Source organism: Microcoleus sp. B3-D7, assembly GCF_036705305.1.
GTDB lineage: Bacteria > Cyanobacteriota > Cyanobacteriia > Cyanobacteriales > Microcoleaceae > Microcoleus.
This window is the reverse complement of the sequence record NZ_JAUBUE010000021.1, coordinates 1-103,949: the sequence shown is the minus strand read 5'-3', so window position 1 is coordinate 103,949 and position 103,949 is coordinate 1. Positions and strand designations below refer to the sequence as shown.

Sequence of the window (103,949 nt, the reverse complement as noted above, 5' to 3'; positions counted from 1 at the left end):
CTCTATCTTGATTTTTTTGACGAGGTTAATAGTGCTTTAAGCTTTCAAACTATTCTTTTTTCTAGGTTCAGTTTTTTGCCTTTAGTTGGCGGTTGTTTGAACCGCTTCTCTTCTGGCGCTTTATTAATGTATCAACTCTCCCCAGGGTTGTCAAGCGTTTTGCGAAAATATTTTTAACTTTTTTTTGAGCCTATACACACCAAGGGTTTCGGCTGTCCTTCACGGCTCCGGTATCCCCTGGCTGACTCCTCTTTAGGGCTTGGGTCTACTTTTTGACCCCGGAAATACACTTTGGGCCGGGACTCTTCAGCGAATCGGTAGAATATTTGCACATATAGATGTTCTATATAGAGATGGTCTATATATATGTGTTCGATCGCCCGCTTATGAAAAAACCTGCCGCTCGCCCTACTGCCTTGTTCGTTACCTGCGCTTTACTGCTGATCGCTTGCACTCAGACGAACACTCCCCAGACATCAACTACCGTATCTACAGGTACTTCGCCATCTCCAGCAACTTCGTCAGAGGGTTCGGCTGCAGGGAACTCTACCGCTATTCCCGTTGGGGTTGGGGTGGCCCAAACTAGCAATGTGGCTTTGCTCGGTCAGGAACAGGTGGCTGGGGCGAAAATTGCTCAGAAGTATTTCAACGATAAGGGCGGTGTGGATGGGACGCCGATTAGACTGGTGTTCCAAGATACCGGTGGAGATGAACAAGGGACAATCAATGCCTTCAATACTCTGATCAATCAGGATAAGGTGGTAGGTATTGTGGGGCCAACTCTCTCGCAGCAAGCTTTTAGTGCCGATCCGATCGCCGATCGCGCAAAAGTACCCGTTATCGCACCCTCCAACACTGCTAAAGGCATTCCCCAGATTGGCGATTATGTGGCCAGAGTCTCCGCGCCTGTGGCCGTGGTAGCACCTAATGCAGTTAAAGCTGCACTGAAGCAAAATCCCAATATTAAGAAAGTAGCCGTGTTTTTTGCTCAGAATGATGCTTTTAGCAAATCTGAGACTGAAACTTTTCAGACAACTGTTAAAGATATGGGGCTGGAATTGGCAACAGTCCAAAAATTCTTGACTACTGATACAGATTTCCAATCTCAAGCTACTAACGCAATAAATGTCAACCCCGATTTGATAATTATTTCCGGGTTGGCTGCCGATGGAGGCAATTTAATTAAGCAATTGCGGGAGTTGGGTTACAAAAGCGCGATAATTGGCGGCAATGGTCTGAATACTTCTAATTTATTTCCTGTTTGTAAAGCACTCTGTGATGGAGTTTTGATTGCCCAAGCCTACAGCCCGGAATATGAAAATGAAGTTAATAAGGCTTTTCGCGAGGCTTATCGCGCTCAATTTAAGAAAGAACCGCCTCAGTTTAGCGCTCAGGCTTTTACTGGCGTACAAGTTTTTGTTGAGTCATTAAAGGCACTTAATGCTCAGTCTAAGGTTAGCGAAAAGCCTTTAGCAGAGTTGCGTACAAATTTGAATCAGCAGTTGTTGCGTGGAAAGTATGACACGCCTTTGGGGGAAATTTCTTTTACCCCTGAAGGTGAGATTAATCAGAAAGAGTTTTATGTGGCACGGATTAAGATGGAGGCAGATGGCAATAATGGTAAGTTTGAGTTTTTGAAATGAGGGGAGAGGGAAGTTTGTCCACTGCTTTTGTAACAGATGTAACGGATGTAACAAGTGTCAGGAAGACCAAAGAAGTAAGAGGGAAGAGGGAAAATCGCGGACATATTGGTTGTTGAATGATTTTGGTGTAATGCTCACTTCTTAACCGATAATGGACTTAACTCTGTTTTTGCAACAATTTTTGAATGGTTTGTCGATCGGCAGCGTGTATGCTATTTTTGCCCTGGGATACACGCTGGTCTTTTCTATTTTGGGAATTATTAATTTTGCTCACGGTGCCGTATTTACTTTGGGTGCTTATTTCACTTATGCACTGATGGGAGGAGCTTTCGGTTTTAATGGATTGTGGGCTAACGCTCGAATTCCGGTGCAGTTGCCTTTTGCTGTGGCGTTAATTTTGGGAAGTGTCATGGCTGGTTTGGTAGGAGTAATAGTTGAAAGAGTTGCTTTTTTACCTTTGCGCCGCCGACACTCGGATCCTCTGCTGACCGTGGTTTCTAGTTTGGGTGTAGCTGTTGCGATCGCCAATATAATCCAATATCTGGTCGGTGCGGAAATTTACACTTTTCCTGCTAACACTTACGGCTATTTACCTGCTGCCATTAACTTCGGGACTGGGGATAAACCAATTCCGATTCGTACTGTTCAAATAGTAATTTTTGCGGTATCTGTAGCGATTGTAGCTGTTTTAACTTACTTAATAAATTTTACTAAATTTGGCAAAGCAATGCAGGCTGTGGCTGAAGATGCGACTACTTCTAGTTTATTGGGTATTGATACTGATAGATACATTGTGTTGACGTTTTTTGTGAGCAGTTTTCTGGCGGGTTTGGCGGGGAGTTTGGTGGGTTCGAGTGTGAGTATTGCAGGGCCGTATTTTGGTATTGCTTTTGGTTTGAAAGGTTTGGCGGTGATTGTGCTTGGTGGGTTGGGAAGTATTCCTGGGGCAGTTTTGGGAGGTTTTATAATTGGTTTGGTGGAGGCTTTTGTACCTGGAGATTTTTCGGCTTATAAGGATGCTGTTGCTTTTGCCATATTGTTTATTATGCTATTGGTTAGACCGCAGGGTTTGTTTGGACGGCGTTTGATTCAAAAGGTGTAGTATTATTTGCAAGATATCTAATAAGGCAGGGCGGTTTTGAGAAGGAACCACGGGTTTCCAGCAAAGACTATAGCTAAACTAGCCCGTATAAACTGTTGTGGAGTTTTATATACGTACCTAGAAAATTTATTCATCCCTCAGAGGCAATTTGATGAATTCGGAAGTTCCATTAATACTAAGCGATCGCCTTCTTTTGCGATTAGCCAATCAAGACGATATTTGCGAAATTATTAAATTTTATAAAGAAAATCAAAGGTTTTTTACTCCCTGGCATAGACATTGGGGGGAGGATTTTTTAACGAAAACTTATTGGGAAAAACAAGTAGAGAAAGATTTCCAAGGCTTTAAGTCTGACAAATCTTTAAAAGTATGGATTTTTGAGAAGGCTAATCCGGAGTATATTGTCGGGAACGTTAATTTTGATAATTTTGTACGAGGTGCCGGTCATTTCTGCTTTTTGGGATATAATCTGGCAGAAGCGCAACAAGGTAAAGGTTATATGAGTGAATCTGTGCGAGTTGCAATTCAATATGTGTTTGAAGAGTTAAATTTACATCGCATTATCGCAAATTATATGCCTCACAATCAGCGTAGCGGTAATCTACTGAAAAGATTGGGATTTCTGGTAGAAGGTTACGCTAGAGACTATTTGTTGATAAATGGTCGGTGGGAAGACCATATTCAGACTAGCTTAATAAATCCAAATTGGAAACCAAGCTAACCAGATTTTCCTTAATAACTTCTAATCTAAAATATCTAAAAATCAAATGGCTACCTTTTTGACTACTTATGGGTTTCTGATTGTCTCGATGTTGCTGGGTGCAATGTTGGGAATGTCGCTGTATTTGCCTTTAATGACTGGACAGTTGTCTCTGGCTAGCGCTGGTTTTTATGCTTTGGGTGGGTATATTGCGGCGATTTTATCTACGACGGTTTTTCAACAGACAGGGGGTTTGTTTCCTCTGCCATTGCTGTTATTGGAGATGATAATTGCAGGGGTTGTTTCGGGGTTGCTGGGGATTTTGGTGGGAATTCCGGCGCTGCGGTTGAGTGGGATTTATTTGGCGATCGCAACTATTGCTTTTGTGGAAATTTTGCGGGTTTTATCGCTGAATCTAGATATCACTGGCGGGGCTGTGGGGATTTTTGGGATTCCGCAACCGTTTGCGACGCCGATCGAGTATTTGTGGATTGTACTACCTTTACTGTTGGTAAGTATGGCGATTGTCTATCGGCTGGAACGGATTCGGGTGGGGCGGGCTTTTGCTGCAATCCGCGCTGATGAGTTGGCGGCTGATGCGATCGGCATTAACCCAACTTTTTATAAGGTTTTGGCTTTCACGTTAGGTGCTGTTTTAGCTGGAATCGTGGGTGCAGTTAGCGCTCATTTTCTGAATACTTGGAACGCCCGTCAAGGTACTTTTGATGCTAGTATTATTTACTTGACTTCTGTGTTGATTGGTGGTAAGAGAACTTTTCTAGGAGCAGTTTTGGGTGGGATGGTGTTTACTGCTTTGCCGGAGGTTTTGAGGGGGATAGCAACTATTCAGGGATTGCCAATTTGGTTGGCGCAATTTCTGCGGGATGGACGTTTAATTATTTTTGGGTTGCTGATTGTTTTGGGGACGATATTTTTTCCGCAAGGTTTGGTGACGCCCGAGTTGTTGAAGAAATTTAAAAAGACCGATCGTACTTCTGTTTAAAAAAGGATGGCCAGCCATCGCCGACCTCAGCAATCATCACTACCGTATCGTTGAGGCTGACTTCAGAGTCGATCGGCTTTCCCGATTCATTGGGGAACCGCCTCAGTTCGATCGCTGCCAATACTCCGATGAGAAATGCGATGTTTCTGCTACACCACCGATAACGAAATACGGCGAAACGCAGTTGTAGCCAACTGGTTTAGATGATTAATTCATGGTTTATGCGGTCTTTGTGGATATTCGATCGCTCTTCTCAATGCAATCATTAACTTGAACCCATTGAGAAGAGCTTTGTATTGTTTCCAGGAAGCAAATAGAAAATGCCTAAGCTTGATTTACTGCGCTGGGTTCCATGAACATAGTTTCCCAAATGTGGCCATCTAAATCCTGAAAGCCATGACTATACATAAATCCGTAGTCTTGCGGTTCACTGTAGGTCGTTCCGCCAGCAGCAACTGCGTTGCGAATCATTTTATCCACTTCTTCTCGGCTCTCGGAAGACAAGCACACCAGCACTTCTGTACTCTTGGTGGCATCGCAAATTGGGTTGGGTGTAAATTCCTTGAACTTGGCTTCTGTCAAAAGCATGACGAAGATGTCTTCGCTCACAACCATACAAGTGGCAGTTTCGTCAGTAAATTGAGCGTTAAAACTGAATCCAAGTTTAGTAAAAAATTCGACAGACCGATCTAGATTTTTGACGGGTAAATTCACGAAAATTTTAGTAGCCATGTTTTCTCCTTTTTAACTTCGAGCGCAAGGTGAAACATTAACGATTTTTCGGTAATGTTTGAATTGAAGGGTAAGGCCTGGGAACAAACTTGAAAGCGTTAGGTAGCTGGCTGGATATTAATCATCCACGGCGTGCCAAATCGATCGACAAGCATTCCAAAACGGGTAGACCAGAAGGTCTCTTGGAATGGCATCTTTACCGTTCCGTTTTCTGCCAAGTTTTGAAAGATCCGCTCCGCTTCGACCCGATCGTCAAATTGAAGATTCACAGAGAATCCCTGTGGTTTTTTAAAGCCATCGCGTAGAGTGTCAGAACCCATCAATACCATTCCACCAACAGTTAAGTTGGCGTGCATGATTCGATCGCGCTGTTCCGAGGGAATTTCCTCAGACATCGGCGCATCCCCATAGGTCATCATCTCGTCGATTTGGCCACCTAAACACTGTTCGTAGAATTTAAATGCAGCTTTGCATTCACCGTCATTCGATTTGAGATTTGAGATTTTGGATTTTGGATTGACCCCACGGATAAATTCGGGGGCTTGAGGATTTTAGATTTGAGATTGTGGATTGATTCCACGGATAAATCCGGGGGCTTGTACCACCTTTGAAATTCGCTTGTCAAAAAAGAGATAAGTATTCGATTGCATCATGTACTCCTTTGGTTAATAGTCGATCGAGCAATCTATTCACGGGAAATGATGTGGCTGCCGAACGAAAAGTTAGGCAGTATTTATGCCCTTAAGAACCCTTGAGTTGTTCTGCCCCCGCCCGAATGCGTTCTTCCTGTTCCCTGAGTTCGGGCGTCAAGCATTCGCCGAAGTCCTCTGCTGCAAAGATCGGGCGAATTTCGATCTCGGATTCTCCTGGCATCGGGTTGGGGCAGCGTTTGACCCAGGCGATGGCTTCCTCCATCGACTGCACTTGCCAGATCCAGTATCCGGCAATCAGCTCTTTTGTCTCTGTGAACGGCCCGTCAGTCACGCTGCGATTTGTACCTGAAAACCTTACCCGCGCTCCTTTTGAGCTGGGATGCAGCCCTTCGGCAGCGAGCAGAATTCCCGCCTTGACCAATGCTTCGTTGTATTGCCCCATTTCCCTCAGAAGCTGTTCGCTGGGCATGACGCCTGCCTCTGAGTCTTCGGTAGCTTTGACTAGAACCATGACTTTCATCGTGAAATCTCCTTTTGTTTGTGGTTGTTGAGCTGGGCTAAGGTGCGATCGTGAAAACGGCTTGAGACGTTTCTGGATCGAAGGGGACAGAGCAATGCTCGTGCACAATCTGCCATCTGCCCTGTTTCCGCTGGCACCCAGAGGTGATTCGCATCCACATCTGCCCCGCTGGGTGATCTGGTGCCATCCCTGTGAAGTGAAAAAGCCAGTGGGCGAGGGCCAAATCACCGCTGACGGTGAGGCTGAGGTCTCGCATCTCAATCCCGAAGGAGTCCGGGAAGCAAGGCAGGCAGGCCTCCCACGTCCGTCGAAATTCATCTGCCCCTTTGGTTTGGAACGGCGGTATTGCATCGAAAATAATCACATCTCGGGCGTAGTGCGCCATGATGCGATCGAGGTCTTTGGCGCAGATGGCACTGGCGGTATCTGCGATGATTTGTCGAATCAGGGCTTCGTCTTGTGTTTTGGTGGTTTCGGTTGTCACAGTCATTGTGGTCTCTCCTTCTTGATGTCGATTGGTTTTCCGGGCGCAGAGTGAAAACTCCTAACCCTTGCTCTACCATCTAGTCGAATAGAGGTGCGCGCGATCGACAGGTTGAAGATTTTTTCTGAAAAAGTTTGTCAGTGCGGATGTGGAAGTTTGCGTTGAGCGGTATTGACAAGCGAATTTCAAAGGTGGTACCCGCCACGTGATTTATCCGTGGAATCAATCCCTTTTCGAAAATCCTCAAGCCCCCGCATTTATCCGTGGGGTCAATCTAAAATCTAAAATCTCAAATCTAAAATCGATTGACGGCAACTACTGGTCTGATGGCAAGCCCGACAGTTCCACGATCGGGCGAATTTCAACCGTACCTTTACTGGCGCTTGGTATGCGTGCTGCGATCGCGATCGCTTCGTCAAGATCCTTGGCATCGATCAGAAAGTAGCCGCCGAGTTGTTCGCGCGTCTCCGCAAACGGCCCATCGGTGACAAGTTTTTTGCCGTCACGCACTCGAATACTGGTTGCTGTGGCGATCGAGTGTAGCGGCGAAGCACCCAAATATTGATTGTTCGCTTGCAGTTCTTGGGTTAGCTGCAAAGACTTTGCGTAGCATTGCTGCAGCTCGCTTTCAGTCCAGGCATTTTCGTCGCTGTAAATCAGCAATATGTATTTCATCGTTATCTCCAAAATTCGATCTGAGATAGTCGCCTTCATTTAGTAGTCGTTCGGCGAAGCTGCAAATCGACAGGGTAGGAAAAAATTTTTTCAGCCTAACTGGCGAAGGCGTTTTTCGAGAAAACGACGCTCTGGTTCCTGTTTCACGATCGCCAGCGCCTTTTGGTAGGATTCTCTGGCATTAGCCGTTCTGCCCAGCCGCCGACACAAATCGGCTCGCGCGGAGTGTGCCAGATGGTAGTCTGCCAAATCGCCGCGCGCTAATATTTCGTCGATCGATTGCAGTCCCGCTAAGGGGCCATCGCGCATTGCCACTGCCACCGCCCGATTTAAGGCAACAACGGGCGAGGGCTCTAATTGCACCAGCAGGTCGTATAAGCCCACAATCTGCGCCCAGTCCGTTGCAGCAGCAGTCTGGGCCTCTGAATGCACCGCTGAGATCGCAGCCTGAAGCGTGTAGGAACCAAACCGTCCTGATGATAGCGATTGCCGCACCAGCAACCTGCCTTCAGAAATTTGTGCTTGATTCCAGAGCGATCGATCTTGGTCTTCTAGAAGGATGAGGTCGCCGGTGGAGGAAGTGCGTGCGGTGCGCCGCGATTCTTGCAGCAGCATCAGCGCCAGGAGTCCGATCGCTTCGGAGTCTGGCAACAGTTCCATTACCAGCCGTCCCAAACGGATCGCTTCGCCAGCGAGATCGGCCCGCGTCAGCGATCTGCCAGATGAGGCCGCGTACCCTTCGTTAAACACCAGGTAGATCGTTTGAAGCACGGTGTCCAATCGATCGGGCAAATCGGTTTTCGACGGCACTTGATAAGGAATGCGTGCGGATCGGATCTTCGCCTTGGCCCGCACGATCCGCTGCGCCAATGTGGGGGGAGCAATCAGGAAGGCGCTGGCAATTTCCTCGGTACTGAGTCCGCAGACTTCCCGCAGCGTCAGCGCCACCTGAGCTTCTGGCGACAGGGCCGGATGACAGCAAGTGAAAATCAAGCGCAGGCGATCGTCCTCAAGGTCCTCATCATCCTCGATTGTGGTGTCACTCGGATCGAGTTGTTGAGCGAGTTCTGCCAAGTGCGTATCAAAGCGGGCGCGACGGCGGATGGTGTCGATCGCTTTAAAGCGACCCACTGAAACAAGCCACGATCGCGGGTTAGGGGGAATGCCGTCGCGGGGCCATTGCGCTACAGCCGCAGCGAAGGCTTCGTGCATCGCCTCTTGGGCGCGATCGAAGTCACCGAGCAAGCGGATCAGTGTGGCTAAAACGCGACGCGATTCGGACCGGTACACAGCTTCCACCTGCTGACGGATTTGATTGGCTGCTGTCTCATTCATAAAGCGTTCACAAAAAAAACATATATTATCGGCCGTGCCGCAGAGTACGATGCTCCCATTGCGCCCGTGCAATCCGCCAATCGACCTCGCTCCAACCGCGATCGGACATCCATGATGACCCTGGGCGGGTAGCAACCACCTCTGCTCCTATCCACTGGGCCAACCGAGCGATCCGGGTATTTGCACTCACAGTAGACCCGGAGATCGCCTTCAGATCGAGTTCCGTGAACCCAAAGTCGAGCAGCGCACGCCCCACCTCGATCGCGTAGGCATATCGCCCCCAATAGGCTGGTGCCAGTTCTAGACCAAATTCCATCTCGCCAGTTTCAGACAATTTTCCCCGCAGTCCACAGCAACCGACAAGCGCGTAAGGTTCCTGTCGTTGTACGATCGCCAGTTGGTAATTTAGTCGAGGGCGATCGCCAGCCCATGCCTGAAACATCTCAAATAAACGTGCGGCATGGTCGGGACTAGACCGATCGGGTTCGTAAAATGTCTGGTTGCGCGGATCGGCTTGATAGTCCAAGAATGGCGATCGATCGGAATCTACAAAGTCACGCAGCAGAAATCTTTTGGTTACAATCTTTATCATAACTTACAACTTTAATTGTGGGCCATTAAACAAACATCATATTCTGCCAAATCTTAATAGTTTTGTCACTGCTGCCGCTCGCTAAAAACTCTCCTTCCGGGCTAAAATTAACCGAATAAACCGAGTTAGTATGACCTGCTATATTACAAATTTCTTGACCGTCTTTCACTCGCCAAATCTTGATTGTTTGATTGCTGCTGCTAGCCAGAATCTCGCCAGCGGGACTAAAAGCGATAGAATCAACATACCAAGAATGTCCTGCGATCGTTAAAACTTCTTGCCAATCTTTGACCCACCAAATTTTAATAGTATTGTCATGGCTGCCGCTAGCCAAAAACTCTCCATTTGGACTAAAAGCTATGCAGCGAACTGAGTCTGTATGGTCTGTAAGTGTGCGAATTAGCTTCCCATCTTTAACTCGCCAAATTTTGACTGTTCTGTCCCAACTGCAGCTAGCAATAGTTTCTCCATCAGGACTAAAAGCAACAAAATAAACTAAATTGGTGTGACCCGCAAGCGTGTGAATTTCTTGCCCGTCTTTGACTCGCCAAATCTTGATTGTTTTGTCCCAACTGCAGCTAGCAATAATTTCGCCATCGCGACTGAAAGCTGCGCCGTAAACTGAGTTACTGTGACCGATCAGGGTGCGGATTTCTTGTCCATCTTTCATCCGCCAAAGTTTTACTGTTTTGTCGTGGCTGCTGCTGGCTAGCATCTGCCCGTCCGGGCTGAAAGCTACTGTATAAACCGAGTTAGCGTGTCCTGTGAGGGTGACAATTTCTTGCCCGTCTTCTACTCCCCACAGCTTGATTGTTTTGTCATCGCTGCCGCTGGCTACAACTTCTCCGTTGGGGCTGAAAGCAACAGAGTAAATTAAGTTTTTGTGACCTGTGAGGGTGTGAAGACATTGCCAGTTATAGGTTTGCTGTTGGGGCTGGGCAGCAGTTTTTCCGGGTTTAACTAACTTGGAATTTCTTTGAGGAATTACTAGATCTATCGCAACTTGGGGATTAATTTCCTTTAATACTTCAACAGCCGTTTGATAGCGGCGGTTGGTAGCATTTTCAATCATTTTGTCTAAAATTTTACCGAGTTGTTCGCTCACCGGGTTGTTGGCCAAATACTGCCGCCATATCCAGGCATCTTCACCAGGATCGAAGAGGTCAAATGGGGAAACTTGAGTTAGCAAATACAAACAAGTTACGCCTAAACTGTACAAATCGCTGGCAAAAAATGCTTTGCCTCTAGCTTGTTCGGGGGCGATATATTCGGGGCTGCCGATGCTGGTTCCTGTTTTGAGTAATGCTGTACCTGTGGCAATTTTTGCGGCGCCAAAGTCTACTAAAACTAATTGTTTGTCGGCGCGGCGGATGATGTTTCCGGGTTTGATGTCTCGGTGAATAACGTTGTGGGAATGGATGAAGTGAAGGACGGGTAATAAGCTATTGAGTAAGTCTTGAATTTGATTTTCTGTAAATGTGCCTTCTGTTTCTACAATTTGTGCTAAATTTTGACCGTCGATAAATTCTTGGACTACATATTGTCTGCTGTCTTGGATGGAATAGGCTAATAGTTCTGGAATTTGAGGGTGTTTGCCCAATTCGTCTAATCGCATTGCTTCTTGTTCAAAAAGTTCGGCTGCTTTTTTGCTGTTGCGATTGCTTGCTGATGGGATGAGTTGGGTTTCTGGGGGTAAAAATTGTTTGATGACGCAGCGAGGTTTTGAGGGTTTGTCTTCGTCAACGGCGAGGAATGTTCTACCAAAACCGCCTTGTCCGATCGCCTTTATAGCCCGGTAGCGATCGCGCAGCAGCAGTTTTGAACGGCAGTTTCGGCAAATTTTAGCTGCGGGAGGGTTTTGCGGCTTGGAACAGTTGGGGTTTAGGCAGTAACTCATTCGATTTTAGATTTTAGATTTTAGATTTGGGATTAAGGATTTTAGATTTTATGTTTTTGAATATTTGCACTAGGCAGCAAATATTATACCTCTAGCCCGACTCTATAAAATTTGTAGGACTTATTGTCAGAGGGGTTTTACGCCCTACTTATAGGGGTAAGGTGCGCACTGCGCACCCTACCTATAGAGGTTTTGCTAGTCCTGAATTAACTATTTTAGAAATTCCACATAACGGGGTTATCGTCTAAATGATCGGTGACGGTGCGCCCGATCGCGTCAATTTCTTTTAATTCCTCTTCACTCAATTTTACCTCAGCAGCTTTTGCATTTTCGGCTGCTTGTTTCCCGTCGCGCGCGCCGACAATGGCATTTGTTTGTGGCTGGGAAATCAACCAGGCTAAAGCTAAGTTGCCCAAGCTTGTCTGGTGGCGATCGGCAATTGGCCTGAGTTGATTTAATGCTGTTTGCACTCGGTCGTAATTTTCTTTGATGAACAGCTTATTTTTGGCGCGGTGGTCGCCTTCTTCAAACTTGTGTTCTGCCCCGAATTTACCTGTCAATATTCCTTGAGCTAGAGATGAATAGGCAATGATTGAGATATGATTGTCCACACAATAGGACATAGCATCTTTTTCTACCCAGCGCCAAAACAGAGAATATGGCGGTTGCAAGCTGTCAATGCGTCCGTATTGGGTCGCTTCTTCTATTTGGGCGCGGGAGAAGTTGGAAACGCCGATCGCCCGAATTTTTCCCTGTTCTTTTAACTTGTTCAGGGCATCCATTGTTTCTGCAATTGGCACTAACTCCGAATTCCAAGTGCCAGCGGGCCAGTGGATTTGGTAAAGGTCGATATAATCGGTGTTGAGGTTTTTTAGCGATCGATCGCAGGCTTCGATTAACAAATCGGGTTTCAGGTGGTTGGCGAAAACTTTGCTAGCATAAACTACTTGCGATCGCACATCTGAAAGTGCTTGACCGATAATTTGTTCCGAATGCCCTTCTCCGTAAACCTCAGCCGTATCAAAGGTGGTAATACCTGCCTCAAAAGCCGCGCGCATTGCTTTGACTGTTTCAGCATCCTCAATTCCCACCCACATCCGCTTCCCGGCTTGCCAAGTCCCCATAATTATCGGTGTAATCTGAATTTGTGATGTCCCCAATTGTCGCTTTTGCATACCCTAAGTCCTCATTTATATTTTTAGTATTCACCCTCAATCTCTCTAATGTTAACAGAAAAAAGTTGGGTAGTCATGCACAGTAATGCTATCGTTTTATTCTGAAATAATTATAGTGATGTACAAAGTTAAAAATTAAAAAGGAGCATTTCACTTTTGCAGCCAAGCTAGAAATTGGAGTTAGGAGTCAGGAGCCAGGAAAAAAAGTCAGAATAAAAAAGGAAGAAGCCAGAAGAAGTGTTTTTACAAATATGAGATACTCCTCTTATGGTAGTCTAAAACTACCTGGTAAAACAAGAATTTAATCCTCTAAAATCAGTTTAGCCTCCTGTGTTGCTTGAGAACTTTAGCGGGACTGATAAATGAAATGCCCTGAGAAGAAGAGGTACTAATCATGACAGCTTCAATGACAGGCTCATAAACTGTTTTTTCTGCAACCCACTCCACAATAAAGTTTGCACCTGAGCCTCCACTTGTATCATCTGCTGCAATGAAAAAGTCTGTGGAAGCAAGCGGCTTGAGTTCTACTGGACTCTTAATGTCCTGCCTAATCAATTTCCCATTAGTATCGTAGTAACGCACCGAAGTAATAATAATCGAATTTGTTAGATCCGTATTGCGGATACTGAGGGTGGCTGACAAATTCATGACTTGATCCTGGCTATTGTAGTGATAAATATGTGAGTAAATAGGGACATATACGGTTTGTCCCATCACAACTTTTGTTTTATCTAACGAGACTGCTCTCAGTGAAATTTCACGTTTTATATCAGGTTGTTGCCTTTGTGAGGTAGTTTGCTCTGAACAAGAGGTAATGACGATCGCGGCGATCGCCCAACCAACCCAGAAATCTTGTTTCAGCTTCATCGGCATTCATCCAAATACACCACATACATTGCAGTTACATCTAAAGCAGAGTGCACCTTCTCTCTCGTTTGAGGCGGCTTAGTGATAAGGTTTGAGCGGCAGTTCAACCTGGAACGTTGAGCCGAGACCCACTGCACTTGTCACCTGTATTTGTCCGCTGTGTGCCTTGACAATTTGTTGGACGATCGCCAACCCCAGCCCAAAGCCTCCGCTATCCTGCGATCGCTCGGTGTCTACTCGATAGAAGCGATCGAAAATATAGGGTAAGTCCGCTTCTGGAATACCGATTCCCGTATCGATTATCTGAATGACTGCCAAATTGGAATGAAGAACTAGCCGTATCTTTACAGTTCCGCCAACGGGAGTATATTTACAGGCGTTGTAAAGCAAGTTTTCGACTACTTGCCGCAGCAAATCAGGATCGGCCAATAATTCAATCCGTTGTTCCGGTGATTCGCAGGTGAGTTTGATATTTTGGGCTTCTGCAAGTGCGAGAAACTGGGTTGCTAAATTGCTGAGGAGCTCGTTGAGATTGATTAACCTGAGCGATTCCGGCGCAAGTCGCCCCTGATGACGAGCCAACAGCAGTAAATTATTCACGAGCGCTCCCATTGATTTTGCGCTATCTACAATGTTTTCTAAGGGAGGATGGTAACGTGAATCATCACCCGCGATGAGCAACCCAAGCTGGGCATTAGTGAGAATGGCAGACAGGGGCGATCGCAACTCGTGAGAGGCATCGGCTGTAAAGCGCTGAAGCTGCTGATAGGCTTGCCGAATCGGTTGCATGGCCAACCCGCTGAGAAACCAACCTGTGAGGGCAATTAAGCCCAGTGTCAGCGGGACAGCGAGAGTTAGCACGATCTGAAGCTCAGTGAGCCTGTTTTGAGTTTCTGTCAGGGGAGTTGCAACCTGAAGATAACCGAGTACCCCTGTTCTACCTTCAACGGGTAATGTCACCTGACGCAGCCAGATTCCTTTTCCCAAAAGTGGATCGGTCGCTCGAACTGTGAGATAACCAAAGGGCGTATTTAACTGCTCGGGAGGAGAATTCCCAAAAAAACGAATTAGCAGCCCTTGTGCGTTATACCAGCGCACGTAAATCAGATCTTCAGCAAGGGGATGCGAACCACTTCCTAACAAGGAAACATGACTCAGATCGACCTGGTTCTGGTTTTGGCGAACTTCATAATGCACGCTGGCAGCCATGATTCTGCTTTTGTCATATAGCAGTCGATCGAGCGCCTCTAGTTTATCTTTCACCTCAATCTGATAGATCGCCCCAGCAAACAGCACGAGAATGCTTCCCATTGAGAGGGTGAACCAACGAGCTAAATTGCGACGACTTTGATTGAACACGGCTTGCCTTTACGATCGTTACTTGAGAGGGGAAGCGAGGCGATAACCCATACCGTAAATGCTCTCAATCCAGTCTGCCGATCCTACAGCCTGCAAGCGTTGGCGGAGTTTGCGAACTAGAACCGTGATTGCATTGCTCTCTGGTTCAGTCCCCCATTCCCACACGCCTTGTTCAATTTGAGTGCGAGTCAAAACCTGTCGGGGATGACGCATAAAATACTCCAACAACTGAAACTCTCGACTGGAGAGGGCAACGGTTGCACCTTGTCGCTCAACAGTAAGAGTATCGAGGTGGAGGTGTAGATCCTCAAGGCTGAGCGTATCTCCTTGCCAAAGGGGCGATCGCCGTCTTAATGCCCGCACTCGTGCCATGAATTCAACCAAGTCGATCGGTTTCACCAGGTAATCATCTGCACCTGCGTCTAACCCGGTCACTTTTTCCGGCGTGGTGTCTCTTGCGGTGATCATCAAAATCGGCGCTGTTTTCCCTGCCGATCGATATTGACGACAAAGATTTACCCCACTGATATGTGGCAACATCCAGTCCAAAATCAACAAATCATATTCTTTTTCTGATAACAGCCACTGTGCCGTCTCTCCATCTTTTACCCCATCCACGCTATGTCCTGCTTGAGACAGCACTGTTTGAAGCGGCATCAGTTGCTTTGGGTCGTCCTCCACAAGTAAGATTCTCATATATTTCTTTAATTGGGCTGATAAACATCGAGCGGCTGATGAAATTTACCTATTTTAAGCATGAATCTAAAAATGCCAACACTTGCTTTTTTTCTATTTGCGGCTCTAGGAGAAATCTCTGGGTGTTACGCTTTCGGGGCATGGGTGAGACTTGAAAAGAGTATTTTGTGGATTTTTCCAGGTATTTTAGCTTTAATCAGTTTTGCGCTTTCTTTAACTCAAGTCAATGCCTCAAACGCTGGAAGAGTATATGCTGCTTATGGAGGTATTTACATTCTGGCATCTCTGGTTTGGTTGTGGCTCATTGAAGGAGTTAAGCCAGATAAGTGGGACTTGCTTGGTGTTACAATTTCCCTGATTGGAACTGCTGTAATTTTGTTCAGCCCACATCGCTGATTGCTGTTGGTATAGAACTCGAATAGTTTACGCATCTCTCTTGAGTAGGATTTCAGCACAGCGATCGCTCCACTAAAGTGCAAATATAGCAATCCTAAATCATTTGTGAATTTCTTACTCCCTCCCCTTTGTAAGGGGAGGGTTGGGGTGGGGTAAAAAATTTATGTGGCAGGTTACTAAACGTTGGCTAAAAGCATCAGGCGCAGAGTTTTGGTTGCCATTGCCGTTTGTGGCGATCGCGTTTTGGGTTGGCTCCAGTTTCCTAATGGCTCAAGAATTACAACAACCCCAGATCGCAAAGAATAAACTTCAGGCAGATACCCAGCTTAAAGCAACGGTGTCTGTCAATATATTGCTCATCAACGCGGTGATCAACCGAAAACAAGGAACAACCCAGGTTGCGGTAGAAACAGCAGAACCCATTTTGAAGCGATTGGAATTAGAATTGCCAATGACTGACGCAACCCAGATAGAGGCAGCGATCGCGCAAGAACTACAGTTATCGCGTCAAAATGTTCGCCAGTTAGTCCGTTACGAGATTGTTGAATAAGTTTATTGTTTCAATATTGCGATCGCATCCAGTCAAATAAGGTTGGCAAATCCATAAGTTTCCTCGCTGCGATCGCGCAATTTTTTAAGTTGCAAGAAGCGCCAAATACTCTTGCCACTTCACTGTTAAGAACTACTGAGTGACGATTTCGTTATTGATGGAAACATTCGCTGCAACTTGCCGAGCAATTTGTTCGGCCAATGCTTTTTGTTCGGCCGTTTGAACGCGCCCTGTTAACACAAGCGAATTATCCCGATCGTCTGCGTCCAAATCGAATTGCTTGAGGGTGCCATCGGAGTCCAAGGCCTCTTCTACGCGATCGGCAATATCGTCAATGTCTTGATTTTGAGGCGTCTGTGCGGTCGTGGTGGCAGGCGCAGCAGTGGTTGGAACAGTCGTATTTCCAGTGGCAGTTGTGAGAGCAGAAGTAGATGGAACAGTTGTCTGTGAAGTATTCGGGGAGGTGCAAGCACCTAAACCCAAAATTGCAACAGTGCTGACGCTGATTCCTTGCACAAATAGCTTTAATAATTGCATATTCTTTGTTTGTTTTGTTTGTTGTGAAACGCAATTTTGCCGATAAAACTCAGGATGAAGTCTTTGAGCATTTCAAGTTAACAAGTGAATGTAGGAGAGTTCATCTATCAAAAGTAATGCTTTTTACAACCCTATTAAAAGGCAACAATCAGAGCCAGTGAACTAAGGTTTGCAAGTCCATAAGCTATCTCAATCGGTTCTGTTCCTAAGTCTAGGGAGCAAATGTGATCCAAATGTGAGTAACAGAAATCACTCGGTCACTTTTCCCTCACATTCATGAATGACGCTAGAAACAAGACGAAACAACAGAGAAGCACTTGGCTTGACAACAAACGTTATGACTGCAACAAATGTAGAAAAATTAGTAGAACACTCTTGGCATCACCTCTCTGTCGAGAAAGTGGCTCGGCTTTTAGAGACTGACTTGGAAATAGGTCTATCTTCCGACGTGTCAGCCCAACGGCGCGAGATCCTCGGTCCCAATCAACTAACGGCTCAGAAGCAGAAAAGTGCCTGGTTGCGATTTTTTCAGCAACTAAATCAGCCGCTAATCTACATTTTGTTAGCCTCTGGGATAGTGACAGCATTTCTGAAAGAGTGGATTGATTCAGGGGTAATTTTTGGGGTGGCTCTGACGAATGCCACCATTGGTTTTGTTCAAGAGTCAAAGGCAGAGAATGCGATCGCCGCTTTAGCAAAATCTGTTGCAACTGAGGCAACCATTCTCCGCCACGGTCAAAAGCAAGTGGTTTCATCAAGCGAACTGGTTCCTGGCGATCTCGTCTTGCTGTCTTCTGGGGATAAAGTGTCTGCGGATCTACGGCTGATCGAAGTCCGTGACTTACAGATCGATGAGTCAGCGTTAACGGGAGAATCTGTCCCGATCCAGAAGCAATCCCAGGCGCTAGAGGCAGACGCTGCATTGGCTGATCGCACGAACATGGCCTATACCGGAAGCCTGGTAACGTTTGGACAGGGACGCGGGCTCGTCGTCAGCATTGGTGACATGACCGAGACCGGACACATCTCCCAACTCATGCAGCAAAGTACCACACTGGAAACCCCACTGAGTCGCAAAATTGACAAATTTAGCAAAACCTTGCTCTATGTCATTTTAGGTTTGGCTGCCTTCACCTTTGTCGCAGGCATTGCCCAGAGATTTTCTTGGGTTGAGGTGTTCAAGGCATCTGTGGCGCTTGCCGTCAGCGCAATTCCTGAAGGCTTACCCGCGATTTTAACGGTCACGCTGGCGATCGGGGTTTCCCAAATGGCAAAGCAGCACGCCATTATTCGCAAACTTCCGGCAATTGAGACGCTGGGGAGCACCACGGTGATTTGTTCCGACAAAACCGGAACCTTGACAGAGAACCAAATGACTGTTCAAGAGATCGATGCCGGTGGAAAGCGTTATCGGGTTAGCGGTGGAGGATATGCACCAGAGGGGAAAATTTCTGTAAATGGACGCTCCGTTGACCTGGCGAACGCACCTGCTTTATATGAATGCCTGCAAGCAGGATTGTTGTGCAACGATTCTTATCTAGACGTGCAAGACGGGAACTGGACGGCGATCGGTAGTCCAACGGAAGGGGCGCTGGTTGCGGTAGCCCAAAAAGCGGGGTTAATGGCTGAGAAACTGGAGGAAGCGCTTTGCCGGCTTGATACACTGCCGTTTGAATCTCAGTTTCAATACATGGCAACCTTACATGACGATCGCCCACAACGGTTGATTTATGTCAAGGGTTCAATTGAGGCAATTCTCAAGCGGTGTGGCCAGATGCTCGATGAACAGGGAGAGGCGAGATCCCTCAACCCCGCGCCGATCGAGCAAACCGTGGAGAGAATGGCGAAAAAAGGGTTGCGAGTTCTGGCACTTGCCAAGAAAGTTGTACCCGCTTCTCAATCTTCAATAGAGCATTCTGATATTGAGCAAGGGTTAACTTTTCTGGGTCTGCAAGGCATGATCGACCCGCCTCGCCCCGAAGCAATTCAAGCGATTCAAGCCTGTCGGTCTGCGGGAATTCAGGTCAAGATGATTACGGGCGACCATGCCAAAACAGCAGCAGCGATCGCCCACCAAATGGGACTAAATCAAACCCAAGAAGCTCCCGTTTTTACGGGTCAAGAACTCGCTCAAATGAATCAGCAGCAATTAGCCAATACTGTTGAACAATGCTGTGTATTTGCTCGTGTCGCACCAGAACAAAAGCTCCGCATTGTCGAAGCACTTCAGTCTAAGGGCGAGATTGTGGCAATGACTGGAGATGGAGTTAATGATGCTCCCGCCCTGAAGCAAGCTGATATTGGGGTAGCGATGGGCATCACGGGCACTGAAGTGACAAAAGAAGCCGCAGATATGATTCTGACGGATGACAACTTTGCTTCGATCGAGAAAGCAGTTGAGGAAGGACGCACGGTTTATAAGAATCTGCTGCGGGCGATCGCCTTCATTCTGCCCGTGAATGGTGGAGAGTCCATGACCATCTTGATAGCCGTACTTCTGGCAACCCCACTACCCATTTTGCCAGTACAAATTCTCTGGCTGAATATGGTCAGTTCAGTTGCGTTGAGCTTACCGTTAGCATTTGAGCCGCCCTCTCCCGATGTCATGCAACAGCCGCCTCGACCTGCCAATGAACCGCTTCTGTCTCGCAGGCTGACGGCTCGGATTCTGACAGTTTCGGTATTTAACTGGATTGCGATCTTTGGGATGTTTGAATGGATCGTCCAAACCACAGGCAATGAAGCTCTAGCCCGGACGATGGCAATTCAAACATTGGTGGCGGCCGAAGCTTTTTACCTGTTAAGTATCAGTCGCTTCGTTCCGGCGATCGTCGCCAAACTGCGCGGTAAAGATGAATCAGTTGGCTACGCGGTAGCGATCGGCATTGCGGCTATTTTCATTCTCCAATTCCTGTTTAGCCAATGGGGCATGATGAATCAGTTATTCGACACTGAAGCTTTGAGCACAATCCAAGGCTTAATTTGTATCGGATTCGGACTGCCAATGATTCCTTTGTCAGCTTTGCTAAAGCGTTTTGCACCTCTAAACTAAGTAGTTTTTGTGATGCAACCATTGCAAGCAGCTTTACACACTATTTATCAATTTTGTAGCGTTTAATATTGCATATTTCTCATGAATTACCAAAACCTCAAACGTGCTAGCGGCCTATTTACTAATCATCGAAACGCAAAGCAGGCGCTAGTGGAGCTAAAAAGCAGGGGCTTCCCGATGCACAAGATTTCAGTGATTGCTAAACCTTCTGACAATGATAATTTGGAGTCTCTGGGCGTGCAGCAAATTTTAATCACAAGAGCAGCAGGCGCACAAGTAGGCGCGATCTTAGGCAGCATACGACTAGGTTCACTAGCCTTAATTGTTGGACTCAGCAGCCTGCTAATTCCCGGTATTGGTCAGGCAGTAGCGGTGGAAAGCATTTTAGCAACTTTCTTTGGAAGTGGGATTGCTGCAACTGCTGGCGGTCTATATGGCGCACTTCAAGGATGGTTGGTGCCAGAAGAACAAGCAAGAATGTACAATAACAGATTTAACCAGGGAGATTATTTGATCGTCATGGAGGCAAGAGAAAATGAGATCGTGATTGCTGAACCTGTCCTTAAACGTTGGGAGATTCTGACGTGGCGTGTCTGTGATGCTACCTAAATTCAAGGTCAGAAAAGACGATTACCTTTGAGGAATTTATTCCCGCCAATCAGAACGTCCAAAACCCACTCAAAAATTTGACTGTCGATGATTTTGGGCGATCGCTCTCCTATTCCTGACATACGGATCGACAACTTCCATTACTCGCCTTAGCGGCAACCGCGATCGGGTCGGCAACACTTCAGAAGAGACTGTTAAAAAAAATTAAAACCCAGCACAATTAAGAGCAATTAGCATCCTGTAAGGGTTGGAAAATCATCCAGATCTACCAAAAAAATTGCACTCTAAAAACGATGCGATCGCCCAACAAACCCAGAAATCCTATTTCAGCTTCATCGGCATTCATCCAAATAGACCACATAAATTGCAGTTACGTCTACAGCAGAGTGAACCGTTTCCTGTAGACTAAAACGGTAGTTAATCTGTCAATTTATTTGAGGAAAACGAGTTTATGAGAGGAGTATCGGCGATCGAGTGGATTGTAGCGCAAGCACCTCCCTTGGGCAGCGATCCTGCTACAAATAGCCAAACTGCAGGAGCCATTCCTGAATTGGTAATCATCTTGATCATTCTGCTGCTGATTGCAACTTTTGTTGCACTCGTAACCCAACGGTTGCGAATTCCCTACGTGACGGGCTTAGTGTTAGCAGGCTTGCCCATTACAGAGCTATTGTCGCGTCGAATTGGTTTAGACCCATCTTTAGTATTAAATCTTTTTCTACCCATTCTTATTTTTGAAGCATCTATCAATACGGATATCAGCCGTCTCCGCAGTACCTTTAAGCCGATCGCCCTGCTGGCGGGTCCAGGCTCTATCTTTTCTTCAGGAATTATCGCTGTTCTGGTTAAATTTGGGCTGGGGCTAGACTGGATTCCTGCGTTGCTGATCGGAGTCATTCTGGCAAACACTGATACAGTCTCGATGATCGCGGTTTTTAAAGAGATCCGCGTGCCTTCTCGATTGTCCACAATTGTTGAGGGAGAAACTCTGTTCAATGATGCGGCTGCTCTAATTTCATTTAATTTGGTTTTGGTCATTTATGCGACAGGCTCTCTCACCGCTATACAAGGCGTGAAGGAACTGCTCGTGGTTGCCTTAGGTGGGGCACTGGTTGGGGGTGTTTTAGGTTACTTGAGCGTGCCGATATTTGTTCGCTTAAACGATCCGTTGAGTAGCCTTTTGCTAACCGTCGCTCTCGCATTGGGAACCTTCCAAATCGGACAATTTTTAGGCGTATCGGGCGCGGTGGCGGTGGTCATCGCCGGACTTGTTTTTGGCAACCTCGGGCTGCCTCGCAGTTCGTCTGCCTCGGATCGGATTACCTTGCTGAGTTTCTGGGAATACGCTGGTTTTGGCGTCAATACGTTTATTTTCCTGCTGATTGGAATTGAAATTAATCCGCTGACGCTGTGGAGAATTTTGCCATCGATTTTATTGGTCATTCTGGCCTATCAACTGGGACGGATTCTCTCGGTCTATTTGTTATTAGCGGGGCTGCGCTGGTTCGATCGTCCTATTCCGCTACGCTGGCAGCACATTTTGGTTTTAGGGAATATTAAAGGGTCTCTCTCAATGGCCTTAGCTGTTGCCATTCCCTTGACCCTACCAGGACGGGATAACATCATTGCCCTGGTATTCGGTGCAGTTTTATTCTCTTTGGTCGGACAGGGATTAAGTTTACCGTGGATAGTAAAACGACTAAAAATTAGCCGTGTTTCTGATGTAATGCAGGAAGCTGGGCAGTTACAGATTCAGTTGATCGCTTCCAAAGCGGCTCAAGATGAGCTAGATAGTTTGCTGAAATCTGGCGTGTTGCCGAAGGCAGTTTACGAAGAGTTATGGGCATCATATCAAGCACGAGTAGCACACTCTGAGCGAGTGCTGCGCGATCTCTACAATCAACATCGGGCCGGGCAAGTCCAGGGCGATCGCAGCGGGCTAGATACGATTCGACGGCGATTGCTTCTAGCAGAAAAAGGAGCAGTTAGCGATGCCCTCCGCAAGCGAATTGTCCCAGAGGATCTGGTTGAGCCTTACATCAAAGATTTGGATGAGAAACTTCTAAAGTTGGCAGATGACTAGCGCGAATGCCGAGGTAATCAATCATCTGGTGAACTAGCTCTGGACGGGTGACTACCAAGATGGTAGAGCCTGCTTCAAGAACAGTATTGCCGTTCGGAATCTCCAGATTGGCGCAGGCATGGCATTGATAACCAATAATCAGCGAACCTGTTGGAAAACCAGGGTCTTGAGCAATTTGAGCAACGGTGCGACCTGCCACATTGCAATCGCCGGGAACTGGCAGCTTTAGCACCTCAACTTGTCCTTGTTCAAAGTGCATCATCGATTCGATTTGAGGGTATTCAATCGCATTTGCCATTGTTGCGACTGCCAAATCAATCGTGCTGATGATGTGACTGGCTCCGGCAAGGCGATAGGCTTCCATGAATTCGCGATCGCGCATTCGCACTACAATATGGGAAATGCCATAGCTCCTGGATAGGGTGATCAGCGCTAAATTCAGTGCATCATCGCTGAGTGCTGCAACGACTGCGTTTGCTTGTTTAATTCCCGCTTCCAGAAGAACCGTTGTACTCACCGCACTGCCTTCAAATGCCATCACTCCGATTTTTTCACGAGCAAAGCGACACGCAAGCGGGTCGGCATCGATGATTGCAACCGTATGACCGAGTTTTAATAGCTGCTGGGCTAAACCCAGCCCCATCATTCCTGCTCCACCAATTAATATGTACATGACTATTTGTCACCCCAAGAATGAACTTTACAGATTTATCCCTATTAGTGAGATTGTTTTGAGTTTCTATCAGTTTAATCTGCTTGTGGGGTGGCTTTTACCGGGCTTACTTATTACTTGTTCCACACTTAGTTTAATCTGCTTGAGGGGTTGGCATGGGAGCCAGCCCCTCAAGTGATTTTCCTCAGTTATGTACGCAGCGGGAACCCTACATAATCTTAGGCACTTTAAAAAACTCCCCATCGCGATCGGGAGCTCCCTCCAAAATACTTTCTCCCTTAGCAAAAGGTTGCAAATCGTCCGATCGCATTACGTTACTAACATCGATCGCCCGCGTTGTCGGCTGCACCTTACTCGTATCTAGTTCACTCAACTGCTCGAAATAATCCAAAATACCGTTAAGTTGACCAGTAAACTGCTCTTCTTCTTCCGGCGTTAATTCCAATCTCGCTAAATTCGCTACTTTCCGAACTTCTTCTCTGTCAATCATAAAAATCGGGAATGGGGAATTGGGAATGGGGAATTGGGAATTGGGCATTGGGAATTGGGCATTGGGAATTGGCAATTGGAAATTGGTTATTTGTTACTAGAGAAACGACGAACTACTAACTATGCCCCATGCCCCATGCCCATCCTAGTTAAAAATACACATCAATTTGCGATCGACCTGTCGTCTTAAGCCAATTTTGCACTTCAATGTAATTGTTTGGGGCCAAGCGAATAGCCTCTTTCCAATAATCGGCAGCTTTATCAAACAGCCCTTCCGCCCCTTCAATATTGCCAGCTTCCTTTTCCTTTTCCCCTTGATAGTGGTAAATCACAGCAATATTATTCAGTGCTTGTGGCATTCTCGGATTGAGATCCAAAGCCTCGCTGTAATATTCCAAAGCTTTATCATGTTCGCCGTTGCTAGTATGGATCAGCCCCATATTGTACAAGACATAACTGCGATCGTAAGGATCTTCCTCCAGCTTCAGCGCTTCATGGTAATTATCCAACGCTTCAGCATATTCGCCATCTGCTTGAGCTGACATACCATCCCGGTAATAAGCAAAAGCTTCCTTCGCCTGCTTTTTGGCCGGCATAATCTTCAGGATGATATCAGCCATTACCGTGAAACTTTTGTCAATAAAGTTATCGTTGCGTTGAGTTCTTGGCATATGCGATTCTTTGGTTAGTGGCTAATCAGAAAAATTAGCCTGTAAAGTTTTCCTATTAATAATTGCGCCACTGTTGTAGTGGGCCGTTGTGTTGAGGGCGCTAAAAGGTTTAGTCGATCGCAACTGCGAACCTTCAAACACGCCCTTGGGTTTAACACTCTCGCAAGTTCTATCTATTTTATATAAGTCTTGCAAGACTTGCAAAAAAACCAGATTTCTTTAACCTCTCTCGTACTCTACACAAAACTTACAAAAACCCGCAACGGTGGAAAAAGTTCTGCTGGAGGGTGCAGGGACAATCCTCTTCGATGGCTTTCCTTCGGATCGCGAAAGCTAACACCAACGGGCGACGATCGCGCACCGTACCCTACTAACTGTACTCACCATCCCCGTCGTTGACTCTCAGAGCAAACAAGCAAATAGCCTGCCGAGGAGAAATTCAATCACAAAGTTTTATTAAGCTATCCGAGTTCAGCCCATACTTAAAAGTTATTCGGCAAAACACTAGCAATATTTTGCCCCAAAGTCAAGAGCAGCCTCAAAAAAAATCAGAAACCCGATCGCCAAAACCACCTCGAATTCCCACAATATATAATAAAAATAACCGGGTAATTTTCACAGAGAGAAACCTATGGCTCCGAATCCCACCATTATGCAAGCCGTCGAACAACTTGGCTACCGCGTTACGGTTGGAGACGTGGCGGCAAAAGCTGGATTAGATGTCAATTTTGCCCAGCGAGAACTGTTAACCCTCGCCTCCGAAGCAGGCGGCAACCTGCAAGTAGCAGAATCCGGCGACATTGCCTACCTATTTCCCAAGAACTTTCGAGATATTTTGCGAAACAAATTCTTGCGCTTGCAGTTGCAGGAATGGTGGCAAAAAATCTGGCGCATTTTATTTTATCTGATTCGGATATCTTTCGGCATAGTGCTGGTAGCTTCTATCCTCTTAATTTTTGTTGCTATCACGATTTTACTCTCCAGCGGCGATAGCAATAACAGCGGCAGCGGAGGAGACGGTGGTAGCGGGGGCGGCAGAGGCGGCGGCTTTTCCTTTTTTCCCTACTTCTGGAACGACTTAATCTGGATATTTTACTGGAACCATGACCAACCATACTACCAGCAGCGATCGCGCTTAACTGACCAAAAACCCCAGATGAGTTTTCTAGAAGCAGTTTTCTCCTTTCTATTTGGAGACGGGAATCCAAATCACAATCTAGAAGAGCGCAAGTGGAGTGATATTGCGACTGCAATTCGCAACAACCGAGGCGCCGTCGTCGCCGAACAAATTGCCCCATATCTCGACAATCTCGGACAAGGATACACCCGAGAATACGAAGAATATATGCTACCCGCTCTCGCTCGTTTTGACGGCCGCCCCGAAGTCAGTCCCGAAGGGCAAATAGTCTACCACTTCCCGCAATTACAAACCACAGCCACCGAGAGAAATTCTGAACCAGTAGCAGCTTATTTGCGAGAAATGCTGTGGCGTTTCAGCAACGCCAGCTCCGGCCAAATCATGCTCGCGGCAGGGTTAGGAGCGGTCAATCTTGTCGGTGCGTTAGTTTTGGGGAATCTATTAACTAATAATTTGATCGCCGGTGGGTTTATCGGTTTCGTCAGCGCTGTTTATCCCATGATCCTGATTTACGGCGTCGGATTTCTCGCAATTCCTTTAATTCGCTACTTCTGGATTCAGTGGAAAAATAGCCGGATAGAATCCCGCAATCAAGAGCGTCAGCAGCGAGCAATGTTATTAAACGAACCCGATGCCAACTTGCTCACAAAATTGGCCTACGCCCAGGAATTTGCATCAGAAAACGTTCTGACTGGACAAGACTTAGCTTATACAACAGAAACAGAATTAACCCAACAAGAACTAGAACAGTCAGCCAAAATAGATGCCGAATGGCAGCGCCGGATCGATCGCTCCGACAACTTGTAATACTAAGAAAAAAAAACAGTTGTTTGTTGTTAAATTAGCTTGCACTAAAATCTTGCACTCTTTTCAAGAAGAGGCAGGATGCCTGTTCCACAAAAAAATATCTTTGTTGGGGAACGGGTTTTTAGCTCGTTGCTAAGAATTGTGGAAAATATCAATTTTTATTGATGTCATAATTTTTTATACTCCGAGGTTTATTAAATAAGCTTAGGGCGTTTAAAAATTAAACAATTTTGGTCATACTTCGAGTCGTGATCCAGAGCCACAAGTTCCCATCCCTCCTCGCCCAAATGATTGACAAATAGATGAAGCGAACCTTGTTTCCAATCTCGCTGTTCTTCACCGTTTACATATAAACTAATCAGCTTGTTTCCAAAAGGATACATATTCGCATCCACAAATAAATACTCCCACTTTTGCATAGCAATCCTTAATGTAGTTAGTGATCAGTCAGTAGTCGTTAGTCATTAGTCATTCCCAATTTCTAATTTCTAATTCTTCGGCTACACGGTTCCTGCCCTGCCACTACGCGGTTCCTGAGCGTAGTCGAAGGGCCGTACAAGTTCCCAATTCCCAATTCCCAATTCCCAATTCCCTGTATTCAGGACACGGAAGTCACGAATACAGGAATAGCTGTTTTTCCCTTCTTCCTTCTTCCTTCTTCCTGAGATCCGTTACATCCGAAGAAAGCGAATTTGTTGCCGAACTTCTTCCTTGCCCATTCCCAGCAGTTACTGGACTGCAATTCTAGCCAAAGTAGCACCTCGGTAATAGTGCAACAAAATCTGCTGGTAGCCGTATCCCTGTCTGGCCAAATTGTATGCCCCCCACTGGCTCATTCCTACAGCATGACCGAAACCTTTGCCAGCAACTTGAAAACCCGTAGGAGCTTGGCCGCTGTTCCTTGGGTTCCCACCGCCCCCATACTGAGGAATCACGGTAAACCGCGTACTCCTCAAATTTAAAACCCGGCGTAAATCTGCGCCAGTCATGACCCTAGAACCGCCATCTCCAACTACTTTCATCCTCAAAACGCTGCCGTAAGCGGTAGTGCGTTCTGGCTTCATCGAGATCACATTGCCCACGCCAGAAATCCTATTGCTGATTTGAGCCCGGGAAAAACTTTCTTTCCATTGGTAAACCGGCGCCCCTTGGTCGAAGTCAGGAACAGCACGCAGGTAAGGCAGAGGTTCTGTCCAAACATCCTCGACATTTTCAGTATGTCCCCCAGAGGCAGAGTGGAAAGCGGCTAAAATAATCTGACCGTTGTAGGCCAGAACTTGACCGGCGGTTGCATCGACTGCCGAATAAGTGCCAGAAGATTCTGTTTGCAGTCCTTTGTAAACCTGCGAAGACTGAGTGCTGTCTACGTCGTAAAGCTCGGTTTCGCTTTTGAGGCGCTGGTGGATAGCGTAGGAACGGGCGGCGACTGCTTGGGCTTTCAAAGCCTCTTGAGGCCAATTGCCACTCATTTCGGCGCCGAGAACGCTGTAGAGATATTTTTCGATATCGACGTAGTTGATGGCAGTCAAGCCTCCTTTTTGGGGAACCAGAAGCGTGCGTCCCCGATACCAACGATCGCCAATCCAGACATAACCGTTCCCCGTCGGCTCGATCCAAACTTGGTTGGCCGCCCAGCGACCAATTGCCACTGTTCCCGATCGAAATTGAGCTGACTGAGAACTGTTTGCCGACAGTTCGCCCAAATTGCGCCCGCTACCGTCGCGGATTGCAGCCTTAGTAGAACTGCCGACTTTTACCTGACTTGCCCCGTCTTGTACCGCCACTCGCAAGATCAGCGCGGCCTGTGCTGGGGCTACCATTGCCAGCGAAAACAACAGCGAAATCCAAAAGTAGCGTTTTTTTAATGTCGAAAAAACGGAACCAAAAAATACTCCTGACGGCATTTGAAAATTTTCCTCCTGTGCTGTATGAGTTTAACAATTTTTAAGAGAAGGCAAGGGAAAAAGGAAGGGGAACGGAAGAAACAAAACGTTAGAATTGGGTGGATCGCTCTGTACGCTTGTCAAAAATGATTTTAGCGAAGAGATGTTCGCAGGAACAGCGATTTATCCCGGTTCCTGGCTGCGACTATTTCCTGTATGTCGGATTTGCCGCACTCTGGATATATGTAACATATTTTTAAAGACTTAATTGAGGTGATTTGACTCTTGCAGATTACATTTCTCGGAACTAGCTCCGGCGTCCCCACGCGATCGCGCAACGTTTCCAGCATCGCCCTCCGCTTGCCCCAGCGAGCGGAACTCTGGCTGTTTGACTGCGGCGAAGGAACTCAGCACCAGTTTCTCCGCAGCGATCTCAAAGTCAGCCAACTAAGCCGCATTTTCATCACTCACCTGCACGGCGACCATATTTTCGGCTTAATGGGTTTGCTGGCTAGCTGCGGTTTGGCGGGGAATGTCAAGCGCATCGATCTTTACGGGCCTCCGGGACTTGAAGAATATTTGCAAGCTGGTGTTCGGTATTCTCAAACTCATTTTTCTTACCCGGTTAAGGTACACAAAATTCACGAGGGAGTCATCTATGAAGATGACGAATATATTGTTAGCTGCGGCCCTTTGAAGCACCGAGTTACTGCTTTTGGTTATCGAGTAACTGAGAAAGATCGTCCGGGACATTTTGATGTAGAAAAAGCGAAGGCTGTGGGTATTCCTTCCGGGCCGATTTACGGTCAATTAAAACAAGGAAAGACGGTAAAGTTAGAGGATGGGCGACAGTTTAAAGGTACGGATTTTTGTGGCCCGGATCAAATCGGGCGCAAGTTTGTTTATTGTACTGACACGGTTTTTTGTGAGGGGGCCGTGGAATTAGCGAAGGATGCTGATTTGTTGGTTCATGAAGCTACTTTTGCTCATCAAGATGCTCAAATGGCCTTCGATCGCCTGCATTCAACTTCAACAATGGCGGCTCAAGTGGCTTTGATCGCTGGGGCGAAACAGTTAATTATGACGCATTTTAGTCCGCGTTATGCTCCGGGGAATGCGATCGTCCTGGATGATTTGCTCAAGGAAGCGCAGGCTATTTTTCCGAATACGAAAATGGCCTATGACTTTTTGACTTATGAAGTGCCGCGGCCTGTTTAAAACTAGGGTTAATCTGACCTGAGATGTGAAGGCATTTTCAATAAGGGCGATCGGGGCGGGCTAGGAGGGCCCACCCCACAAAAACATTAATCTATTGTGGAACAGGCCGGAAAGCCTGTTGCTGAAATTAATCCAACAAAAACATTAATCTATTGTGGAACAGGCCGGAAAGTCTGTTACGCCCTGGAATTGTCAATAAGCACGTATACCTGAGCTGCGATCGCTACCCACCTTCACCAACTTCAATCTAAAATCTAAAATCCCAAATCGAGCGATCGCCCCCAGCGACGGCCCAGGAGAGCCAATGGTTGCTACAATCGGGGAGGGTATATGTTGTGGCTAACACTACAGCCCCTAACCCTGAAAGCTAATAGCTAAATTATTAAAAATCTGCCTCTCCTGCCATGTTTAAAAATCTGCTAGGCGATCCCAACGCGCGCAAACTGAGAAAATTTCAGCCTTGGGTAGCTGATATCAATATTTTGGAAGAAGACATCCGCGCACTCTCAGACGACGGCCTCAGAGGCAAAACGGCGGAGTTTCAAGAACGTCTGGCCAAAGCTAAATCTCTCAACGAGGAGAAAGAGATTCTAGACGAAATCTTGCCGGAGGCTTTTGCAGTCGTCCGGGAAGCAGGACAACGGGTTTTAGGAATGCGCCACTTTGATGTCCAACTCCTCGGGGGCATTATCCTGCACAAAGGCCAAATTGCCGAAATGAAAACCGGTGAAGGCAAAACTTTGGTGGCGACGCTGCCAGCTTACCTTAACGCCCTCAACGGCAAAGGCGTACACATCATCACCGTCAACGATTATCTCGCAAGGCGGGACGCGGAATGGATGGGACAGGTACACCGCTTCCTGGGGTTGACTGTGGGACTGATTCAGCAGGGCATGGATCAGGTGGAACGAAAGAAAAATTATAGCTGCGATATTACCTACGCCACTAACAGCGAAGTCGGCTTCGATTATTTGCGCGACAACATGGCTACCGTCATGGAAGATGTCGTGCAGCGTCCTTTTAATTTCTGCGTGATTGACGAGGTTGACTCGGTGCTGATTGATGAAGCACGGACGCCTTTAATTATTTCCGGCCAGGTGGAACGCCCCAGTGAGAAGTATATACGGGCGGCTGAGGTAGCTGCTGCTCTGAGAAAGGAAAATGAAGAACATTACGAGGTTGACGAAAAGGCTCGGAATGTGCTATTGACCGATGAAGGCTTTGGTGAAGCTGAGAAGTTATTGGGTGTTACGGATTTGTACGACCCGGCTGACCCTTGGGCGCATTACATTTTTAATGCGATTAAGGCCAAGGAATTGTTTATTAAGGATATTAACTACATCGTCACTCCCGATCGCGAAGTCGTGATTGTGGATGAGTTTACGGGCCGGGTGATGCCTGGACGGCGTTGGAGTGACGGTTTGCACCAGGCGATCGAAGCCAAGGAACGGGCGGAAATTCAGCCGGAAACTCAGACGCTGGCGACGATTACCTATCAGAATTTCTTTTTGCTTTATCCGAAGCTGTCGGGGATGACTGGGACGGCAAAGACTGAAGAGACAGAGTTTGAGAAGATTTACAATCTGGAAGTAACACTGATTCCCACTAACCGGATTACCAGCCGTAGTGACCTTTCGGATATGGTGTACAAGGCGGAGGCTGGGAAGTGGAATGCCATCTCCCAAGAATGCGCGGAAATGCACGATATCGGTCGGCCGGTGTTGGTGGGCACTACGAGTGTGGAAAAGTCAGAGTTGCTGTCGCGGCTGCTGCTGGAGAGGAAAATTCCTCACAATTTGCTTAATGCTAAACCGGAAAATGTGGAGCGGGAATCAGAAATTATTGCTCAAGCCGGACGCAAAGGCGCTGTGACGATCGCGACCAACATGGCGGGACGCGGTACTGATATTATTTTGGGCGGTAATTCTGAGTACATGGCGCGCCTGAAGTTGCGGGAGTATTTTATGCCCCGGATCGTGCAACCCGAAGATGACGACGGGTTTTCTGTGGTGCAAGTGCCTGGTATTAGTGGCCGCCCCGCACCTCAAGGTTTTGCTCCGACTACGAAAAAGGTAAAGTCTTGGAAAGCTTCGGCGCAGATTTTCCCGACGCAGCTATCGAAAGATGCCGAGCAAATGCTCAAAGCGGCGGTGGAATTGGCGGTGAAGCAGTACGGGGAGCGATCGCTCACGGAATTGCAAGCCGATGATATCGTGGCTATAGCTTCGGAAAAAGCGCCGACAAAAGACCCGGTAATTCAAAAATTGCGGGAAGCTTACAATCTAACTCGCAGCGAATACGATGCTTTTACCAGCACTGAACACGATGAAGTCGTGAAGTTGGGAGGGCTCCACGTCATCGGTACCGAACGCCACGAATCGCGCCGGATAGACAATCAGTTGCGCGGCCGGGCGGGACGCCAAGGAGACCCTGGTTCTACGCGGTTTTTCTTGAGTTTGGAAGACAATTTGCTGAGGATTTTCGGCGGTGAACGGGTTGCCGGTTTGATGAAAGCTTTCGGTGTTGAGGAAGATATGCCGATCGAATCTGGAATGCTGACTCGTTCCCTCGAAGGCGCTCAGAAAAAAGTCGAAACATACTATTACGATATCCGCAAGCAGGTATTTGAATACGACGAAGTGATGAACAATCAGCGTCGAGCAATTTATGCGGAACGTCGCCGAGTATTGGAAGGTTTGGACTCCAAGGAACAGGTAATTAAGTATGCCGAACAGACGATGGACGACATTGTGGGAGCATACATCAATCCCGATTTACCTTCGGAAGAATGGGAACTCGACAAACTCGTCAGCAAAGTGAAGGAATTTGTTTATTTGCTTGCTGACATGACACCGGATCAGCTAGAAGATTTGTCCGTTGAGGAAATTAAAACATTCCTGCACGAACAAGTACGCAACGCTTACGACATTAAAGAAGCGGAAGTTAATGCAATCCGAGCTGAATTGATGCGAGATGCGGAACGGTTCTTTATTTTGCAGCAAATTGATACTTTGTGGCGGGAACACTTGCAACAAATGGATGCTTTGCGCGAGTCTGTAGGGCTGCGCGGTTACGGTCAGAAAGACCCGTTAATCGAGTACAAAACTGAAGGTTACGAGCTGTTTTTGGACATGATGACGGATATCCGCCGCAATGTGGTTTATTCGCTGTTCCAGTTCCAGCCACAGCCGGCAATGCAAGTTTCACCAGAGATGGTTTGAAAATAGTTAACAGTTGACTGCCACTGGTTCCCAGGCTCTTCCTGGGAACCAGTGGCAGATTTGAAATTAGACCCAATCTTCTTGATCGCTTTTTTGTTTCCTGTAAACTTCACCTGTGGAGTGAATTTTACGGGTTTGTTCGTAAAGACTTTCTTCGGTATGATTCCATTTTTGCAAGACTTTTTTTAAGTCCGATTGAATATCTCTAGCACCGGGAAAGCCTCGGTAGCGAATTATCAATCTTGCTAATTCCGATAAATTGTAGTCGGTTGCTTCTCCTGCTAATAAAGTATCGACACTGGCTCGATCGCGCTTGTATTGCGGATGCTGCTGATCTTGAGTTTTTTCTACTGAATCCATACTATTTACGTTTCTCAATCATTTAGAATACCTAGATGCTCGACTTCTTCAAGAAGTCGGGTATTTAATGAAACTTAAAGTTTTACTATGTTTTCGCTTCAGTCATTCCCAGAAATTTTTGTGTTTGTTCAGTAATACCAAATAGTCGATCGCCGTGACAAAAGATTTCCCAGGCGCGAATTCCCATAAAGCCAATACCTGCAACCGCCAAGGGCATCGCTGCGGCACCTAAAAGCGCCGCAATGGGGGGAAATATCATGCACAGTGTTAACAGAATGCCAGTAATAACACCGCCAGCAATGCCAGCTTTGGCGGTGGCGGTGGCGACTTTTTCGACTAACTCTGACTGCGTAATTTTGCCTTCAACGCACAATAGCGAGTTTTCTAAGATAGAAAATATTAACTCAATTACTGCTGCGGCGATCGCCCCTTTCATTGCAGCCCCAACGATTTCGGCAACTGCTGCTTTAAACGCTGCATCGGCTAAAACTTGCTTAGCGACTGCTAATTCTGCGGCAGTCATGTCTACACCACCGCGAGCACGATTCACCCAAAAATGTTCAAAAATCCCGTTAGCAGCTTCGCTTCCGCCTCCATTGACGTGCGCTTGGATGTGACTCCAATCTTGATCTTGACAGAAGTTGGGAATTGCTTCTGGGCCTTGGGCACGAATTTGGGCGGGTATGGATTCAAATACTTTTGCTGCTTCTTGAACATTTCTGATGCCGTCACGCATACCAGCCCTCGCAAATTTGATTTGCAGATTAGTTGGCAGGTTCTCAAAACGGATGTTATGTGCTATTTTGAAAGCTTCTTGAGTGGCGATCGCCCCAGCACTAACCATTGAACTTGGCGCTGATTGTACCCATGCCGTTAATACAGTTGCATTTTCCTCAACTTTAGCAGCGATTTGGTTGGCTAAGTTTTGGGTATCGGCAACAGTTTCTTGTACTTTAGCCGTTAGGAATTCGAGCGGATTCTGGCTAATTTCCATGTTGATCCAGCTTGCATCGTTAATGATTGAATTATTTTGACTATAACATTCCTCTTCAGTAAGTGTGATTTTTTACTGAATTGCTTCTACCTTCTAACTCCGGCTGTAAATTTAGAGCTTTTTTTTGATAAAATAAACCTTCATTGATTCGACCTTGCTCTTCCAAACTTTTGCCTAAATTCCAATAAGCGACGGCTAAATCTGGTTGAATAACAATAGATTTTTGATAGTAAGTTATGGCGTCATCAAGCTGGCCTTGTTTGTAAAACATACTGCCCAAGTTAACATAGGCTTCGACAAAATTAGGATCAAATTCGATCGCCTTGGAGTAGGCGCGAATTGCCGCATCTATTTTGCCTTGGGCTTGCAGGATATTGCCTAGGGTTTTGTACGCGGGGGCGAAATTGGGTTGCTGGCGAAGTGCTTGGTAACAGGATGCGATCGCCTCTACATATTTCTGTTGCGTATAATAAATTTCTGCTATCTTGTTGAGTGCGATCGGACTATCCGCTTGAATGGCTAAGATTTTTTGATATTGAGCCATCGCCTCCTCAAGTTTGCCTGATTTCTGGAGGCTGTCGCCTGCAGACAAATACTGCTCTGCTAACTCGAAATTTACGCTCATAGATTTTACTTTAACAGCCGACACTACTTTACCACAAGTGTTAGTTAACAACCGCGATTTCTAGAAAAATTATGGCTATTTGAGATTTTAAATTTGTTTCTGTACCGGAATGCGGAAAAAAATAGTATGATTATTCTGAACCAGCATCAACGCTAATTGCAGAGAAAATGTCATGGCATCACTAGCAGGAAAAGTGGCAATTGTGACTGGTGCATCGCGAGGAATTAGACGCGCGATCGCCCTGCGATTATCCCAAGAAGGCGCATAAGTTGTCATCAACTAAGCCAGAGGTGCACAGCAGGCTAAAGATGTTGTGTCAGCGATTGAAGCAGCAGGCGGCAAAGCATTAGCGGTGCAAGCCGATGTCAGCAAAACCTCACAAATTCGCCATTTGTTCGATCGCACTCAGGAAACCTATTCACAAGTCGATATTTTAGTCAATAATGCGGGAGTAATTCTTTACAAACCTGTAGCGGAAGTTACCGAAGCAGAGTTTGATAATCTTTTTGCAATTAACGTCAAAGGCACGTTTTTTGCTTGTCAAGAAGCTGCTAAACGCATGGCGGAGGGAGGAAGAATTGTTAATTTTTCCAGTTCGACAACGGCGGTAATGATGCCAACTTACGGAGTTTACGTGGCGACAAAAGGCGCGGTAGAACAGCTAACTCGATCGCTAGCTAAGGAATTGGGTGATCGCCAAATTACAGTCAATGTAATTTCTCCGGGTCCCACGGATACAGAACTCTTCACTGTCGGCAAAACCGTCGAACAAATACAAAGATTTACCCAAATGACTGCTTTGGGAAGACTCGGAAAAGTTGAAGATATTGCCGATGTAGTGGCTTTTTTGTGCAGCGACCAAGCCCGGTGGATTACCGGACAAAATATTCGCGTTAACGGCGGGACTGCGTAAATATATACTTTAGTCCGCTTGAAGGGGACTTCGTTTGTATACCAGCGATTTTAATCGCCGAGTATAAGAATCTCCAACCAAAATCTTTGATTGTGGTTGGAGACTCTTAAACTTCGATCGTGCGGAGAATCCAACAAATTAAGGAGACAGTCGCCACACCTTAATCGTGTCGTCAAAACTGCCACTGATCAGAGTTTTGTCTTGAGGATTAAAAGCCAAATCCACCCAGGTAGAATGACCCTTCAGCGTGCCCGCCATTTCGCCGGAACTCATCCGCCACAGCTTGATAGTCCCGCTCAAATCGGCGCTGGCGAGTTTGTCTCCGTCGGGAGTGAAAGCCAAGGACTTAACCTTGTCGGAATGGCCGATCAAAGTCCGCAGCAGAGAACCGCTGGGTTGCTGGGACTGATTATTTGCGCTGATATCCCACAACTTCACCGTCTTGTCCCAACTGCCGCTGGCGAGAGTTTGACCGTCCGGGCTGATGGCCAAAGACCAAACCGCCTCGGAATGACCCCAAAGAGTTTCTTTCAATTCCCCAGTCTGCCAGTTCCACAGGCTGATCTTACCGTCGCTGCTGCCGATCGCCAAAGTTTCTCGATCGGCACTGAAAGCCACCGACTGCACCTCGTCAAACACCCGGTTGAGAGTTTCCAACTCGGCGCCGCCTTCGACTTGCCACAACTTCAAAGTTTTGTCCTTACCGACACTGGCCAGGGTCTGGCCGTCGGGACTGAAAACTACCGAGAACACGCCGTTTTGGTGTCCGTCCAAAGTCTGAATTAACTTGCCCGAATAGAAATTCCACAATTTAATCGTACCGTCAACGCCACCGCTGGCGATCTTCCTGCCGTCGGGACTGACGGCCACCGACCACACCGGCCCCAAATGTCCTGCTAAAACCTTGAGCAGCTTGCCGTGACGCTTGTGCAGCAGGTGAATTGTGCCGTCGTTATTCCCGCTGACGATCACGCGGCCTTGGGGAGCAACTGCTACCGCCCAAACCGGGTTTTTGTCTTGATCCGCCAGAGTCCGCACTGCTGGCCGCGACTGCGATGCCTCACCGTTAAAATCCTGCATCGGGGGCGGATTGAACCGAATTTCGGGAATGCTAGAAACAGGCTCACCAGAAGTGAAAGCCTGCGGTGCAGGAGAGGGCAAGCGAACACCCAGCAATACGGACAGCAGGGCAACCGTACTTGCTCCCCACATGGCCAAAGTCCACTTGGGTTTGCTGAGAATCACGTCTACCGGTGCCGGGCCGTATTTCATGTCTGTGAGAATTGCCTCGATCGAGCGATAGCGTTTTGATGGTTCTCGCTGCACCATTTTATCCAGAATGCGGCCGAGTCGCGCCGAAACTGGTACTTTCAAATAATGTCTCCAGGTCCAACTTTCGGCTTTGATGTCAAACAAATCAAAGGGCGACATTCCCGTTAACAAGTGAATGCAAGTGACGCCCAAACTGTAGATGTCGCTGCTCTTAATCGCTTGACCTTTAATTTGTTCCGGGGCCGCGTATTCCGCAGAACCTGTGACCGTTTCTGTTTTGAGAGGCCCGCTATTAGCCGGAATTGCCGCGCCGAAATCGACTAAAACTAGCCCAGAGGCACTTTCTTGGGCCACGGAATGTAAATCCTCTTTCCCTGCCAAAGCTGGGGATGCTTGGGGAGTTTTGCGGTGAATAATATTCGACGGTTTGATATCTCGGTGAATCAGTTGATGTTCGTGAACAAATTGCAGGACTGGCAACAATTCGCTCAGCAGATACCAAATTTGAATTTCTTTAACAACACCTTTTTCTGAAAGCCGATCGGCTAAATTACGGCCTTCGATGTATTCTTGCACTAAATACTGGCAGCCTTCGAGTTCAAAAGATGCCAGCAATTTCGGTATTTGCGGATGTTTCCCCAACTCGTCGAGAACTGAGGCTGAGCCACGAAATGTCCGGTTTTGCTGTGTGCGACCGTCGGCGACGGCCGCGGGCGCGCAGAACTGTTGAATGACGCAGCGGGGTTGCGAAGGTTGGTCTTCATCGACTGCTAAGAAGGTGCGGCAAGTGAGACTTTGACCGAGGGTGTGAAAGACTCGGTAGCGGCCTTTTAGCAACAAGTTCGACTCGCAACTTTTGCAGATTGTCGCGCGATCGAGATTTTGGGGATTCTGGCAATGGGGATTGGTACAGTAACTCATTTGTCTTTCCGCTGGAGACCCCCGTCCGACATTATTGCTGGTGGGGGAGGAAAGCGGGGCGGTGCGTGCCGCTTCCTGTGGACAAATTAAATAATTGGAATCTTTGCTTGATCATAATTGTTTCCCAGATTTTCGCCACAATTGCTGCCGTCGATCGCGCGTAAATTATTGCTGACTTTCCTGCGAGCGAGGTTTAATAGGTTGATCGTACCGAGCTCATTCGAGCGATCGGCGGGATTTGCTGTTACCGAATTACGTTATACTGTCATTGCGAATACTTTCAGTGCGATCGCACCTAAGCAATCGCGAGGCCTTGCCAAATATCGGCGATTCTTTGTTCTATGGAGTGAATCTAAAATTTCCCATTTCCCACCTCAAATCGACTAACCGATTAAAAATTAGGCAAAATTTTCCCAACTAACTACTAACTTTTAACTATTACTTATGCCCTTAATTCGCGTACCCCAATCTTGGGAAATTCTCAACCCACAAATTACCTCAGAAACAGCCTTTATCAACCGCCGCCGCTTCATGACAAATTTAATTGGCGCCGGCGTGACTGCTTCGCTGCTGCCGCTGACCGGCTGCCAAAGCAATGCTAGCTCAAAAACTGCTCTGGATCAAAGCTCAACCCAAGCCTATTCGGAATTGAGCCGGAATCCCGCCTTTGCAAAAGTCGATCGAGCAATTACCGACGAAGGCTTAGCTACAAAATACAACAATTTTTACGAATACGGCGGCACAAAATCTATTTGGCAAGCCGCTCAAGCTTTGCCAACAGAAAACTGGAAAGTAGAAGTAAGCGGTTTAGTAAAAAATCCCCGCACTTATGATATCGACGACCTCTACAAAAAATTTCCTATCGAAGAACGAGTTTATCGATTTCGCTGCGTAGAAGCGTGGGCGATGGTAGTTCCTTGGGTCGGATTTCCCATGAAATTACTGATGGCTGATGTCGAACCGCAATCGAAGGCTAAATTCGTTCGCTTCACCTCATTTTACGACCCCAAAATTACTCCCGGTCCCGGTTTGATGTCGCAATTTTATCCTTGGCCTTATACCGAAGGTCTGCGAATTGAAGAAATGGCGAACGATTTAGCATTTTTTGCCACAGGCTTGTATGGCAGAAGGTTACCTAAGCAAAATGGTGCCCCACTGCGGCAAGTGATTCCTTGGAAATACGGTTTTAAGGGCGCAAAGTCGATCGTAAAAATTGAATTTGTCGAACAACAGCCCGCCACTTTTTGGAATACAATTGGTCCCAACGAATACGCTTTTGAAGCAAATGTCGAACCCGACAAGCCGCACCCCAGATGGTCGCAGGCCAGTGAACGGATAGTCGGTCCCGGTAACAGTTGGTCGTGGGAAACTCGCCCAACTTTGCCCTATAACGGTTACGGCGAATATGTGGCGGGTTTGTACAGTTAATTGACGGATTTCCCCTCGTTGATAGGCTCTGCCTAGGAACGCAGAACCCGAGGCTATGCTTCCCTATTTCTGCGAGGCAGAGCCTCGGATTCAGGCATTCCCAGGCAGAGCCTGCGAAGGAAAAATTGAAATTACATCAGTCTTGATCTGCGTCCCTCAAACTCTTCAACTCTCTGCCAAACTCTTTCTAGCAAATCTGGCGTGCTAACATCAAACCATTCAATTTCAGGATACGCTCGAAACCAAGTCCGCTGTCTCTTCGCAAATTGCCGCGTGTGCAAAATTGTTAATTCTTTGGCTTCTTCAAGCTTAATGTCGCCAGCCAAATATTGTTTGATTTCCTGATAGCCCAGCGTGTTCAACAGTGGCAAGTCGCAGCCGTATTTTTTACACAAATATTCTACTTCAACAATCCAACCGCGTTCTAGCATTTGTTCGGTGCGCTGTTTGATCCGATCGACCAAAACATCGATCGCGCAATCCAACCCAATTTGTAAAATAGGATAATTGGGAGGATTTTCGCCCTGCTGATCGGAAATAGGGCGACCGGTCGCATAAAATACTTCCAGTGCCCTTAAAGTTCTTACTGGGTCATTGAGGTGAATTTTCTCAGCCGCAGAGCGATCGACCTGCTGCAACATCGCGTAACATTGAGATTGTCCGAGTTCTGCAAGTTGCGATCGTAATTCGGGCATCGGTGCTACCCTCGGAATTTTTAAACCCCTGACAATCGATTTAATATATAAGCCCGTCCCTCCCACCAACAACAGGGGGGGAGACAGGGGAAAATCGACATCAGCAATTAAATTTTGAGCTTGTTGCTGGTAATCTGCTAGTGTCAGAGTTTCTGTCGGCTCGCAGATGTCAATTAAGTGGTGCGGTACAGAAGTGCGATCGACCGCCGTCGGTTTTGCGGTTCCGATGTCAAATTCGCGGTACACTTGACGCGAGTCCGCACTCAGGATCGAGGATTGCAGTCGCGAAGCCAAAGCCAAAGCCACTCCCGACTTCCCCGTCGCCGTCGCCCCGCAAATCGTAATTAATTTAGGCATAAGGTGTCGCACATTTCCCTATAAAAACTCTCAAATCCTCTCCTCTCCATGCTTTCCCCTCTCTCCCTACACTGATTCACGGCGATCAACCAGGGCAGTCCTCCAGCAATCTCAAAACTATTCCCCTCCGTCCCCCCAATAAATTTCCCTTCAGAAAGCCCTAGCATCGCCTTTAACGGTTTTGTGCTATAATTTTAGGAGTTTTCCCATTTTAGAAGCTTTCGGGGCTTTAGGCCTCATTATTGGAGCTATTTTTGTATGACCAGCAGCTACAGCGCCGACCAGATTCAAGTTCTCGAAGGTCTCGAAGCAGTCCGTAAACGACCGGGGATGTACATCGGTACCACCGGGCCGCGAGGACTCCACCATCTAGTTTACGAGGTTGTGGACAATTCCATAGATGAGGCGCTGGCTGGCCACTGCACTCACATCGAGATTGACATCAACGCCGACGGTTCCGTTACCGTGACAGACGACGGCCGGGGCATTCCCACCGGCATCGTTGCCAAGACTGGCAAATCAGGAATAGAAACAGTAATGACTGTACTTCACGCCGGGGGTAAATTTGGCGGTGGTGGCTACAAGGTTTCTGGAGGATTGCATGGTGTAGGTATTTCTGTTGTTAACGCGCTGTCCGAGTGGGTAGAAGTGACAGTTTGGCGCGACCAAAAAGAACATTTACAGCGCTACGAAAGAGGCAATCCAGTTACTGAACTTACTGCCAAGCCCAACAAAGGTACTCGCACCGGCACTTCAGTTTCTTTCTTGCCAGATACTCAAATATTTAGCACTGGCATTGAATTTGATTACACTATACTCGCCGGGCGCTTGCGAGAATTGGGCTACTTGAATGCGGGCGTGAGAATTACGTTTAGCGACCACCGTTTGGAACTGCTTAAAAGTAGCGAACCTCGCATCGAAACATACTGTTATGAGGGCGGAATCAAGGAATATATCGCCTACATGAACCGCGAAAAGCAGCCTCTGCACGAAGAAGTGATCTACGTGCAAGGAGAACGCAACAACGTGCAGATAGAAGTGGCTTTGCAGTGGTGCGTTGATGCTTTTAGTGACAACGTTCTAGGTTTTGCTAACAACATTCGGACGATCGACGGTGGCACGCATTTAGAAGGTTTGAAGGCTGTTTTGACGCGGACGATGAATTCGATCGCCCGCAAGCGCAACAAAATTAAAGAAAATGAGCCCAACCTCGCCGGCGAAAACGTGCGCGAAGGTTTGACAGCAGTAATTTCGGTCAAAGTCCCAGACCCGGAATTTGAAGGTCAAACTAAAACTAAGTTGGGAAATACAGAAGTTCGGGGAATTGTTGATTCCTTGGTAGGCGAAGTATTAACAGAATATTTGGAGTTTCGCCCCCAAGTAGCTGACGCTATTTTGGAAAAAGCAATTCAGGCATTTAAGGCCGCTGAAGCCGCCCGCCGTGCCCGCGATTTAGTGCGCCGAAAATCTGTCTTAGAATCGTCTCCTTTGCCTGGAAAATTAGCGGACTGTAGTTCCAGAGACCCTGCCTTGTCTGAGATATACCTGGTGGAGGGGGATTCTGCAGGCGGCTCGGCAAAACAAGGGCGCGATCGCCAATTCCAAGCAATCCTGCCTTTGCGCGGTAAAATTCTCAATATTGAGAAAACCGACGACGCCAAAATCTACAAAAATAACGAAATTCAATCGTTAATTACAGCCCTGGGTTTGGGCATCAAAGGCGAAGAATTCGATCCAGGTCAATTGCGGTATCACCACATCGTAATTATGACTGACGCTGACGTAGATGGTGCTCACATCCGCACGCTGTTGCTGACTTTCTTCTACCGCTATCAGCGCGCACTTGTAGACCAAGGTTACATCTATATTGCTTGTCCTCCTCTCTATAAAGTGGAACGGGGACGCAATCATTACTACTGTTACAGCGATCGCGAAATGAACAATCTCATCCGCAATGAATTTCCGGCGAATGCTAATTACACCATTCAGCGGTTCAAAGGTTTGGGTGAAATGATGCCGACACAGTTGTGGGATACGACGATGAACCCAGAAACTAGGACGCTGAAACGGGTGGAGATTGAAGACGCTGCTGAGGCCGATCGCATCTTTACGATCTTAATGGGCGATCGTGTCGCCCCCCGCCGCGAATTCATTGAAACCTACGGCCCCAAACTCAACCTCCTCGACTTGGACATCTAAATTAATCATTAGCTAACTGTCGATGAGGAACGACTAACGACTAAACTTTTTCAGCAGTTTGAACCCTTGTGCCTTCCGAGGCACAAGGGTTTCTGCTGTTTGAGGTAGGTAGATTTTGTTATAAAAATTAATACAATCTCTCATCAAATCGATCTAAGGTAAATGCTTAGGTAAATTTTAGATTTTTGGCGCATCCATCAGCTACCACAAAAATAGAAGGTTGGACAGTATAGCATGAGCATCAATTTAGCGACCAAATTGCGTGAGGGAACCAAAAAGTCCCACACAATGGCAGAAAACGTCGGTTTTGTCAAGTGTTTTTTAAAAGGCGTTGTAGAAAAAACTTCTTACCGGAAGTTAGTAGGAAACCTCTACTTTGTCTACTCGGCAATCGAAGAGGAAATGGAACGCCAAAAGCAGCATCCGGTTGTTTCAAAAATTTACTTTTCTGAGTTGAATCGCAAACAAAGCTTAGAGCAAGATTTATTTTACTACTACGGTGCGAATTGGCGCGAACAAGTAGCTCCGTCAGCCGCAGCTAAAGCTTATGTGCAGCGCATTCACGAAATTTCGGCGACGGCACCGGAACTGTTAGTAGCTCACTCTTACACTCGCTACCTTGGCGATTTATCTGGCGGACAAATCCTGAAGGGAATTGCCCAGCGCGGGATGAATCTTTCCGAGGGAGAAGGCACTGCTTTCTATGAATTCCAGGATATTCCTGATGAAAAAGAATTCAAAGCTAACTACCGTCAGGCAATGAATGAACTGCCGATTGACGAAGCCACAGCAGAGCGAATTGTTGACGAAGCTAATGCAGCTTTTGGCATGAACATGAAGATGTTCATGGAGTTAGAAGGCAATTTGATTAAAGCTGTCGGTCAGATGCTTTTCAATACCCTGACGCGGAAGCGCGGTGGCGCCAGTACCGAATTGGCTACTGCTGATTGAGCCAACACGCATTGGCAATAAATTGAGCCTCGTTTAAGAGGAAAAACTTAAATCCTGGGGGTTTGATGGCTGCTTTTACAGTCACCAAATCTCCGGGATTTTGCATGGCGGGCGATCGACTTTTTAACTCACAACTCAAATCACAACTCAAAACTATCACCTTCCCACGCCGCGATTAGGAGGCTCCTCGTCCGGGACAGGCAAAGAAGTGGGCCTTACTTGCCGCTCCAAATACTTGCTCAAAGCGTAAGCGATATCCCCACGAGTCATCGGCTTCAAAGGATTAATCTTATTAGTTGCGAGATCGACATTAACAAACCCTTCATAAAGTGCAGTAGCCAGAGACTTTCTAGCCCAATTAGGGATTTCGCCTGCATCGGGATACTTAGCTAAAATCTCGGAAATGCTGGGATCGGGAAACTGAAAAACCCCGTAAGCTTGAGCAAAAATCGCCAAAGCTTCAGCGCGAGTCACCCTTTGATTTGGGAAAAACATTCCATCGCGATATCCACTCATCGTTCCCGTTTTCAAAGCAGTTTGAACCGCACTGTAAGCCCAGTAACTCTTCGGTACGTCCGGCACTTCCCTATCCGGTTTCTGAGCAGTTTTCCGCCGTTCCAAACCAAAAGTTTTCACTAAAATCATCGCCAAATCGGCGCGACTTACAAGGCCCTCAGCATTAAAATTACCACTAGCATCTTTATTCATCAATCCTGCACTCACAACCCGATCGATCGGGTCAATTATTTGTTGAGATTGAACCGCCATTGGGACTCCTTGCACTAGCGCGATCGCCAAAAAAATACTCACTAACTTTTTCACGATTTTAATCCTTTCTGTCGCTAAAACCATCATGAAAACAGCAGTAATATTTTTTATGGTTCCATCGGTATTATTCTGTGGTTTCGGCGGTGCGCGAGATTTGGGGATTATATATTAAAATCAAACATTTGCTTCCGGCAAAGCGCCCTGCATTTTACCCAGCCAATCAATCAAATTATCCAATTGCTTTTGGGCCGTCAAAACCGCCATACCTCGAATAGTAACCTTCCCCTTGCTGTAGACAAAACGAGATCGCAAATGTTCCGGCAAATTAGCCTTGAGCAAATTCCAAGCAGGCTCTTCCATCGCAGTTTCCAAAACTATGTTCTGCTTATTCTCCGGTTTAATCCGAGAAAAACCGATTTTTTTAGCAATTTGTTTTAGTTCGACCACACGGATAAGTTGCTGGGCTGGAAGAGGAATTGGCCCATAACGATCGCACCAATCAGCCTGAATCTGCTGTAATTCTTCAGGAGTATTAGCAGAAGCCACAGACCGGTAAGCACTCATCTTTTGATCCAAATCTGCGATGTAATCGGCAGGAATAAACGCCGTCAAAGTTAGGTCAATTTGCGCGTCCTCCACTTTCGGAATTTCCTGACCCTTAATTTCCCGAATAGCCTCCTCTAACATTTCAGCATACAAATCAAAACCGATCGCCTCCATTTGACCAGATTGTTCAGTACCCAAAACATCACCCGAACCGCGAATTTCCATATCTCGGACAGCCAACTGATAGCCTGAACCCAACTGCGCGAACTCTTGAATTGCCCGCAGCCTCTGCCTTGCAGCATCAGACAGCTTGTTCTGCTTCGGATAAAACAGCCAAGCATGAGCTTGAATCCCCGCGCGTCCCACCCGTCCCCGCAACTGGTAAAGCTGACCCAAACCAAACTTCTGCGCGTCTTCAATTAAAATAGTATTGACTCGCGGAATATCCAAACCCGACTCAATAATCGTCGTACACACCAAAATATCGAAATCTGCCGCACTGAAAGTCAGCATGACCGATTCTAATTCCGAAGCATCCATTTGACCGTGGGCGATCGCAATTCTGGCAGACGGAACCATCTCCTGCAACTGAGCGGCCAACTCATCAATCCCCTCAATCCGCGGCACCACGTAAAAAACCTGACCGCCCCTGTCCAATTCTTGACGAATTGCCGATCGCACCACTTCCGGGTTATAGGGAGCCAAATGCGTCTGAATCGGGCGCCTGCTGGGAGGCGGAGTCGAAATCAAACTCATCTCGCGAATCCCCGACAGCGACATATACAAAGTCCGGGGAATCGGCGTTGCTGTCAGAGTCAGAACATCTACCTCGGTTTTGAGAGCTTTAATCGCTTCCTTTTGCTTAACTCCAAACCGCTGTTCTTCATCCACCACCAACAAGCCCAAATCCCGAAATTTAATGGCTTTGCTCAAAACAGCTTGAGTACCGACAATCACATCTAATTCCCCAGTCGCCAAACGCTTGTGAATCTCCCGGCGCTCGGTTTCAGTGCGAAAGCGATTGAGCAAACCAACTTCGATCGGATAAGGGGAAAAACGCTCCGAGAGCGTGTGATAGTGCTGTTGGGTCAAAATCGTCGTCGGCGCGAGCAAAGCCACCTGCTTGCCCGCCGTAACCGCCTTAAAAATCGCTCTTAGAGCAACTTCTGTCTTGCCAAAACCGACATCGCCGCAGACCAAGCGATCCATCGGTCGATCGCCCTCCATGTCGCGTTTCACATCCTGAGTTGCCTTCAACTGATCCGGCGTTGGCTGGTAAGGAAAAGAATCCTCTAATTCTTGTTGCCAAGGCATATCAGGAGGAAAAGCGTAACCTGTTTGTTTAGCTCTTTTAGCATAAAGATTCAGCAAATCCACTGCCAATTTCTTAACAGCTTTGCGAACCTTGGTTTTAGTTTTTTCCCAAGTTTGACCTGTCAGCTTGTTTAGATCCGGTACTTTATCGGCTACCGTCCGAAACCTCGACAAAGCGCCCAATTGATCTGCCGCCACTCTCAGAGTACCGTCAGCGTATTGAATCAGCAAATACTCGCGAGTTTCGCGATCGATCGTCAAGCGTTCCAACTTGATAAATTTACCCACTCCATGCTGGCGGTGAACCACATAATCACCAGGGCTTAATTTATTCGGGTCTACTTGCTTAGAGGCAGCGCGGCGGCGCTTGCGGACGTAGCTAAAAGTAGCAAGAGAATGCTGACCGTAAAATTCCCGATCGGTAATTAAAACAATCCGAAAAGTCGGCAGAATAAACCCTTCCAATTCTGCTAAGCCGCTGTACTTCAAAGCAACCGGAACGTGCTGCAATTGCAACTTGTCGATCGCCAAAAAATCGCGCGGATTCACCACAAACTGAGCCGGACAGTCGTGTTCCGACAGCAGAGAAACCGATCGGCTCGGTTGAGCAGAAACCAGAAAAATGGTAAAACCCCGATCGCGCTCTTCCCTGAGCATTTGAGACAGCTTCGCAAATTGGTGAGGCATCACCGGCACAGGCCGAGAAGCCAAATTAATCGCAGATGGTAGCTGGTCGCCCTCTGCAGAGCTTTGAAATTTTTTAGCCGTAGAATCTTCGGACAATTCAGAAAGTTCTAGCCTCTCGAAAGCTGCGACCTCTGCCATAGATTCAGCAAAAGTGCGGTGAATTTTCGGAACTTTCAAATTAGCAATTGGCAATTTTTCTGTAACCTCACCAGCAACTTCCGATTCCCGATTGCAACTATTCCACTGTTCCTGGGCATTCTCAAACCAGCGGTCGCTGTGAGCTTCGCACCCTTGCGGTTCGTCAATAACAACTAAAGTATTTTCAGTCAAATAATCCAACAAAGATGCAGGTTGCTCGAACGCTAAACCCAACAGCCTGCGGACAAATTTTTCCGCTTCATTTTCCGCTTCATTTTCGGGATCAAAAGAGCCTATGTGGTTTATTGCGTCAAGCTTTTTTTCCGATAAAACTGCTTTAATAATTGTGTTAAAATTAGTAGGAGTTAAAACTAAGCGATCGACCTTATCGAGCGATCGCTGGGAAGACGGATCGAACTCCCGAATTTGCTCCAAATCATCCCCAAACCACTCCAGCCGCACCGGCAACTCAGCCGCCACCGGAAATACATCGACAATATCACCCCGACGGCTCCATTGACCCTCCATTTCCACCAGAGCCACCCGATCGTACCCCATCGACACCAGTTGGCGGTCAAGTATCTTCGAGTCTTGAACCGCACCTCGCTTCAGCGTCAGACAGTAGGGTTCAAAAGCATCAGGTGGCGGCAAGTGAGACTGGAGAGCTCTTTCGGTAGCTACAATCGCGATTGGCTTCGACTGATTGGCGGTTTTTTCTTCCTTATCCACCAAATCCGCCAGCACCTGCATTTGCCCCCACGTCATTTCATTCTCGTCGGAGTAAGATAGCTCGTAGGGCGAAGCCTCCGAAGTCGGGTAAAAATGTACGGTTTGCCAGCCCATCGCCTCCAGCCCTGCCACCCAACGACCGGCTTCTTCTAGAGTTGCCGTCACTACCAGTAAACTCCGCCCTTCTTGCTGTGCGAGGGCGGAAGCTACTAAACCTTTGGGCAAGCGAGCTATGCCGGACAGTTGCAAGCAGCGATGGCGCTTGAGCTTGTTGAGGAGTTCTGTGGCTAGGGGCGATCGCCCGAGGGTACGAATTATTGAAGAGAAAGTCATGCGCTTTTAATTTTAATCCCTGATCGGCGAAGGCTCTTTCCCTTTGCCTGTTAAGGAGATTGTACGACAAACATCCATGATTGTGCCGCTCTGCTGTTGACGCCTGGGAACTTAACTGGAGATAGATTTCTGCTTTAATATGTCGATCCTGCGATCGCGATTGAGCCAGTTCCGTTAATCTAGTGACAGGTTTAGAAAAAATTTCGATTTTGCGATCGAGATTAGCAGCTTCCAGACCTCTCCTTTAACCGGGCAGAGCGCTTCGCCGTTACTACCGAAAATTTTAGAAATGTCCCCAAGTACCGATATTCTGATTGTTCTCCTGCTAATTTTCCTCAATGGCTTGTTTGTGATGTCAGAGATGGCCATCATCTCTGTACGGAAGGTGAGACTGCAACAGATGGCCAACCAAGGTTCAGCCAATGCCCGCGTAGCCTTGGATCTGGCTAATGCCCCCAATCAGTTCTTGCCGACAGTTCAAATCGGGATTACGATGCTGGCCATTCTGTCGGGCGCTTTCGGAGAAACGACGATTTCTAGAAGAGTAGAGCCTTTGTTGCGGCTGATTCCTGCCCTCGCGCCCTATTCTCAGACGATCGCCTCAGTAGTAGCAGTTTTAACCATCACTTATCTGACCTTAATTATCGGCGAACTCGTGCCGAAGCGGCTGGCACTCAACAACCCAGAGCCGATCGCCTCAAGCGTAGCAATTCCCATGCGAATGCTCTCAAAAATTGGCGCTCCTGCGGTTTATTTGTTAAGTCATTCGACTGACTTAGTGATGCGACTGATGAGGATATCGCCCTCGACAGAACCGCAAGTTACAGAAGAGGAAATTAAAGTTTTGATCGAGCAAGGAACCGAAGCCGGAACCTTTGAAGAAGCCGAACAAGACATGGTAGAAAGAGTCTTTCGTTTGGGCGATCGGCGAGTCAGCGCCTTAATGACCCCGCGTCCCGATCTTACCTGGCTCGACCTCGACGACTCCGTGGAAGAAAATCGCCAAAAAATGCTCGGCAGTGGTCACTCTCGGTTTCCCGTGTGTCAGGGAGGGCTCGACAACGTTGTCGGTTTAGTACACGTTACTGATATGCTGTCTCGGACTTTAACTGGTCAACCCCTAGATTTAAGCGCTTCTTTACGACGACCGTTATTTGTACCGGAAAGCACGCGGGGTTTAAAAGTATTAGAACTTTTCAAACAATCTAGCAATCAAATTGCCTTGGTAGTAGACGAATACGGCGTCATTCAAGGATTGGTTACAGTCAACGACATTTTAGTCGAACTTGTTGGTGATTTTCCTTCAATAGAAGATGCTGACGAACCGGAAGCTGTGCAGCGCGAAGATGGTTCTTGGCTGTTAGACGGAATGCTAGCAGTCGAAGATTTTTTTGAGCTGTTTGGAATCGAAGAATTGTCAGCAGAACACAAAGGAAGTTACCACACAATGGGCGGTTTTGTAATTACCAATTTGGGCAAAATTCCCACAGCAGCCGAGCATTTTGAGTGGAACGGTTTGCGCGTGGAAGTAGTGGATATGGACGGGAACCGAGTTGATAAGATATTGGTAATGCCGATCGACTCAGCGGGCGATCGATCTAAAACCCAACCAAAAACCTAAAATTTAAACTCAGCGGTAAGGTGCGCTAGGCGCACCCTACATCAACCCTTCAGCGGATATTTCAAACCTACTTCTTTTTGCTTCTAGCCTCATCTTTCCGCAAAGATTCCAGAATAGAACGGCCCACATAATTGCTAAAAACTACCTCTCCAGCTTGATTGTAGTGGCAGCAGCTATCTACATAAACAGCCTCTTTAGTCTTGTCAAAAACATTAACAGCATTCACTAAATTGATATTATTTTTTTCCAAATTAGGAAACTTTTTGAAAAGAGCCGGATATCCAATTTCCACAGCTTTAGCATAAGGAGTATCCTTGTTAAAAGCAATCTGCTTTTCGGCTTCACCAAACACTCTTTTCGTCTGATAGTATTGATTAGGCTGAAGAACATGAAAATAAGGCACCTTACTAGCAGACAGAACTTTGTGCATAAAAATTGAACTTTTTGCCCAATTTAGTGCCATTTCTTGAAAAGCTACTGAATCCTGTAAAACCGACTTATTAGTATTGATATAAATAACGCTTCCACTGTCATCTTTTTTTTGTTTGAGCCGTTCTTTTTCAAACTTAATAACATCGGTTTTATAGTTATTAACTAGATTTTGAACGTAAACAGAAGTCAAAGCATCGCAGGCAGCGAAAGAACAGTTTTGCAAACGTTCCAAACCCTGATTAATCCTAGCTTTATTTTCTTGGATTCTGATAGTTGCTTTCATAGCTTTGGTAGAAAGGCTATTATTCGCCAAGCTAGTCAGCGGCAAAATATGCTGAATGCTTGGCATCGCCAAATCGACTTGATTTTTATTGTTTAAGTTAGAAAGTGCTACTTCATTAAAACCATCTATATTGACGACCAGATCCAGTTCTTGCCCTAAAGCCAAAAAATAGTTTAGAATTAATAATTGCTGGGGTTGTTTGTAGCCTCCGGTAGCAAAAGACAAAATTACAAATTCTTTATCCTTCAAACCCGGAATCTGCTTAAGGTATTGAGGTAAAATTTTGTTTTGAACTTCAAATACTCCATAATTAGAAGCCACAGAACCGCCAAAAACTCCGATAATAAATTGATTTTTCTTTGTTTTCTTCAAAGGGTAATCGTAAGGAGAGATAAATCCGTAGTTGTTAACCTTAAAACCAGGGCGAAAATCGGGGCCAGGTTGTTGGATAAATCCCAAAAAAGGATGAAACCTTTCAACAATAGACTGATTCAGCCGCACTCCTTCTAAATTAATTCCTAAAGCCGACTTATCTTGCTTTTTTTCTCTCGTATAGAAAAATTGCTTGTGCTTGACAAAATACCATGCCAAAGAGCCAAGTTCCAGAAAAAACAGTAACATCACTAAATTAATAAAAGCAATCTTGATAAATTCTTGTCCTTTTTTGAGGGATTTTAAATCTTTCATAAACCTCTATTTCGACTCTCTTACTACTTTAATAATGGAACTAGAAACATAGTTTGCCAATACTTCCTCTCCGACTGAATTATAGTGGCAGCAGGCATCTTTGTAAACCGTCTCTTTTGTATTGTCTAAAATATTCACTGCGCTAAACACATTAACCCCAGCTTTTTGCAAATCATCGACTTTGGACAACAATACTGGATAACCTTTTTTCACACCTTCAATGTAAGGACTCTTCTGGTCGATCGCGATTTCGTTTTCCTTGGCGGTAAACACTCGCTTAGTGGGATAATACTGGTTGGGCTGGATAAAGTGAAAATACTTAATCTTTCTACTTGATAAAACTTGATTCATGCCGCTCGACGATTCATACCACATCGATGCCATTTTGTCAAAAGCAGCGGCATCCTGCAAAACAAAGTCAGCTTTGGGAATGTATACTATACCGCTATTTGCCGTGTCTGGGTTGGATTGTTTGACTTGTCGATCGTACTTGACAACTGCTTGCTGGTAATTGTTGACTAATTGTTTCACCTGTAGCGAGGTGACAGCGTGACACAAAGCAAGTTGACAATTTTGCAATTTGTCAATACCTGCTTTCAATTGTTTTTTGTTTTCGTTAATTTTAACGATCGAACTCATCGCTTCCGGTGACAAGTTGTTGTTGGCTAAACCCGTCAGAGGCTGTATGTGCTGAACGCTGGGCATTCCTATTTCTACTTGGGCTTTGTTGTTTAAATTTGACAGTGCTACTTCGTTAAAACCGTCTATATTGATGACTAAATCTAATTGTTGACCCAAGGCCAAAAAGTAATTTAAAACCAATAATTGTTGGGGCTGTTTGTAGCCGCCATTCCCAAAATTTAAAACAATAATTTCCTTGTTTGCAAATTCTGGATAAGCCTTCAATTTGTTAGACAATCTGCGATCTACGTATTCATCAACTGCAAAATTATTCGCAACTGAACCCCCAAAAACTCCGATAATAACTTGATTTTTATTTGTTTTAATAAATGGATATTCGTATAGAGAAAAAAAGCCGTGTTTATTGACTTTTAACTTTAATTTTTCATTGGTGAAGGCACCTTGTTTGAGTACATAGCCAAAAAGTGGGTGCAGTCTTTCTACGATAGATTCATCAAGTCTAATGCCGATCCTTTCAATATCTTCTACTACTTTTTCTTTGGCTTTAGTTCTGGTATAAAAAAACTGCTTTTGGTTTATAAAATAAAAAGCTAGCGATAAAGCTTCCAGACAAATAAAGGCGATCGCCAAATTAACTGCGATTATAATTAATATATTTTGGCTTTTTTTCAGCGCCGTTGAATCTTTCATGAAATTTGACTGCTTACGGTTGTTTTTTGGGGACTTGAGACTGCTTCAAATTTTCGCACAAATTTCGGTTAATCAGGATACTAGCCAGCCTGTGTCCGAGTTCATTCCAGTGACCCCCACAGGGTACAGAATTATCAAAACCGTGGGCGCAAACTTGATATTTTTCAGTGTAACCTTGGATCTGTTCGGATAAATTCAGTACCCGAAAACCCTCGCGCGCGCCCAACTTTTCCAGCCGCCTATCGGGATAAAACAAATCCTGAATGTTGTTCTTTCTCATAAAATTTTTTCGCCTCTCGGCATCCGGTATAACTTGCATCGGATCGCCGATCGTCACAACCCAGAAATCAGCATTTTTCTGCACAACTTCATTCCGCATCGTCACAATCAAACCCTCTGTCACCCTCCAAGCCTCTTGCCAAGCTGCATTCGGAGGTTCCTTGAGGTTTTGGGTACTTAAAGTGGTAAAATCCTCAGATAACTCGCGCTTTTTCCTTTCTAAGTCTACTTTTTTAATAACCTGCAAAATGCGCGAATTTTTTACGAGGAAACTAGGCATCCGGTCTACGAAGGAAACTGCTCTTTCGTTGCGGTCAATCGGCGCCAGATTGCGGAAAGACATATCCGGTACTAACTTGCCGCTAGCATCATAAGCAAAAAATGGTCGATAGCGATCGTATTCCAGTTTTGGGGAGTTGTTAATTACATCATTGCCAATAAAAAAGGCAAGAATTACAATATCAGGATTGTAATCCCACACTTTTTTTCGCAGCATTATCAATTGTTGAGCAGTACCGTAACCCTGCACCCCGAAATTCATGACCTCAACATTTTTGCGTCCCTTGACAGCTTCGCAGTTGCCTAACTTTCGTTCCAATTTCGACCAGAAAGTTTGTTCGACAGGTACCTGAATTGCTTCGGTGAAAGAATCGCCCAAAACCGCCACGCGCAAAGTATTTGGAGGTTTTGCTTTTGTATGTTCGCGATCGCGCAAACCCTCGCTATTCACCTGCACAAGACTCGCACCTTCCCCATTCCACTCCCCCGACGCACCCGGTTTCAGCTTCCAGCCCAAATTCGGATCGGAAGTGTGGAAACGAGTTGGCGCCGAGTCTACGAAATCTCCTATTTTTTGATAGCCCTCAACTCTAGCAAGTCGCAACCCAACTTCACCAATTACCACCCCCATCAATAAACCGCCGAGTGTCAAACCCAAATTGACACCCAAATTTTTCAACTTGCTCATTATTTCAAAACAGCGTGTAAATAAATGGAGCAATCACAGAACCCTGACTCAATACAATCAAAGCTCCCAAAAAGACTAAAGTCACAATTAAGGGCAACAGCCAATACTTTTGGCGTTCTTTCATAAACGCCCACAAATCTTTGAGAAAATCTAAAGTTGCTTCAAACACTTAAAAAGGACGCTCCATACTAACTTTTGTTCTTGCTTTACTTGGGATGCGGTATGTATCCATTTTCGGATTGAGTTTGCGTCGCATTGCATCTTCGCCGAAAATGTTTTTGAGCACTCCCATCGGCCAAACTATCAGATAAAAAACTATCCCTAGGACGAGCGGCGTTTGGATTTTGTGGAGGATGAGTCCAAACCGCATCCACGCGTGATAAACGGGATTCAGCGATTTCGGCGCAACCAATCCTAGCACGATTAGCACTGCGCCGACTGCCCAGGGCTGCCAAGGTAGAGAATGTCGCCGCAGTAAAGGTACTGCTAAACCGAAGATCACTGCAATCAAGCTGCCAATTAGCAGCCCGAAATCGCGCAAGCCTTTTTTATCTAGTTTTTTAATTTCGTCGCTCATTAGAAATGGGGAATTGGGAATTGGGAATTGGGAATGGGGTATTGGGAATTAGTTATTAGTTATTCGTTCCAACAAATAACTAATAACTAATAACTAATGACTAATCTAGTTCAAATTCATTTTTCCAAGCATCATCTTGTTTCCAAGGAATTTGTTCGGACTTGGGAAGCAAGTAATTTTCCAAAACCAGATAGTCCATTTCGGTTCGCATGAAACAGCGGTAAGCATCCTCTGGAGTGCAAACAATGGGTTCGCCTCGGACGTTGAAAGAAGTATTTACCACAATAGAACAGCCCGATCGCTCTTCAAAATGACTGATTAAGTCATAGTAGCGAGGATTGGTTTCTTTGTGAACAGTTTGAATGCGAGCCGAGTAATCGACGTGGGTGACAGCCGGAATCTCCGAGCGCGGAATGTTCAGCTTTTCAATGCCAAACAACTGCTCTTGTTCGGGAGTCATCGGAATACGGAGACTGGACTTGACAGGTGCTACTAATAGCATATAAGGGCTAGAATGGTCAATCTCGAAATAATCCGCAACTCGCTCGGCTAAGATTGACGGAGCAAAAGGTCGAAATGATTCCCGATATTTAATTTTCAGGTTCATCACGGACTGCATTTTAGCACTGCGGGGATCGCCAATGATCGATCGACCGCCCAGAGCCCGCGGCCCAAATTCCATCCGCCCTTGGAACCATCCCACCACATTTCCCTGTTCCAAAATCTCAGCCAACTGCGGCATTAATTCGGCATCGTCCAATCGGTGATAGCTAGCTTTGACAGCATCCAAATATTCGAGAATTTCTGCGTCAGTAAACCTCGGGCCCAAATAAGAGCCGCGCATTTGATCGTGACAAGTTAAATGAGCAACAGACTTCGCCAAAGTTGCCACAGCTTGGTTGGCAGTGAGAACTTCACTCCTCTCCTCAACCGCTGCGTTTGTAGTCACAAGTTCAGTTTTGAGGGATTCTCTACTATTTGCTGTCGAGTTGGCGCTCACAGTGCGAGTTTGTTCGCAATACTGGTACCAAATCGCCAAAGCCGCGCCCAAAGCACCGCCAGCATCTCCCGCCGCCGGCTGAATCCAAATATCTTTGAAAATACCTTCCCGCAAGAGTCTACCGTTAGCAACGCAGTTGAGAGCAACGCCGCCGGCAAGACAAAGATAATCGACATTCAATTCTTTCTTAACTGTTCTGCAAAGCCGCAAAACAACTTCTTCGGTAACAACTTGAATGGAAGCTGCAATGTCCATTTCCCGCTGTGTCAATTTTCCTTCAGCTTGACGCGGAGGCCCTTCAAACAGTTCGTCAAACTTCTTGTTTGTCATGGTTAAGCCAACTGTATAGTTGAAATAATCCATGTTCAAACGGAAAGTTCCGTCATCTTTGAGGTCGATTAAATAGTTGAGAATTTTGTCTACATACTTGGGTTCGCCGTAAGGTGCTAAACCCATGAGTTTGTATTCGCCAGAGTTGACTTTGAAGCCGGTGTAATAGGTGAAAGCTGAATAAAGCAAACCCAAGGAGTGGGGAAAATCAATTTCCCACTGAGGTGTAAGTTCGTTGCCGTCTCCCAACCAAACCGAGGTTGTCGCCCACTCGCCCACGCCGTCGAGGCACAAAACGGCTGCTTTTTCAAAGGGGCTGGGAAAAAATGCCGATGCTGCGTGCGATTGGTGGTGTTCGGTAAATAGCAGAGATGGCAGTTTATTCGTTTTGCAGTTTGCTATTGCTGCCAGATCTCTTTTGAGCATGGTTTTGAGGTAAAGCTTTTCTTTGAGCCATATCGGCATGGCTGCTAGGAAAGAGCGAAAACCTTGGGGTGCGTAGGCTAAATAGGTTTCGAGAAGGCGCTCGAATTTGACTAAAGGTTTGTCGTAAAAGACTATGTGATCGAGTTCCCGCAAATCTATTTTCGCTTCTTTCAAGCAATAAGCGATCGCATTCTTAGGGAATCTGGCGTCATGCTTTTTGCGGGAAAATCTTTCTTCCTGCGCTGCTGCTATAATTTCTCCGTCGCGAATTAAGGCTGCGGCGCTGTCGTGATAGTACGCCGAGATTCCAAGTATGTTCATCGCTCTCCTCACAAATCGCAATGCGTTTGCTTTTGACTATTTAGAATAGCTAACGATTATAGCTGTTTCAGTGCTGATTGGGAATTGAATTTTGCGATCGCCTCTAATTTTACCGGGATCGATGTCGGTGGGCCGCCGGAGGGCGATCGGCTGTTAGAGAGCATTTAAGCTAGCGCCGGCTAATCCTGCGCCCCCAAGCTCTGAAGTAAGTAACCAGCGGGAATTGATAAAATTCACCTACCAACCACAGGACAATGCCTAAATGCGACAAAAAAGCTAAGCCTGTCCAAGCTACGGGCAGCCACGACAACCGGCTGCCGGGAACCGGGGGAAAATAGTAAGCTGAAAGTCCGAGCAAGGTAGTGGGAAGGAAAATTAGACCAATAGCCGCTGCAAAGTAGGGCCATCCGAATTCTACGCCTTCGAGGTGGGCTCCTATCCACTGTTTGCCGTTCCAGTGCCAAGTTACGGGCGGTTGGCGATCGGCCATTTGGAGCGATTGTCTTTCCACGCTTGCGGTATAAATGTGCTGGCAGAAGTTGCAAGCTAGGGCGTCCATCATCGCTAGGGTGGAAATTTGACCGGTGCGGCACACGGGACAGGGATATGTATCTTGAGGGTTGAAAGGTCGGGTTGATTTTTTAAAAATCTGCATAGATCAGGCTGTTTGTCAAGATATTGAGCGATCTTAACAAAGTACAGAGATTATGGGTTGGCTGATGGCGGTTTTTGTATCTAGATTGTTGGTGATTTAACAGGTTTTTTCACGCTTACGTGTCCTAGGGGTTAATGCAGTTTCATGGTGGATGATTCGGATTAATTGCGGTGATTGTTGCTGTACCGAATTCTGGCTCCTGCCCAGTGAAGTTTTTCCCTCAAAGTGTTGAAATAAGAATAGTTTTCCCGCAAAATGATAAACTGGGCTTCGCAGTCTGCCCTCCGCACGTCTACGCGCTGTCCCGGCCAAATTGCAGTACCCAAAATGCCGTCTGTCCAGAGTTTGGTACTGAGTTCGTAATCTGCTAAAGGCCAAATGCTGACGACTGAACCGGGCGGGAGTACGATCGCCCGACTGGATAAACTCAAAGGGCAAATTGGAGTAACTGCGATCGCCTCCATTCCCGAGTGCATAATCGGCCCGTTGGCAGATGCGGTGTAGCAAGTCGAACCGGTGGGAGTTGCCACAATTAAACCGTCGCCTTGATACTGATCGACTACTTCGCCGTCAACTTCCATTTCTAGAATACAGCTCGGCATTCGATCGGCTGAAGCAGGTTTGACACACATTTCATTTAGTGCCAAAAATCGATCGCTTTGGGGTTCGAGATTGCTTCTGTTTCCCTCAAAAACTGTTGCCTGCAACATCATCCGCTTCTGCACAGCATACCTATCTTCCGAAAGTCTGTCCCAAATATCCTCAGTATTTTGGAAATCCTCAAAAGACTCGGTTAAAAAGCCCAGATGTCCCCCCACATTCGCTGCCAAAATCGGGATGCCGTCAGCCGCCAAATTCCGCGCCGCAGCTAGGGCAGTACCGTCGCCGCCCAGCACTACCGCTAAATCAATTGGGCTGTTAATAGAAGCTAAAAACACCGGATACGGGTTATCTTTCGGGCCACTGGGCCCCATTAAAACCTGACACCCGCGACTTTCTAATTGGCGGGCACACTGTTCTGCCCACCGCTGGCTGAGGGTATCTCTGGCTTTGTGGGCGATAATTACTTGTTTTAGTTGCACAACCTATCGATTTTAGATTTTGGATTGTTAGATTTTAGAGTGAGCTCACAATCTATGGATTTTGGATTTTTGATTGTTAGATTTTAGGCTGAGTGAAATATCTTAAAATATTCGAGCGCACAAATTGGTTTTGGACATCAGGTTAGATTTTAAACTATTTTTGAGCATTGCGAGGCAGAGCCTGTGGATCTGCGTTACCAGGCAGATCCTGGTAAAAAGAAAGCCGGGAATAATAAATATTATTATGACTGCATTTCCACATCTTCCTTCTTCCTTCACCCCTCGCTGCGGCTGGATTTGGGCCGTGGCCAGATAATGCTGGAATCGGCCGCGAGTAGGCGAGAAACTGCGATCGCCCCAAAGCGGTTGAGGTGGCTGGGGTCAAAAAAATAGTCGTTACGGCCCGGCCACCGCTGCGACAAGTCGCGGAAAGCGAAGCCTTTTTGCCGCGAGAGTTGCTGCATTCGCTGCCGGAACTGCTGTTCTGCCCGCAGGCGAGTTCCGTCTAAGTAGTCGTTGGTGAGGGGTAAATTGACGAAAATTAGGGGAATTTTGCGAGCTTTGGTAAATGCTACAACTGAATTAAAGGCTGTTGCTTGTTTGCCTCCGAGGTTAAAGTTTTCGTAGTCGCGATCGTACTGGCCTGAAACGTAAGCACGTTCTCGATAATAAGTGTTGGGGTTGTAAGTGCCCGACATAGCCATGAATCCGTTAGAGTCGATCGAATCTGCCAATTGGTTGAGTTGTCTGATGGCTACTGTTGTGCGTCGCGAGACTGGAATCAATTGTGCTTTTTGGGTTGCTGCATTCGCTGCGATCGGTTTTAAATCATATCTTGCAGCATTCTCAGCAACGGGCAAGATGCCCGTTCCACTAGACAGGAATTTGATTTTGGGGTGGGTGTCAGCAACGGGCAAAATGCCCGTTCCACTAGACAGGAATTTGATTGGGGGGTGGGTGTCAGCAACGGGCAAGATGCCCGTTCCACTGGACAGGAATTTGAGTGTAGGGTGGGTGTCAGCAACGGGCACGATGCCTGTTCCACTGGACGGGAATTTGATTGTAGGGTGGGCATCTTGCCCGCCCCTGAAAGGTCGATCGACAGATGCCAATGCTTTGCGGAAAGTGTTGTTAGCGCAGGGCTGCGGGAATCTGTAACACAGCGGAATCTCGTTGGGTTCATCCAACTCCAGTTCGGGGCGAATGCCTGCTGCTAAAAGTTGGCTGCCTTCAGAATCGACGATCGAATTAAAAGTGCGATCGTCCCGGCCGCTGTTAAATGCCCGCACACCATCCGCCCAGACAATCATTTGAGGCAAATGCTCCGGCTTCAAAAGCCGCCGCAGTTGAAAGTCAACTACTTGTGCAGTTGCGCCGTTGACTGAAAAGTTAAATACTTTTAAGCTCGGACTGCCCCTTTGGGCCAAAGATTGTTTTAGCTGTTTGGGATCGACGCCCTGCAATGCGCGGGAACTACCGACAATCAAAACATCTGGCGGCCCGACCGCAGCAACGTAGGATAGGTAAAGTTCGAGTTGTTCGTTGAGCAAATCGCTGCTGAAGCTGACTGTACTGGCTTGCGATCGGGTTGCGGTCGCTTGCTGCTGAGAATAAACCAGGTTTCTCATGTACTCGATTACTTTTTTCTCCGCAAACGCCCGTCTGGGACTGCCGGCGGGAACGGCTTGCATCCAGGCGACGGCCTGCACCCACAGGGCGGCTACTTCGTCCCAGTCTTGTTTTGAATTGGCTGATTGAGCCAAATTAGAAGCTTGGGTGGCAAAGTTAACTGCCTCGGTGAAGCCATCGTTTTGAGGGCATGAAGAAACGCTGACGGATTTTTTGGATTTGTTGGATTTGTTGGGGTTTCGGGCTAACAGAGAGGTTGGGGACTGCGCTAAGACTGCGGATTCGATCGAACCCGATGGCGCTGCGGTGTTGGGCGGCTTGGTAGACGAACATCCCAAAGTTAAGGCTAGCAAGGCGGTTGCGGCACAGGTACGTTTTAAGATGCTGGTGCTGATGCTAGCAATGTAGCGGCGAATCATAAAGCTTTCAGCGATCGCGAAACATTAATAGATATTACCGCAAGCCACCATTGGTCTGCAGCGGCGATGGTGACTTTTGAGTATTTATGTATGGGATTCGATGACTGCTTCGGCTTGCAGGGCGATCGACCTCAATTTATCCAGTGTATCCTGGTTTGCACTCTGCCATAACCCCCGCTGACGAGCTTCTAGCAATCTTTCCGCCATATCTCGCAGTGCCCAAGGATTGTTTTCTTGAATAAATGTCTGCACTTTCTCATCAAAAATGTAAGCCTCTGCGATTCCTTCATACATAAAATCCTCTACACAATTTGCCGTAGCATCGTAAGCAAACAAAAAATCAACAGTTGCTGCAATTTCAAACGCGCCTTTATAACCGTGTCGCATTGCACCTTCTATCCATTTGGGATTCACAGCCCTGCTGCGATAAACGCGCGCAATTTCTTCTCTCAGTTGCCGCACTTTTGGATTTTCGGGAATCGAATTGTCTCCGAAATAGGTTTCAGGATTTTTGCCTTGCAAATTGCGAATTGCGGCCGTCATTCCCCCTTGGAATTGATAATAATCATCCGAGTCGAGGATGTCGTGTTCGCGGTTGTCTTGGTTTTGCAGAACTATTTGCATTTGGCCGAGGCGTTTTTCAAATGCTTCGGGTGCAGAACATCCCCATTCACTCTGTTTAACTCCTGCTACATCTCCCGGCAAATTTGAGGAACTAGAGGAGGTATAGGCGTAACTGCTCCAATTAATGTAAGCTTTTGCTAAATCGCTGTCGTCTGTCCAGTTTTGAGCTTCAATTATGCCTTGAAGCCCTGCGCCGTAAGCACCCGGTTTTGAACCAAAGACTCGAAATTGCGATCGCCCTTGCGCCTCTTCCTGACTCAAACCTGTAGATTCCCAATACTGAATCTCTGCTTGAACTTGTGCTGCTAAAGGATTATTTTCTGCCGATTCGTCTAAATCTGCCACAGCTTTTACTGCACTGTCAAACAAATCAATTAAATTAAAAAAAGCATCGCGGAAAAAGCCAGAGATTCGCAAAGTAACATCAACGCGCGGCCGCCCCAAAACAGAAACTGGCAAGATTTCAAAATCTACAACCCGGCGCGAAGGCCCATCCCAAACTGGTTGAACTCCTATCAGCGCCAAGGCTTCGGCGATGTCGTCTCCCCCCGTCCGCATGGTGGATGTTCCCCACACTGACAAACCCAAAGTTTTCGGATATTCGCCGTTTTCTTGAGTGTATCTTTCGATTAAAGTTTCAGCAGCAACTCTGCCAACTCTCCAGGCGGTTTCTGTGGGAATGGCACGGATATCTACTGAGTAAAAATTGCGGCCGGTGGGCAATACATCTGGTCTGCCGCGAGTGGGCGCGCCGGATGCGCCGCTTGGTATGTGCCGCCCATCTAGTCCGCGCAAAAGGTTGGTAATTTCTTGGTTTGTTTGGAGAAGTGAAGGTAAAATATAGTTGTTTATCCACTCTATTTCTTGTTGGGTTGCTTCTCCTTTTTGGATATTTTTAACCGCAGATGAACGCGGATGAACGCGGATATTTTCGATTAAGTTATCTACTAATTCAACGGCTTTTTCTTCGAGTTCTGCTGTTAAATCGCCTGCTGTGCGGTGCTGAATTATCGAGGTTGGATCGCAGGTTAAGGGGTCGAAATCGTAGCCTGAGTCTTGTGCTAGGGCGCGGGTTAAGCCCGATCGCCCGTTGGTCGGATGGCGGGCGATCGCAATTATCAAATCTCTCAACTGTCTACCTTCGGGGCACTGCCCAAAAATGTGCAATCCGTCGCGAATTTGGGATTCTTTGAGTTCGCAAAGATAGCCGTCTGTGCGAGTGATAAATTCTGTAAATTCCGATTTATTTAGTTGTATTCCTAAGTCTTTATCTAAGTTTTCTTTGTTGGTGAGGGCGAGAATGCGATCGCGAATCATGGGCAATCTGGACGGATCTAAACTTTGGGCTTCGCAATACTCATCAATTAAGGTTTCCAACTGCTGCAAAGGCCCGTAGAGTTCGGCGCGAGTCATCGGCGGTGTCAGGTGGTCGATAATCACGGCTTGCGATCGTCTTTTTGCTTGGGAACCTTCCCCCGGATCGTTGACAATGAAGGGATAAAAATTCGGCATTGCGCCTAATGCTACTTCTGGATAACATTTGTTAGACAATGCTATACTTTTACCGGGAAGCCATTCTAAATTGCCGTGTTTTCCGGCATGAATTATAGCATCAATTCCAAAGTTTTCTCGCAGCCAGTAATAGTAAGCTAGATAATTGTGAGTTGGTTCTAAATCCGGTGCGTGATAATTTAATGCGAGGTCAAGTTCGTATCCCCGCGATGGTTGAATTCCTACAAATACATTACCGAACTGAATCCCCGGAATTGGAAAAGACGTATTGTTACTTATAAAATCTTGTGCATAGCTTCCCGGAAGCCCCCATCTTTTACAAATCCCATCTTGCACTTCCTGTGGCAAAGTAGCAAAATATTCTTCATATTCTGCCAAATCCAAAAATTGATGAACAGGCCGCAATTCGCGTCCTTCCGGGTCATTTGTCACGCCAGAAGTCAGGAGTTCAATTAACTCGTTGCCGCTAGCGGGGATGTTTTCAATTTTATAGCCAGCTTGCTGCATAGCTCTGAGGATTTCGACACAGCTAGCGGGCGTATCTAAGCCGACACCGTTGGCTAAGCGGGCGTTGCGGGTGGGGTAATTTGCTAAAATTATGGCGATGCGTCTGTTGGCGGCTGGGGTTTGTTTCATTTTCACCCAATTAGCGGTTAAATCTGCTACAAATGAAATGCGATCGCCCGCTGCTACATAGCCTACTACATCTGTTTCTAATTCGCTGTTCCAAGTCTGTACCGCTTTAAAAGAAACAGCCCTAGTAATGATTTTTCCGTCTACTTCCGGCAATGCTACATTCATCGCCACATCCCGGGGCGAAAGTCCCTGAAGTTCCGTTTCCCACTGTTCCAAACCGCCACCGCTGAAGATTGCTTGCAATACGGGAACGTCTAAGGATTTTAAGCTGTTTTGTGCCGGTTCTTGACTGCTGAAACCCGAGACTGCAAAACTTGTGGTGTTGAGCAATAATTGAATGGATTCTGATTCTTTAGGTTGGAAATATTCTAGTAATTCTATTTGCAAATCTGGTTCCCGCAGAGAAGACACAAAGACGGGAACTGATACTAAGTTTCGCTCTGCTAGAGCTTGACAAAGTGCATCAATTGGTGCTAAGTTTCCTGATAAATAATGAGCGCGATAAAATAAAATTCCGACTTTAGATGTAGAAGTAATGTCCCCGTGTCCGCAAGTTGGGGACGATTCAATTTGCTTTTTCCAATCGTAAATTCCGACGCGGGAAACTGTTTGAGGTAGCGGTGGATTGTAAGCAGTTTTCAGGCAAGTATCGGCTGCAAATTTGAGTGCGTTAACAAAATTTTGGACTCCGCCTTCTGTGAAATAGCGCCAAAGTTGATTGACTGCTGACAGCGATACATTGGAATGGCTGATTAAATCGGGATCGGGGCTGTCTTCTCCCGGCATTACAATCAGTGATGCGTTAGTTTTATGCACAGTTTCTCGCAGGATTTCTAACCCGTAAGACCAATAAGAACGCCCTCCTAAAAGTCTTAAGATTATGACCTCGGCGCGTTCTAAAACTTCCTCGGCATAAGTATCAATTGTTAGTTGTTGCTGCAACTGAAGCAGGTTTACTGCGCGCACTTTGGGAAATTTTGCCGGCATTTTGGATGCGGCGGCTGCGAGAGTTTGAATGTCGGTGTCAGCAGCACTAATAAATACTATTGGTGCTGGGGTTTGCTGAATAAAAATTACTCCTTCTGATTGAGGGTTCCAACCTCCGGGTGTGGCTGCTATTTTGTGCATTAATTTTTTTTTATTTTAATAAATAGTGAGATAAAGTGCGATCGCCTTTACTATAACATGACTTATACATAAATAAAGGCTAGGGCGTGTTTCCCAACCCGGACATCCCCGCCCAACCGAGAAAGGGCGGGCACGGGGACACCGCCCCTACATTCGGGGGGAGAATGAGCGTCAAAGTCCCGAAAATCTCAACCTATAAACTGATAAATAAAACTCCCAAAATCATGATTCCGGCCCCTAATAATCTTTCTTGAATATCTTTTTCCTTAAAAATGAAATGACCGAACAATACACCCATTAACACGCTAGTACGCTTAATCGCGATCACTCGCACTACGAAAGTTAAGGTCAAAGCTTGCATTTGAAAAATTATTCCAGTAGCATTGATAAACCCCATAGCAGCTAGCATTGGTAATTGTTTGAGAATTTGTCGCCCTGGATTTGGGGTTTTGTGCAATAAAACTGGCAGTAGCAAAACACTCATTGTACCAAACAAAGAGAATACCCAAAAAATAGGGTAGGAATTGGTAACTCCTATTTTGTCACAATTTGCGGCAATACTCCATAGTAATGCGACGATTAACATCAATTTTGGCCCGGGTTCATCCAGCAGTGCTTTGAATGGGGCTAAATATCCTTTAGATTTCTCTTTGATATTTAATAAATAAGAGCCTGCTACGATTAGTAAAATGCCAATATAATCAAATAATTTGGGATATTCACCAACAATTAACGGTGAAGTTACCAACATAAATAAAGGTGTCAAAGCTACCATCGGTAGTGTCAGGGATAAATCTGATACTTTGATGGCTTTGATGTAGAGGAGGGCTGTGACAGCGTTGATGCTACCTCCGATTAAGAGGGCGAGCCAAAATTGAGAGTTTAATGCCGGAATTCCTGTATAAAGTACCCAGGGAATCAAAAAGATGACTGAAAAAAATGAGAAAGACCAAGCGACGACATATTCGTCACTTTTTTTGAGGTTTTGTTTGCCAAAAACGTCTTTGACGGCTTCAAAGAAAGCACTCAAAATTCCAAAAATTAACCAAGTCAACCTAAATATGCGCTCCTGACTCGCTCGTCGTTTAGCAAATCCGCTCCAATACCTGTGAGGGTAATATTACCAGCTTCTAGCACGTAACCCCGATCGGCAATTTGCAGTGCTAAACTGGCGTTTTGTTCGACTAAGAGAATTGTAACGCCTGTGGAGCGGAGGTTTTGAATAATTGCAAAAATTTCTTTGACGATCGCGGGTGCTAAGCCTAAACTGGGTTCGTCTAATAATAGCAGTTTCGGGCGCGACATCAGAGCACGGGCGATCGCCAACATTTGCTGTTCCCCGCCGCTGAGGGTTCCTGCTAGCTGGCGGCGCCTTTCTGCTAGGCGCGGAAATATCTCAAATTGGCGCTCTAAATCGGCTTTTACTGCCGCCGAGTCCGATCGAATATAGGCCCCCAATTCCAAGTTAGTCAACACCGTTTGCTGCGCCAAAACCCGCCGCCCTTCTGGACTGTGCGCGATTCCCAATTTCACAACTTCGTGAGCTTGGCGGCGGCTAATATCGCGCCCGCTATAAATAATTTGTCCTTGCCGCAAATTAACTATTTTAGAAATCGCTCTCAGGGTGGTACTTTTGCCCGCACCGTTGGCACCGATGAGACTGACAACCTCGCCTGCATTAATCGTGAGATTAATATTTTGTATGGCTTGAATTCCCCCATAACTTACAGAAACATTTTTGAGTTCTAAGAGGATGTTTTGGGTTGTTTTGGGTGGGCTATGTTGCATTTTTTGTGACTTGATTTTTGATGACCAAACTGTCTCTTTTCCAGCAGTCCTCCAGGGGTTGAAACCAGGCTCATAGCTGAATTACTCTTAAGAGGGCTGGAAGATTCATTTTAGGCTAACTATTAATTGTACTCGTTCCCCGCCTGAGCCGGGAAACATTTACAATTTCTACGTTTCATCTCCCAAATAAGCCTCAATTACCGCCGGGTCATTCCTCACAACAGCAGGTTCTCCCAAAGCAATAAGCTGACCGAAATGCAAGACGGCAATTCGATCGCACAACCCCATAACTAGCGGTACATGATGCTCGATCAATATTACAGTTAAATTGAATTGTTGGCGTACTTCTCGGATAAATTTGCTTAATTTGTGCTTTTCACTGGGATTCATCCCTGCTGCCGGTTCATCTAACAAGAGTATTTGCGGTTCTAAGGCTAAAGCGCGGGCAATTTCTAAGCGCCTCTGGTCGCCGTAGGCCAAGTTTTTGGCTTGTTCGCCCGCGCGATCGCCCAATCCGACTAAATCCAACAATTCTAAGGCTTTTCGCTGGGTTTTGCGTTCCATTGCGTTAGATGCTGGCAAGCCGAAAATCCCCGCCAGCACCGATAAAACTGGATTTCCCGATCGACTGTGGATGTGTCGCGCGATCGCCACATTTTCCACAGCAGAAAGTTCCCCAAACAACCGGATATTTTGAAAAGTTCTGGCAATACCTTTATTAGCAATTTGATAAGGCTTCAATTGGGAAATATTTTCATTTTGATAAATAAGGTTGCCGCTAGAAGCAGGTATCAGTCCAGTCATTAGATTAAATAGAGTTGTCTTGCCCGCGCCGTTAGGGCCGATTAATCCAAAAATTTCGTGTTTTTCAACTGTAAAAGATACGTTGTTTACAGCAATTAAACCACCAAAACGACGGGTTAATCCTTTGGCTGCTAAAACAGGATTGTTTCTTGAGGGGGTAAGGGGTTCGGAAATCATCAAATATAAAATAGTGATTATCTAATTATGCCTCAAATTATGGATGCTCAAAAACTCTTAGAACGAATCACAGTAAATCCCAAGATATTTAACGGAAAACCCATTATTCGGGGTCGCCGTCTTGCAGTTGAGCATATTCTAGGAATGTTAGCTGCAGGCGACACTCCTGAAACGATTCTAGAAGGCTATCCCTGGCTAGAAAGAGAAGATATTCAGGCTTGTCTAGTTTATGCTCACCGACTGGTTAGTCACGAGCGTATCGAACCTCTCTTGGCCGAAGCTGGCAAATGAAAATTCTTTTGGATACTTGTGTTTGGGGCGGCTCCCGCCAACAACTCGAAATCGCGGGACATGATGCAATATGGACGGGAGATTGGCCAGAAGATCCGGGCGACGAAGAGATTCTTTCTCGTGCATATAATGAGGGTCGTATTCTAGTAACCTTAGACAAAGATTTTGGCGAACTTGCAATAGTCCGAGGCGTACCTCACTGCGGGATTATCCGTTTAGTTAATCTAGCGGCGAGACAGCAAGCAGAAGTTTGCTTGCAGGCGATCGCACTTCACGGACAAGAACTCCAGTCAGGTGCTATTATCACTGAGGAATTAGGTCTATTGAGAATCCGAAATCCGGGATAATGAGGATAGACCCATGCGAGAAATTCGATGCAATACCTGCGGTAACAACCGGTATGAGGAACGTAGAATCAATTACCTTTACAGCCATCAAGGTAAATACTTGCTAGTTCCTAACACGCCTGTAGAGATTTGTGTTGATTGTGGCATGATTTATTATGATGCAGCAGTTCTCAAAGAAATTGAGCGCCGTTTCTTTGCGATTCACCACCAGAATGAAATGCCGGATTCGTATATTCAAATTCCCAGCAAGAGTTACACGTAAAGAAGGGTTTTTCAAGGGAAGAACCAGAATCTTCTGAAAGTAGCGGTTTTTAAGCAGTATTTAGGGCGATCGATTTCACAACAGACAAGCACAAATTTAGATCGCCCGGAGTCCTGAAACAGTTTGATGAGAATGTATACACAATTATTCAAATGGCTGATACGGCTCATCAAATACAAGGATTCTGGCCCATGACGAAGCACTACCGACAAAGATTAGTTGCCGTAATTGCCCTCTCGTTTCTATCTTTCACATCCCCTTTGCTGTTAACTCGCAATGCTGCGGCTGGAATTAAGGACGAACCCACAGCTACTCCCAAACAGATTGCCTCCCTCACCGAGAAGTTAAAGAGTAACGATGAAACGGCACTTGATCCAGCTATTAAGCTGTTACGAAAAATAGGTGAACCAGCCATCCCTGATTGGATGGAAGCTTTGCAGGATCAGAATTTGTCAGTCGGCCAAAGTGCTGCTGAGGTTCTAAGACAAATTGCTCTTCCTGCTATTCCTGCTTTTGTCAAAACCTTGAAAGACTCAGATGTGTCGGTTGGTGCAGAAGCTAAAATTGCACTGCCACAGCTAATTCTGTTGCTGAAAGACTCCGATGCAACTGTGCGTAGCCGTGCAGACTATGCTTTGGGAAGGATGGGTGCAGAAGCTAAAACTGCTGTGCCGCAGCTAATTCTGTTGCTGAAAGACTCCGATGCAAATGTGCGTAGCCGTGCAGCCAATGCTTTGGGAAGGATGGGTGCAGAAGCTAAAACTGTTGTGCCGCAACTAATTCTGTTGCTGAAAGACTCCGATGCAAAGGTGCGTAGCCGTGCAGACTATGCTTTGGCAAGGATGGGTGCAGAAGCTAAAACTGCTGTGCCACAGCTAATTTCCCTGCTTCAAGACTCAGATGCAACTGTGCGTAGTAGTGCAGCCAATGCTTTGGGAAGTTTCGGTGCAGAAGCTAAAACTGCACTGCCGCAGCTAATTGTCTTGCTGAAAGACTCCAATTCAAATGTGCGTAGTAGTACAGCCTCTGCTTTGAATAAAATCCGTGCAAAAGCTTAAACTGCACTGCCGCAGCTAATTGTCTTGCTGAAAGACTCCAATTCAAATGTGCGTAGTAGTGCAGCCTCTGCTTTGAATAAAATTTGTGCAGAAGCTAAAACTGTTGTGCCGCAGCTAGTGGCTGTTGACAAGGTGAAATTTAGAGTTAAATACTGACAGAATCGGCGCTGATTATAGCAATATGTACATTAGCCAACCTGACCCGGATCTTTGCAAACAAATCGGTGCGTTTGATGAACAATGTCAGGCTTTTACTTTGGTGAGGCCGGGAGTTGAGGGCGATCGAGCTTGGTGTTATTTCAAGAATGGTGTGCCGTCGCCAAGTCGGAGAGAAGGCAGGATTTCTAGTGTAAAACCAAGGCGTTAAAGAAAAACGAAAGCGGAATGTTATTAAAGTTTCCCTGTTTAAGCTCAACTTCCCCCCACGGGGAAGTTTAACTCAACATCAGAAGCAATTACAGAATTTCATCGAATAGAATAGCAGGGATGTAACCGTTCACGGGTTTTAAACCAAGACTTGAGAAAATCGCAGAGTCCGATTAAGGTAAGCCAGTTAGATAATTCCTAAGCAAATCCGGTTACAGGTTACTTCTGTGGACTTGGAATCTTGCTGAGAAATAATTCCTTAGTCCGAGAATCGCGATCGTACATATGTATAACAGGAACAAGGCGATCGTCAACCATCACTTTGTCATCCTGAATATCCCAACATTTCTCATGATCTCCACACAGTGTGAGGACGGCACCACTCTTCAAATTATGTTTGACCGTTTGGTTACTGGGAAATTCATAGTTAATCACCTTATTAAACATTGCTTGATCTAGAGGCTTACGACGATGGCGTTCAGCCTCCACCACCATTAATTCAATTAATTGCATCATGAGATGGTTTCCTCCTAATACTGTCCCTGCACAGAGTATAGGTTTTCCCAACAGTTTTTCAAGAGTTGTTTTTCCATAAACAGCATTCACCCATTCACTATCTACATTTTCTGGAGTGGGCGGCCCAAAATAAATACCTGCTTCTTCAAAAACGTGAAGCTTACTAGAGTCTAAGTCATCGAAGGGAGAAGCTTGGAAAACAACATCACGCACATCTGAAGTCATAACCATTCGATAACTGGAGTTAACCTTAAGGAATGTATGGTAAGTAATCCACCGACCTGCTAGTGGATGAATCCAATTGGCAACCGTACTCCTATAATCCTCCTCTAAGTAGGTACGGTTAGACCCTGAACTTAGTCGAATTAAAGCTTGCAGTCCCACCATCTTTGCGTGATAGATGAGATTTAGGAGCTTTGAGCTAGTAACCCACTTCCACACATTTTCAATTGGTATAAGGGTGATATTTTTTTCTAGAGCTACCTTTGCAAACTCATCTCCTAAAGCATTAATAAACACAACAATATCAACTTTGTCTGGATCACAATGCTGACGAGTGGATACAACGAACCTGTAGAAATCATCGAATTTGCAGTTGGTTGCATAACCCATTATTAAGTCTTTCATTGTTTGTTACCTCAAAATCAGTAGATGTAAACAGTAAATATACTAACAGAGTCTTAATTGAGTTTTGGTGTAGCCGTCTAAGCGTTGACCGAAAACGGCTTCTGTACTCACAAAAAAGTCGGCAGAGCCACAACTAATTGTGTCGCAGATATTGGGTGGCAGATGTGCAATAAATGATCCCACCTACCATACTACAAATACCTCATCTATGTCAACCTGTTGTTATTCCCAGTCGTCATCTTTTTTGGTCGCTCGAATTCGGCGCAGCATCAAACTCAAAAAATTGAGCGATTGCACTTAAAAATGTTACCTGCATTACATACTAAAATACGTTATAGCTCTCCAAAAAAATCTCAAACCGACCGTCAGAGCAAAATGAGAATATTTATTAAGAAAAGGTGTGGGCGAGCATCGTTATTTAGCAAAAATTTCCGGTGCAAAGGATAGCGACGTTCTGCCACGACAAATCACATCGCGTTATAATGGTAAGAATTACCATACCGCCTGAATCTCCTTAACATCTCGCAGGGATAATTGTATAACAATGTACATAACAGATTCGCCCAACGCAAACAAAAGTGCTGCTGACGATGTACGCTCTACCAAGTGAAGGCTCGAATCTCCCAGGCTTGCCTGACGAATATCACCTTGGCAATCACAAAATTTTTGATATAGTTGCTTTCTCCCTAATTATCTAGCCGATCGCGTATTCTCTGTCAGCGATATAAATCTCTACTACGACTCCAATCCTCCCAATTGGTACAAAAGACCCGATTGGTATTTAGTTGTCCATGTTTTCAGAGTTTGCCGAGACAGAGACTTGCGCCAAAGTTACGCCATTGGGGACGAAGCCGTAACTCCTTTAATCGCCATCTAATTTCTGTTACTAGGTAGGGAAGATGCAGATTTGGGGCTGACAGAATCGGAACCAAACAAACCGCAGACTAAGTGGCAGATTTACGAGATAATTTTGAAGATTCGTTATTACTTGGTTTTTAGCAAATACAACAACTAATTGAGAGTATTTCGCTGAGTTGGCAACCTTTACCGCGAACAAGTGTTAACAGGTGTTCGATTCTGGATACTGGAAATAAAGTTGAGTTTTGGTTTGTGGTAAGGTTCTTTCTTGGAAGATCAGAGGTTGTGGCTGCGCTAGTATGATGTTAATGGCAATTTAGCTCGGACTGCAGAAGCATTTCCAAGACAGCGAGCTCAATTGGAAAGGCAGCGGGCAAATCCATTAGCCGATCGACTGCGAGCAATGGGCATTAATCCAGATGAGCTGTAAAATTAAGTAGCAGCATGAAATGGTGCAAGCTGCAAGCGCTGTCCATAAAAATTTATTAACTAAAAATAACTTATGCCTGAATCTACCTCATTTCGCGATCGCTACCTAGCCCTAATCGACAAAATTGTCGAAATCACCCTCAAAGGTCAAATTCGCTCCAAAGAACAAGTTTATCAAATGCTGGTGCAAGACATTAGTACGGGTACTGGCGAAATCTTTGAACGCTGTTTCGGCGAACGCCTTGATGCCGCCGAAAATCAAGTCAGAAATGAAAAAGACGAAATCAAACAAGCAAAGGCAAATCGCACCCTCCGAGCTCTCAAAACCATCCAAGGAGAATGGGAACGCTGGCAGAAAGATAACCGCGTCGATCGCGCAATTGCATCCTCAATCCAACAAATCGTTACTGCCGAATCTAATGCCCGTCTCCTGGCATTATTGCAAGTAATCGATCCGAATAAAGAACATCCGCTGACTCTTGCTCAATTGCAGCAATTGGCAAAATCTCTGCACCAACAAATGCTGCAAACTGCAAATCCCGAAACCGAACAAGATTTGCAGCAAATCACCGCCGGCATCGCTAAAGGTTTAGAATCTTGGCAGCGGTTGGAACCGGAACTCGTGGGCTGGATTTATCAACCGCAGCAGCTAGGATTTGCCGGTAGTCCCGAACAAAATGGGCCTTGGGCTTTTTGGGCAAAAAAAGTTAACAGTCCCTTTCCCCAGGCTCTTTTGAATACTATTGCGATCGGTGAATCTGTAGTTCAATTCGCAGCCCAGCAATCGAGTTTAGATTTAGGCATATTGGTGGAAGCGGCGATTATTTTGCAGTGCTTGCAGCGCGCGTTGGCGACATGGTTTGATAAGCAAGTTTACGATTCCAAAGTGTCAACAAAAGCTTCAATTTCTACTTACATTACTTTTGCGGTAATTTGGAGTCAGCTAGCTAGTGGGTTTAATAATTCTACCAAGAGCGGCGAGCAGTTGGCAAATGCTTGTTTTCAAGTAACTTTGCAAATTTTGCGCGCTTTTTCTCAGCGAGAATATTTTCCGCTTTACGGGGGAATTTTTGCTTCGTTTGATGGTAAAGCCCTGCGGCATACTTTGGATTATTTAGACGAACCGCTGCGCCGAGTTGAAGGCACTCAAGCGAAAGCTCGGATTCTGACGCTTTTGGGTTATTCGATGCAGGCGGCTGGGGTCTACGAGCGATCGATCTTGCTGCACAAGCAAGCACTGGAAATTGCCCGTACCGAAGGAGACAAAGCTTGCGAAGTTGCCAATCTCAATCACATCAGCCGCAACTATGTTGCTCAAAAAAATTATCAGGAAGCGATTAATTACAGCCAGCGGGCTTTAATTATGGCACGACAAGCCGGAGAGCGACAAGGCGAGGCAAATGCTCTGGCTAATTTGGGTTACAGTGAAGTGTTTCAAGCGCGGCAGTTGGAGGAGGTGGAACCGGAGGTTTACGAGAGTGCGATCGGTTATTTGGAACAAGGTTTGTTGCTATCGGAAAAATTGGGCGATCGCCAAAGTCAAGCTTTTTGTTCCAGCAGTCTCGGTCTTGCTAAAATCGCCCTGGAAAATGCTGAAGCTGCGATCGAGTATTTGCTCAAAGGTTGGCAAGCGGCTCAATTCTCAGGGGATTTATATTTGCAAGGTCTGAATTTGGCTTACTTGGCTCAAGCTTATTACAGAATCAACTCACTAGAAAAAGCGATATTTGCGGGCAGTTTGGGGATGTATACTTTGGAGCAAATTGGTGCGATGGAGTGGCGTCAATCGGCTGGTTTGCTGACAATTTTGCGGGGTCAAATGGGGGCGGAATCTTTTAAACAATCTTTGGCGAAAAGTCGAGCGAATATCATTCCGGCGATCGGTGTTGACGGCTACGATTACATTCTGGAGTTGCTGGAAAAATATCAGCAATCTATTTAACTCTTTGTTGTGGAACAGGCCGGAACGCCTGTTGCTGAGAGGGGTGCAAAATGTAAGTTTTAACTCACCCAATAGCTGCATTATCAATAAGTCTTTCATGGGCGGGCTCTCCTGCCCACCCCACAACCAAATTTAAGTCTTTGTGGAACAGGCATCTTGCCTGTTCATGTGTTTTTATGCACCCCAACCTCCAAATAATTAATGCTCAACTATCACCGGTGTGCCAACTGCGACTTTCTCAAATAAAGCCTGTGCGTCTTTATCAAACATTCTGACGCAGCCGTGAGAAGCCGCCCCCCCGATCGACTCTGGATTCGGAGTACCGTGAAAACCAATCACATTCTTGCCATCCGTCCAAAACCCCATCCACCTACTCCCTAATGGATTGTCTGGCCCAGCAGGAATAAGTTCTCCCGTCCAAGGATTTTGCCAAACTGGATCTTTGATCATTTGCATAACTTTAAAATTGCCTGTAGGAGTTTCCCACCCGCCTTTTCCCACAGCAACCGGGAAACTGGCTTGCACCTTATTTTGTCGGTAAACATAGACGCGGCGTTCTCGCAATTTCAGGACTAAACGCACTTCCTCAATAGGATTTACCGCAGGCTTTAGTTCCTGGGGAATATAACGAAATGGTTCTCCCAGGGGCGGCAGTTCTGGGGTTCCGAGATTCGGCAATTTTGTCTCGGATGTGGGCCGCTGCGCCGCGATCGCACTATTACTTGAATTAGCCACCACTTCGGCAGTCGCCTGCTGCTGTAGGGCGACCGACAGCGCCGCTGCACTCAAGCTCAGTACAATTAACTTGTCAAACAAAAATTTGCTCTTCACCATTGTTTTGTTCGCTAAACTCCTCACCAGCAGTTCCTACAAAGTTCCTATCCAATTATCCGCCAACCGCACCCGATCATAAAAATTTTGAGATGCCTTTCTGACGGCAACTGCGCTGCACAGTTTTTAGTTGAAATTCCACCACTGATTATTTGTAACTCAACACAAAGCTTAGGCAATAATAGTACGAAAAAAACAAGGTTTTTATAAGCGGCTCAGTGGACTTACGCAAGAGAATGTCGTGATAAAACCCGGTTTATGCGTAAATATTGCCAGAAAATGATTAAATTATACCTCCGACTAATTTGATTTTTTAGCCATGACCGACTGGGGATCGAGTATTCAAACTATGGCGCTGCTGTATCCGGCAAGCACAATCTGTCTTTGGGTAGAGTTGGCCCCAGCAACAGTTAGGTTGGCGGAAAAAAACTGCTACGGTCGATCGAATAAACTCAATATATCACGGCAACACTCTAGAGATGCAAACCGCTGAACTTGTTGTAAATCGGGAACTTATGATGTAAAATTTAGTCTTTCAATACTTGTTCGATAATCTTTTTTTGAGATTGTCATAAATTTCCTACTCTGGGGATTAAACTGGATTAGGTATAGAGGTTGGGACTTTCGCGCAGCGGAAGCAAACCCGACCCTGAATAGCAGTTAATGTGAGGTTTCAATGCGTCTTCAGAACATCAAATTATTGACAGGTGCAACACTGTCGGTGGTAATTTCGGCGGTCTCAGTACATCCTGCGATGGCTAACCCTGCAACTCAAATAGCCCAAACGCAAACCACCACAACAGCAAACGCTAGAACCATTGTCGGTTTTGTCAAAAGTATTGTCGGCGACGTAGTAACTATTCGCGAAGAAAGCGCGCCGTACAGGACTCTCAGGGTTCAAAGATGCGTCCTGAGAATTATTGGTCTAGTACCGGGAATGAAAGTCAGAGCCACCGTCGCCGGATCTCAGATACAAAATATCGCGGTGATCCCCGATTATAAGGTGGTAGCCACAACAGTTGCTCGTCCCGCAACCCCAGCACCGGCACCACGTCCGGCTCCCGAACCGCCACCGCGTCCGGCTCCTCGTCCGGCTCCGGCTCCGGCTCCGATTCCGGCTCCCCGTCCGATTCCGGCTCCGGCTCCCCGTCCGGCTCCTGTGAGAGGACTTTGGTAGAGCTAGGTTATACCATTTTAGATTTTCGATTTTCGATTAGAGAATTGTGAATGACCAAAAGCAATGTGGTCACAAGCCCCGTGATTCATTCGCGGAGCGAGAAAAAAGCTCGAATCCGGATCGCAAGCCCTCGGAGTTATCAGTGGGGTCGCTTTCTTCAATCTAAAATCTAAAATCTAAAACCTAAAATCGATTGACTGATCGAGCTCAAACTTTGGAGCACCGGCCTACAGTTGGATTCTTTTTTGCAACTGGTATCAGTAAATGGAATTAAGCCACCGCGCCGGCGGTGGCTTAGCGATTTAATAGCAGTTAGAATAATAGAATTGTCCAGCAATTGTGGAGAAACCGCTGCTATGTATTACCTGCGTTTCTTGCTGCTAATTCTGCTGTTGCCGATGATGGCGTGCGATCGAGCTACAGATGCGATCGCGCCTGCTGTGGGCGACAACGGCCCCCTGTCGCAAATTCCCTCCCGTGCACCGCTGGCAAATGTTGGGACAAATCAAATTGTACCGACCAAACCGCTTTCGCCGCAGCCAATCCGTATTGTTGCAACTACTTTGCCGCAGCCAGGAGCCAGCGATAGCGCCTCAAAACCTCCTCAAGTAGTACCGATTCCCGCATCGCCAGTGCTGCAAGTCCCTCCTGGCTTTGTCGTCAACGTTTTTGCTGACAATTTAGACGCTCCGCGATGGCTGGCTTTGACGCCGACAGGCGATGTTTTGGTAACAGAAACCCGGCAGAATCGGATTACGCTGTTGCGGGATGCCAACCGCGACGGCGTTGCTGAGGTTCGCAAGACTTTTGCAAGTGCCCAAAACGGGTTAAATATTCCCTTTGGTATGGCTTTTGCCGATCGCTATTTTTTCCTCGGAAATACCGCTGAAGTCCGCCGATTTCCCTACACGAAAGGGCAGGAACAATTGACAGGTACTGGTCAAAAAATTGCCGATTTACCGGGCGGCGGCTACAACCAACACTGGACGCGAAATGTTGTCGTTTCCCCCGACAATAGCAAGCTCTTCGTATCAGTTGGCTCGCAATCTAATGCCGATGTGGAGCCGCTGCCGAGGGCCTCTGTTCAAGTGATGAATTTGGATGGCAAGAACCAGCAAATTTTCGCTTCCGGTTTGCGAAATCCGGTGGGATTGGATTTTCACCCAAAAACCAATCAACTCTACACGACGGTCAACGAACGCGACGGTTTGGGAGATGATTTGGTGCCGGATTACTTGACAAGGATTCGTCAAGGCGAGTTTTACGGCTGGCCTTACGCTTATTTTAAGCCGAATTTGCTCGACCCGCGCCACTCCAGAAATGGCAATAGCGATCGACCTGATTTAGCAGCTAAAACATTAACGCCGGACGTGCTGTTTCAGGCGCACTCGGCCGCTTTGGGGCTTCAGTTTTACGACGGCAAAACGTTTCCCAAAAGATTCCTGAACGGGGCATTTGTGGCGTTTCGCGGCAGTTGGAACCGGAACGCTGGAACTGGTTATAAAATCGTGTTTGTACCTTTTAATGCGGCGAACGGACGCCCTCAAGGTTATTATGAGGATTTTCTGACTGGTTTTCTCACAGATCCGTCTGGCCCGAAAACTTGGGGGAGGCCTGTTGGTTTGCTGGTTTTACCTGACGGGAGTTTGCTGTTTACTGAGGAAGCGAACAACCGGATTTATCGGGTGCAGTATCGCGGGTGACGATGGGGGGATTAATAAATTCTTCACCACCGTCTACTTTTTGTTGAATCAACAATGGATCTTCTTTTATAATTTCACTATTTAATTTGAGAGTCACTGGGTGGGGGCGGGTTTTGTAGACAGATTGCCTGCTGTTGCTTCTGATTGCGCGCTCAAACCGCCTCTACAACCTCGAATATATCAGAACGATCGAGATTTTGCGATCGCGCTTTAAAATCCCGAACCGGGTTGTCTCAGAAACTCTGCTTCTTCGGGGGTTGTTTCGCGTCCGAGAATTTCATTGCGGTGGGGAAATCTCCCAAAACGCTGGATTATTTCCAAATGCTTCTGCGCGTATTCAATGAGTGAATCGCTGTCATGTTCGCGGCTGAGTTGGCTAAATAGTTCGACAGATTTTTGCTGGTTTTCTAAGTTTTCGCTGTGTTGAAAAGGCAGATAAACAAATAATTTTTGTACAGTCAGCAATTCGCGATCGAAGTTATGATTAATAGCGTATTCGGCGGTGGCTAAAGCTTTGCTGTCTGTGGCGAATGCTTGGGGCGTTCCCCGAAACATATTACGTGGAAATTGATCGAGCAGTAGAATTAATGCTAGGCAGTTTTCGGGGGAATCTTGCCATGAGTGAAGTTGACCGGAGGCGGCGAGTTCGTATTGCGGGAGAAATCGCGATCGCACTTCTGCATCAAAATCCGCATCTTTTTCAAACCATTTCTTTTGGGCTTTGCCAAACTCTGGAGAGTGCGATCGACCAAACCAAAAATCTAAAACTTCATTCATTAGCAATCTAGTATGCGATTGATTGTTGATTAAAGCTTCTGTGTCTGTAGTTGCACAAAACGTGCTATCTGTGCAACTACAAACCACAGCGATTAATGATTAGCAATAATGACTTAGGAACCTTTGTTGTGCAGTGCTTAAAGTTAGGAACTAGCAAACAGTCTGTCCCAAGTTTTGCCTCCCACAACTCCGTCTACAGGAATATGAGCTTGTCGCTGAAATCTTTTCACTGCATTTTCGGTTGTCGGACCGAAAACGCCATCAATTACGATCGGGTGTGGGGACAAGCCCCGCGCGTTCAACAACTTTTGCAGTTTCTTCACATCGTGCCCTTTCGAGCCGCATTTTAAAATCCTTTTATGGTGTCTCACTGCTGGTCGATGGCAATCATCAGTGTAGCAAACTGCGGAGCCCGCTGCATAGTTTGCTCTACTTGTACCCGTCAAAACTAATAGTGCGAGAATTGCTAGTAAATAATAAAAAGTCTGCGATCCGGCCATACTTTCCCTGTTAATTTTTCAAGCGTTTTTTGCAAGTTGGACGATTGTTTGAGGGTGAGAAACCGGGTTTATAGGATGGGGGCATCCAATCTTGATTGACCAGGTTTCTGGCAACAGTCAACCGACATTCTACAATATAAGTGGCTTTACTGCAAAATCTCCGATCGTGCAAGTTAAATTTTGTTGCTCTTTGGTAGCAGCAAAGGTAACAATAACTTCGCAGGCAACTGCAACTGTCAGGATTACCAAGTTTCGCGCCAGCGGGTAATCGCAAACGTCATCATTGGCCGCTGAAGGAACCCGATAGTGTTGGTTCCAAATTATTTCCGAGTAATCGGCAGCTAATCCGACGTGCACGCATGGAAGGGAGGCACTCGCACAGTAATCCTTGACTGCTTGCCGCCCGACACTGTTATCAAAAGTATCGATGACTGTGGCGCTGTTGGCAAGCAGCCGATCGGCATTTGCGGGCGTCAATTCTTTTGAGTGCGCGTCAATGCTGACTCCCAAAGCGCGGTAGAGGTTGTTGGCGAGAATTTTGGCTTTGAATGCGCCGATGTCCGATCGATAATAGGGTTGAGTGGAAAGGTTGCGTTCCTCAATGCGATCGCGATCGATGACTTTTAACTGACAAAAGCCCGATCGCGCCAGACTTTCTGTAATATTCGCACCCAAAGCGCCCGCCCCGCACACCGTTACCGGGAAATTTTTGATCTGCGACATCACTCCGGCACTTCTGTAAAGTTGTTCGTGAAAAAATATGCTCATGGTAATCAAGAATTAGCGATTTTCGACGACTCCAACCAATGAATGCAAGTCGAAGTCTTTGTCCAATCCGCTGAGACAAATCCCCGCACTCATAACTGTCAAGTCATTTTTGGCGATCGCAGAAGTGTGGTGTTCTCCCGTTCCGCTAGTCCATTCAACCAGCCAATAATTTTCGCGGTCGAAAAAATCTCGCAATTCACCGCCGCCCATTTTCAAAGCCCCCTGCAAGCGCTTTTCTGCCCGCACTTTCGGATCGAAACCTTTAATATTTCGCGACAGCAATTCGTAAACTGTTCGCATTTCCGGTGTCATCCCTTTAAAGCGAACTTCTTGAGGCAAAATCAACTTTTTTAAAGCTGCTTTCAATTCCTCAGACGGCCGCGGATCGGCGCGTCTATCAATCTCTTCAAACCACAAACAATGACCGTCCCACCGCGCAACGATCTGCTCAAACTGCGAACCTTCAGTTACTAAATGAACTGGTACGGGTTTCGCAACACCCGTGCGCTGTTTAGCATCAGATTCGTTAACAGGATAAGCCAGCCAAGTTTGCCCTTGCAGCACGCAAGCCAACTGCAAGCGAACGGGTACAAGCAGTTGCAAATACTCGGCTACTTGCGGCAAACTCGGTTCCTCAATCACCGCAGCAATTTTCTCATTGACTGGCCCAAAAATAGCCCATCCTTCAAAGTTGCGCGGCTGCGGTTGAAAAGTATAAACCATTGAGCTAATTCGTGTCCGCACGCTTCCCCCGGGCACGCAAGGAGCCAGGAATTGGGTATCGAGTAGGTGCGCTTCTTGGGCAGCGAGTTGGCTGAGGATTTTGCGGATATCTGCCACTGAATTGACCTCCGTCATCTTACTTTTTGTTACCGAAGACACTTTTAGTTTAAGAAAACATAAAGATTACTCAACACTATTGACAGTAATTAATTTCCTAATCTAATATTGAGCGAACCTCGCAACTTAACCTTGTAGATATCTTAAGTAAATATGCTGCAAAAGCTTTTTTCTAAGTGGGTTGTAGTCACAGCTTTGACACTTCCTCTTTTTGGCTCAGTCCAGGTAGCTCAAGCTCAGGACACCTATGGAGCTACTGCTTATTCTCCGACTTCTGACGCCACTGGTATTAGTTGGGATCATGCTACAGAGAAAGAAGCACTAAACGCAGCAGTAGCCGTGTGCAATGAACAAAGCGGAGGTGCGAACGACTGCGAACCCCTGACATCTAATAGTAATAATTGTGGAGCGATCGCAGTAGGCAAAGGAGGAGCTGGTGCGGGCTGGGGCGACGATAAAGAAGCAGCAGAAGCTCAAGCTCTCGCAGGTTGCAGCGAACTAGAGGGCGGCAGTTGTAAAGTGCAGCTTTCAGCTTGCAACAACTAATTAAACTGATAAAAATCGGTGGAAGAGGTGTATATGTTGGCTGCTAAAACAGCTTAAAAAATAGTAAATGTATGGTGTGCATTGCACACCATACCAAATACAACTCAGCTAAAATTAGGGTACGCAATGCACACTCGACGCAGTTAATCTCCTACTTCGGAGGTAACTGCATCGGGTGGCAGCAAACTTTCTAATCTATCTTTAGACCAATATTCAGTAGGGTAAGCAAGTGCAATAATATCAGAGAGTCGAATCAGCCACGTAACTTGCCCGTAAGCATCGATATGTTCCGCCTGTTCGTTAGGGGGAACTATCACCAAAAGTTCCACAAACTCCCCGAACAAATTAGTCGGGATGCCGCCGAAACTACTATTATTTGTTTTAATCCAAACTTTACTGCCTCGATCGACAGCTTCTTGGAGTCGCTGGCAGAGCAAACTGGATTTTTTGAGCTGGGATTTTTTGGCTTTCGACTTTTTTCCCATAGTTTTAAGAAGTTAAAGTAGTTGTATTGTGGGTTGCACAGTTCGCTGCACAGTTCGTTGCACATTGGGTTGAGATTTAGCGCAATCGCAGTTTGGTATAGAAACGGACTGAAGCAAAAGGTAGATCGCCCCGTTGCTACCCCATCACTCTAGTCTATAAGAAAGCGCTGTACTGCGATCGTAATAACAATTTAATCGCAAAATGGGGAAATGACACCCGCTCAAAAAAAAATGCCACTGTCGCCAAACTCCAAACCCTGGTTGGCATCAGTGATTCCCAATCTAAAATCTAAAATGGTATTACCTGCCGTATCATGTTACACAATCAGTCAACGAGACCCGTGTTTCTACTGTGCCCAAATGCAGTATAATCGGCGGAATCTTCCCAAATCGTTTAAGTAAAACAATGGACTGGCGAAAGCTCATTCATCCAAACCCGAAAGCTTCAACAAGTCAACCAGCGGCGCCAGAAACTCGATTGTCTGTAGAATTTTTGCTGGGGCTCTTTGCTGCGGGATGGACACAACAGCAGGTTTTAGAGAAATATCCTGCACTCACTGCAGAAAAGTTGCGCGCGGCTTTGGCTGGTGCGGATTCCCAGTTAGTGTCATCCATCGCTAATCCAGAATTACAAGAAATTATCGCTCAAACTAGAGAATAATTTACAATGCTAACACCTGAAGGATTGCGGGCTGTTTTTCGTTTGCTGCTGAATGTATCCGTATATAAAAGTTCTACTTGACGCGATAATTCCAGGTTTTGATAGCTAAATCTATAAACCATCCTAAATTCGTGGGTGTCTCCTTTGCGTAAGATTTCCACCATTCCAGAGTAGTGTTATCAAGAGGAGGAGTAATACCTTTAAGAAGATTGATAAGTAACCAAAAAGTATTATTATAACCTAGTGCAGCTTGCGTCAAGTACATATTAGATTTACACCATTTTAACATCCCCTCTCTAGTTACTCCTGAATATGTATTAGGTTGAGGTTGCTCTTTTAAGTTGATAGTATCTTTGGTACAAACAACCCATTCTAGAGAAGAATTTGGAGAAAAAGGGTTGCCTACTTTTTTCAAAACAAATCCAAATCGAGTTATCGGTGTTTTGGTATTTTTATTAACGGCTGTTGGCAACCAAAGAAATAAAACGATTCCGTTAGTAGTGTTAGTTATTTCGGCCACTTTTTTGTGATTCACTCCATCCCCAGTTCCATACAATATTTTTCTGTAAGTGGTACTAACCATTTCTTTTACTTTTGGCTGAGACAAAAGCAAAGTTCGCAACTTCAGAAAATCTGTATGATAGTCTGGTGGGAGCCTACCTACAAAATTGCAAGTAAAAGGAGGTAAACTGCTAAGATCTAAATTATGAGAGATTTCTGGCAACCCAAATACAGGGTAAGAAATTTCATAAATTTGACTTAATAGTTTAAATTGACCTGAATTATGATGATTTTGTACAGCAAATTCCCAAAAACAAAAATCTTCTTCAAATTTTGAAGCTTCTTTGTCTGTGTAATTATCAGCGTGAAAACTCGGTGCGATCGCTATCATTTTAACTGGCAATGAATAGTCAATTTTATCCTCAAAGCATTTATTGGTGATAATAGCTTTACGATACCGAGTTAACTGCGAAACTAATCCTCGATCTTCTTCATTTTTCAACTCAATAATTATCGGCTGTTTTTCGGATTGGGTACAGCACAATAAATCGCATCGCTGCATTTTTACAGTATGCTGCCTTTTGATTTTAATTAGCGAGGGAAATATTTCATCAAATTTCTCATCTACATAATCTTCCAAATCCATCTCGGATTGAAACCTGATTTCACCACCAATATAAATTAACTTGCGATTAGCAGTTTTTACCCTCTCATTCAACCTTTTACCTTGGGTTGATAGATGTTTTGCTTTGAGGTATGGCACAGTAGCTATCCCATAAAGTGAGCATTGCCCACCAGCATAACTGACGGGCAATGCCTAAATTATATCACTTGTCATCCCTCACAGGCAGGGACGTATCCATAATTTCCATCAACAATTCCAGCCGCGAAGGACGACTCAACATCGGCACTAAATTCGGCAAGGAGTAGTAATCGCCCGAAAACGTAAAGGTTTCCACCGATACTTGTTTGCCCTTTAATTGCTTCTCGACATATTCGCACCAAGAACCAACTCGCACAATCACAACATCAGGAATTACCCCTAAACTGCGGCAGTAATTCTGATAAGCATCTGCAAAATAAGGTGCAGTGTTTTCGCCTTCATCTGTTACGATAATGAATTGCTCGACCACCTGCTTTTTAATTCGCATTGCTTCCACCGCGCAACCGCAACTTGTGCCGCCGCCAGCGCGAATGTGCTTGAAAGCGCGTTCCCAGTCTGTCAATTCGCTGCCGTTTGCTTGCACTGGATACGGCATGGTGTCAAAGGCATAAACGAACAGTGCAGCCTCGGAAATGCCGGAAATCAAAGCAGCGAGACGCTTGCCGACTTCGATCGCACTTTCCATGCTTCCCGACTTGTCAATCAACAAACCGGTTGCTTTCGCAATCTTGCCGCGCTTCTTCACCTGTTCGTTTGTCACCGCTTCCAGCTTCGCCGCCGTTGCTGCGTCGAAGTTCGCGCCCGCACCCGCAACACTCGCTTTGTAAGCAGAAACCCGATCGCACTTTGCCGCTTCATCCAGCTTCGAGTCAATCAACTGCTTGACTTCCGGGTGATCCATCGCGCCGCGCGACTGAATCGATTTCAAATTGTTGATAACTTCCTGCGGCGACATCGAGTTAATCAGCGCCGCCAAAACCGTTGGCGTTAGCTGTTTGATCGCACCAACTGCGATCGTATACGGAATCTTGTACTCCACAATCAAATTCGCCTGTTCCGCAGGTGTCGTCGCCTTGGCCAACTGCTTCAAAACGAATGCCAGAGAGTCTTCCGGCGGATTGTCTTTAAACAAAATAGCATTAGCGCGATCGCTCGGCTTGACGTGCAGCGTTGCGTACAAATGCTTCATCGCCTTGCGGTTGCGGAGGGCGGCGCGATCAAAAAACTGCGGATTCTTTTCCCGCGATTTCAGATAGCGAGTGACAGCAGTGCGCGCGCTGCGGGGCACCTTATTCTGGTGCCGCTTCATAAAGTCCACAATCCGCGAAACCTCGTAGGGAGGGAACTCTTGCAGCATCATAAAACCGGCATCTCGGTGTTCCGTCAGCGCCGAAGTCAGCAAATTTCCGGCAAAAACTTCCTTGTGATCGCGCACGTCGCCGTGGCGTTGATACCACACTGCTAAATGACCGTAAAAAATGGGGTCTAATTCGATAATTAACTTGTGAATTTCTGCTACTTTTTCTAATACACGGTGAGGAGTGGTGAGCAGACTGTTGAGCATTTCCAAACGCAAATCGCGTTCTGCTGTATTCATATTCATTGTTTTTACCTTCCTATTGATTTTGGATTTTGGACTTGAGAAGTATTCCAAATCGGCGGTTGGCAGTTGTTGCACGCTAGCGAGTAAAATTTAAAAATCACCGCGCAAGTTTGGGGAGCTTTTTTTAGTAAACCTATGGCTAAACCTAATAGGGTCTGTATGTAAGCTCTCGCGATTAGGGCGCGGCAAAAACTGCTATTGAAAATTATTTGAGGGAAACTGTTTCTAGTTCAAGGGATCTCAAATCGGGTTCAACCCAGTTAATTCGAGCTTCCGAAGACATCAACCTATCGCGCGTGTAGTAGGTAAAAGGTAAAGTGCGCTCGGCATATTTTGCAATCAAACCGTTAGCAAGATTTACCATCGATCGATTCCGGCTTTCATCGGCGAGATACCGGCGAATAGTTCGCACCCAAAACAGCGTTAGGGTTTCGTGATATCCGCCATCTTTTGTAGTCTCAATTCCCTGAACCGAGTTGTAACGTTTAATGCCATTCCGCACCGCATTTATCGCTTCTTGTTCCGAATCATAAAACAGATACCAAAGGGCAACGGTTAAATGCGCTTCGTGAGTCCATTGACTTCGCGGCAGGCTGCATTCTTGGAAAGCGTGAATCAGACTGTCTATCTCGCTGGGCGATCGGTAAATTATAGTTTTTTTTGTCATAATTTAAGTCTCCTCACACACCACTTTTATATCTAACTTTTTATAAATATGAGATGTTCCGCACAAGTTGGCAAAGCGTTTTGACTGTCCGATGGCTCTACCCCTGAGCTACAGCCCCTTAAACGGGGCTGGCAGGATTTGAACCTGCGACAAATCGATTAGAATGTGTGTATTCGCTTCACTCGTTAGGGTGCGGAACAAAATTTTTCTAATCTCTAAACTAGAAAGTTTTGACTTGTGATTATTCTAAATTGCTCAATTATTTTTGCCTTTTATAGCATTAAAAGTCACTTCGCGCAAGTTAAGAAAGCCGTTGGCACATACGCAGGAGTTGAACCCGCGACCTTTTCTGTTAAAGAGAAATGCTCTACCAATGAGCTAGTATGTAAGCTTCCTTTGTTGGGGCGCGAAGTGGAACTTTTAAGCGCCTGAAAGATATAAAAAATTCAGCTATAAAAGGCAGCGCACAAGTCAGAGAAGCTTTTTTTCAGCCTAGGGGCCGGTAGGAATGGAACCTACAATTGGATTTTAAGTTGAACGTTTCCAGTTTGTAAGCTTCTTTAGTTGGGGTGCGCTGTCTAATACGTGCTTTCAGTGAATTTCTAGCCGTAAACGGCTTCTGGGCGGACAATTAAATCACCGCTGGGACGGCGATCGAGTACGTAAGACTCGAAGCGAGATCCCTTGACATCAAAATGATTTGCCAGACGTTCCTTAATAGCCTTGTCGCTCATTCCTGCCGCGATACCCAGTTGGTTTTCCGCCAAGTCATAGGAACGTCCTTCAAAACGAATGTGAACCATTACCGATACCTCCTAGAGCAAATTTGGATTTGGAATTGGTAGCTTATCTGCTCTTGACTTTGGCTTTTTGTGAGACTTAGCAAATTGCCAGTAGCGGTAAAGATTCACGAAATCTGATAACCTTTACTGAAAGAAGCGCCGTTCTAGGTGATAAGCTTGTTTGATTCTGCGGATTTCCTCAGCCTTTTTGGTTGCTTGAAATCTGGCCGAACTTGTCTGTTCTGAATCCGCATGAAATTCATTGAAATTAGACTGATTTCCTACAGAATCTGACTCTGGTCGAGTCAGTTTGTAACCGAACAGTCTCGTATAAAGTAACAACATGACCATCGAGTCTGTATTGCAAGACTTCCAACTTGATGTTCCTTGAAATTTTGAGCAATATTCAGTTGTTAAGGTTCAGAATTTGCACGGAAAATACAGGTTTTTGCTTGTCCTGCGCTTTCCATATTTTTATACTACATAAATACTACAGAGGTGTCAAGGGGGTAGCAAAAGTTTTTTAGATAAAACTTACACGAGGGGCGAGAAACCGGGTTTTTTCACGAAAATACTTCGTTGCAACCCGCAGATTCAGTAAAAAACCCGGTTTCTTTGGTCAAAGCGCGATCGCGAACTGTAACATCGATCAAACGTCCTTAACATAAGAAATGCTATCGCGAATATTGTGGAAGCCAGCAGACTCGTAAAGATGCAATGCACCTGATGAATTTTCAGCATCGACGCCGAGAATAGCAGTAGCCACACCGGCAGCTTTGAGCCGATGCAAACCAGCGAGCAACATCGCTCGTCCCAATCCCATTTTGCGGAAGCCGCGCCTAGTGCCGAGACAAGCAATCCAGCCTTCATTGCGCCCGGTACGATCGCACTCTTGCACACTAATCTCGCAGTAACAAAAACTGACAAATGTGCCGTCATCAGCAACAGCAATCAAGTCTAAATCATTTCTGTAATCGGGTTTAGCTAACTCGTGCTTATATTTATCCACCGTTAAATCGTGATGATTCCAGTGATCGATAAACGACTGGTTGAACATTTCTACCCAAGCTTCCGCATCCTGTTCGCCGGGGAACTGACGCAGCGCAAAACCTTCGGGGAATTGGGGTTCTGGGATCGGTTCAGAAAGCGATCGCGCCATTCGGTAAAAATAGCGATCGACCTTAAAACCGCAACTAGCCAGCACAGAAATGCGATCGCAATCCTCAGCGCGCGCGTAGGTTCGCAGCTTCACGCGCGCGCCCCGCATCGCAGACACTTCGCGCATCCGCACTTCACCCCAGGCGATCGCGGCTGCTTCCACATCACCTCCGCGCGCGTCGGGGTGGACGCGAAACCACAGCCAACCGTCAATTACTTCCCCAGGTTCAGAAACCGACAACTGAGCAAAACCGATTAATTTTCCCTCCGCATCTTCCCAAAGGCGGATATCGCGTGCTAAATCTAGGGACGGTGCGTTAAATTCTTGTTGTAGTTCCGAGATGGAAGTGCCTTCATCGAGCCGATCGACTTCTTCGCAAATATTGATTAAATGGGCGATCGCATCTAAATCGCGATCGCCGGCATAGCAGCGCCCCGAGAGATTTGCCATCATAGCTAATCACCATTCCCTGTTGTTATCCAGTTTAAAAATAGCTTGGGCGATCGCACTTTTATCGATCAACTGATCCGATCGGTCGATCGGCATTCAAAATCTGACAACGCAAACACGCCGACGCATCGAACCGCTACAGCAGTTGCCTGCACTCGTGTACAATAACAAATTATTTGTCACATTAACAAATTCGTGACACAAATCGACAAACAACGAAAACCCTTACATAGCAAAGTTTGTAACGATTTGTACTCCTTGTTCTCCCTCCACCTTGCATCCCACTGCATTAACAAATTAAATGTCTAATTCCAGATATTTAACTAATTAAGTGTCATTTCCATAAAAGTGCAAAATTCTGGATTAAAATCAACGTTAACACATTGACTGTCACAGTTTTACAGTCTAAAATACATTTATGTTTTAATCAAACAGTAACGTTTATGTCTAAGGCTCATCCCTCAGAAACGATTCCAGATGAGAGGGGCAACCTCGAAGAAGCCAATACCATCGCCTCTGATATCATGTCCGGTCGATAAACCATGATTAAACTTTTGCCGTACTCCCACCAAGAGAAATGAGTCAAACCACTGATTAACTGTTTGAGATTTAACAGTTTTCGACACCGCTCAAATAAAACTGCTTCTAATTCATCTAAGTTTTTAAAACAGCGATTGGCTATCGGTTCATTGGTCAGTGGCCACAGTCTTTCTGCTGGTTGGAGTTGGGGCGAGTGTAAAGGCAGACAATACAAATGTATGCCATCGGGGATTTTCACGCTTTCACGCTCAGTGCCATCCGGCTCCGTCTACAACTAAAACGACTCTTTTTTTCGGTCCTACTTTCCTACTAGAGGGCAAAATCTTTTAAAACTCGCTCAAAAAGCTGGCTATTGACAAATGGCAGTATCTACCAATATGTTTCTCCCGTACTCGGGTGTACAAAACCGTATAGCCATAACCATTGAAACCGCCAGTTAACCACAGCAGTAGCATTACTAAACTCATCCACCCATTCTCGTCTTAGAATAGGTTTCAACCCGAGCCGATGTTCGTCCATTGACCTGACTTCTACGTCGCTTTCTCGGTTCTCTTTCTTGATTTTCAAGACGAACCGACGCAGATTTTTTTTTCCATTCCTGCAAGTTCTGCGGATATCTGATTCCTGGTGTTCTGGACGAGGAACTCTCAATCGAAACTTCATGGACTTGAGATATTCCCAGCCACGCCCGCGACCGATCTTTTTACCCTTGAGTTCACTCATCCAGTCAGCCACTTTACGACCATTCCACAGCCCGCCATCGGGGGGTGGCTGCTGTAAGACTTGCCACAACCATCGCTTGTTCCACATCATTCAGCAGAGGGTCAGCATCGGTATTTTTGCAACGTTGATCTCCAAGGGATTCAGGTCCTAAATGGTTGTAGCCCCAGACTAATTCATAAATCCAACCACGACTATAACATGTCACTGCCATCACTTCTGCGGTGGTTTTTCCAATCGCTAACAGCCAAATAATCTGGTAATGATGAGCGTGACTGGTTGTTTGAGCTTGACGGAAACGAGCTTGGAGCTTCGTCGGGACTCAGATGAGGTGCGATCGTAATTCGTTTTGGCATTCTTTATTTGATGGGGGTAGTGTTCCTCGTGATTATATCATGGTCAATCGACCGGACATGATATCAGAGGCGATGTTTTGAGTAAAAAAAAATCCCCAGTTTTTTTTACCGATTGTCAGGTTAAAGGCTAGCCAATTTAAAAACATTCTTTGATTAATGGAAACCTTCTGGAGTGCGATCGTTAATTGAGGTATGTCAAGAAATCTTTGTAGTTTGCTTGGCAAGACTTTCAGTAGTAATTGGATAGGGAAATACCCGTGCGAGGCGTTCCAGCCTCACTTGTTTTTCCGATTGTATAAGCTCCAATAATATAGTGAGAAACCTAAAATGGGTGTGCGTTAGTTGTTTTTGTAGGTGGGTTTGGTAGAATGTGAGTAACATTATTTTTGGGGTAGGCTAGCTTGTAACAATTCGGCTGCCTATCTTTTTTAGGATCATACCAATTTTATGTGAAGTTGCATATAATACAAAGATGGGGTTTATGGTGCGTTTTATGGCTCGTCTTTTAAAAATCACAATTGAAGAAAGTGCAGAATTTTTAGAAAAACAACTAAAAAATACTCGTGCAGCGAGTCAGGAAGAACGAATACAATTATTATGGTGGTTAAAAACAGGAACTTGTTGGAGAGGTTTTTACAACACTTGAGCGATTACGAGAGCGATTGAAACAAGTTCTTGAAAAAATCACCCCGCTCGCAAATTAGTTCGTTGTTATCTTACAAGTTTATTCTTGAAGCCCTATTCTAGGGAGCTTCATATAAAATTGGTATAAGTGGGCAAAATCTTTACTCCATAAAGATTTCAGGCAGGTTATCATCCTCCCAGGGCGATCGCAAAAGTCGTTATTGCAGTTAGAAAAAAATGCTGGAACTTTGGAAAAACCTTTTTGCTATAGCACCGTTTATCCCCCACGGGCATTGCTATCTCTGGAAGCCAGGGCTAGTCGGGCTTCATATTGTTTCCGACTTGCTGATTGCCCTGGCTTATTATTCAATCCCGATAACGCTGCTCTATTTTGTTCGTAAGCGACGAGATTTACCCTACTCCTGGATATTTCTGCTATTTAGCGCCTTCATCGTCGCTTGTGGTACCACTCACTTGATGGAGATTTGGACGCTATGGCATCCCACTTATTGGCTGAGTGGTTGCCTTAAAGCCATAACCGCGTTCGTTTCAGTATTAACAGCGATAGAGCTGGTGCCATTAGTGCCACAAGCATTAGCGCTCCGGAGTCCCGCAGAGATGGAGGCAGCTAACCGAGAATTAGAGCGCGAGATTGGAGAGCGCAAAATTGCACAAGCAGCACTTCAAGAGCGAGAGCAGTTTTTAAGCAACATTTATAACTCGGTGACAGACACCCTTTGGGTGGTGGAACAGCTTGAGGATAGCGAATTTCAAGTTGTCAGCATGAATCGAGCCATTAAATCCTCAAGTGGAACTTTGACCGAGAATTGGATTGGTAAACGGCTGGACGAACTGTGGGACATTGAGACAGCGGCTACGATTCGGGCGCATTACTATGACTGTTTGCAGCAAGGTAAAACAATCTCTTATGAGGAGAATCTTCCTTTTGGAGAACAGATTTGTTGCTTTCTCACCACCTTAACGCCTTTAGTAGATCGCGATTCGCGAACTCGCTTACTCGGTGTCAGCAGGGATATTACCGAACGCAAGCGGGTTGAAAACGCTTTGAGAGAAAGTGAAAAACGCTGGCAGTTAGCGTTGCGGGGTAACAATGATGGGATTTGGGATTGGAATGTCAGAACGAATGAAGTCTTTTTCTCAGCGCGATGGGAGGAAATGCTGGGTTACGAGGAGCGCGAAATTTCCCACCATCTAGATGAATGGGCTAAACGAGTCCATCCAGACGATTTTGCCTGGGTGATGGAAACAATTCAAAATCACTTTGCTAAAAAAACTCCTTTTTACGAAACCGAACACCGCGTTTTATGTAAGGACGGAACTTATAAATGGATTCTCCATCGCGGTCAAGCTCTCTGGGATGACTGCGGCAATCCGGTGAGAATGGTGGGTTCTTCTACCGATATTACAGAAAGCAAACAGGCTGAAGCAGAGCTGCGTTGGAAAGAAACATTGCTGCGAGCAATGACCAATGCTTCGCCACTCGCTTTTTTCGTTGTAGATAACCGTAGCGATGCCATTCTCTACTTCAATCACCGCTTCTGCAAAATCTGGGGTATCGAACACCTAGAGGAACAGATGCAGCAGGGTCAACTGAAAAACAACGATATCATTCCTGACTGTTTACCTGCCCTTGCGGATGTTCCGGCTTTCGTAGAATCCTGCAAACCGCTGCAAACTGAAGAAAATCGAGCCGTTGTTGAAGATGAAATTCCTTTTAGCGACGGGCGCACGATTCGTCGTTTTTCGACACAAATTCGCGACGATAGCGATCGCTATTTCGGACGGCTATATCTATTTGAAGATATTACGGAACGCAAGCAAATAGAAGAACAATTGCAACTAGCTGATTTTTCGCTCGAACGCTCCTCTCTCGGCCTTGCCTGGGTCGATCGCGATGCCAGAATTTTGCGGGTTAACCAAACAGCCTGCGAGCAAAGAGGATATTCTCGCGAAGAGTTGCTATCAATGCACGTCTGGGAGGCAGATCCCAATTTTCCGATTGAGGTATGGCCGCAGCATTGGCAACAACTTAAAGAGCAAAAAACACTTTCATTTACGTCTCAACATTCCAAAAAAGATGGCAGTGTTCTTCCCGTAGAAATAACGCTGAATTATCTGGAATTTAACGGCAAAGAATACAGTTTTGCCTGTTCGCATGATATCAGCGATCGCTATCACGCAGAAGAAGCACTGCGAGCCTCTCAAGCACGCCTCTCTGGAGTCCTAGACATTGCCGACGAAGCCATTATCTCAGTAGACTCCAGCCAACGCATTACCCTGTACAACCAGGGAGCGGAACGGATTTTTGGCTATACTTCCGAGGAAATGCTCGGTCAGACTCTCGACCGACTTTTGCCAGAACGCTTTGGGGCAAATCATCGCCAGCACGTAGAGCAATTTGCCCAATCTGCCCAAACAGCAAGGAAGATGGGTAGGCGCGGCGAAATTATCGGTCGCCGTAAAGATGGCACGGAATTTCCGGCTGAAGCTTCAATTTCTCAACTGGAATTGGCAGGAGAAAAAGTTTTTACTGTTTTTCTGCGCGACATTAGCGATCGCAAACAGGCAGAAACAGCCTTAAAAGAAAGTGAGGCCCGCTTCCAAGCATTTATGAATGCCAGCCCCGCTGCTGCTTGGATGACGGATAGAGATGGGCTACTTCTCTACTTCAACCAAACCTATTCCCGTACCTTCAACTTGCCAAATGATTTAGCTGGCAAAATAGACCTTTGCTCTATATATCAACCAGAGTTCTATCAAGAATATTTAAAAAATATTCGCAAAGTTGTAGAAACCAATCAAACGCTCGAAACAATTGAACTGGCTCCCCTTGAAGATGGCAGTATCGGCGAATTTTTGGTTTATAAGTTTCCGCTGACCAGTTCATCGGGGGAAGTTTTGGTTGGCGGAGTCGCGATCGATATTACCGACCGCAAAAGAGCAGAGGCAGCTCTACAACAGCGAGAACAAGAGTTTCGCGCTCTAGTAGAAAATGCGCCCGATATTATTATGCGATTGGATCGGGAATGTCGCTATCTTTATATCAACCCCACGGTTGAAAAACAATCGGGAATTCCTTCTACTGCGTTTATCGGTAAAACTATTAACGAATTAGGTACGCCCGAAGCGTTAGTTAATCTTTGGCAAACAGCCATTGAGCAGGTATTTGAAACGGGTTGCGAGCAAAGTATTGAATACGAAATTCCAGGTGTTGCAGGGTTAACTTATTATGCTTCCCGCGTGGTGCCTGAGTTTGGCAGCGATGGCTCGGTGCAATCGGTTTTGGCAGTTGCTCGCGATATCACCGAACTCAAAGTTACAGAAGCAGCTTTAGAAAAGGCTCGCGACGAGTTAGAACTTAGAGTCAGACAACGCACTGCCCTACTGGCAACAGCTAATAAAGAATTGCGACAGGAAATTAGCGATCGCAAACAAGCGCAAGCTGCCCTGAAAGCATCGGAAACCAGGCTCAAAGATGTGCTTGACAACACAGCCGCTTTTATTTCCTCCGCCCACATCCATCCCGATCAAGTCTGGGAATACAACTACTATTCCCCCAATGGAGAGGAGGTTCTTGGCTACAAAGGAGAAGAATTTGCTGCCGATCCGAGTTTATGGCTATCTAGAATTCCTGCCGAAGATCTTGAGACAATCGTTCTGCCAGCAATGCAAGATTTGTATGCCGGACGGCAAATAACTATAGAGTATCGATTCCGCCATAAAAATGGCAATTTGCTCTGGTTATCTAACACTTTGCTAGCTAAAAAGCACAAATCTGAAGATTACTGGTTTGCCACCGGAATTGTTACCGACATCACCGAACGCAAACAAGCAGAAAAAGCATTGCAGGAAAGCGAACAGCGCTTTGCTATTTTGGCGAAAACCGCCCCTGTTGGTATATTCCGTAACGATACTCAAGGCTATTGCTTATACGGCAACGAGCGCTGTTTAGAAATGGTCGGGCTTTCATTAGAAGAATTAATCGGTGAGGGATGGGCAATAGCGGTATATCCAGACGATCGCGATCACGTTTATACTGCTTGGAATAGTTTCATACAACAAGGCATTCCCTATTGCTGCGAACTCCGCTTGCAGCGACGCGATGGCAGCATTATCTGGGTATTGGCACAAGCGATCGCGGAAAAAGATATCGATGGGAACATTATCGGTTACATCGGCACCCTTACCGATATTACGGAGCGCAAACAGGCAGAACAATTTTTAAGAAATTACAACCACATTTTAGAAGCTAAGGTAAAAGAACGTACGGCTGCACTGACTCAAATCAATGCTCAATTAGAGCAGGAAATTGAGGAGCGCAAGCACATAGAAAGCCAATTACGACGCAGCGAAACAAAACTATCAGCAATTTTAGATAATGCAGGTGCTTGTATTTATATCAAAGATTTGAACGGTACCTACACCTATGTCAATCGCTTAACTGAGGAACTTTTTGGATGTAGCGCAACTGAAATTATTGGAGCGAACGATCGCAAGTTTTTTAGCGAAGAGTTAGCTGTAACTTACAAAGAAAATAGCGATCTCGTCACAAACAGCGGCCTTGTCCATCGCTTTGAAGAAGTAGGACTCGATCGTCATGGAGAGCTTCATTACTTTTTAGCGACCAAAGTTCCTTTAAAAAACTCTGACGGCGATGTTTATGCCATGTGCGGTATTTCTACAGATATTACCGAACTCAAGAGGACGGAAGCCGCACTCAGGCAAAGCGAAGAACGAATGCAGGCGCTTTTGAGCGCAATCCCCGATTTGATGGTGCGGCATCGGGTAGATGGCACTTATTTAGATGTGGCGGGAAATGACAGATCCTTGCTGGTGCCGCGCGAAGCACTACTTGGTACAAAGCTACAGGACACCCCCATTCCCGAACCAATCAAAGCCGACTTGCTCGAACGTTTTCAAGTCGTAGCGACAACCGGAACGCTAGAAATTTACGAACACGACCTGAAAAAACCGGATGGTATCCACAGCTACGAAACGCGCATTGTAAAAAGCGGTGCCGATGAGGTTGTATGTCTGGTGCGCGACATCACCGAACGCAAGCGATCGCAAGCTGCCCTCCAAGAAAGCGAACAACGGTATCGTACTGTAATAACAGCGATGGCAGAGGGGATTGTCTTACAAGATGCTGACGGTGCGATTCGTACTTGTAATGCCAGTGCCAAACGCATTCTTGGCTTGTCTCGCAAGCAAATGATGGGGCGTACTTCCCTCGATCCAGCTTGGCGAGCGGTTTGCGAAGATGGATCGTCCTTTCCAGGAGAGGAACACCCGGCAATGGTGACGCTGCGAACTGGCAAAGCTTGCTCGAACGTAGTGATGGGAGTCCACAAACCCGATGGTAGTTTTACCTGGATTTCCATAAATTCCCAACCTTTAATTCGAGCTAATGAACCGCTCCCCTACGCAGTTGTTTGCTCGTTCGCTGATATTACCGCTCGCAAACAGGCAGAAGAGGCACTACGACAAAGCGAAGCGCGTTATCTCGCGATTCTTGAAGATCAAACGGAACTGATCGGTCGCTCGTTGCCTGATGGAACCTTAACCTTTGTCAACGAAGCTTTCTGTCGATTTTATGGAAAAACGCGGGAAGAACTCGTCGGTCACCGCTACGAACCTACCGTATTTGAGGAAGACCGGGAACTCGTTGCCAGATTGGTTAAAACTCTTAGCGTAGATAATCCGCTCGTAATTATCGAAAATCGGGTGATTGCCAAAGGACAGGAGGTGCGTTGGACGCAGTGGGTTAACCGAGGAATTTTCGGCACAGATGGTCAGATGCTGGAGTTTCAAGGGGTCGGACGAGATATTACCGATCGCAAAATTGCTGAAGAAAACCTGCGACGATACGAAAAGATTGTTGCCACTACTACTGATGCAATTTGTTTAATCGATCGCAACTACACCTATCAAATTGTTAACCAAGCATACCTGAATTGGCATCACCGCTCTCAAGAAGAAATACTCGGACGTACTATTAGTGAAGTTTTGGGTAAAGAGCTGTTTGAAACTTACATCAAGCCAAAAGGCGACCGATGCTTAAATGGGGAAACCATTCAATACGAACTATGGTTTAAATATCCAAACGCTGAAGAGAAATTTCTCAGCGCTACCTACGCTCCTTATTTAGAGGCAGATGGCACAATTTCAGGTTTAGTGGTGAGTTTGCGTAACCTCACCGAACTAAAACAAATGGAAACGGCGTTGCTGCAGAGCGAATCTACCCTGCGAGCTTTCTTCAACAGTAGCGTCATGATGATGGGCATTGTCGAGCTGTATGAAGATGACTTTTTGCATCTGTCTGCTAACCCCGCAACCGCACAATTCTTCGGTACCACCCCTGATGCGATGCAGAATCACTTCGTTGGTAAATCTGGAATGCCACGATCGCTCGTGCAACTTTGGCTGGACCACTACTGGGAAGCTGTAAGAACTCAAGCTCCAGTCAGATTTGAATACGCTCACGAAACTCCTACAGGTCATAAGTGGCTATCTGCCAGCGTTTGCCCCATTTCAATTGGCTCTGAGGGTCGTCCGAGATTGTCATACATTGTCGAAGATATTAGCGATCGCAAACGCGCAGAAGAAGCGCTACAGCAGAGCGAATCAACCCTTCGCAGCTTCTTTGACAGCGGCTCAATGCTGATGGGGATTGTTGAGCTGTATGAGGACGATATTCTGCATCTTTCCGATAACCTAACATCAGCGAGGTTTTTCGGCACTACCCCAGAACAGATGAAAAATCGCTTCGCAAGTGAGATGGGAGTGCCATCAGCACACCGACGGCAGTGGATGGAACGCTACCGAGAAGCTTTACACGATCGAGCTGTCGTGCGCTTTGAATATCCTCACGAGACTCCAACCGAACAAAAATGGCTCTCTGCCAGCGTTTGCCCGATTGGAATTGGTCCCAACGGTCGTCCGAGATTGTCCTACGTTGTCGAAGATATTAGCGATCGCAAACGCGCAGAAGAAGCACTGCGTCTAAGCGAAGGTCGGCTCAAACACTTGACGGCTAGCATTCCGGGAACCCTTTACTCCTTTGGATACTACCCCGATGGTTCAGCCCAGTTTGAATATGTCAGTCTCGGTTGCCGAAACATCTTTGAAGTCGAGCCGGAGCAGATATTAGAAGATCGAAATTTACTCGAAAACCAAGTTTCTCCCGACGACCGACCTAGTTTTGAAGAGGCAATTACTCGTTCCCTTCAAAACTTGGAACATCTCACCGCTGAATGGCGCAATATTAATCCTTCTGGAAAACAAAGATGGCTGCGCGTCCAAGCCCAACTCGAATGCCGCGAAGATGGTTCTAAAGTTTGGCATGGGGTGATCTTAGATATTACCGATCGCAAACTGGCAGAAGAAAAGCTCAAACAGGCAGAGTATAAATATCGCACCTTAATCGAACAAATTCCCGGAGTCGTTTATATTTCTCCTATCAAGGCAACTACTGAGGAAGCTTATATCAGCCCGCAACTGCAACAATTGCTGGAAGTTCCTCCTGAAGAATGGTCTGCTGGCTTTTTTAATAGTTGGGCTGATTACGTCCATCCAGAAGATGGCGATCGTGTTTGGCAAGCCGTAAGCACCACGATCTCTACGGGAGAGCCATTGAGCGTCGAATATCGTATGGTAACTCGTAATGGCAAAACAGTTTGGGTCAGAGATCGAGCGAATCTCGTTCTTAGCGCCGACGGACAGACTCAAGTGCTTCATGGTTTAGCCTTCGATATTAGCGATCGCAAGCAAATAGAGCAAGCGCTACAAGAAAGCAACGAGCGTTTTCAGCTAGCAACATCGGCAGTAAAAGGATATATCTACGACTGGGATTTCAAGCAGAATAGCATTTTGCGGACGCAGGGACTATTTGAACTGGTTGGGTACCGCCCCCAAGAAGCCGACGCGAACGTTGAGTGGTGGAACGAACACGTCCATCCAGAAGATTTCCCCAAAATTTCCCAGCAGCTATCCGAAGCCTTGACCAATGAAACTCAAAATTATTTCGTTTTGGAATACCGACTTCGCCATCGAGACGGTCACTACGTTTACGTGTCAGATTACGGGACGATCTCGCGAGATACCAACGGACGAGCAATTCGAGCCGTAGGTCACGCCATAGATGTGAGCGAACAGCAAGCAGCGCTTCGCGAACGCAGAAAGGCAGAAGCAGCTTTGCAAAAAGCACTCCAAGCCGCCCAAGCTGCATCCATCGCTAAGAGCCGCTTCCTGTCTAACATGAGCCATGAACTGCGTACTCCTCTCAACGCCATTCTCGGTTTTAGCCAGGTGATGGTTCGCAGTAGTTCCGTTACCTCTGAGCAAAAAGAACAGCTAAAAATCATCAACCGTAGTGGCGAACATTTGCTTAATTTAATCAACGATATTTTGTCATTGTCCAAAATTGAAGCAGGCCAAACTACGCTCAATGAAAGTCGCTTTGACCTGTATCAGCTACTGAACGATGTAGAACAAATGTTCAAACTCAAAGCGATTTCAAAAGGCTTGCAGCTAACCTTTGATCGGGCATTAAATGTTCCCCAATACGTAAAAACTGACGAGAATAAATTGCGTCAAATTTTAATTAATTTGCTAGGAAATTCACTTAAATTTACTGCTTCCGGTTACATCGCCTTGCGAGTGAAAAAGGGTCGGCTATCAGAAAAAAATGACCTCCAAAACCTTGGCTCCAAAACTTATTTGCTGTTTGAAATTGAAGACACTGGTCCCGGCATTGCTCCCGATGAAATTAAAACTTTATTCGACCCCTTCGTACAAACAGAAACAGGCCGCAAATCTATGCAAGGAACGGGGCTGGGCTTACCTATCAGCCAACAATTCGTAGAGATGATGGGAGGACAGATTGCAGTCAGCAGTCAACTTGGTCAGGGAACAATTTTCACATTCGATATCCTCGCGAGCGAGGTTGATGAATCTGATGACAAGAGTTTATCGATTACCCGGGAAGTTATTGGATTAGAGCCAAATCAACCTGTGTACCGCATTCTAGTTGTTGAGGATGTCGAAGAGAACCGTCAGTTGCTCTTAAGAATACTCGAACCGTTAGGATTTGAAGTGCGAGAAGCGGTTAACGGTCAAGAAGCGATCGCTTTGTGGTCAACTTGGAAACCACACCTAATCTGGATGGATATGCGAATGCCCGTCATGGACGGCTACGAAGCAACTAGAGAAATAAAAGCTTTGGAACAGCAAAGTGCAGTAGCTGGAGAGAATCACAACTTACCTGCCAACTCATCATCTACCAACGCAACAAAAATTATTGCTTTAACTGCTAGTGCTTTTGACGAAGATCGAGCCAAGATTATGGCAACAGGCTGCGATGACTTTATACATAAGCCTTTTCTAGAGTCGGTGCTATTTGACAAGATGGCTCAACATTTAGGAGTCCGTTATATTTATCAAGAGGATTTGTCGGATAGCTCACCTGAGCTAGCAACACCGAGAAACTTAACACTAGAGGATCTAAACGTCATGCCTTCTGAGTGGATAGCACAGTTCCGACACGAGGTGCTTTGTGCTAACGACGAGGTAATATTGCAGCTAATCGACCAAATTCCCAAAAGCGAGGCAAGTTTAGCACACACCCTGACAGATTTGATTAATAACTTTCGCTTAGATATACTCTTTGATTTAATCCGAGCATCTAGTAATGAATAGCCATCAAGTATCCGCTTCCTTTGGGCACATCCTCATCGTTGACGATCATCCAGACAACCTCCGAGTTTTGTCCGCTATCCTTACCGGGTCTGGATATCAAGTCCGGAAGGCAATTAACGGTCAACTGGCTTTAAAAGTTGCCCAAAATTCTCCCCCTGCTCTGATTTTACTTGACATCTTGATGCCAGAAATGGATGGCTATGAAGTTTCCTCGTTGCTCAAAGCTCATCCACAGACAGCGGAGATTCCAGTAATTTTTATCAGCGCTCTCGATGATGTATTTGATAAAGTAAAAGCCTTTGATGCTGGAGGGGTAGATTACATTACTAAACCCTTTCAGTCAGCCGAAGTTTTAGCTCGCATTAAAAACCAACTAATTATCCGCAATCTGTACCTCCAACTTCAGAAGCAAGCACAGAAAATCGCCGAGCAAAATGAATTGCTACAACAGGAAATTAAGCATCGTAAACAAGCTGAATCTGCTTTGGTTGAAGCTAATATCGAGCTACAGCGTCTCGCCTCTTTAGATAGCTTAACAGGAATCGCTAATCGTCGTCAGTTCAATGAATCTCTCAATAGAGAGTGGCAACGGATGGCACGAGAGCAATTACCCTTATCTTTGATTTTAGGTGACATTGATTATTTCAAAAAATACAATGATACTTATGGTCATTTAGCCGGGGATTTCTGTCTACAGCAAGTGGCTCAAGCGATTAGCCGTGCTATTAAGCGTCCGGCAGATATATTGGCTCGTTACGGAGGTGAAGAATTCGCTGTAATTTTACCTAATACAAAAGCTGAAGGATCGCTAAAAGTCGCTGAGGCGATGCGGCATGAAGTGCTAAATCTTAAAATTGCCCACCCTCAATCTGCTGTTAATCAATACGTCACCTTGAGTCTGGGCGTTTTCAGTGTAGTTCCCCAGGACACCTCTGACCCCTCAATCTTGATTGCTGCGGCTGATAAAGGATTATATGAAGCTAAACAGCAGGGGAGAAACCGCTCTATTGTGAAAACTTTTTAATTAATCATTAAGCTTTGAGTTCAACTCAACTTGCTTCCCAGATAAATTGATTTAGGTGTTTATCCCACATTCTGCAGGTAGCACGAGCGTCCGGGAATTTTTTCAATTGAGATGGCACAGCAGCTCAAGAGAGAAGATAATATTTACGGCAAGGAGCGCCAAAGAATTGGATAATCCACAATCGTTCTTGCCTCAGATTGGTAATGTGCTTGACACCGTTAATTGTCAACAAATGAATCGACATGAAACATTGAAACACCCACCGAGCAAGTTGGTTTGGTTGTAGGCTTACCTACTTGATGATCAATGGTTTGTTGAGCCAGAGCGAGAGCATGACGGAGGGAACGTTGACCTAAACTATAAACCAGCAAGCACAAACCCATTAACATTGCTAGCGCAGCTACTCGTTGAGGAGTCTTGAGAAAGACACTATTCGTAAAGAATAAGGGGTCTTTGAGAAATCGAAAACCTCGCAAGTCGATTGCTGTGCCTTATATTCTTGCAGAATCTGGTCATAGCGTCAAAACTTGCTCGTCCAAAACATTCGTAGCCAAAAGGAACAATCCAGCGCGTTGCCGTTCGGCATCAATGACACTAGCTTTCGGGACAAGTGTGGCAGAGATTTGATAATGTTTCTGACCAACTACATCCTTACGAGGTCTGCCACGTCTGGGATATTCAAGTATTTCGATCACTTGCAGGTCGTGCAATTGATGGTAAGGTAACTGTTGCGAGAATACGATCGCAGCAGAAGTGGCATCTGGTTGACAAGCAAACCGTTGACTTTCTAATTGCTTGAGTGCACAAGTGGCGAGTGTGAAATGTTTGGCCTTGCGTTTCTCCAATTGTTTTAAATCCGATGCCAACCGCATCTGACTCTTAACTACTAACCATCGTTGTGGCACGTCGGCATAACGATTCCCACTCTTGAGCAATCTGGTAGTCGGTTAGCGAACTATTCACCAATGCGTCTGGGTGAATCTCCTGCAACAATTCTTTAGCCGAGGACAAGGTAGCAGGGACTCTTGATACCCATGGCAATTGTGCCATCTGTTGCAGATTTACGGAAGTATAGAACCCATTTGAGATCTTTTGGGCGAGCGAGTAAAATTGACAAAAAGAGGTAAATTTAATCAGATTGGGGTTGAAAATGGGTTATTCCAGCGATGTCACGGACAAGGAGTGGGAAATTATTGAGCCATTACTGCCCCAGAAGAAGAAAACCAGACCTCCAGTGTGGACAAAACGCCAAATCCTCAATGGAATATTTTATCAACTCAAGAACGGTTGTAATTGGTCTGACTTGCCCAGAGATCTACCACCATATTCTACTGTCTTCTGGCATTACCAAAATTGGTGTGAGGACGATGTACTTGATCGGATCATGACGGAGTTACATAGTAAGGTGCGCGAACAAGTAAAAAAAAAACCGCAGTGGACAACCCTAATCATGATTGACTCACAAGCGGTGAAAAACACGCTTCTATGCTAGTGAGGAGTCTAAAGGGTTTTGTTTCTACAAATGCACTAATGGCATCAAAAGACATCTAGCTGTCGATATACTTGGCTTTCCCTTCTTTACTCACTGTACCAAAGCTAGCTTATCTGATGATCGAGGGCTGATTGAAATGCTTTCCCAAAACATCGATTACTTCAAATCTAAACCTGCCGAACTTCCCAAAACTACCATCTTGTTAGACAACGGGTACCACCCTGAGAAAATTACTCAAGCCTTGGAGGAGATTTATCCTCAGATTATGGCTAAGATTCAATTTGAACTCTCCGCCAAGCCATCAAAAGCCGAAAAGCTCGCTAAAGGGCAATCGGGATTTGTGCCTGTGGCGGCTAGATGGGTGATTGAACGTTCAAACGCTTGGGTAGAAAGATGCAAAAGCTTAGTCAAAAACTTTGAGCGCACACTCGCTCGTTCAAATGCCAAACTCAAGCTTTGCTTTATCAGACTGATGCTTAAAAGACTAGCCACCGCGTAAAAAGATCTCAAATGGGTTCTATAGAGAGCAGCATCGGCCACAAACAAGGCATCCACATCCCATTGCTGCCTGAATTCAAGAATCAGTTGGGCAAATAAAGATGAGTCGGTTTCATTGCCATCACCCACTCTCAAGTACAAGGGGATGTCTCCATCCCCACTGCACATCAGACCATAAATTGCTTTAAATCGGGGCGGTGAGCTCTGGAATAGCCGTAGGTAATGTCAATTGTACCTAGTTCTCCTGTCTCACTTTGAGCGCTTAGGTAATCACCATCAACGTGTAGGGGACTCGAATCTAGGTGTAGGCTGTGCAAGTCTACGCCAAAGCGTCGTGCAGCAGACAGTGCTATTGTGACAAATAGTTCTGTCAGTCCTGCGGCATATAATTTGTCTAGGATGCGCCCTAACCTGTCATCATTTAAGTGTTCTGGTCTGATGCCTTCTCCCAACAAATGCTCTGTGGCAATACCTGCAAAAAACTTTTCAAATAGATACAGTGGGGCACTGACAAAGCCCTATCCATTCAAAATCATGGCTTTGACTGCTTGCCCTGGTGTGATGATTGACTGTGGGTGAGTCCCGAGTAGTTGATCGATCTGTTCTATTAATCCCATTTCATCACAGATACCGGCAATGAGTCCGCAGTGGTCAATATCCTGTACTCTTATATTTGACGCTTCAATATTTCTCATCTCTTAAAAATACTGGATTTTGCGCTTGCACCTGCAGAATGTGGGGTGTATGTGTCAAAGGGACAGTAATCTGTTATGAGTGACAAATAATTTGTTAATTTGACATCAATGTGTTATCAGTGACAAATTATTTGTTATTGTACACGTGAGTTTCGATAAATTCAGGTTCAGGATTTGGGATGGGAGTAGAAGGACTCGAACCTTCGACCTTGAGATTAAGAGTCACCTGCTCTAACCAACTGAGCTATACTCCCGCATCTAAGCTAGTATAACACAACCGTTCTAAAAAATCAACTTTTTTTGTAAAAATTTGTGGCGATCGCCCAGGGTCAATATTTAACGCAAGTGCGATCGCCCTGATTCCATATTTCATTTAAGCGCGATCGACCTCAAGCACCTCCCCAGAGTTGTGCAAAACGTTCGGCAGACCATCCAACCAAATCTGGTACTTGGCCATCTCCAATCTAGACAATTCGCTTGACTCCATCTTGGCGATCTATTGCATCCACACAGAAAAATTTGCTGTGAATGAATGAGTAAGGTGGGCAAAAGTCCACCTTACTCATTCTAATTGGTTCCGCAAGCGTCTACTTGAGAATGTGGGAGACGACACCGGCGCCGACAGTGCGATTACCTTCGCGGATGGCAAAACGCATATTTTGTTCGATCGCGATCGGCTGCAACAACTTCACAGTCAGGCGTTGCTGAATCAAGGTATGAATGCCCCAGGAATGGGAATATCGTGAAATTTTAAGTAATGTATTAATAACTTAA

Annotated in this window: 88 protein-coding genes, 1 tRNA gene and 5 pseudogenes; 33 read left to right on the top strand and 61 right to left on the bottom strand. The window is 46.0% G+C overall.

Going from position 1 to position 103,949, the window contains the following annotated elements:
• Positions 1 to 386: 386 nt before the first annotated feature.
• The 4 genes from QUB25_RS16110 to QUB25_RS16095 all read left to right on the top strand — a co-directional run bounded on the left by QUB25_RS16110 (position 387) and on the right by QUB25_RS16095 (position 4,448).
• Positions 387 to 1,643, top strand: coding sequence for an ABC transporter substrate-binding protein (locus tag QUB25_RS16110; protein ID WP_333184124.1), 1,257 nt, complete (start codon positions 387 to 389; stop codon positions 1,641 to 1,643).
• Positions 1,644 to 1,794: 151 nt separating this feature from the next.
• Positions 1,795 to 2,745, top strand: a complete 951-nt coding sequence (locus QUB25_RS16105) for a branched-chain amino acid ABC transporter permease (protein WP_333184121.1) — start codon at positions 1,795 to 1,797, stop codon at positions 2,743 to 2,745.
• Positions 2,746 to 2,896: 151 nt separating this feature from the next.
• Positions 2,897 to 3,466, top strand: coding sequence for a GNAT family N-acetyltransferase (locus QUB25_RS16100; RefSeq protein WP_333184118.1), 570 nt, complete (start codon positions 2,897 to 2,899; stop codon positions 3,464 to 3,466).
• A gap of 46 nt (positions 3,467 to 3,512) precedes the next feature.
• Positions 3,513 to 4,448, top strand: a complete 936-nt coding sequence (locus QUB25_RS16095) for a branched-chain amino acid ABC transporter permease (protein WP_333184115.1) — start codon at positions 3,513 to 3,515, stop codon at positions 4,446 to 4,448.
• Here QUB25_RS16095 and QUB25_RS16090 read toward each other — a convergent pair.
• From QUB25_RS16090 to rppA, 13 genes are all read right to left on the bottom strand, one after another.
• The gene (locus tag QUB25_RS16090; RefSeq protein ID WP_333184113.1) at positions 4,420 to 4,569 is read right to left on the bottom strand and encodes a hypothetical protein; all 150 of its coding nucleotides are present in this window, start codon (positions 4,567 to 4,569) and stop codon (positions 4,420 to 4,422) included. The genes QUB25_RS16095 and QUB25_RS16090 overlap by 29 nt on opposite strands.
• Before the next feature lie 203 nt (positions 4,570 to 4,772).
• Positions 4,773 to 5,180 carry a VOC family protein gene (locus QUB25_RS16085; protein WP_333184110.1) on the bottom strand — a complete coding sequence of 136 codons (408 nt, stop codon included), beginning with the start codon at positions 5,178 to 5,180 and terminating at the stop codon, positions 4,773 to 4,775.
• A gap of 98 nt (positions 5,181 to 5,278) precedes the next feature.
• Positions 5,279 to 5,683 carry a VOC family protein gene (locus QUB25_RS16080; protein WP_445251955.1) on the bottom strand — a complete coding sequence of 135 codons (405 nt, stop codon included), beginning with the start codon at positions 5,681 to 5,683 and terminating at the stop codon, positions 5,279 to 5,281.
• Between the two features lie 238 nt (positions 5,684 to 5,921).
• Positions 5,922 to 6,353, bottom strand: a complete 432-nt coding sequence (locus QUB25_RS16075) for a YciI family protein (RefSeq protein ID WP_333184108.1) — start codon at positions 6,351 to 6,353, stop codon at positions 5,922 to 5,924.
• Positions 6,354 to 6,390: 37 nt separating this feature from the next.
• Complete coding sequence (locus tag QUB25_RS16070; RefSeq protein WP_333184107.1) at positions 6,391 to 6,843, bottom strand: nuclear transport factor 2 family protein; 453 nt, start codon at positions 6,841 to 6,843, stop codon at positions 6,391 to 6,393.
• Between the two features lie 309 nt (positions 6,844 to 7,152).
• Entirely contained in the window at positions 7,153 to 7,512 is a 360-nt protein-coding gene (locus QUB25_RS16065; RefSeq protein WP_333127503.1) for a YciI family protein, read from the bottom strand.
• A 90-nt stretch (positions 7,513 to 7,602) separates the two neighbouring features.
• Positions 7,603 to 8,847 carry an RNA polymerase sigma factor gene (locus QUB25_RS16060; RefSeq protein ID WP_333184106.1) on the bottom strand — a complete coding sequence of 415 codons (1,245 nt, stop codon included), beginning with the start codon at positions 8,845 to 8,847 and terminating at the stop codon, positions 7,603 to 7,605.
• A gap of 25 nt (positions 8,848 to 8,872) precedes the next feature.
• Entirely contained in the window at positions 8,873 to 9,439 is a 567-nt protein-coding gene (locus QUB25_RS16055) for a GNAT family N-acetyltransferase (RefSeq protein WP_333184104.1), read from the bottom strand.
• A 25-nt stretch (positions 9,440 to 9,464) separates the two neighbouring features.
• A complete protein-coding gene (locus QUB25_RS16050) occupies positions 9,465 to 11,336 on the bottom strand; it encodes a serine/threonine-protein kinase (protein ID WP_333184102.1) in 1,872 nt (623 codons plus the stop codon).
• A gap of 215 nt (positions 11,337 to 11,551) precedes the next feature.
• A complete protein-coding gene (locus tag QUB25_RS16045; protein WP_333184100.1) occupies positions 11,552 to 12,511 on the bottom strand; it encodes an aldo/keto reductase in 960 nt (319 codons plus the stop codon).
• Positions 12,512 to 12,826: 315 nt separating this feature from the next.
• The gene (locus QUB25_RS16040; protein WP_333184098.1) at positions 12,827 to 13,378 is read right to left on the bottom strand and encodes a DUF3124 domain-containing protein; all 552 of its coding nucleotides are present in this window, start codon (positions 13,376 to 13,378) and stop codon (positions 12,827 to 12,829) included.
• A gap of 78 nt (positions 13,379 to 13,456) precedes the next feature.
• Positions 13,457 to 14,737, bottom strand: a complete 1,281-nt coding sequence (locus tag QUB25_RS16035; protein WP_333184096.1) for a HAMP domain-containing sensor histidine kinase — start codon at positions 14,735 to 14,737, stop codon at positions 13,457 to 13,459.
• Positions 14,738 to 14,755: 18 nt separating this feature from the next.
• Entirely contained in the window at positions 14,756 to 15,433 is a 678-nt protein-coding gene (rppA, locus tag QUB25_RS16030; protein WP_333184095.1) for a two-component system response regulator RppA, read from the bottom strand.
• Between the two features lie 60 nt (positions 15,434 to 15,493).
• On the opposite strand from rppA, the gene QUB25_RS16025 reads away from it, so the two are divergent.
• Together QUB25_RS16025 and QUB25_RS16020 are read left to right on the top strand one after the other, a co-directional pair.
• Positions 15,494 to 15,829, top strand: a complete 336-nt coding sequence (locus tag QUB25_RS16025) for a YnfA family protein (RefSeq protein WP_333184094.1) — start codon at positions 15,494 to 15,496, stop codon at positions 15,827 to 15,829.
• Between the two features lie 163 nt (positions 15,830 to 15,992).
• Entirely contained in the window at positions 15,993 to 16,379 is a 387-nt protein-coding gene (locus tag QUB25_RS16020; protein WP_333039132.1) for a hypothetical protein, read from the top strand.
• A 132-nt stretch (positions 16,380 to 16,511) separates the two neighbouring features.
• Here the strand turns inward: QUB25_RS16020 and QUB25_RS16015 are convergent, their stop codons facing one another.
• Positions 16,512 to 16,916: a BON domain-containing protein gene (locus tag QUB25_RS16015; protein ID WP_333184092.1), complete on the bottom strand. Its 405-nt coding sequence runs from the start codon at positions 16,914 to 16,916 to the stop codon at positions 16,512 to 16,514.
• 337 nt (positions 16,917 to 17,253) lie between these two features.
• On the opposite strand from QUB25_RS16015, the gene QUB25_RS16010 reads away from it, so the two are divergent.
• The 3 genes from QUB25_RS16010 (at position 17,254) to QUB25_RS16000 (ending at position 22,660) form a co-directional block, all read left to right on the top strand.
• Positions 17,254 to 19,968, top strand: a complete 2,715-nt coding sequence (locus QUB25_RS16010) for a cation-transporting P-type ATPase (protein ID WP_333184090.1) — start codon at positions 17,254 to 17,256, stop codon at positions 19,966 to 19,968.
• Positions 19,969 to 20,049: 81 nt separating this feature from the next.
• Entirely contained in the window at positions 20,050 to 20,577 is a 528-nt protein-coding gene (locus tag QUB25_RS16005; protein WP_333059498.1) for a hypothetical protein, read from the top strand.
• A gap of 451 nt (positions 20,578 to 21,028) precedes the next feature.
• The gene (locus QUB25_RS16000; protein WP_333059499.1) at positions 21,029 to 22,660 is read left to right on the top strand and encodes a sodium:proton antiporter; all 1,632 of its coding nucleotides are present in this window, start codon (positions 21,029 to 21,031) and stop codon (positions 22,658 to 22,660) included.
• Here QUB25_RS16000 and QUB25_RS15995 read toward each other — a convergent pair.
• The 4 genes from QUB25_RS15995 to QUB25_RS15980 form a co-directional block, all read right to left on the bottom strand.
• Positions 22,617 to 23,333: a TrkA family potassium uptake protein gene (locus QUB25_RS15995; protein WP_333059500.1), complete on the bottom strand. Its 717-nt coding sequence runs from the start codon at positions 23,331 to 23,333 to the stop codon at positions 22,617 to 22,619. The genes QUB25_RS16000 and QUB25_RS15995 overlap by 44 nt on opposite strands.
• Before the next feature lie 208 nt (positions 23,334 to 23,541).
• Positions 23,542 to 23,823 (bottom strand): Asp-tRNA(Asn)/Glu-tRNA(Gln) amidotransferase subunit GatC, encoded by a 282-nt coding sequence (gene gatC / locus QUB25_RS15990; protein ID WP_006635952.1) that lies wholly within the window; start codon positions 23,821 to 23,823, stop codon positions 23,542 to 23,544.
• A 148-nt stretch (positions 23,824 to 23,971) separates the two neighbouring features.
• Positions 23,972 to 24,493 carry a photosystem I assembly protein Ycf3 gene (locus QUB25_RS15985; RefSeq protein ID WP_333039118.1) on the bottom strand — a complete coding sequence of 174 codons (522 nt, stop codon included), beginning with the start codon at positions 24,491 to 24,493 and terminating at the stop codon, positions 23,972 to 23,974.
• A 21-nt stretch (positions 24,494 to 24,514) separates the two neighbouring features.
• Positions 24,515 to 24,697, bottom strand: a complete 183-nt coding sequence (locus tag QUB25_RS15980; RefSeq protein ID WP_333119760.1) for a hypothetical protein — start codon at positions 24,695 to 24,697, stop codon at positions 24,515 to 24,517.
• Positions 24,698 to 25,124: 427 nt separating this feature from the next.
• On the opposite strand from QUB25_RS15980, the gene QUB25_RS15975 reads away from it, so the two are divergent.
• Positions 25,125 to 26,438 carry a hypothetical protein gene (locus tag QUB25_RS15975; RefSeq protein WP_333184088.1) on the top strand — a complete coding sequence of 438 codons (1,314 nt, stop codon included), beginning with the start codon at positions 25,125 to 25,127 and terminating at the stop codon, positions 26,436 to 26,438.
• A gap of 194 nt (positions 26,439 to 26,632) precedes the next feature.
• Here the strand turns inward: QUB25_RS15975 and QUB25_RS15970 are convergent, their stop codons facing one another.
• Positions 26,633 to 26,857, bottom strand: coding sequence for a hypothetical protein (locus QUB25_RS15970; protein WP_015174403.1), 225 nt, complete (start codon positions 26,855 to 26,857; stop codon positions 26,633 to 26,635).
• Between the two features lie 309 nt (positions 26,858 to 27,166).
• Positions 27,167 to 28,342: a SpoIID/LytB domain-containing protein gene (locus QUB25_RS15965; protein WP_333059502.1), complete on the bottom strand. Its 1,176-nt coding sequence runs from the start codon at positions 28,340 to 28,342 to the stop codon at positions 27,167 to 27,169.
• A 264-nt stretch (positions 28,343 to 28,606) separates the two neighbouring features.
• Between QUB25_RS15965 and QUB25_RS15960 the strand changes: the two genes are divergently transcribed.
• Both QUB25_RS15960 and secA read left to right on the top strand, forming a co-directional pair.
• Entirely contained in the window at positions 28,607 to 29,539 is a 933-nt protein-coding gene (locus QUB25_RS15960) for a ribonuclease Z (protein ID WP_333039106.1), read from the top strand.
• Positions 29,540 to 29,943: 404 nt separating this feature from the next.
• Positions 29,944 to 32,760, top strand: coding sequence for a preprotein translocase subunit SecA (gene secA, locus QUB25_RS15955; protein WP_333059503.1), 2,817 nt, complete (start codon positions 29,944 to 29,946; stop codon positions 32,758 to 32,760).
• A 66-nt stretch (positions 32,761 to 32,826) separates the two neighbouring features.
• Here secA and QUB25_RS15950 read toward each other — a convergent pair whose 3' ends face one another.
• The 4 genes from QUB25_RS15950 to QUB25_RS15935 all read right to left on the bottom strand — a co-directional run bounded on the left by QUB25_RS15950 (position 32,827) and on the right by QUB25_RS15935 (position 35,015).
• Positions 32,827 to 33,120, bottom strand: coding sequence for a DUF3288 family protein (locus QUB25_RS15950; RefSeq protein WP_333059504.1), 294 nt, complete (start codon positions 33,118 to 33,120; stop codon positions 32,827 to 32,829).
• 85 nt (positions 33,121 to 33,205) lie between these two features.
• Complete coding sequence (locus QUB25_RS15945; protein WP_333059506.1) at positions 33,206 to 34,114, bottom strand: hypothetical protein; 909 nt, start codon at positions 34,112 to 34,114, stop codon at positions 33,206 to 33,208.
• A 55-nt stretch (positions 34,115 to 34,169) separates the two neighbouring features.
• Positions 34,170 to 34,739 (bottom strand): tetratricopeptide repeat protein, encoded by a 570-nt coding sequence (locus tag QUB25_RS15940; RefSeq protein WP_333059507.1) that lies wholly within the window; start codon positions 34,737 to 34,739, stop codon positions 34,170 to 34,172.
• 87 nt (positions 34,740 to 34,826) lie between these two features.
• Positions 34,827 to 35,015 (bottom strand): hypothetical protein, encoded by a 189-nt coding sequence (locus QUB25_RS15935; RefSeq protein ID WP_333059508.1) that lies wholly within the window; start codon positions 35,013 to 35,015, stop codon positions 34,827 to 34,829.
• A 22-nt stretch (positions 35,016 to 35,037) separates the two neighbouring features.
• Here QUB25_RS15935 and QUB25_RS15930 point away from each other — a divergent pair.
• Positions 35,038 to 35,652 (top strand): annotated as a pseudogene (locus QUB25_RS15930) (SDR family oxidoreductase); the annotation flags it as partial.
• Between the two features lie 138 nt (positions 35,653 to 35,790).
• On the opposite strand, the gene QUB25_RS15925 reads toward QUB25_RS15930, so the two are convergent.
• Positions 35,791 to 37,845 carry a serine/threonine-protein kinase gene (locus tag QUB25_RS15925; RefSeq protein WP_333184086.1) on the bottom strand — a complete coding sequence of 685 codons (2,055 nt, stop codon included), beginning with the start codon at positions 37,843 to 37,845 and terminating at the stop codon, positions 35,791 to 35,793.
• Between the two features lie 444 nt (positions 37,846 to 38,289).
• Here QUB25_RS15925 and msrP point away from each other — a divergent pair, with 444 nt between their 5' ends.
• On the top strand, positions 38,290 to 39,273 hold the full coding sequence (gene msrP / locus QUB25_RS15920) for a protein-methionine-sulfoxide reductase catalytic subunit MsrP (RefSeq protein ID WP_333184084.1): 984 nt from the start codon (positions 38,290 to 38,292) through the stop codon (positions 39,271 to 39,273).
• A 131-nt stretch (positions 39,274 to 39,404) separates the two neighbouring features.
• Here the strand turns inward: msrP and miaA are convergent, their stop codons facing one another.
• Complete coding sequence (miaA, locus tag QUB25_RS15915) at positions 39,405 to 40,325, bottom strand: tRNA (adenosine(37)-N6)-dimethylallyltransferase MiaA (protein WP_333184082.1); 921 nt, start codon at positions 40,323 to 40,325, stop codon at positions 39,405 to 39,407.
• A gap of 258 nt (positions 40,326 to 40,583) precedes the next feature.
• Between miaA and gyrB the strand changes: the two genes are divergently transcribed.
• Both gyrB and QUB25_RS15905 read left to right on the top strand, forming a co-directional pair.
• A complete protein-coding gene (gene gyrB, locus QUB25_RS15910) occupies positions 40,584 to 42,524 on the top strand; it encodes a DNA topoisomerase (ATP-hydrolyzing) subunit B (RefSeq protein ID WP_333059513.1) in 1,941 nt (646 codons plus the stop codon).
• A 234-nt stretch (positions 42,525 to 42,758) separates the two neighbouring features.
• Positions 42,759 to 43,475, top strand: coding sequence for a heme oxygenase (biliverdin-producing) (locus QUB25_RS15905; RefSeq protein WP_333059514.1), 717 nt, complete (start codon positions 42,759 to 42,761; stop codon positions 43,473 to 43,475).
• On the opposite strand, the gene QUB25_RS15900 is transcribed toward QUB25_RS15905, so the two are convergent.
• The 3 genes from QUB25_RS15900 to mfd all read right to left on the bottom strand — a co-directional run bounded on the left by QUB25_RS15900 (position 43,462) and on the right by mfd (position 47,990).
• The gene (locus QUB25_RS15900; protein WP_333059515.1) at positions 43,462 to 43,626 is read right to left on the bottom strand and encodes a hypothetical protein; all 165 of its coding nucleotides are present in this window, start codon (positions 43,624 to 43,626) and stop codon (positions 43,462 to 43,464) included. The genes QUB25_RS15905 and QUB25_RS15900 overlap by 14 nt on opposite strands.
• Before the next feature lie 5 nt (positions 43,627 to 43,631).
• Entirely contained in the window at positions 43,632 to 44,297 is a 666-nt protein-coding gene (locus QUB25_RS15895) for an S-layer homology domain-containing protein (RefSeq protein WP_333184079.1), read from the bottom strand.
• A gap of 120 nt (positions 44,298 to 44,417) precedes the next feature.
• Positions 44,418 to 47,990, bottom strand: a complete 3,573-nt coding sequence (mfd, locus tag QUB25_RS15890; protein WP_333184077.1) for a transcription-repair coupling factor — start codon at positions 47,988 to 47,990, stop codon at positions 44,418 to 44,420.
• A gap of 289 nt (positions 47,991 to 48,279) precedes the next feature.
• Here mfd and QUB25_RS15885 point away from each other — a divergent pair, with 289 nt between their 5' ends.
• Positions 48,280 to 49,611 (top strand): hemolysin family protein, encoded by a 1,332-nt coding sequence (locus tag QUB25_RS15885; protein WP_333184075.1) that lies wholly within the window; start codon positions 48,280 to 48,282, stop codon positions 49,609 to 49,611.
• 67 nt (positions 49,612 to 49,678) lie between these two features.
• Here the strand turns inward: QUB25_RS15885 and QUB25_RS15880 are convergent, their stop codons facing one another.
• From QUB25_RS15880 to QUB25_RS15820, 13 genes are all read right to left on the bottom strand, one after another.
• A complete protein-coding gene (locus QUB25_RS15880) occupies positions 49,679 to 51,013 on the bottom strand; it encodes a hypothetical protein (RefSeq protein ID WP_445251954.1) in 1,335 nt (444 codons plus the stop codon).
• 6 nt (positions 51,014 to 51,019) lie between these two features.
• Positions 51,020 to 52,345 (bottom strand): hypothetical protein, encoded by a 1,326-nt coding sequence (locus QUB25_RS15875; RefSeq protein WP_333184072.1) that lies wholly within the window; start codon positions 52,343 to 52,345, stop codon positions 51,020 to 51,022.
• Between the two features lie 13 nt (positions 52,346 to 52,358).
• Positions 52,359 to 53,591 (bottom strand): SGNH/GDSL hydrolase family protein, encoded by a 1,233-nt coding sequence (locus QUB25_RS15870; protein WP_333184070.1) that lies wholly within the window; start codon positions 53,589 to 53,591, stop codon positions 52,359 to 52,361.
• Between the two features lie 4 nt (positions 53,592 to 53,595).
• On the bottom strand, positions 53,596 to 53,760 hold the full coding sequence (locus tag QUB25_RS15865; RefSeq protein ID WP_190657062.1) for a DUF5989 family protein: 165 nt from the start codon (positions 53,758 to 53,760) through the stop codon (positions 53,596 to 53,598).
• The gene (locus tag QUB25_RS15860; protein ID WP_333184069.1) at positions 53,761 to 54,168 is read right to left on the bottom strand and encodes an SxtJ family membrane protein; all 408 of its coding nucleotides are present in this window, start codon (positions 54,166 to 54,168) and stop codon (positions 53,761 to 53,763) included.
• Between the two features lie 100 nt (positions 54,169 to 54,268).
• The gene (locus QUB25_RS15855) at positions 54,269 to 56,245 is read right to left on the bottom strand and encodes a carbamoyltransferase (protein WP_333184067.1); all 1,977 of its coding nucleotides are present in this window, start codon (positions 56,243 to 56,245) and stop codon (positions 54,269 to 54,271) included.
• A 169-nt stretch (positions 56,246 to 56,414) separates the two neighbouring features.
• Complete coding sequence (locus QUB25_RS15850) at positions 56,415 to 56,900, bottom strand: hypothetical protein (RefSeq protein ID WP_333184065.1); 486 nt, start codon at positions 56,898 to 56,900, stop codon at positions 56,415 to 56,417.
• Between the two features lie 161 nt (positions 56,901 to 57,061).
• Positions 57,062 to 57,982, bottom strand: a complete 921-nt coding sequence (locus tag QUB25_RS15845; RefSeq protein WP_333184063.1) for an NAD(+) kinase — start codon at positions 57,980 to 57,982, stop codon at positions 57,062 to 57,064.
• Positions 57,983 to 58,257: 275 nt separating this feature from the next.
• Positions 58,258 to 60,030: a hypothetical protein gene (locus tag QUB25_RS15840; protein ID WP_333184061.1), complete on the bottom strand. Its 1,773-nt coding sequence runs from the start codon at positions 60,028 to 60,030 to the stop codon at positions 58,258 to 58,260.
• A gap of 84 nt (positions 60,031 to 60,114) precedes the next feature.
• Positions 60,115 to 63,930, bottom strand: a complete 3,816-nt coding sequence (cobN, locus tag QUB25_RS15835; protein WP_333184060.1) for a cobaltochelatase subunit CobN — start codon at positions 63,928 to 63,930, stop codon at positions 60,115 to 60,117.
• A 193-nt stretch (positions 63,931 to 64,123) separates the two neighbouring features.
• Positions 64,124 to 64,984, bottom strand: coding sequence for an EamA family transporter (locus QUB25_RS15830; protein ID WP_333059531.1), 861 nt, complete (start codon positions 64,982 to 64,984; stop codon positions 64,124 to 64,126).
• Positions 64,981 to 65,718, bottom strand: coding sequence for an ABC transporter ATP-binding protein (locus QUB25_RS15825; protein ID WP_333039061.1), 738 nt, complete (start codon positions 65,716 to 65,718; stop codon positions 64,981 to 64,983). Before QUB25_RS15825 ends, QUB25_RS15830 begins: the two co-directional genes overlap by 4 nt.
• A gap of 168 nt (positions 65,719 to 65,886) precedes the next feature.
• Positions 65,887 to 66,699, bottom strand: coding sequence for an ABC transporter ATP-binding protein (locus QUB25_RS15820; protein ID WP_333184058.1), 813 nt, complete (start codon positions 66,697 to 66,699; stop codon positions 65,887 to 65,889).
• Between the two features lie 27 nt (positions 66,700 to 66,726).
• Between QUB25_RS15820 and QUB25_RS15815 the strand changes: the two genes are divergently transcribed.
• From QUB25_RS15815 to QUB25_RS15790, 6 genes are all read left to right on the top strand, one after another.
• Positions 66,727 to 66,990, top strand: a complete 264-nt coding sequence (locus QUB25_RS15815) for a DUF433 domain-containing protein (RefSeq protein WP_333039059.1) — start codon at positions 66,727 to 66,729, stop codon at positions 66,988 to 66,990.
• The gene (locus QUB25_RS15810; protein ID WP_333184056.1) at positions 66,987 to 67,337 is read left to right on the top strand and encodes a DUF5615 family PIN-like protein; all 351 of its coding nucleotides are present in this window, start codon (positions 66,987 to 66,989) and stop codon (positions 67,335 to 67,337) included. The genes QUB25_RS15815 and QUB25_RS15810 overlap by 4 nt, the downstream gene beginning before the upstream one ends.
• 13 nt (positions 67,338 to 67,350) lie before the next feature.
• Positions 67,351 to 67,599, top strand: a complete 249-nt coding sequence (locus QUB25_RS15805; RefSeq protein ID WP_333184054.1) for a type II toxin-antitoxin system MqsA family antitoxin — start codon at positions 67,351 to 67,353, stop codon at positions 67,597 to 67,599.
• A gap of 191 nt (positions 67,600 to 67,790) precedes the next feature.
• Positions 67,791 to 68,657, top strand: a complete 867-nt coding sequence (locus QUB25_RS15800) for a HEAT repeat domain-containing protein (RefSeq protein WP_333184052.1) — start codon at positions 67,791 to 67,793, stop codon at positions 68,655 to 68,657.
• 6 nt (positions 68,658 to 68,663) lie between these two features.
• Complete coding sequence (locus QUB25_RS15795) at positions 68,664 to 68,813, top strand: HEAT repeat domain-containing protein (protein ID WP_333184132.1); 150 nt, start codon at positions 68,664 to 68,666, stop codon at positions 68,811 to 68,813.
• Positions 68,814 to 68,817: 4 nt separating this feature from the next.
• Positions 68,818 to 69,024, top strand: coding sequence for a PAN domain-containing protein (locus QUB25_RS15790; protein WP_333184129.1), 207 nt, complete (start codon positions 68,818 to 68,820; stop codon positions 69,022 to 69,024).
• A 218-nt stretch (positions 69,025 to 69,242) separates the two neighbouring features.
• Here the strand turns inward: QUB25_RS15790 and QUB25_RS15785 are convergent, their stop codons facing one another.
• Positions 69,243 to 70,166, bottom strand: coding sequence for a hypothetical protein (locus QUB25_RS15785; RefSeq protein ID WP_333184050.1), 924 nt, complete (start codon positions 70,164 to 70,166; stop codon positions 69,243 to 69,245).
• A 1,360-nt stretch (positions 70,167 to 71,526) separates the two neighbouring features.
• Here QUB25_RS15785 and QUB25_RS15780 point away from each other — a divergent pair.
• A complete protein-coding gene (locus QUB25_RS15780; protein WP_333184048.1) occupies positions 71,527 to 73,395 on the top strand; it encodes a tetratricopeptide repeat protein in 1,869 nt (622 codons plus the stop codon).
• A 198-nt stretch (positions 73,396 to 73,593) separates the two neighbouring features.
• Here QUB25_RS15780 and QUB25_RS15775 read toward each other — a convergent pair whose 3' ends face one another.
• Entirely contained in the window at positions 73,594 to 74,229 is a 636-nt protein-coding gene (locus QUB25_RS15775; protein WP_333184046.1) for a L,D-transpeptidase, read from the bottom strand.
• 673 nt (positions 74,230 to 74,902) lie between these two features.
• Here QUB25_RS15775 and QUB25_RS15770 point away from each other — a divergent pair.
• Together QUB25_RS15770 and QUB25_RS15765 are read left to right on the top strand one after the other, a co-directional pair.
• Complete coding sequence (locus QUB25_RS15770) at positions 74,903 to 75,403, top strand: autotransporter (protein ID WP_333184045.1); 501 nt, start codon at positions 74,903 to 74,905, stop codon at positions 75,401 to 75,403.
• Positions 75,404 to 75,648: 245 nt separating this feature from the next.
• On the top strand, positions 75,649 to 77,106 hold the full coding sequence (locus QUB25_RS15765; RefSeq protein WP_333184043.1) for a sorbosone dehydrogenase family protein: 1,458 nt from the start codon (positions 75,649 to 75,651) through the stop codon (positions 77,104 to 77,106).
• A 210-nt stretch (positions 77,107 to 77,316) separates the two neighbouring features.
• Here the strand turns inward: QUB25_RS15765 and QUB25_RS15760 are convergent, their stop codons facing one another.
• The 4 genes from QUB25_RS15760 to QUB25_RS15745 form a co-directional block, all read right to left on the bottom strand.
• Positions 77,317 to 77,883: a DUF924 family protein gene (locus QUB25_RS15760; RefSeq protein ID WP_333184041.1), complete on the bottom strand. Its 567-nt coding sequence runs from the start codon at positions 77,881 to 77,883 to the stop codon at positions 77,317 to 77,319.
• 143 nt (positions 77,884 to 78,026) lie between these two features.
• Positions 78,027 to 78,383, bottom strand: coding sequence for a peptidoglycan-binding domain-containing protein (locus tag QUB25_RS15755; RefSeq protein WP_333073710.1), 357 nt, complete (start codon positions 78,381 to 78,383; stop codon positions 78,027 to 78,029).
• Between the two features lie 129 nt (positions 78,384 to 78,512).
• Entirely contained in the window at positions 78,513 to 79,151 is a 639-nt protein-coding gene (locus tag QUB25_RS15750) for a ThiF family adenylyltransferase (protein WP_333184039.1), read from the bottom strand.
• Between the two features lie 12 nt (positions 79,152 to 79,163).
• Positions 79,164 to 80,009, bottom strand: a complete 846-nt coding sequence (locus QUB25_RS15745) for a hypothetical protein (RefSeq protein WP_333184038.1) — start codon at positions 80,007 to 80,009, stop codon at positions 79,164 to 79,166.
• A 135-nt stretch (positions 80,010 to 80,144) separates the two neighbouring features.
• Between QUB25_RS15745 and QUB25_RS15740 the strand changes: the two genes are divergently transcribed.
• Positions 80,145 to 80,537, top strand: coding sequence for a DUF4189 domain-containing protein (locus QUB25_RS15740; RefSeq protein ID WP_333184036.1), 393 nt, complete (start codon positions 80,145 to 80,147; stop codon positions 80,535 to 80,537).
• Between the two features lie 143 nt (positions 80,538 to 80,680).
• Here QUB25_RS15740 and QUB25_RS15735 read toward each other — a convergent pair whose 3' ends face one another.
• Complete coding sequence (locus tag QUB25_RS15735) at positions 80,681 to 81,022, bottom strand: hypothetical protein (protein ID WP_333059547.1); 342 nt, start codon at positions 81,020 to 81,022, stop codon at positions 80,681 to 80,683.
• A gap of 406 nt (positions 81,023 to 81,428) precedes the next feature.
• On the opposite strand from QUB25_RS15735, the gene QUB25_RS15730 reads away from it, so the two are divergent.
• Positions 81,429 to 81,683 (top strand): DUF433 domain-containing protein, encoded by a 255-nt coding sequence (locus QUB25_RS15730; RefSeq protein WP_333184034.1) that lies wholly within the window; start codon positions 81,429 to 81,431, stop codon positions 81,681 to 81,683.
• A gap of 73 nt (positions 81,684 to 81,756) precedes the next feature.
• On the opposite strand, the gene QUB25_RS15725 is transcribed toward QUB25_RS15730, so the two are convergent.
• The 7 genes and pseudogenes from QUB25_RS15725 to QUB25_RS15695 all read right to left on the bottom strand — a co-directional run.
• Positions 81,757 to 82,947: a hypothetical protein gene (locus QUB25_RS15725; protein WP_333184033.1), complete on the bottom strand. Its 1,191-nt coding sequence runs from the start codon at positions 82,945 to 82,947 to the stop codon at positions 81,757 to 81,759.
• A gap of 64 nt (positions 82,948 to 83,011) precedes the next feature.
• Positions 83,012 to 84,451, bottom strand: coding sequence for a hypothetical protein (locus QUB25_RS15720; protein ID WP_333184032.1), 1,440 nt, complete (start codon positions 84,449 to 84,451; stop codon positions 83,012 to 83,014).
• 205 nt (positions 84,452 to 84,656) lie between these two features.
• Complete coding sequence (locus QUB25_RS15715) at positions 84,657 to 85,118, bottom strand: hypothetical protein (RefSeq protein ID WP_333184030.1); 462 nt, start codon at positions 85,116 to 85,118, stop codon at positions 84,657 to 84,659.
• Positions 85,119 to 85,720: 602 nt separating this feature from the next.
• Positions 85,721 to 85,921, bottom strand: a complete 201-nt coding sequence (locus QUB25_RS15710; protein ID WP_333184028.1) for a hypothetical protein — start codon at positions 85,919 to 85,921, stop codon at positions 85,721 to 85,723.
• Between the two features lie 123 nt (positions 85,922 to 86,044).
• Positions 86,045 to 86,245, bottom strand: coding sequence for a radical SAM protein (locus QUB25_RS15705; RefSeq protein WP_333184026.1), 201 nt, complete (start codon positions 86,243 to 86,245; stop codon positions 86,045 to 86,047).
• 304 nt (positions 86,246 to 86,549) lie between these two features.
• Positions 86,550 to 87,512 carry a GNAT family N-acetyltransferase gene (locus QUB25_RS15700; RefSeq protein ID WP_333184024.1) on the bottom strand — a complete coding sequence of 321 codons (963 nt, stop codon included), beginning with the start codon at positions 87,510 to 87,512 and terminating at the stop codon, positions 86,550 to 86,552.
• Between the two features lie 610 nt (positions 87,513 to 88,122).
• A pseudogene (locus QUB25_RS15695) lies at positions 88,123 to 89,125 on the bottom strand (IS630 family transposase); the annotation flags it as partial.
• A 481-nt stretch (positions 89,126 to 89,606) separates the two neighbouring features.
• Here QUB25_RS15695 and QUB25_RS15690 point away from each other — a divergent pair.
• The 3 genes from QUB25_RS15690 to QUB25_RS15680 all read left to right on the top strand — a co-directional run bounded on the left by QUB25_RS15690 (position 89,607) and on the right by QUB25_RS15680 (position 100,490).
• Positions 89,607 to 89,771, top strand: coding sequence for a hypothetical protein (locus tag QUB25_RS15690; RefSeq protein ID WP_333184023.1), 165 nt, complete (start codon positions 89,607 to 89,609; stop codon positions 89,769 to 89,771).
• A 215-nt stretch (positions 89,772 to 89,986) separates the two neighbouring features.
• Positions 89,987 to 99,466: a PAS domain S-box protein gene (locus QUB25_RS15685; protein ID WP_333184021.1), complete on the top strand. Its 9,480-nt coding sequence runs from the start codon at positions 89,987 to 89,989 to the stop codon at positions 99,464 to 99,466.
• Positions 99,459 to 100,490, top strand: a complete 1,032-nt coding sequence (locus QUB25_RS15680; RefSeq protein WP_333184020.1) for a PleD family two-component system response regulator — start codon at positions 99,459 to 99,461, stop codon at positions 100,488 to 100,490. Before QUB25_RS15685 ends, QUB25_RS15680 begins: the two co-directional genes overlap by 8 nt.
• 124 nt (positions 100,491 to 100,614) lie before the next feature.
• Here the strand turns inward: QUB25_RS15680 and QUB25_RS15675 are convergent.
• Positions 100,615 to 101,564: pseudogene (locus tag QUB25_RS15675) on the bottom strand (IS1634 family transposase); the annotation flags it as partial.
• Positions 101,565 to 101,640: 76 nt separating this feature from the next.
• Here QUB25_RS15675 and QUB25_RS29825 point away from each other — a divergent pair.
• Positions 101,641 to 101,982: a transposase gene (locus QUB25_RS29825; protein ID WP_445251953.1), complete on the top strand. Its 342-nt coding sequence runs from the start codon at positions 101,641 to 101,643 to the stop codon at positions 101,980 to 101,982.
• Positions 101,983 to 102,025: 43 nt separating this feature from the next.
• The gene (locus tag QUB25_RS15670; RefSeq protein WP_333184127.1) at positions 102,026 to 102,481 is read left to right on the top strand and encodes a transposase; all 456 of its coding nucleotides are present in this window, start codon (positions 102,026 to 102,028) and stop codon (positions 102,479 to 102,481) included.
• A gap of 20 nt (positions 102,482 to 102,501) precedes the next feature.
• Here the strand turns inward: QUB25_RS15670 and QUB25_RS15665 are convergent.
• The 4 genes and pseudogenes from QUB25_RS15665 to QUB25_RS15650 all read right to left on the bottom strand — a co-directional run.
• Positions 102,502 to 103,175 (bottom strand): annotated as a pseudogene (locus QUB25_RS15665) (IS1634 family transposase); the annotation flags it as partial.
• A gap of 180 nt (positions 103,176 to 103,355) precedes the next feature.
• Positions 103,356 to 103,429, bottom strand: a tRNA-Lys gene (locus QUB25_RS15660).
• On the bottom strand, positions 103,420 to 103,548 hold the full coding sequence (locus QUB25_RS15655) for a hypothetical protein (RefSeq protein WP_333184018.1): 129 nt from the start codon (positions 103,546 to 103,548) through the stop codon (positions 103,420 to 103,422). Before QUB25_RS15655 ends, QUB25_RS15660 begins: the two co-directional genes overlap by 10 nt.
• 214 nt (positions 103,549 to 103,762) lie before the next feature.
• A pseudogene (locus QUB25_RS15650) lies at positions 103,763 to 103,876 on the bottom strand (hypothetical protein); the annotation flags it as partial.
• Positions 103,877 to 103,949 lie beyond the last annotated feature (73 nt).

What these genes read in the sequence shown, in the direction of transcription:
- QUB25_RS15750 (WP_333184039.1), bottom strand. Translation starts at nt 79,151, where the DNA reads ATGAGCATATTTTTTCACGAACAACTTTACAGAAGTGCCGGAGTGATG.
- miaA (WP_333184082.1), bottom strand. Translation starts at nt 40,325, where the DNA reads ATGCCTAAATTAATTACGATTTGCGGGGCGACGGCGACGGGGAAGTCG.
- QUB25_RS15970 (WP_015174403.1), bottom strand. Translation starts at nt 26,857, where the DNA reads ATGCAAAAGTGGGAGTATTTATTTGTGGATGCGAATATGTATCCTTTT.
- QUB25_RS16110 (WP_333184124.1), top strand. Translation starts at nt 387, where the DNA reads ATGAAAAAACCTGCCGCTCGCCCTACTGCCTTGTTCGTTACCTGCGCT.
- QUB25_RS15760 (WP_333184041.1), bottom strand. Translation starts at nt 77,883, where the DNA reads ATGAATGAAGTTTTAGATTTTTGGTTTGGTCGATCGCACTCTCCAGAG.
- QUB25_RS15705 (WP_333184026.1), bottom strand. Translation starts at nt 86,245, where the DNA reads ATGTTGTTACTTTATACGAGACTGTTCGGTTACAAACTGACTCGACCA.
- QUB25_RS15825 (WP_333039061.1), bottom strand. Translation starts at nt 65,718, where the DNA reads ATGCAACATAGCCCACCCAAAACAACCCAAAACATCCTCTTAGAACTC.
- rppA (WP_333184095.1), bottom strand. Translation starts at nt 15,433, where the DNA reads ATGAGAATCTTACTTGTGGAGGACGACCCAAAGCAACTGATGCCGCTT.
- QUB25_RS16050 (WP_333184102.1), bottom strand. Translation starts at nt 11,336, where the DNA reads ATGAGTTACTGCCTAAACCCCAACTGTTCCAAGCCGCAAAACCCTCCC.
- QUB25_RS15935 (WP_333059508.1), bottom strand. Translation starts at nt 35,015, where the DNA reads ATGACAACTTATGCGCCTTCTTGGGATAATCGCAGGGCGATCGCGCGT.
- QUB25_RS16105 (WP_333184121.1), top strand. Translation starts at nt 1,795, where the DNA reads ATGGACTTAACTCTGTTTTTGCAACAATTTTTGAATGGTTTGTCGATC.
- QUB25_RS16040 (WP_333184098.1), bottom strand. Translation starts at nt 13,378, where the DNA reads ATGAAGCTGAAACAAGATTTCTGGGTTGGTTGGGCGATCGCCGCGATC.
- QUB25_RS15680 (WP_333184020.1), top strand. Translation starts at nt 99,459, where the DNA reads ATGAATAGCCATCAAGTATCCGCTTCCTTTGGGCACATCCTCATCGTT.
- QUB25_RS15860 (WP_333184069.1), bottom strand. Translation starts at nt 54,168, where the DNA reads ATGAGCGACGAAATTAAAAAACTAGATAAAAAAGGCTTGCGCGATTTC.
- QUB25_RS15720 (WP_333184032.1), bottom strand. Translation starts at nt 84,451, where the DNA reads ATGAATATGAATACAGCAGAACGCGATTTGCGTTTGGAAATGCTCAAC.
- QUB25_RS15735 (WP_333059547.1), bottom strand. Translation starts at nt 81,022, where the DNA reads ATGGGAAAAAAGTCGAAAGCCAAAAAATCCCAGCTCAAAAAATCCAGT.
- QUB25_RS15870 (WP_333184070.1), bottom strand. Translation starts at nt 53,591, where the DNA reads ATGAGCAAGTTGAAAAATTTGGGTGTCAATTTGGGTTTGACACTCGGC.
- QUB25_RS15775 (WP_333184046.1), bottom strand. Translation starts at nt 74,229, where the DNA reads ATGGTGAAGAGCAAATTTTTGTTTGACAAGTTAATTGTACTGAGCTTG.
- QUB25_RS16000 (WP_333059499.1), top strand. Translation starts at nt 21,029, where the DNA reads ATGAGAGGAGTATCGGCGATCGAGTGGATTGTAGCGCAAGCACCTCCC.
- QUB25_RS16100 (WP_333184118.1), top strand. Translation starts at nt 2,897, where the DNA reads ATGAATTCGGAAGTTCCATTAATACTAAGCGATCGCCTTCTTTTGCGA.
- cobN (WP_333184060.1), bottom strand. Translation starts at nt 63,930, where the DNA reads ATGCACAAAATAGCAGCCACACCCGGAGGTTGGAACCCTCAATCAGAA.
- QUB25_RS16025 (WP_333184094.1), top strand. Translation starts at nt 15,494, where the DNA reads ATGAATCTAAAAATGCCAACACTTGCTTTTTTTCTATTTGCGGCTCTA.
- QUB25_RS15740 (WP_333184036.1), top strand. Translation starts at nt 80,145, where the DNA reads ATGCTGCAAAAGCTTTTTTCTAAGTGGGTTGTAGTCACAGCTTTGACA.
- QUB25_RS15945 (WP_333059506.1), bottom strand. Translation starts at nt 34,114, where the DNA reads ATGGAAATTAGCCAGAATCCGCTCGAATTCCTAACGGCTAAAGTACAA.
- QUB25_RS15975 (WP_333184088.1), top strand. Translation starts at nt 25,125, where the DNA reads ATGGCTCCGAATCCCACCATTATGCAAGCCGTCGAACAACTTGGCTAC.
- QUB25_RS15700 (WP_333184024.1), bottom strand. Translation starts at nt 87,512, where the DNA reads ATGATGGCAAATCTCTCGGGGCGCTGCTATGCCGGCGATCGCGATTTA.
- QUB25_RS15655 (WP_333184018.1), bottom strand. Translation starts at nt 103,548, where the DNA reads ATGAAATATGGAATCAGGGCGATCGCACTTGCGTTAAATATTGACCCT.
- mfd (WP_333184077.1), bottom strand. Translation starts at nt 47,990, where the DNA reads ATGACTTTCTCTTCAATAATTCGTACCCTCGGGCGATCGCCCCTAGCC.
- QUB25_RS15710 (WP_333184028.1), bottom strand. Translation starts at nt 85,921, where the DNA reads ATGGTTCACATTCGTTTTGAAGGACGTTCCTATGACTTGGCGGAAAAC.
- QUB25_RS15880 (WP_445251954.1), bottom strand. Translation starts at nt 51,013, where the DNA reads ATGAAAGATTTAAAATCCCTCAAAAAAGGACAAGAATTTATCAAGATT.
- QUB25_RS15950 (WP_333059504.1), bottom strand. Translation starts at nt 33,120, where the DNA reads ATGGATTCAGTAGAAAAAACTCAAGATCAGCAGCATCCGCAATACAAG.
- QUB25_RS15905 (WP_333059514.1), top strand. Translation starts at nt 42,759, where the DNA reads ATGAGCATCAATTTAGCGACCAAATTGCGTGAGGGAACCAAAAAGTCC.
- QUB25_RS15770 (WP_333184045.1), top strand. Translation starts at nt 74,903, where the DNA reads ATGCGTCTTCAGAACATCAAATTATTGACAGGTGCAACACTGTCGGTG.
- QUB25_RS15850 (WP_333184065.1), bottom strand. Translation starts at nt 56,900, where the DNA reads ATGCAGATTTTTAAAAAATCAACCCGACCTTTCAACCCTCAAGATACA.
- QUB25_RS16010 (WP_333184090.1), top strand. Translation starts at nt 17,254, where the DNA reads ATGACTGCAACAAATGTAGAAAAATTAGTAGAACACTCTTGGCATCAC.
- QUB25_RS16070 (WP_333184107.1), bottom strand. Translation starts at nt 6,843, where the DNA reads ATGACTGTGACAACCGAAACCACCAAAACACAAGACGAAGCCCTGATT.
- QUB25_RS15715 (WP_333184030.1), bottom strand. Translation starts at nt 85,118, where the DNA reads ATGACAAAAAAAACTATAATTTACCGATCGCCCAGCGAGATAGACAGT.
- QUB25_RS15730 (WP_333184034.1), top strand. Translation starts at nt 81,429, where the DNA reads ATGGACTGGCGAAAGCTCATTCATCCAAACCCGAAAGCTTCAACAAGT.
- QUB25_RS15805 (WP_333184054.1), top strand. Translation starts at nt 67,351, where the DNA reads ATGCGAGAAATTCGATGCAATACCTGCGGTAACAACCGGTATGAGGAA.
- QUB25_RS15755 (WP_333073710.1), bottom strand. Translation starts at nt 78,383, where the DNA reads ATGGCCGGATCGCAGACTTTTTATTATTTACTAGCAATTCTCGCACTA.
- QUB25_RS15785 (WP_333184050.1), bottom strand. Translation starts at nt 70,166, where the DNA reads ATGAAAGACTTAATAATGGGTTATGCAACCAACTGCAAATTCGATGAT.
- QUB25_RS16065 (WP_333127503.1), bottom strand. Translation starts at nt 7,512, where the DNA reads ATGAAATACATATTGCTGATTTACAGCGACGAAAATGCCTGGACTGAA.
- QUB25_RS15855 (WP_333184067.1), bottom strand. Translation starts at nt 56,245, where the DNA reads ATGAACATACTTGGAATCTCGGCGTACTATCACGACAGCGCCGCAGCC.
- QUB25_RS16055 (WP_333184104.1), bottom strand. Translation starts at nt 9,439, where the DNA reads ATGATAAAGATTGTAACCAAAAGATTTCTGCTGCGTGACTTTGTAGAT.
- QUB25_RS15810 (WP_333184056.1), top strand. Translation starts at nt 66,987, where the DNA reads ATGAAAATTCTTTTGGATACTTGTGTTTGGGGCGGCTCCCGCCAACAA.
- QUB25_RS15690 (WP_333184023.1), top strand. Translation starts at nt 89,607, where the DNA reads ATGGTGCGTTTTATGGCTCGTCTTTTAAAAATCACAATTGAAGAAAGT.
- QUB25_RS15875 (WP_333184072.1), bottom strand. Translation starts at nt 52,345, where the DNA reads ATGAAAGATTCAACGGCGCTGAAAAAAAGCCAAAATATATTAATTATA.
- QUB25_RS16060 (WP_333184106.1), bottom strand. Translation starts at nt 8,847, where the DNA reads ATGAATGAGACAGCAGCCAATCAAATCCGTCAGCAGGTGGAAGCTGTG.
- QUB25_RS16005 (WP_333059498.1), top strand. Translation starts at nt 20,050, where the DNA reads ATGAATTACCAAAACCTCAAACGTGCTAGCGGCCTATTTACTAATCAT.
- QUB25_RS16085 (WP_333184110.1), bottom strand. Translation starts at nt 5,180, where the DNA reads ATGGCTACTAAAATTTTCGTGAATTTACCCGTCAAAAATCTAGATCGG.
- QUB25_RS15965 (WP_333059502.1), bottom strand. Translation starts at nt 28,342, where the DNA reads ATGCCGTCAGGAGTATTTTTTGGTTCCGTTTTTTCGACATTAAAAAAA.
- gatC (WP_006635952.1), bottom strand. Translation starts at nt 23,823, where the DNA reads ATGATTGACAGAGAAGAAGTTCGGAAAGTAGCGAATTTAGCGAGATTG.
- QUB25_RS15985 (WP_333039118.1), bottom strand. Translation starts at nt 24,493, where the DNA reads ATGCCAAGAACTCAACGCAACGATAACTTTATTGACAAAAGTTTCACG.
- msrP (WP_333184084.1), top strand. Translation starts at nt 38,290, where the DNA reads ATGCCCTTAATTCGCGTACCCCAATCTTGGGAAATTCTCAACCCACAA.
- QUB25_RS16015 (WP_333184092.1), bottom strand. Translation starts at nt 16,916, where the DNA reads ATGCAATTATTAAAGCTATTTGTGCAAGGAATCAGCGTCAGCACTGTT.
- QUB25_RS15925 (WP_333184086.1), bottom strand. Translation starts at nt 37,845, where the DNA reads ATGAGTTACTGTACCAATCCCCATTGCCAGAATCCCCAAAATCTCGAT.
- QUB25_RS15745 (WP_333184038.1), bottom strand. Translation starts at nt 80,009, where the DNA reads ATGACGGAGGTCAATTCAGTGGCAGATATCCGCAAAATCCTCAGCCAA.
- secA (WP_333059503.1), top strand. Translation starts at nt 29,944, where the DNA reads ATGTTTAAAAATCTGCTAGGCGATCCCAACGCGCGCAAACTGAGAAAA.
- gyrB (WP_333059513.1), top strand. Translation starts at nt 40,584, where the DNA reads ATGACCAGCAGCTACAGCGCCGACCAGATTCAAGTTCTCGAAGGTCTC.
- QUB25_RS15815 (WP_333039059.1), top strand. Translation starts at nt 66,727, where the DNA reads ATGCCTCAAATTATGGATGCTCAAAAACTCTTAGAACGAATCACAGTA.
- QUB25_RS16020 (WP_333039132.1), top strand. Translation starts at nt 15,993, where the DNA reads ATGTGGCAGGTTACTAAACGTTGGCTAAAAGCATCAGGCGCAGAGTTT.
- QUB25_RS15940 (WP_333059507.1), bottom strand. Translation starts at nt 34,739, where the DNA reads ATGAGCGTAAATTTCGAGTTAGCAGAGCAGTATTTGTCTGCAGGCGAC.
- QUB25_RS15885 (WP_333184075.1), top strand. Translation starts at nt 48,280, where the DNA reads ATGTCCCCAAGTACCGATATTCTGATTGTTCTCCTGCTAATTTTCCTC.
- QUB25_RS15780 (WP_333184048.1), top strand. Translation starts at nt 71,527, where the DNA reads ATGCCTGAATCTACCTCATTTCGCGATCGCTACCTAGCCCTAATCGAC.
- QUB25_RS15820 (WP_333184058.1), bottom strand. Translation starts at nt 66,699, where the DNA reads ATGATTTCCGAACCCCTTACCCCCTCAAGAAACAATCCTGTTTTAGCA.
- QUB25_RS15995 (WP_333059500.1), bottom strand. Translation starts at nt 23,333, where the DNA reads ATGTACATATTAATTGGTGGAGCAGGAATGATGGGGCTGGGTTTAGCC.
- QUB25_RS29825 (WP_445251953.1), top strand. Translation starts at nt 101,641, where the DNA reads ATGGGTTATTCCAGCGATGTCACGGACAAGGAGTGGGAAATTATTGAG.
- QUB25_RS16045 (WP_333184100.1), bottom strand. Translation starts at nt 12,511, where the DNA reads ATGCAAAAGCGACAATTGGGGACATCACAAATTCAGATTACACCGATA.
- QUB25_RS16075 (WP_333184108.1), bottom strand. Translation starts at nt 6,353, where the DNA reads ATGAAAGTCATGGTTCTAGTCAAAGCTACCGAAGACTCAGAGGCAGGC.
- QUB25_RS15800 (WP_333184052.1), top strand. Translation starts at nt 67,791, where the DNA reads ATGACGAAGCACTACCGACAAAGATTAGTTGCCGTAATTGCCCTCTCG.
- QUB25_RS15840 (WP_333184061.1), bottom strand. Translation starts at nt 60,030, where the DNA reads ATGATTCGCCGCTACATTGCTAGCATCAGCACCAGCATCTTAAAACGT.
- QUB25_RS15685 (WP_333184021.1), top strand. Translation starts at nt 89,987, where the DNA reads ATGCTGGAACTTTGGAAAAACCTTTTTGCTATAGCACCGTTTATCCCC.
- QUB25_RS16095 (WP_333184115.1), top strand. Translation starts at nt 3,513, where the DNA reads ATGGCTACCTTTTTGACTACTTATGGGTTTCTGATTGTCTCGATGTTG.